Source organism: Massilia soli (genome assembly GCF_016809835.1).
Taxonomy (GTDB): Bacteria; Pseudomonadota; Gammaproteobacteria; order Burkholderiales; family Burkholderiaceae_D; genus Telluria_A; species Telluria_A soli.
The window spans coordinates 1-111,652 of sequence record NZ_JAFBIL020000009.1 but is presented as its reverse complement, the minus strand read 5'-3'; the positions used below and the strand labels follow the sequence as shown (position 1 = coordinate 111,652).

Genomic DNA, 111,652 nt, shown 5'->3' with positions numbered 1-111,652 from the left:
AAGGCCTACTCGATGCCCGACGAATACCAGACTACCGCGCGCGTGTTTGTCGATACCCAGACCATCCTCAAGCCGCTGCTGTCGAACATGACCAGCGTGCCGAACGTCGAGCAGCAGGTGGCCATCATGAGCCGCACGCTGCTGAGCCGCCCAAATGTCGAACGGGTCATGCGCATGGTCGACCTGGACGTGCGCGCCACTACCGCGCGCGAGCACGAGAAGCAGGTCGAGCAGCTGATGTCGAAGATTAAGATCACCGGGACGGCGGCCTACGACATCTATGCGATCAGCTATCAGGACAACAATCCGAAGCTGGTGCGCGACGTGGTGCAGTCGCTGCTGACGATTTTCGTCGAAGGCAGCTTCAAGGGCAAGCGCGGCGACTCGCAAAAGGCGGTCCAGTTCATCGACGAGCAAATCAAGAACTATGAAGACCGCCTGATCGCCGCCGAGAACATGGTCAAGGAATTCAAGCTGCGCAACAGCACCCTGCTGCCGCGCCAGGGCGTCGACTACGGCGCCCAGCTGGCGATCGCCGCCGATCACCTGAGCGCGGCCAGGCTGGAACTGCTCGAAGCCGAACAGGCCCGCGCCGCCATCAAGGCCCAGGTCACGGGCGACGCGCTGTTGCTGAGCATCGAGCAGCGTCCGGCCGCGCTGCCCAATCCTGAAATCGACACCCGCATCGCGGCCATCAACAAGAGCCTCGATGCGCTGCGCCTGCAGTACACCGAGCAGCATCCGGACATCCTGTCGGCGCGCCGCTTGCTGGCCCAGCTCGAAGCGCGCAAGGTCGAAGACAACAAGCTCAAGATGAGCGATGGCGACGCGGGCAGGAACTACAGCCCCATGCTGCAGCAACTGAAGGTCGCGCTGACCGAAGCCGACGCGCGGGTGGCGGCGATGACTGCGCGCGTCAACGAATACACGGTGCGCCACGCCCGCCTGCTCGCGCAGAGCAATGCGGTGCCGGAAGTCGAATCGCAGCTGGCGCAGCTGAACCGCGACTACGAGATCAACAAGGACAATTATGAAAAGCTGATCGGGCGGCGCGAAGCGGCCAAGCTGTCGGGCGATTTGTCATCGACGACCGAGATGATGTCCTTCAAGATCATCGACCCGCCCACCATGCCGATCGCCCCCATCGGCCCGAACCGCCTGCTGTTCTACAGCATCGCCTTCCTGGCGGCGCTGGTCGCCGGCCCCGGCGTGGCGCTCCTGATCAGCCAGAGCCGCCCGGCCTTCCTCGGCCCTGGCGTCATGCGCGAGATCACCGGGCTGCCGGTGCTGGGTACGGTGTCGATGAACTGGACCGAGGCCGAAACGATCAAGCGGCGCCGCGGCCAGTACCTGTTCGCCACCGCGATTGCCGGGCTGGCGGCGATGTACGGAGCCATGATCGCCTCCGCTCTCCTGAAATAGCTGACGCGCCAACGAGGGACTGACATGCACACTCCAGACACGCACGAGCATGAACACGAACGCGGCGCGCTGTTGGCCGAGCCGGAGCACGGCCACGATCCGCGCCGCTACGTCGACATCAACCTGGCGCGCCTGCACCAGATGGGCATGGTGACGCATGATGGCGGCCGCACCAGCGCCGCCGAGGACTTCCGCATCATCAAGCGCCCGCTGCTGCGCAATGCGCTGCACGCCGCCAGCGGAACCGCCAACCGCAACCTGATCGTCGTCACCAGCGCGCTGCCGGGCGAAGGCAAGACTTATTGCGCGATCAACCTGGCCATGAGCATCGCCATGGAAAAGGACCACACCGTGCTGCTGGTGGACGCCGACGTGGCCCGCCCCTCGGTGCTCAAGGTGCTGGGACTGGGGGCGGCGCCGGGCTTGATGGATATCCTGCTGAGCGAGAAACTGGGCGTGGCCGACGTCATCCTGAAGACCAATATCGACACCCTCAGCCTGCTGCCGGCAGGCCGCAACAACAAGCATGCGACCGAGCTGCTGGCCAGCCAGACCATGAGCGCGCTGCTGGTCGAAATCAGCAACCGCTACCCCGACCGGATCGTCATCTTCGACTCGCCGCCGCTGCTCCTTACCACCGAGGCCAGCGTGCTGGCAGCGCAGATGGGGCAGGTGGTGATGGTCATCGAGGCCGAAGCGACCACCCAGGGCACCGTCAAGGAGGCCCTGCGCCGGCTCGACCACTGCCCGCACATCAGCCTTATCTGCAACAAGGCGCGGTCCTTCCCCGGGGGTGACTACTATGGTTACTACGACTGACAGCATCCGCAATGCGATGACGGTCGACGTCGAGGACTACTTCCACGCCGGCGCCGTCGCTGGGCTCGCGCCGCACGGCGCCTGGCCTGGCATGCCGAGCCGGATCGAACGCAACATCGACACCGTGCTGGCCCTGCTCGACCAGCACCAGGTGCGCGCCACCTTTTTCATCCTCGGCTGGATCGCGCGCCGCCATCCGGCGATGGTGCGGGCGATCGGCGCGGCCGGCCACGAAATCGCCAGCCGCGGCTATGCGAACGACAAGGCGTCGAGCCAGACGCGCGTGCAGTTCCGCCGCGACATCCTGCGCAGCAAAGGCGTGCTGGAAGACCTGTGCGGCGCCGCAGTCCTTGGCTACCGCGCGCCAGCCTGCTCGATCGGCCCGCAACATCGCTGGGCGCTCGACACGCTCTACCACAGCGGCTACCGCTACAGTTCCAGCAGCTATCCGCTGCTGCGCCGGCGGCCCGCCGACGCGCCGCGATTCGCCTGTTTCCCGGCCGGCCCATCCGGCATCCTCGAGCTGCCGCTGTCGACCGCGCGCGTATTCGGTTGCAACCTTCCCGCCGGCGGCGGCAGCGGATTCCGCCTGCTGCCTTATGCGCTCTCGCGCGCACTGCTGCGCCACGTGAACCGCACCGAGGGCCAGCCCGCCGTGTTCGGCTTCAGCGCATGGGAACTCGATCCCGGCCAGCCGCGCATTCCCGGCATGCCACTGGCGGCGCGGCTCGGCCATTACGCCAACCTCGGCCGCACCGAAGCGCGCCTGCTCGCGCTGGCCGGCCAATTTCGCTGGGGCAGCATCGACGACGTGTTCCCGTTGCTGCCTGGCGCTGCCCCACCTGTTTTCCGAAGCCAGCCGCGGCCGCGCTGGCACGGCTTCACGCGTAGTGAAGCGGCCGTCCAAACCGTGCGGAGCCGATCATGACAGTGTCTTTTGAACAGCCAAGGCTGGTAGTTCACCTGATTCACCAGCTCGATGCTGGCGGATTCGAAAATGGCCTCATCAACCTGATCAAGCACATGCCGGCGGACCGCTACCGCCATGCGATCGTCTGCCTGAAGGACTATTCGGACTTCGAGTCGCAGCTGCACACGCGCGGCGTCGAGATCATCAGCCTGAACAAGCGCGAAGGCAAGGACTTCGGCCACTACCTGCGCATGTTCAAGGCGCTGCGCGCGCTGCAGCCGGACCTGATCCACACCCGCAACCTGTGCGGCCTCGAGGGCCAGCTGGTCGCCGCGCTGGCAGGCGTCAAGCTGCGCGTGCACGGCGAGCATGGACGCGACATGTTCGACCTGTACGGCAAGCGACTCAAGTACCAGCTGCTGCGCCGGGTTCTGCGGCCGCTGATCGGCCATTTCATCGCCGTCAGCGCCGATCTCGAACACTGGCTGATCGACAGCGTCGGCGCCGAACCGGAGCGCGTCTCGCAGATCGCCAATGGCGTCGACAGCATCCAGTTCCATCCGCGCCTGGGACCGCCCGCGGCCATCGGCCCGGCCGGCTTCATGCAGGAGAACGCTTTCGTCATCGGCAGTGTCGGGCGCATGGTCGACGTCAAGAACCACGTGACGCTGGTCGACGCGTTCCTGCGCCTGATCGCCTCGCCGCACCCGGCCCACCAGCGCCTGCGCCTGCTGATCGTCGGCGATGGTCCCGCGCGCGCCGAATGCATGGACATGCTGACCCGCGCCGGCGCCTCGCACCGGGCCTGGCTGCCCGGCGAGCGCGGCGATATCGCGCAGCTGATGCGGGCGATGGACCTGTTCGTGCTGCCGTCGCTGGCCGAAGGCAGCTCCAACACGATCCTCGAGGCCATGGCCACCGGCCTGCCGGTCGTCGCCACCGCGGTCGGCGGCAACACCGAACTGGTACGCCCCGGCTTTACCGGCATACTGGTGCCGCCCCAGTCGCCCGACCTGATGGCCGCCGCGATCGCCGATTACTGCCGGATTCCCGAGATGGGCGCGCGCCACGGCATGCGCGCGCGCAGCCAGGTCATCGCCCAGCACAGCCTGCCCGCGATGGCGCAAGGCTATATGGCGGTCTACGATTCGCTGACCCAGCCGCCGCCCTGCCCGCACGCCCTCGCCAACCGCGCCTGAACCGGACCGGCACATGCGCATCCTGCACGTGCTCGATCATTCGGTCCCGGTCCACAGCGCCTATTCGCATCGCACGCTGTCGCTGCTGCGGCAGCAGCGTGCGCTCGGATGGCACACGATCCAGCTGACCGGCCCGGCCCAGGGCAAGGTCGAGACCGAGGACCGCAACCGCGACGGCTGGCACTTCATCCGTACCGCGCCGGGGCCGGACTGGCTGCCGCCGATACTGCTGGTGCGGCGCATCGTCCGCCGCCTGCGCCACGCGATCCGGCTGTCGCGCCCCGACATCCTGCATGCGCACCCGCCGGCGATCAATGCGCTCGCGGCCCTGTGGGCCGGCTGGCGCAGCGATGTGCCGGTGCTGGCTGAGATCCACGGCGCCAGCAGGACCATCCTGGACGGCTACGTCGCCCGCCTCGCCGCGGCGGTGGTCACCGACAGCCTGGCGCTGCGCGCCGCCCTGCTGGCGCGCGGGGTCGCGCCGCAGCGCGTCGACACCATCGCCCCTGCGACCGACCTGCCGCGCCCGCCAGGGAGCGCCTGGCCGGACTACCTGCCCGGCCGCGGCGGACCGCTGATCGCCTGCGTCGGGCCGCTCGACGAGCAATTGGTGACCGCGGCGATGGCGCCGCTGCTGCGCGCGCACCCGGCGTTGCGGCTGGTGGTGGCGGGCGCTGGACCGGCCCAGGGACACCTGCTGAACTTCGCCGCCGGCCACGGCGCAGCGGTACTATTCCCGGGCCAGCTCGAACCGGACGACCTGGCCGCCATCTACGCGGCGGCGGACCTGGTGCTGTTCGCCGCGCCGCCGACCCGCTCGATGGCGGCGGCGCGCAAGCCGCTCGAAGCGATGGCGCATGGGACGCTGGTGCTGGCCTCGGACATCGCGCCGCATCGCGAACTGATCGACCACGGACGCAACGGCGTGCTGTTCGAAGCAGGAAGCGTCGATGGCCTGGTGGACGCTGTCGATGCGCTGCTGTCCGAGCCCGCTTGCATGCAGCCGCTGCGCGAACGCGCGCGCCAGTTCGCGGCAGTCGAGCGTAGCTGGGAAGCGGCCGCGCGCAGTTACGGGCCGGTGTACAGGCGGCTGCTCGAGGGCGTCTCGCGCTGAACCAGGCCGGCGCCTGGCGCACCGCGCGGCCTGGCCCTGACCACCTCGACATAGCAGCGCGCGATGCGTTCGGCGATCCGGTCCCAGGTCAGCTCGCTGACCAGCGAGCGCACCGCCGCGCGCTTCGGCGGTTCCTCGATCAGGCCGAGCACCGCGCGCTTGATGCCGCTCGTGTCCCCGGGCGCGACGGTGCGGATCGCGAAGCCGGCGTTGGCGATGGTCAGGTCGCTGCCCGAACTGTTCACCACCGGCGTGCCGGCGGCCAGAGCTTCCAGCGCGGGCATCGGCTGGACCTCGGTCTGGCCCGGCAGCGCAAACACCGCCGCCGCCGCGAACGCGCTGGCCAGCAGCTGATCGTCATGGCGCAGCTTGCCCAGGCAGGTCACGCCGCGCACCTGGCGAACCTGCGCCAGGTAATCCTGGTCGCGTTCCTGGGCTTCGCCTACCAGAACGAACGGCAGCGCCATCTCCGACAGCGCGTGCGCCATGCCCAGCTGGTCCTTGTGCGGCGCGATCGCGCCGACCATCAGCACGAACGGCCCCTCGATGCCGGTGCGGGCGCGGAAGTATGCGCCGTCGGCATTGAAGAACTGGGGCGATATCCCGTTCGGGAACACCCGCACGCGCGCCGCCGGCACCAGGAAGGCCTCGCCAATGGCGCGCTTTTCCGCTTCGCCCAGCGCGACGATCAGGGTGGCGACCTGCAGCGCGCGGCGCGTTTGCGCGTAGCTGGTTTCGACATTCCACGCGGTGAGGTTGCCGAGCAGGCGGTCGGCGACGCGGGCGCGGGTGCCGCTGGAGCGGTTCCAGCCCGGCGAAATGAGCGGCGACAGCACCACTGGCACGCCAAGCTCGGTCGCCACTTCGACGATCCGGTGGTTGCCGTGGACGGCGGCAAAGACGTGGATCAGGTCATACGCATCGAACCTGCCGCGGCACGGATCGACCAGCTCCACCGAGAGCGCCTCGCCGTCGATGCCGTGCAGCCGGTTCAGCGAACGGATGGTCTCGCGGATCTGGATCTGCAAGCTGCCCTCGCGCTGGAACAGCATCGGGTACGACAAAATGCCGATACGCATAGATATCTCCACGTGGAAAGGGTTTGCGGCATGAGCAGGCTCAACAGATGTGCTGCGCGCCCGGTCTATATTCGATGCACCTGTTTCAATTCAGTGTAGTGGCCGGCTTCGCTGAAACGTTGACAGACATCAACGGACCGGGCGCCGCCCGCCTTCCCTTCACCAGTCCGGACTCGCTCCATGCAAGTACCGCTTTCGATCCTGATTTACCGCCGCGTCCTCGCCAGGCCCGACCCGCTGTTCCCGGAGCAGCTCGACGCCCGGCATTTCGAACAGCAGCTCAAGGTGCTCGCGCGCTGGTTCCGCCTGATGCCGCTCGGTGACGCGGTGCGCCGCCTGCGCGATCGCTCGCTGCCGCCGCGCGCCGCCTGCATCGCGTTCGAGAACGGCTACGCCGACAATGCTTCGGTGGCGCTGCCGATCCTGCAGCGTCACCGGGTGCCGGCCACGTTTTTCGTCGCCAGCGGCTTTCTCGACGGCGGCTGCATGTGGAAGGACGCGGTGATCGATGTGGTGCGCAGCGCCACCGGCGACCGCCTGAACCTGACGTCGAGCGGCTTCGCAACTTATGACCTGGGCTGTCCGGTGCGGCGGCGCGCGGTGATCGACATGCTGGTCGACACGCTGGGCCGGCTGCCGCACGGTGAACGCCTTGAACGCATCCGCAGCATGGCGCGCAGCTTCGTGCCGACCATGATGACCTCCGACGAGGTGCTGGCCCTGCACCGCTCCGGCATGGAAATCGGCGCCCAGACCGTCAGCCACCCGGTGCTCACCTCGATTTCCAACGCCGATGCGCGCGCCGAGATCGCCAACGGACGCGCCAGGCTGCAGGAGATTATCCAGGCGCCGGTGCGCCTGTTTGCCTACCCGAGCGGCAAGCCCGGACAGGACTTCGAGCTGCGCCACGTCGACATGCTGCGCAGCCAGGGCTTCGACGCGGCCGTCACCAGCGCGGGCGGCGCGGCGCGCCACGATACCGACCCGATGCTGCTGCCGCGCCTGACGCCGCCCGACCGTGGCGCCCGTGGCTTGCTGCTGCGCATGGCGTGCAACCTGGTCAGGGCGCCGGCTTGATCGCCATCAGCGTGGTGCTGGGAGTGGCCACATGCGCGCAGAAGCGCAGCGGCGGCAACGCCAGCACCAGCCGCAGCGCTGCCCTCGCCGCAGGGCTGCCCTGGGCGCTCGCTTCGAGCATGTCGAAGCGGTCGATGCTGCGCAAGCCGTGGCGCGCCAGGTGGTTGCGCAGCCCGTACCAGGTGAACCAGTTGATGGCCGGCTGCAGCGCGTAGCAGGCGAGGTCCGGACGGCTGGTGCAGGCCAGGTCTTCGTAATGGCGCTTCACAAACCCCGGATACCACGAGTACAGCGGCAGGTCGAACTCGTCCTGCACCGGGCACAGCATGTTGCTGGTGCTCAGGTAGAGCGCGCCGCCCGGTTTCAGGATGCGCACAAATTCGGCCAGGCAGCCGCGCCAGTCGGCCACGTGCTCGATCAATTCGGGGACGATGCACAGATCCATCGAGCGGTCCGGCCAGGGCAACGCGGTGGCCGAGGCGACTTCGTAGCTGATCTCGAGCCCGGCCTCGCGCGCCCGCTTGCGCGCCAGCGCGATCAGCGCCTTGTTGATATCGGCGCCATAGACCTGGTGGCCGCGCGCGGCCCACAGCCGGCATTGGACGCCGGCGCCGCAGCCGACGTCGGCCACCTGCATCGGCGCGCCGTGGCGCCCGGTCTTGCGCGCCAGCGTCGCGGCGATCACGGCCAGGCGCTGCTGCGCAGCCTCGCGCGCGCCGCGCTCCTCGAACAGATACGGCGCGCCGTCGTCGCGGCGGCTGCGCCAGCCCGGCTCCGCGCTCACGGAACAACCTCGGCAAACAGGTGCGCCAGTTCGTTCGCCAGCATGCGCCGGTCGACCTTGCCGTTGAGGTTGCGCGGCAACGGACCGGGGCGCAGCTCGACCAGCGCCGGCTGCATGTACGGCGGCAGCCGCAGCTTGCAGGCCGCCAGCAGCGCGGCCGAATCGGGCACGCCTTCGGCATTCGGGGTGGCCACCACCGCGATCGCCTGCCCCAGCACCGGATGGGCCACGCCCAGCGCGACCGCTTCGCCGACCATGCCGGTCGCATACAGCACGTCCTCGATCTCGGTCGGGCTGACGCGGTAGCCGGACGTCTTGATCATGTCGTCGGTGCGGCAGATGAAGTAGAGGTAGCCCTCGTCGTCCATGCGCACCGTGTCGCCGGACCACACCACGGCGTCGGCGCGCGGCTGGCCCGGGCAAGGCGGCAGCGGACGAAAGCGCGCCGCGGTCTGCACCGGGTCGTTCCAGTAGCCGAGCGACACCAGCGGCCCGCGATGCACCAGTTCACCCGGTTCGCCCGGCTTGCAGGCCCGGCCTTCAGGATCGAGCACCAGCACTTCGGCGTTCGGTATCGCCTTGCCGATCGAGTCGGGCCGGCTGTCGACCTGTTCCGGGGCCAGGTAGGTGGAGCGGAACGCTTCGGTGAGGCCGTACATCAGGTAGATGCGGGTGCGCGGCAAGGCTTCACGCAGCGTCGCCAGCGTGGGCCGCGGCATGCAGCCGCCCGAACTGGTGATGTAGCGCAGCGGGTGGCGCCCGCGCCAGTCGAGATTGGCCAGCTGGATCCACAAGGTCGGCACCGCCGCCAGCCCGGTGATGCGCTCGCGGTCGATCATCTCCGGGATGTCGCGCGTGAGCACATGGTTCATCAACACCACCGCCGCACCGCTGGCGAATGCCGTGGTCAGCTGGCTCATGCCGTAGTCGAAGCTGAGCGGGAGCACCGCCAGGATGCGGTCGGCCGGACTGTTGCCGAGGTAGCGCGCCACACTGTACGCGCCGGCCACCAGGTTACGGTGCGACAGCACCACGCCCTTGGGCGGACCGCTGCTGCCCGAGGTGTACATCAGGGCGGCCATGTCGGTCTCGATGGTCCGGTGCAGCGCGCCGCGATGGCCGTGGATCAGGCAGTCGCGCCAGGCGGTGACGGTCAGCCCGTCGATCGGCGCAGCGTCGCCATCGACGACGACGACGTGGCGCAGGTCCGGCAGCGCGCCGCCTGCGCCGGCCAGCCCGTCGAGCCGCGCCTGGCTGGTCACCAGCAGGCGCGCGTTACTGTCGCGCAGCAGGTGCGCCACCTGCGCCGGCTTGAGCAGCGGGTTGACCGGCACCAGCACCAGCCCTGCCGCGGCCGCCCCGAACATCGCCACCACCGCCTCGTGGCGCTTCTCGATGAAGATCGCGACGCGGTCGAAGCGTTCCAGCCCAAGGGCAGCAAAGCCATGCGCCGCCGCCTCGACGCGCTCGGCCAGCTGGCGGTAGGTCAGGCGCACCGCGCCGTCAATCAATGCTTCGGCGAGCGGCCGCTTGTCCGCGCTCTCGCCGATCAGTTCATGTATCAGTTCAGCCATGTCGTCTCCTGTCTGGGCGCCACCAACCCATCATTGTGAAAATCCGTCACCGGGTTATTGATAGAGGTCAACTTTTAGGCTGTCTGCGCGAGCTTGTGCGCACTCAAGATGAGCACGTTTTCGGGGGTGTCTAATGGATCAGGGGTAGAAGGCATGACAACGCTTTCCCTCATGCAATTAACAAGGAGACACCATGCCCACCGAGAGGCCAGAGCCATGAACGCCCCGCTGGTATCCACCCCGCGCGTGGAAGCGTTCTTCTTCGATGCCGAGCCCGGCACCCGATTCAGCCTGTATCACGCGCCCGATCCCAATCGCCGCGAACGCGGCGCCATCCTGTATGTGCATCCGTTCGCCGAAGAGCTCAACCGCACGCGCCGCATGGCGCTGCTGCAGGCGCGCCGCTTTGCCGCGCTGGGTTACGCGGTGTTCCAGATCGACCTGTTCGGCTGCGGCGACAGCTGCGGCGACTTCTCGGCGGCGCGCTGGGACATCTGGAAACGCGACCTCGACGTGGCGCTGTCCTGGCTGCGCCAGCGCAGCGCCGGCCCGGTGCAGCTGTGGGGCCTGCGCCTGGGCGGCCTGCTGGCCCTCGACTTCGCCTGCACCACGCCGGTCGACGGCATCATCCTGTGGCAGCCTTTCATGCAGGGCCGCAGCTGCGTCAACCATTTCCTGCGCGAGCAGCTGATCGCCCAGGGCGACAATCCGCCGCCCGGAGCGCCGCGCAGCACCGCCGCGCTGCGCGCCTACCTGGCCGCGCACGGCAGCATCGAGGTCGGCGGCTATGCGCTGGCGCGCGAGCTGGCGCAGGCAATCGACGCCTGCGACGCCGCCGCGATGGCGGTGCCGGCCTGCCCGATCCACTGGTTTGCCACCGGCGCGCCGGCGCCGACCCGCCTGGCCGCCAGCGCCGCGCGCCTGACCCGGCGCTGGGGCGAGCGCGGCGCCAGCGTCCACTTCCATCCGGTCGACGGGGTGCCGTTCTGGAACCCCATCGACGACGCCGAGTGTCCCGCGCTGCTCGACGCCACCAGTGCCGTATTCGGGGCCGAGCCATGAAATTCGACCAGCGCGCCCTGCGCTTTTGTTGTGGCGGCAGCTGCCTGGTCGGCATCATCGATGTGCCCGAGCGCCCGATCGCCCGCGGCCTGCTGGTCATCACCGACGCCGCCCAATACCGGGTCGGCGGCCACCGCCAGTTCGCGCTGCTGTCGCGTACCCTGGCCGGGCGCGGCATCCCGGTCATGCGCTTCGACCACCGCGGCTGCGGCGACAGCGAAGGCGCGCCGCGCCGCTGCGACACCCTCGACGACGACATCGGCGCCGCCATGAGCGAGTTCTTCATGCAGATGCCCGAGATGAAGGAAGTCGTCCTCTGGGGCCTGGGCGAGGCGGCCAGCGCCGCCGCGCTGTACGCGCACCTCGACGCGCGCGTGCGCGGCGTCATCTTGCTCAACCCGCGCATCGATGAACCCGAGCCCGAAGCCAGGCCGGCGCCACGCCAGTACTACCTTGGCCGGCTCGGCGAGCTCGGTTTCTGGAAGAAAGTCGCGACCGGCAATGTCGACTTCGCCGCCAGCGCCGCGGCGCTGCGCCAGCACCTGCGCGAGGCCGCCACCGACAACACGGTAGCACTGCCGCAGCGCGTGCTGGCCGGCTTATCCTGCTTCGACGGCCAGATGCTGGTCATCCTCGGCGGGGCCGACGATAGCGCGCGCCGGTTCGACCAGCTGATCGGCAAGCACGAGCTCAAATGCAGGCGGGTCGAGATCCCGCTCGCCAACCATACGTTCGCCAGCCGCGAATGGCGCGATGCGGTGGCCCAGGTCGCCGCGCACTGGATCGTCAGATGGTAGCGGCGCGAGGCACAGCATGATCGGCGCCATCCTGCTGCTCGCCGCGCTGGCCGCGCCTGGCTGCGGCGAAATCAAGCAGTACGCCGTCGGCGGCGACTACACCAATGCCAGCGACCGCCGCAACCTGGCGCTGGTCGAAGCGTTTCACTTCACGCCCGACATCGAAGCGCTCAAACGCTCGGCGGTCCGGCCCGGCGAGAACATCGCCACCACGCTCGAACACTATCCGAACCATCACCGCGCGCTGGCCGCGATGGCAAGGCTGGGACAGCGTGAACGCACCGCCAGGGTAATCGGCGCGCCATGGCCGGTCGACTGCTACTTTGAGCGCGCGGTGCGCTACCGCCCGGATGACGCCAAGGTGCGCGTCGTGTTCTCGAACCACCTGCTGGAAACCGGACGCGCCGACGCGGCGCTGGCGCAGATGCGCGAAGCGGTACGCATCGACGCGGCCGACCCGGCATCGCACTACAACCTGGGAATCCTGCTGGTGATGCGCGGCCAGTTCCACGAAGCCGAGCTGCACGCGCGCAAGGCTTACGAACGCGGCTTCCCGCTGCCGGCATTAAAGAACAAGCTGCTGGAAGCGGGCTACTGGAAGGCTGGCGACTAGGGCACTTGCGCCTTGACGCCGTGGTGGTGCATCAGGTCGTACAAGGTCGGCCGGCTGACGCCTAGCATGCTGGCCGCCCGGACAATATTGCCGTCCGAGCGCGCCAGCGCCATGACCATCACCTTGTATTCGGCCGCATCGCGCACTTCGCGCAGGTTGATCGCCGCCTCGTGGATCGGGCTTACCGGCAGGCCAAGGTCGTCGACGCCGATCTGCGGGCCGTCGGACATGATCACGGCGCGCTTGATGCAGTTTTCCAGCTCCCGCACGTTGCCGGGCCATTGGTACTCCTCGATTGCCGCCAGCGCTGCGTCGGCAAACGCCATCAGCGGCCGCCCCTCGGCTTGGCAGAAGCGGTTCCTGAAGTGATGCGCCAGCAAAGCCGGATCGCCGACGCGCTTGCGCAGCGGCGGGATCTCCAGCACGATCTGGCGCAGCCGGTACATCAGGTCCTCGCGGAAGCGGCCATCGCTGACCATGGTCGCCAGGTCCTGGTGGGTGGCGCACACGACCCTGACATCGATCGGTATCTCGCTGCGCCCGCCGATCCGCTCGATCACGCGCTCCTGCAGGAAGCGCAGCAGCTTGGCCTGCAACGACAGCGGCATGTCGCCGATCTCGTCGAGGAAGAAGGTGCCGCCGTTGGCCAGTTCAACCTTCCCCAGCGTTTGCTGTCCGGCGCCGGTAAACGCGCCTTTCTCGTGCCCGAACAATTCGCTTTCCAGCAGGTCGGCCGGAATCGCGGCGCAGTTGATCGCCACGAAGCGCCGCTCATGGCGCGCGCTGAGGCGATGCAGGCCGCGCGCCACCAGCTCCTTGCCGCTGCCGGACTCGCCCAGCAGCATCACCGTCGCCGACGACGATGCCACCTTTTCGACCCCGCGGCACAGCCTGAGCATGCCGGTATCGCGGGTCACGATGCCGGCCAGCGGCGACTCGGCTTCGATCTGCAGCATGCGCCGGTTCTCCTGCTGCATCTCATGCAGCTTGCATGCGCGCTTCAGCACCAGTGCCAGCGTCACAGGGCAAAAAGGCTTCTGCTGGAAATCGTAGGCGCCCAGCGACACCGCCTTGAGCGCGTTGGCGCGCTGCTGGTTCCCCGACAGGATGATCACCTTGGTGTCGGGCGCAAGCGCCAGGATCTGCTGCAGCGTCGCCAGGCCCTCGCTGGCGCCGTCGGGATCGGGCGGCAGGCCCAGATCGAGCGTCACCACCGGCGGCAGATGGCGCCGCAGCTGCGCCAGCGCCGTCTCGCGGTCGCCTGCGACCACCACCTCGTACTCGTCGAAATTCCAGCGCAGCTGTTTTTGCAGGCCTGCGTCGTCTTCGACCACCAGCAGCTTGGTCTTGCCCATCAGCGTCCTCCGTCAACATCAAGTGTCGCGTTCCTAGCGGCTGCCTTTGCCGAACAGGACCACCTGTACGGTATCGATCAGGATCAGCAGGTCGAGGAACAGGCTGTTGTTCTTCACGTAGTACAGGTCGTACTGAAGCTTTGCGATGGCGTCTTCCACCGAAGCGCCGTACTGGTAGCGCACCTGCGCCAGCCCGGTGATGCCCGGCTTGATGCTGTGCCTGACGCCGTAGTAGGCAATGTCGCGTTCCAGCTGGCGCACGAAGAAGTCGCGCTCCGGGCGCGGCCCGACGAAGCTCATCTCGCCGCGGAAGACGTTGAACATCTGCGGCAGCTCGTCGATGCGCAGCTTGCGGATGATGCGCCCGACTTTCGTGATGCGCGGATCGTCGTGCGCCGCCCAGATCGGATTCCCGTCCGGCTCCGCATCCTTGCGCATGCTGCGGAATTTCAGCACGCTGAATATCCGGCCGTCGAGCCCTACCCGCTCCTGGCGGTAGAACACCGGAGCGCCGTCTTCGAGCATGATCGCGGCGGCGGTCGCGAGCATCACCGGCAGCGACAGCGCGGTGATCAGGCCGCTGGCGGCAAGGTCGAACGCGCGCTTGGTGGCGGCGCGCACGAAGCTCTGGTCGAACCCGCCGCCGAAAATCAAGTAGCTCGGCTGGAGGGAATCGAGCCTGATCTGGCACGCTTCGCGCTCGAAGAAGGTGGCGGCGTCGATCACGCGCACGCCGCCCAGCGCGCATGCGAGCAGCTGGCGCACCGGGAAGGCGCTGCTGCGCCGGTTGGCGACGGTGACGACGATCTCGCTGGCTTCGTATTTGCGCGCCATCGCCAGCAACGATTCGCCGGCCGGCAGCAGCAGCGAGTCCGGCACGCAGTGTTCTTCGCCGTGGACCGGCACGCAGCCAATCACGTGAAACTGGTGGAAGCCGAATTTGTTGGTGGCCAGCTCAATGCATTCATGCGCCAGCGGGCCGCCGCCGACGAACAGCAGGCGTGCCTCCAGCAGCGCCGAGGCGGCCGATTTGAACACCACCAGCCGCGTGATCACCACGCCGGTGGCGCCGATCGCGAAAATCAGGATGCTGATGCCGCGCCCGAAGTACAGGTCGGGCCGCACGGCGATCAGTGCCGACAGCAGCGCAAAGCCAAGCCCGAACGACGGCATGATGCGGATCAGGGTGGTGCGCAGCCCTTCGCGCGAACTGTGCTGGTACATGCCCAGCGCGCTCATGCTGAAGATGATGACCAGGGCAAAGGTCAGCGACGACAAATACAGGTTGTCGGCGCGGAAGTGGCCGCGGCCATCGGAAAACCATAACGCTGACGCCACGCTGGCCGACGCCAGCAACATCAATAGCTCCAGGAACAGCAGGATGAATGCCATCTTGGAAACGTAGTGATTGAAGATCCGTATCACAGCTTCTCCCGGCAATGGAAGGCGCCCGCGCAGTGACCGCAGGCATTTGTATCATTGCCGAATCTTGCATTTCGTGCATTGACTAGGGACAAGCGCAACCTGACCATGCGGGCGCGAGGCAGGCGGCGGACAAATGGACTATAGTGATGCTTCTGTACAAAACCTAAACAATGTCATGAAATTTGATGTCGCTATCGTTGGCAGTGGCCTGGCCGGCTTGTCGGTCGCCCTGCACCTCGCCGAAACCCGCAAAGTTGCCATCATCTCCAAGCGCAGCTTGCTCGACGGCGCCAGCAACTGGGCCCAGGGCGGGATCGCCGCGGTGCTCGATTCTGGCGACAGCCACCAGAAGCACATCGAAGACACCCTGGTCGCGGGCGCCGGCCTGTGCGACGAGGCGGCCACGCGCTACATCGTCGAACACGGCCGCGTCGCGATCGAGTGGCTGATCGCCCAGGGCGTGCCGTTCACGCGCGACCCGAGCGCCGAAATGGGATTCCACCTGACCCGCGAAGGCGGCCACAGCGAGCGGCGCATCATCCACGCCGCCGACGCGACCGGCCACGCGGTGCAAGTCACGCTGGAACAGAAGGTGCGCGCGCATCCGAACATCAGCCTGTTCGAGCAGCACTTCGCGATCGACGTCATCACGTCGGACAAGCTGGCCGCCCAGGGGCTGCCGCCATCGAGCCAGCCGCGCTGCCACGGCCTGTATGTGCAGGACGAGAAGACCGGCCGTGTGCTGACTGTCGAAGCCGAGCACACCGTGCTGGCCACCGGCGGCGCCGGCAAGGTCTACCTGTACACCACCAACCCGGACACCGCCACCGGCGACGGCATCGCGATGGCCTGGCGCGCCGGCTGCCGCGTCTCGAACATGGAGTTCATCCAGTTCCACCCGACCTGCCTGTACCACCCGTTCGCCAAGTCCTTCCTGATTACCGAAGCGATCCGCGGCGAAGGCGGACGCCTGCTGCTGCCGCCGGAAGCCGGCGCCGCTGCCGGCACCCGCTTCATGCCGATGCACGACCAGCGCGGCGAACTGGCCCCGCGCGACGTCGTCGCGCGCGCCATCGACTTCGAAATGAAGAAGCGCGGCCTCGATTATGTCAACCTGGACATCAGCCACCTTCCGGCCGAATTCCTGGTCGAGCACTTCCCGACCATTTATGCGCGCTGCCTCGAACTGGGCATCGACATCACCAAGGAACCGATTCCGGTCGTGCCGGCCGTGCACTTCACTTGCGGAGGCATCGTCACCGACCTGGCTGGCCGCACCGACATCCCGGGCCTGTACGCCGTCGGCGAAACCGCCTGCACCGGCCTGCATGGCGCCAACCGCCTGGCCAGCAATTCGCTGCTCGAGTGCCTGGTCATCGGCCGCTCGTGCGCAATGGAGATCGCCGCGATGGCGCCTTTGGCCACGCCTTCGCTGCCGGCATGGGATGAAAGCCGCGTCACCAACGCCGACGAGGAAGTGGTCATCGCCCACAACTGGGACGAGCTGCGCCGGTTCATGTGGAACTACGTCGGCATCGTCCGCACCACCAAGCGCCTGCAGCGAGCGCAGCACCGCATTTCGCTGCTGAAGGAAGAAATCGACGAGTATTACCGCAACTTCCGCATCACCCCCGACCTGCTCGAACTACGCAACCTGGTCGACGTGGCCGAACTGATCGTCAACAGCGCGCTGACCCGGCGCGAAAGCCGCGGCCTGCACTTCAGCCGCGACTATCCGGACACGCTGCCGAAGGCACTGCCAAGCGTGCTGACGCCGCCGCGACGATAGGGCCTGACAAGGCCGCCACCGGCCTGCGACCATGAACCACAAACTGACACCGTCCACCGCGGCCCTGCTGACGATTCCGCCGCTGCTCTGGGCGGGCAACGCGATCGCCGGTCGCCTGCTGCGCGACGCGGTGCCGCCGATGACGCTCAACCTGCTGCGCTGGACCATCGCCCTGGTGATCCTGATCCCGCTCGGCCGCGCCGCGCTCAAGCGCGGCTCCGGCCTGGTGTCCAACTGGCGCCGCTTTTCGATGCTTGGCCTGCTCGGCATCGGGCTGTACAACTCCTTTCAATACCTTGCGCTGCAAACCTCCACGCCGATCAACGTGACGCTGGTGGCATCGGGCCTGCCGGTGTGGATGCTGCTGGTCGGGTCGCTGTTCTTCGGCGTGAAGGCGCGCGCGCGCCAGCTGGCCGGCGCGCTGCTGTCGATCGCCGGCGTGCTGCTGGTCCTGTCGCGCGGCGAGTTGGGCCAGCTGCTGGCGCTGCGCCTGGTCCCCGGCGACGTGTACATGATCCTGGCCACCATCGCCTGGTCGTTCTACAGCTGGCTGCTGATGCAGCCGAAGGACCCGGAGCAGATCCGCGCCGACTGGGCCGCCTTCATGCTTGCGCAAGTGATCTACGGGGTGCTGTGGTCGGGGGCGTTCACGGCCGCGGAAGTCGCCGCCGGCAGTCCGCCGGTTGCCTGGAGCTGGCCGGTTGCCGGCGGCCTGCTGTTTGTGGCGGTCGGCCCGGGCATCATCGCCTTGCGCTGCTGGGGCGCCGGTGTCCAGCGCGCAGGCCCGAGTGTCGCCGCATTCTTTGTCAACCTCACGCCGCTGTTCGCCACCGTGCTCTCGTCGGCGTTTCTCGGCGAGACCCCGCACCTGTACCACGCCGCCGCATTCGCACTGATCGTCGGCGGCATCGCGGTATCGGCGCGCCGCTAGCACCAAGAGCCATGGCCGACGACTCCCCGGATACCGCCGCGCTGGAACAGATGGCGCACTTTTTAACCCGCCACGCACGCGTGCTGGTGCTGACGGGCGCAGGGATCAGCACCGGCTCGGGCATACCGGACTACCGCGACAAGGACGGCGCGCGGCGCGGACCGACACCGGTGCAAGGCCCCGACTTCCGCAAGTTCGAGGCGACCCGCCGCCGCTACTGGGCGCGCAGCATGGTCGGCTATCCGACACTGGCGCGCGCCGAGCCGAACGCCGGCCATCGGGCACTGGCCGACCTGGAAGCGAAAGGAGCGATCGGCGCGCTGATGACGCAGAATGTCGACGGGCTTCACCAGCGTGCGGGCAGCACCGGCGTACTCGAACTGCATGGGAATATCCACGCCGTCATCTGCCTCGATTGCCACGCGCACTTCAGCAGGGCGTTCGTGCAGCAGCTGCTGGAAGAGGCCAATCCCGGCATGCTCGGACAGAACGCGCGCCCGCTGCCGGATGGCGACGCCCAGATCGAACCGGAAGCGCTGGCCGACTTCCACACACCGTTCTGCGTCCATTGCGGCGGAACATTAAAGCCCGACGTTGTGTTCTTCGGCGATGGCGTGCCAGCCGCTTGCACCCGCCGCGCGCTGGCGCGCATGGAGGACGCCGACGCGCTGCTGGTGGTCGGCTCGTCGCTGGTGGTATTTTCAGGCTACCGTTTCTGCAGGATGGCCGCAGCAGCGGGCAAGCCAGTCGCCGCGATCAACCTCGGCAAGACCCGGGCGGACGAATTGTTGACGCTCAAGCTCGCGTCCTCGGCGGAACGGGTACTGCCCCTGCTGCGAGATTTCCTGAACTAAGACGCCCTCTCCCCAGTCACACTGACTGGGCGGTTAATAACGGAGAGCGTCGTGACAAATAACATCACAAGCTATTACCCCACTCATACCCCAGCGTTGAACAATTGGCGCGGCCCGGGCCTGTTGGCCGGCGCCGCCTTGCTGGCATCCTTTCTCTACGTGCGCGCCAAGACCCGGCAGGCGGAGGCAAGCAACCCGCCAACCGGGCAATTTGTCGACGTCGACGGGGTGCGGCTGCACTACACGGTGCAAGGTGAAGGACCGCCGCTGGTAATGCTGCACGGAAATGGCGTTACCCACAGCGATTTCGACAACAGCGGCCTGGCCGGGCGCCTGGCAAGGCAGCACAAACTCTACCTGTTCGACCGGCCCGGCTATGGCTACAGCGAGCGCCCCCGCACCACCGTATGGACGCCAAAGGCGCAGGCCGAACTGCTGTACCGGGCGCTCGCCAAGCTGCAGGTCGAGCGCCCGGTGGTGCTGGGACACTCGTGGGGCACGCTGGTCGCGGTGGCAATGGGCCTGGCGCATCCCGGGTACGTGCGCGGCCTGGTGCTCCTGTCGGGATACTACTATCCCAGCGTGCGGCTCGATGCGCCGCTGATGTCGCCGCCGGCGATACCGGTCATCGGCGACGTGCTGCGCTACACGCTATCGCCGCTGCTCGGGCGACTGATGTGGCCGGCGATCGCCAGGCGCGTGTTCAGCCCTGCACCGGTGCCCGACAGCTTCCGCCAGCTGCCCGTGTGGATGATGCTGCGGCCCTCGCAACTGCGCGCGGGCGCCGCCGAAAGCGCACTGATGATCCCGTCCGCGATGGCGCTCCGTAAGCACTATCCTGAGCTGACGATGCCGGTGTCGATTATCGCAGGCAGCGCGGACCGGGTCATCGACCCGTCCGACAACTCCGGACGCCTGCACAACGTGGTGCTGCGCAGCACCCTAAAGATCGAGCCAGGCGTGGGCCACATGGTCCACTATACGCATCCGGAGGACATCGCCCGGGCGGTCGATGCGATAACCATGGCGGAACCTGTGCGCCTGGCGCATGGCGAGGCCAGCCGGGCGTAGCAGTATTATCAAACGCGCTACAATCTCCTCGGGTTTCGAGGAGAAAAATTATGCGTGCGTTTCTAGTGTTGTGTGCAGTGCTGCTGGCCGGCTGTGCAGGCAAGCCGGACAATATCACCCCGGTGCAGAACTTTGACAGTGCAAGGTATCTCGGCAAGTGGTACGAGATTGCTCGGATGGATCACTCGTTCGAGCGCGGCCTGACGAATGTCACGGCGGAGTACAGCATGAACCCGGACGGCACGATCAAGGTGCTCAACCGCGGCTACAACCCGGAAAAGAAAGAATGGAAGGACGCGGAAGGCACGGCGAAGTTCGTCGAGGGGCCCAACGTCGGCTACCTGAAGGTGTCGTTCTTCGGGCCGTTTTACGGGTCGTACGTGGTGTATGAGCTGGACCAGCAGGACTACAGCTATTCGATGGTCAGCGGGCCGGACAAGGATTATATGTGGCTGCTGTCGCGCACGCCGGCGATGGACCCGGCAACGAAAAAGCGCCTGCTCGACAAGGCGCAGGCGCTTGGGTTCGATACGTCGAAGCTGATCCACGTGCCGCACGAGGCGCGTTAGCGGTCAATTCGGCGGATGCGCGCGTCGTCGCGCTTATCCGCCGCCTCCGACGGTCAGAGGATACGCAGCGAGTAATCCGTCGCGCGCACATCCTTGGTCAGGCTGCCGATCGAGATCCGGTCGACGCCGGTTTCAGCGATCGCGCGCACGCTGTCCATGTTGACGCCACCTGAAGCCTCGAGAAGCGCACGGCCAGCATTGAGCGCAACCGCATCGCGCATCATCTGCAAATCAAAGTTATCCAGCAAAACCGACACTGCGCCAGCCGACAGCGCCTCTTCCAGCTGCGCCAGGTTTTCCACCTCGATCTGAATCGACACGCCGGCATCGAGCGCCTGCGCCGCAGCCATTGCCGGACGCACGCCGCCGGCGGCCGCGATGTGGTTTTCCTTGATCAGGATGCCGTCATACAGCGCCATGCGCTGGTTCTTGCCGCCGCCAACCCGCACAGCGTACTTCTGCGCCTGGCGCAGGCCGGGCAGCGTCTTGCGGGTGTCGAGAATGGCAGCTTTGGTCCCGGCGATCAGGTCGACGTACTTGCGCGTTGCGCTGGCGACGCCCGACATCAGCTGCATGAAGTTGAGCGCGCTGCGTTCAGCCGTCAGCAAGGCGCGCGGTGGGCCTTCGATGGTGCAAACGACGCTGTTCGCCGTCATCATGTCGCCTTCGGCATACTGCCAGTCGATCTCGATGGACTGGTCCAGCGCCAGCATCACCCCTTCGAACCACGGCGCACCGCACAGCACAGCGTCTTCACGCACGATGACGCGCGCACGCGCCCGGACATCATCGGGCACCAGCTTGCCGGTCAGGTCGCCGGTGCCAACGTCTTCGAGCAGCGCCGCCAGCAGGTTCTGCTCGAACGACGCCTGCAGCTTCTCGTCAAAATCATTAAACGGGTTACGCAAGGTCGTCATGCAGGGCCAACTCCGGAGAACAGTGAGGTTTCGGTCGCCAGGTCGCCGGTCGGCAGCGCCTTGGCCTTTTTCGCCGCCGCGAAGTCGAGCATGCGGTCGATGGCGCGAACCGCCTCCTTGCCGATGGCAGGGTCGACGAAGATCTCGTTCTTGCCGCTTTCGAGCACGTCGGCCAGGTTCTGCAAGCCGTTCATCGCCATCCATGGGCAGTGCGCGCAGCTCTTGCAGGTTGCGCTGTTGCCGGCGGTCGGTGCTTCAATAAAATGCTTGCCCGGCGCCGCCATGCGCATTTTGTGCAGGATGCCATTGTCGGTGGCGACGATGAATTCGGTCGCGTCCAGGTTCTGCGCCGCGTTGATCAGCTGCGTGGTCGAGCCGACGACGTCGGCCATCGCCACAACGCTGGCTGGCGACTCGGGGTGCACCAGCACCTTGGCGTGCGGATGTTCGGCCTTCATCAGCTCAAGTTCGACGCCCTTGAATTCATCGTGAACGATGCACGAACCCTGCCACAGCAGCATGTCCGCGCCGGTCTTCTGCTGGATGTAGCCGCCGAGGTGCTTGTCCGGCGCCCACAGGATTTTTTTGCCCTGCGCGTGCAGGTGCGCCACGATATCGAGGCCGATCGAGGACGTCACCATCCAGTCGGCGCGCGCCTTCACGGCTGCACTGGTGTTCGCGTACACGACCACGGTGCGGTCGGGATGCTGGTCGCAGAAGGCGGCGAATTCGTCCGCCGGGCAGCCCAGGTCGAGCGAACAGGTCGCGTCCAGGTCCGGCATCAGGATGGTCTTCTCAGGGCTGAGGATTTTCGCCGTCTCGCCCATGAAGCGCACCCCCGCCACGACCAGGGTCTTGGCCGGGTGATCGCGGCCGAAGCGCGCCATCTCCAGCGAATCGGACACGCAGCCGCCGGTTTCTTCCGCCAGGTCCTGCAAGTCGGCGTCGACATAGTAATGCGCGACCAGCACGGCCTCGCGCTCCTTCAGCAGCTTGCGGATGCGCTCCTTGAGCGCGATCTTTTCTTCTGCCGAAGGCGTCGCAGGCGCGCGTGCCCACGCCTGCGCTGTGCAGCTCAGGCCACCCTGCGGGTGGTCGTACTCGACGGTCTTGATCGGAAGGACTCTCATGGTGATACCCCCATCGTTGTTATTGCCAGAACCGGCTTAGTTAATACCCTGGCTTTGCAGGTAGTCTTCGTAGTTGCCGCGGAAGTCGATGATCTTGCCGTCCTTGATTTCGAGCACGCGGTTGGCCAGCGACGACACGAACTCGCGGTCGTGCGACACGAATATGAGGGTGCCCGCGTATTTATCCAGTGCGATGTTCAGCGACTCGATCGATTCCATGTCCATGTGGTTGGTCGGTTCATCGAGCATCATGACGTTATGACGGCCCAGCATCAGCTTTCCGTACATCATGCGGCCCTTCTCGCCACCCGACAGCACCTTGACCGACTTCTTCACCTCGTCGCCGCCAAACAGCAGGCGGCCCAGGATCGAGCGCACGGCCTGGTCGTCGTCGCCTTCCTTGGTCCAGCGCCCCATCCAGTCGGTCAGGTTGAGGTCGGCCATGAATTCTTCGGTCGGATCCTGCGGCATGTAGCCGACGTTGGCGTTCTCGGCCCACTTCACGCGGCCGGTATCGGTGGTCATGCCGCACAATTCGCCGCAGATCGAACGCAGCAAGGTGGTTTTACCGGCGCCGTTAGGGCCGATGATGGCGATGCGCTCGCCCGCTTCGACCATGATGCTGAAGTTCTTGAACAGCTGCTCGTCGTACTTCTTCGAGATGCCTTCCACTTCCACCGCCAGGCGGTGCAGCTTCTTCTCGCCTTCGAAGCGGACAAACGGGTAGGCGCGCGAGGACGGCTTGAGGTCTTCGACCTTGATCTTGTCGATCTGCTTGGCGCGCGAGGTCGCCTGGCGGGCCTTCGACTTGTTGGCCGAGAAGCGGCGCACGAAGTCCTGCAGTTCCGCGACCTTTTCCTTGGCCTTGGCATTGTTCGACAGTTGCTGGTTGCGTGCCTGGGTCGACGCGAGCATGTACTCGTCGTAGTTGCCCGGGTAGATCTTCAGCGTGCCATAGTCCATGTCGGCCACGTGGGTGCAAACCTGGTTCAGGAAGTGGCGATCGTGCGAAATGATGATCATGGTCGAGTTGCGCTGGTTAAGCACGTCTTCGAGCCAGCGAATCGTATCGATGTCCAGGTTGTTGGTCGGTTCGTCGAGCAGCAGGATGTCCGGGTTCGAGAACAGCGCCTGCGCCAGCAGCACGCGCAGCTTCCAGCCTGGCGCCACGGCGCTCATCGGGCCCTGGTGCTGGTCGATCGATACGCCGGCGCCGAGCAGCAGCTCGCCGGCGCGCGCCTCGGCCGAGTAGCCGTCGTATTCGGCCACTTTCGCTTCCAGTTCGGCCGCGTGCATGTAGTCGTCGTCGGTCGCCTCGAGGTTCGCGTAGATCGCGTCGCGTTCGGTGATCGCGTTCCACAGTTCGGTATGGCCCATCATGACCACGTCGAGAACGCGGGTATCTTCGTAGGCGAACTGATCCTGGCGAAGCTTGCCGAGGCGCTCATTGGTGTCGAGCATGACATTGCCGCCCGATGGGTCGAGGTCGCCGCCGAGGATCTTCATGAAAGTCGACTTGCCGCACCCGTTCGCGCCGATCAGGCCATAGCGGTTGCCATCGCCGAACTTGACGGAAATGTTTTCGAACAACGGCTTGGCGCCGAATTGCATTGTGATATTAGCTGTAGATAGCACTGGTAAAGCCCTTGCATGCGATGATTTGATTAACCGTGTATTTTACCATCGTGCGGGCTGCCGCTGCCGCCACCCTTCTGATTCAGATGCATAACTTATGAAAAAAGACACGAAACCGGCCGGTCAATGGAGGATAGGCGTCATCTCGGATACCCATGGGTTGCTGCGCCCGGAAGCGTTGGCCCTGCTCGCGGGTAGCGACTACATCATCCATGGCGGAGATATTGGCAAGCTGGACATACTTGAGGTCTTGGGCGCGATGGCGCCGCTGACGGTGGTGCGCGGGAACAATGACCGGCAAGACTGGGCACGCAATATTCCCGAATCGGCTCGGCTTAGCGTGGGCGGCGTGGATTTGTTCGCCGTACACGACATCGCGGACGACCAAGGCCACTCGGATGGCGCCAAAGTGGTCATTTCCGGGCATTCACACAAGCCGGCCATTGCAGAGCGCGATGGAAAACTGTTCCTCAATCCCGGCAGTGCCGGGCCACGCCGCTTCAAGCTGCCGATCAGCGTGGCAGAAATTCTGATCTGCAATGGTGACGTTACAGCCCGCATCATCGAGATCGCCGCGTAAGCCGCATGCGATAATCGCGCTCCCTCGCGTCAACCATCTCTACTGAACCATGTCTCTGAGAATATCCAGGATTCTCCACGCCGGCTACGTCTTCGAGTGCGACGGCGCGCGGATCGCCTTCGACCCCATTTTCGAGAATCCGTTCAGTACCAACTGCCATGCCTTCCCGGATGTGCGTTTCGACCTTGAGCAGATACGGCGGGAGCGGTTCGACGCGGTTTTTATTTCCCATTTCCACGATGACCATTGTTCGCTCGACAGCCTGAACTTGCTCGACCGGTCCACACCGATTCACATCTACTGCATCTTCGACGAGCTGTTCGACATGATCAGGGCGCTCGGCTTTCCGAATTTGTACAAGCTGGAAACGAACGTCCCGGTCAGCATCGGCCCGTTTTCGGTGACCCCGCGCGAGGCGATTGATTCGGACGTTGACTCGATGTACCAGATTCGGGCCGGCGGGATGAACGTCCTGAACGTGGTCGATTCATGGATTTCGCCAGTGGCGCTTGCCGACCTGGCGAAGGAATCTCCATGGGACATGGTTTTATGGCCATTCCAGACGATGCGCGAGATCGAGGTGCTCGCGCCATCACGCGCCGATGCCAGCCCCCCGGAGATTCCGGCGGAATGGCTCGGCCAGCTCAAGGTGCTCAACCCGCGCTTCGTTGTCCCGAGCTCATGCCAATTCATCCAGGAATCATGGTCCTGGTACCAATCCAGATTTTTCCCGATTACCTACGCACAGTTCCAGCGCGAAGTAGAGGCCGCGCTTCCCGATGCAAAAGTCATTCGGCTGAATCCATCGGTTTCAATCGTGCTGGATCGGGATTCGCTTCAGGCGGCAGACGCGCTGCCATGGGTGATCCCGGTCGGCGAGCAGGATGTCGATTACCGCTACGACAGTAAAGTCGCGCCACCGCACACCGCCGAGCTGGCGCGCCATTTTCCGGCGCTGATGGAAGATGAAATGAGCGTCGTGCTGGATTATTGCCGATCGGGCTTGCTGCAGAAGTACGAGGAAATGGAGCTGCCGGAGGATAGCTTCTTCGACCAGGCGCGCATATGGCGCCTGTCGATCTACGGCCAGGACGGCGCGCAAACCGCATTCCATTACCGGGTCGAAGGCGACGCGATCGCGCTCGTTGACGGCACCGCCGCGCCGGCGTGGACGACTGAAGTCCCAGCCGCAAAGTTGTTCGCCGCACTGACGCAGGGCGAGGCGCTGACATCGATGTACATGCGGATCAACGATGCGTTGTTCGATGCCGACGTCGAGGCCGACCACGAACTCGCCGAAATCGTCGACGACCCGCTGATCCGGTGCCTGTTCAACGATGCCTTCGGCGCATATCAGGCAGCGCAGTTACGCCGCCTGGGCATTACACCTTCTTGACGAACTCGGTCTTCAAACTCATCGCCCCGAAGCCGTCGATCTTGCAGTCGATGTCGTGATCGCTGTCGACCAGGCGGATGTTCTTGACCTTGGTGCCCATCTTGACAGTGCCGCCCGAGCCCTTCAGCTTGAGGTCCTTGATCACGGTGACGGTGTCGCCATCCTGCAGCAGATTGCCGGAAGCGTCCTTGTAGACCCGGGCGCCCTCTTCCGGCGCGCCTGCTGCCTGCGCGCTCCACTCGTTGCCGCATTCCGGACAGACCAGCTGGGTGCCGTCTTCGTAGGTGAACTCGGAACTGCACTTCGGGCATGGGGGCAAAGCGGTCATTTTGGTATCCTGTGATCGAGGCGCGGGGCCCCACGAAAAGACGCAAGTATATAGCGCCGCTTCAGTGCCGGTAAGTATATCGCCGCCAGATGGCCTCCATCGGCCCCTGGTCGTGCCTTGACATCCACCAGCGGCTGAACGGAATCTGAGTCAGCACGATTCCCGCCCACAGGGCCATCAGCTGCGCCCGCGACAAGGAGGCGCCAAGGCCCAGCCCATATGCGTGCAACAGGAATCCGCATGCGAGCGACTGCATCAGGTAATTGGTCAGCGCCATGCGGCCGACTGGCGCCAGCAACGCGGCCACCTTCGCCATGGCACGCTCACCGGCAAGCATGAACACGGCGATGTAGGCGGCCGCCAGCGCAGGCCCGGATACCTCGAGGATCAGCGAGGCCAGATGAAAGGCGCGCGACGAACCTTCGGGCTCGAGTGCCCAGCCCAGTGCCTCGTAGCCGAACCAGACATTCAGCGGCAGTGCGATGAAAACACCAGCGAGCAGCACCCGCCACCACAGGGCGCGATGTTGTTCAGGGTGCGTCAGCCATCCGCGCTGCACGGCCGCGACCCCAAGCAGGAACAGCAGCGCGATGCGCGGCACGAACAGCCAGAATCCGCTGATATTCAGGCGGAAGTCCTTGATCCTGGCCAGCGTCACATCGATCCAGCCGCCGCGCGTATAAATGTCGTTTGCGAGAAGCGCTTCGGAGGCGGTATCGGCGCCGTAGTCGGGCATGCCGGCGACGCTCGCCAGGATGAATGCCGTCAGAAGCAGCAGCGCCATGTTGACGAGGACGGTCAGCCTGATCGACTGCTTTATCCCGGACCACGCGTCGCCCGCGCGGCGCAGCAGCCAGAAACCAGTCAACGCATAGGCAGTGAGGATGTCGCCGAACCAGAGCAAGGCGCCGTGCAGGACGCCGGCCACCAGCAGCCACGTCAGCCTGCGCCGATAGATGGCCTTCGCCTCGTCAAGGCCGGAGCGCTCCTCCAGTGAACGCATCTGCAAAACGAATCCCGCGCCAAACAAGAAGGCAAAAATCGGATAAAACTTCTGTTCCGCGAAAGCGGCGGCGAAGAACACGGCGAGCCGGTCGCCGCTGGTCGCGGTCATGTCGACCACGCCGTAGCGCAGGGCCGTGTAGCCGTAGACGAAGCCCCACATATTAATCAGGAGGATGCCGAACACCGCAAGCCCGCGCAGCGCGTCGATCCGTGCCGACCTGGTCGACAGTGGCGCGCCCATTACTGGCGCATCCAGTCGCGCAGTTCGTAGTACCAGTAAGTGAGCTGCGCGGCAAACAGGCCGGCCGGGCCACCTGCATGCGGCAGTCCGTAGGCGTTCATGGCGTCCAGCTTCGTCGCGTCGCCACACAGTGCGGCGGCGAGCAGTTCGCCGGCGAGCGTTGTGGGGCCAACCCCATGTCCGCCAAAGCCCATGCCGTACCAGAGGCCTTCAGGCAAGCGGCCCAACTGCGGCATCCGATGGCGGCCATAGCTCATCATGCCGCTCCATGCATAGTCGATCCGGGCGCCGGCAAGTTGCGGGTAGACCTTCAGCATATCCTGCTGCAGCAATCGCGCCACCTCGGCCGGCCCGCGGTCGCGTATCGCGATGCGCCCGCCCCACAGCAGGCGGGTATCGGCCAGCGGGCGATAGTAGTCGAAGGCGAAGCGCGTGTCGTACACCGCAGCGCCCGTCCGCACCGATTCCTGCAGGCGCTCGCCAAGCGGTTCGGTCGCCACGACGTAGGTGGCGATCGGCAGGATCGCTCCCCCAAGGCGTGGGTACAGCCGCTCGATGTATCCGCCGCAGCAAATGACCACGTCCCTGGCGCGCACCTGGCCGCCAGCGGTCTGCACCAGCCAGCCGTGGCCATCGGGCGAGATGCGCGTCGCCTTGCTGCGTTCATGCACGGCGACGCCCCGCCCGGCCAGCACGCGCGCCAGCCCCTGCGCGTATTTCAATGGATGGAAGTGGAATGCTGACGGTTCGAACAGCCCGCCAAAATAGCGCCTGGTGCGCAGCCGCTCGCCGAGGTCGGCGCGGCTGATGCGCTGCCATTCGACGCCGAGCCGGTCGGCCATGAAGCGCTGCTGGTCATCGAGGATGCGCTCGTCGTCGAACCAGTTGGCGAGAATGACGCCGTCGTAGCGCGCGTCGCAGTCGATGGCATAGCGCTCGATGCGGTCCCTGATCTGCTCTACAGCGGCGAGCGTGAGGCGATAGAGCGCGCGCCCTGCCTGGTCGCCCGCGCTTTCCAGCAGGGCCCGTTCGCCGAGCGAGAAACCGCCGAACACAAAGCCGCCATTGCGGCCAGAGGCGCCGTGGCCGATGGTTTCGCCTTCCAGCAGCACGACACCGGTCTCGCCGCGCTCGACCAGCGACAAAGCCGTCGCCAGGCCTGCGAAGCCGCCGCCGATGATGCAGACCGGCGTATCGACCGGTCCTGCGAGTGATGGATAAGAGTCGCCTGCCGACGTAGCCTGGTAAAAGCTATGCGCCGGCAGTGGGTCAGCCATGCGCGATGGTCGGGTAGTCGCTCATGGTGAGCGTGAAGCCGGCCTGGCTGGAAACCAGGCGTGCCTGGGCGCCGAAGGGAATCGTCACGCGCGTGCGGCCATGCCCGAATGGCAGGCCGGTGAGCACCGGAACCGGCATCACGCCGCGCAGGTAGTCGACCATCACGTCGAAGTCGTAGCCGTTGTCGGCCGCCGTGATCCCATACGATGAGAAGTCGCCGAGCACGATCGCCTTCTGGCGCTCGATGGCGCCAGCCTGCAGCAGCTGCAGCAGCATGCGCTCGATGCGGTATGGGTGCTCGTTGACGTCTTCAAAGAACAGGATGCCGTCATCGATTCGGGGGAAGTAGCTGGTTCCGACCAGCGACATCACCATCGCCAGGTTGCCGCCCCAGATCGTGCCGCTTGTTTCAACCGTCGGATTGCCGGCGGCTTTGGCGCTGATCGTGTGCGTCGGCCCCGCCAGGCAGCTCCAGAAGTTATCGAGCGTGAAGTCGACGGTTTCCGGCGCGCCGAAGTCCGGGTGCAGCATCGGGCCCGCATAGCTCTTCGCGCCAGTTTTGGCCATCAGCCCCATCTGGAACGCGGTGAAGTCGGAAAAGCCGACAAAAATCTTTCCGCTCGCCGCCATCGTATCGAAGTCGATGCGCGGCAGCAGGCGCGTGAGGCCGTACTGGCCGCGCAGCGCCATCACCACCGCGATGTCCGGGTCACACGCAGCAGCGTTCAGCTGCGCCAGGCGCGCCTCATCGGTCGCGCCGAAACGCTGGAACACCTTGGCGGTGTCGAAGTAGTTGTGGACCACGTGGCCGCGCGCTTCAAGCAGCGCAACGCCGCGCTGGACGATTGCGTCGTCCAGCGTGTATCCGCTCGGCGCGACGATGCCGATGCCTGGGGTTGATGTGATCACTGTTTTTCAAAAAGCCGTGGTGTTGGGTCGGCTTCCATCTTACCGTGAGCGTGCGCGTCGATCAAGGCGAGCAACCGTTCGACCAGCTGGCCGGGCAAGTCGTGGCCCATGCCTTCGATGAGTTCCAGCCGCGCGCCCGGGATGCTGCGGGCGACATCGATGCCGCAGGCGGCCGGGATCAGCGGGTCGGCGGCGCCGTGGATCACCAGGGTGGGCACGCTGATCGTCTTCAGCAGCGGGGTCAGATCGCCTGCCGCCGCCACCGCCACCGTCTGGCGCGCCACGCCCGCGCCGTTGAGGTTGCGGCGAATGGCGTGGGTGATATTGTCGCGCAGCTGTTTTTCAGGCGTGGGATAGGCCGGGCTGCCGATCACCTTGTAGATGTCGACGGTGTGCGCGATAACCGCTTCCATGTCGCGCACATTGCGGGGAGCCCGCATCATGACGGCGCGCGCTTCGCGCGTTGGCCCGGGCAGGCCGCGGCGCCCGCTGCTGGTCATGATCGCCGTCAAGCTGAGGACGCGGTCGGGATACTTGGCCGCCATGATCTGGCCGATCATGCCGCCCATCGACGTGCCCACCACATGCGCCTTGGCCACGCCCAGCGCGCGCAGCACCCCGCGCGCATCCTCGGCCATGTCGTCGAGGGTGTAGGCGGTCTTGATCGGCCAGCGCAGCAGGGTCTTGAGGTAGGTGAGCCAGAGGTTGGGCGTGCCGGCATGGTCGAACTTGGTCGACAGCCCGCAGTCGCGGTTGTCGTAACGAATGACGTAGAAGCCCTGTTCGACCAGCCCTTCGACGAAATCGTCGGGCCAGGCGATCAGTTGCATGCCCAGGCCCATGATCAGCAGGATAGGAACGTCTTTCGGATCGCCCGCCGTTTCGTAGGCGAGGCGGATGCCATTCGACTTCAATGTAGGCATGGTATCGGCGCGCTGAATTAACTGATTTCAGCATACCATTTTTGCGCGGCGCGGGCATGCGCGCGGCAGCCAATTGCATGAGCGGCGCCAAGCCGGCCCCAGTGATTATTCCGGCACGATCACGCGGCGCGCGGCAGTGCGGCGTTCGGCGAAAAATCCTTTGAGCATTGCAGCGGACTCGTCGGCCATGACGCCGCCGACCACTTCAGTGTGGTGATTCAACTGTTCCTGCTCGAACAGGTTGACGACCGAGCCGGCCGCGCCGGTCTTCGGATCCTGCGCGGCATAGATGACCCGCGCCAGGCGCGCGTGCATCATGGCGCCGGAACACATTACGCATGGTTCCAGCGTGACATACAACTCGCAGCCCGGCAGCCGGTAGTTGCCCAGCTTTACCGCTGCGGCGCGCAGCGCGACGATCTCGGCGTGCGCGGTCGGATCATGCTGCCCGATTGGCTGGTTGTAGCCGACCGCGATCACTTCGCCGTCCTTGACCACCACCGCGCCGACCGGCACTTCGCCCAGCCTCCACGCATGGCGGGCCTGGTCCAGCGCCAGCTGCATGAATGCGCTATCAGGCATCGGTGATTTCTGCCCAGCAGTTCGGGGTTTCGTGCAGCACCAGCTTGTGCAGGTGCAGGCCGGTGCCGTAGCGGTCCTTGTAGGCCGCTTTCAGGATCGCGAAGGCAACCTGCGCCAGGTTTTCGACGGTCGGAATGCGGTCGATCACGACCGTCTTGTGGCCCGGCAGGCTGGCCAGGAATTCGCGCACCTTGTCGTCCTTTTCGTAGACGATGAAGGCGTGGTCCCAGACATCGACCAGGTGTTCCTTGGCCAGCGCCTTGATGTCCGAAAAGTCCATGATCATGCCGTTGTCGGAGTTGCCTTCGACTTCGATGACTGCGCCGGTCAGCGTGATTTCCAGGGTGTAGCGGTGCCCGTGCAGGTTGCGGCACTGGCTCTTGTGGTCGGGAATCCGGTGTCCGGCATCGAATTCGAGCTTGCGGGTAATGGTCAGCATTGCGTTCAGGGTATCTGGAGGAGTTTGTGGGTTTGCAGGCTCAGCTTCCACTTGGGATTGCGCTTGCAAGTCTCGATGGCGAGACGGGTGTTGAATTCGGCCAGCGGACCGTCCATCGGCTGGACGAAGAAATTCTCGAAGTCGAGGTGTTCGTAGGCGCCCAGGTCCTGGTTGGCCTGCGGAATGACGACCTTGATCTCGCTGCCCTTTTCCACCACCAGCTTCGAACCCATCTTCGGGCTGACGCAAATCCAGTCGACGCCTGGCGGCACCGGCAGGGTGCCGTTGGTTTCAATGGCGATGGTAAAGCCGGCCGCGTGCATGGCGTCGATCAGGGTGGCGTCGAGCTGGAGCAGCGGCTCGCCGCCCGTGAACACGACGTACTTGCTCGCTGGATAAGAAGCTGGCCACAAGCTGTCGATACGCGCCGCAAGCTCTGCCGCTGTGGGGAATTTTCCACCCAGTTCGCCATCCGTGCCGACGAAGTCGGTGTCGCAAAACTGGCAGACTGCGGTCGCACGGTCGATTTCGCGGCCAGTCCACAGGTTGCAGCCGGAAAATCGGCAAAACACCGCAGGGCGCCCGGCGTGCGCGCCTTCGCCTTGCAGTGTGTAAAACATCTCTTTAATACTGTAAGTCACGGGGATTGCCTCAATCGTCAACCTTCCATTATACCGCGACAAGCCGTCAGCCGGGTAAGCAGTATTTTCGCCACCGGCATGATTTCTTCCCGCTACGCAAGTATTTGATCGTGGACAAGAAGCTCAACAGCAGCACGCTGTACCTTGATACAGGTCGATTCTGCCCTGCAGGAAGGATGCCATGAAACGCGTTCCCCGTTACCTCAGCGCCGCCCTCCTGTTTGGTGGCGCATGCGCGCCCAGCCGCGCATTCAGTCCCGCCGCCTGGAGCGCGCAGACGCCCGCGCTGATGGTGGCTGCGCTCTGGCTGCTGGCGCTCGGCTGGGTCTTGCACACGCTGCTGCGCTACCGCGTTGGTGTCGACGACCGCCGCAACGACGCCCAGGTGCAGCTCGGCGTGGAGCGGCATGCCCGGGCGCTGGCCGAGCGGGCCCTGGCCGAAACCCACAAGGTGCTGTGCCGTCTGCTCGAGCAGCAGGAAGCCGTGCGCGACACCGAACGGCTGCGCATCGCGCGCGACATCCACGACGACCTCGGCCAGAACCTGATGGCGCTGAAAATCGAGCTGACCTTGCTGCAGCGGTCGACGCGCGGCGCCGATCCCCAGCTCAACGCCCAACTCGGCATCATGGTCCGCAACCTTGACTTGGCGATCAGGTCGCTGCGCGGCATCATCAATGACCTGCGTCCACCGGCCCTCGACGCCGGCCTGCGCTTCGCGATGGAATGGCAACTGAGCGAGTTTTCGCGGCTGAACGGCATCGAGCACTGCTTCAGCGCCGACCCTGCTGCGTTTGACAACGGCAAAGAGCTCGATGCGATGTTGTTCCGCATCTTGCAGGAGTCGCTCTCGAACGTCGCGCGCCACGCGCAGGCAACAGAAGTGCGGGTCGACCTCAGCTGCGCGCCCGGAAGTGTCAATTTGGCAATTCGCGACAATGGGACCGGCATCAAGCGCCACCATGCTGCCGATTGCCGCGGCCTGGATGGCATCCGCGACCGCGTCGCTGCGGTCGGCGGGTCGGTGAGCATCGACAGTCCGCCGGGTGGCGGTTGCCAGCTAAGCATCGCCGTACCGCTCACCCGGGCGTTGACGCTCGGCGGCGCGGCATCGCCGCATGGATTGGCCTAGATCAAGTGTCGAAATTAGTTCCGGTAGGAAAATAAGTTCCGCAGGACAGTTATTTCTCGCAGCCAGCCAGCTATTAAAAAGAGGGAACGGCCCATGATGAGCGCAACGACAATTCAGTGCCTGGATGAAGGCAGCGGCAATCCTGAGCGGATTTTCGCCAACCGGCTGATGGAGACGCTGGCGGTACCGGCGTTCGTGCTCGATACCGAACGGCGCGTGATAATCTGGAACCGCGCCTGCGAGCGCCTCACCGGCGTGCTTGCCGAAGAAGTGCTCGGTACGCGCGACCACTGGCGCAGCTTTTACCAGGAGCTGCGCCCTACCCTGGCCGACCTGGTCATCCAGAACAGCCCGGGCGACATCACGCGGCTGTACAGTTCAGTAAAAGGCGATATGCTCGCCGGCACCCAGCTGTGCGCCGAAAGCTGGTGCGACATGCCGCGCGCCGGACGCCGCTACCTCGCCGCCGACGCCAGCCCCGTCTTCGACGACAACAACAAGCTCATTGCCGTGGTCGAGACGCTGCGCGACATGACCGCGGAGAAGCAAGCCCAGCTCGCGCTGGAGCAGCTGGCCACGCGCGACGGCCTCACCGGGCTGGCCAACCGGCGCTGCTTCGACGACACGCTGAAGGCCGAATGGGCGCGTGCGATGCGCCAGAAGCAGCCCTTGTCGCTGCTGATGGTCGACGTGGACAACTTCAAGGCCTACAACGATGCCAACGGCCACCTCGGCGGCGACGAATGCCTGAAGCGGATCGCCAAGGCGGTGGCGTCCGAAATGCGCGCGAACGACCTGGTGGCGCGCTATGGCGGCGAAGAATTTGCCGTGATCTTGCCGAACCAGGCGCTCAAGGGCGCGGCCATCGTCGCCGAACGCATCCGCGCACGGGTCGAGCAGCTGCGCATGCCCAACAAGTTCGCCCGCGATGGCCGGATCACCGTCAGCATCGGCGCCGCCACCGCGCTCGCATCGAACGGCACCGACCCCTCGGAGCTGGTCTCGACTGCCGACACGGCGCTGTACCGCGCCAAGCACATGGGCCGCAACCGTATCAGCCTTCCCGCCACCGAACCGGCCTGACCCCGGCCATGCCCGGCCGCCCGGCGCGGCCGGGCCGCTCAATCCAGCGACCCGCGCCCGCGCGGATATCGACGTTTTTGCGACGCTGCGCGAATTTTCCTTGTCCTATGACGAGCGATTAAACTATCCTTGCCCGCTTGTCAGTTCAACATGGAGACAGCGTGTCCAAACTTATCCCGATTACCCTCTTCGCGCTCGGGCTGCCCGTGCTCGCGGCCGCAGCGCCGAAGAGCGCGCCGGCCACAGGCGACGTGTTGCCGTTCACGGCAACCGAGAAAACCTTGCCAAACGGTCTGAAGATCATCGTCGTACCGACCGGTTTCCCAAACCTGGTGTCGGTACATATCCCGGTGCAGACCGGATCGCGTAACGAAATCGAACCGGGCAAGTCGGGATTCGCCCACTTCTTCGAACACATGATGTTCCGCGGCACCAAGGCGTATCCGCCCGCAAAGTACCAGGAAGTCATTACCCGCTCCGGTGCGCGCCAGAACGCCTACACCAGCGACGACCTGACCAACTACTACACCACCTTCGCCAAGGAAGACCTCGAGACCATCCTGAAGGTCGAGGCCGACCGCTTCCAGAACCTGGAGTACGAAGAAGGCCCATTCAAGACCGAGTCGCGCGCGGTACTGGGCGAATACAACAAGAACAGCGCCAACCCGATCTCGAAACTGATCGAAGTGCAGCGCGACGCCGCGTTCACCACCCACACCTACAAGCACACCACGATGGGCTTCCTGAAAGACATCGAGGACATGCCCAACCAGTATGCATACTCGAAAGTCTTCTTCGACCGCTGGTACCGGCCGGAACGCACCGCCCTGATCATCGCCGGCGATGTCGATCCAAAGAAAACCATCGCGCTGGTCGAGAAATACTGGGCCAAGTGGCAGCGCGGCAGCTACAAGGCCGAAGTGCCGGCCGAGCCGGCTCCGCGCGGCGCCATCTACAAGCACGTGCCGTGGACCAGCCCGACCCTGCCGTTCGTCACCGTCGCCTTCCGCGCGCCGGCATTCTCCGACACCGTCAAAGACCAGGCCGCCCTGTCGACCTTGCTGTCCCTGGCGTTCGGCAATACCTCGCCGCTGTACAAGCGCCTGGTGCAGGATGAACAGAAGGTCGACCAGCTGTTCGACTACAGCCCGAACCGCGTCGACGCCAACCTGGCGACCATCGCCGCGCGCGTCAAGAAGCCTGAGGACGCCGTGTACGTACGCGACGCGATCATGCAGACCGTTGCCCAACTGCGCAGCACCCCGGTATCGGCCCGCGAGCTGGCTGACGCCAAGTCGGCCAAGAAATACGGCCTGGTGCGTTCGCTCGACAACACCGAGCAGATCGCCAGCACGCTGGCGTCGTACGTCCACTTCAACCGTTCGTATGGCACGCTCAACCGCTACTACCGCCTGGTCGATTCGCTCACGCCGGCCGATCTGCAGGCGGCCGCGCGCAAGTACCTGACCGATGACGGCATGATCGTCACGACCTTGTCGCACCAGCCGATGCCCGCCGCCATGGCAAGCCTGCCAAAGCTCGACCAGCTGGCGCCGCCAGCGGGCGAGGCAAAGTTTGACGTGCTGGTGCAGAAGTCGGCGCTGCCGCAGCTGCGCTTCAAGCTGCTGTTCACCGCAGGCTCGGCGCATGATCCGAAAGGCAAGGAAGGCCTGGCGGCGCTGACCGCGGCGATGGTGGCGTTGGCCGGTTCTAGCGAACGCAAGATCGACGAAGTGACCAAGGCGCTGTTCCCGATCGCCGGCAGCTTCGAGGAGCAAATCGACAAGGAAATGACCACCTTCACCGGCTCCATCCACAAGGACAACTGGTCCGAGTACGCCGACGTTGCGCTGCCGCTGCTGATGTCGCCGGGCTTCCGCGAGGAAGATTTCCGCCGCCTCAAGGATGCGCAAAAGAACGCCCTGCAGCTCGATCTGAAGGACAACAACGAAGAAGAGTTCGCCAAGGAGCGGCTGCAGACCAATGTGTTCGACGGCACGCCGTACGGCCACCCGGTGCTCGGTACGCTGGCGGGCATCGACGCGATCACGCTGGACGACGTCAAGGCGTTCTACAAGAAGGCCTATACCCAGGGCGCGCTGCAGGTGGGCATTTCCGGTGATGTGTCGGAAGCCCAGATCGCCTCGCTGAAGAAGTCGCTGGCGGCACTGCCGCAAGGCGCGGGCATGTCGTATGGCGCGGCGCCAAAGGGCCGCATGCCGAACGGCCTCGAAGTGGAAATCATCGAGAAAAATACGCGCGCCACGGCCATTTCGTTCGGCCTGCCGACTGTCGTGACCCGCTCGCACGCCGACTTCCCGGCGCTGTGGCTGGCCAAGGCTTACCTCGGCGAGCATCGGGCGTCGAGTTCCTACCTGTACCAGCGCATCCGCGAAGTGCGCGGCATGAACTACGGTGACTACGCCTACATTGAAGCCTTCCCGAACGGCATGTTCCAGTTCTTCCCGAACCCCAACCTGGGCCGCAAGGCGCAGTTGTTCGAAGTCTGGATCCGCCCTGTCGCACCGGACAACGCCCACTTCGCGCTGCGCGTCGCGTTGACCGAGCTGGACAAGTTCATCGCGCAAGGCATGACGCGCGCGCAGTTCGAGACCACCCGCGACTACCTGATGAAGAACGTCTTCGTCATGACCGCCACCCAGGACCAGTATCTGGGCTATGCGCTCGATTCGAAGTGGTACGGCACGCCGGAATTCACCACGATGATGCGCGATGGCTTGTCGAAGCTGACCGTGGAGGATGTGAATGCGGCGGTGCGCAAGCACTTGTCGGCCAAGAACCTGTCGGTGGTGATGATCACCAAGGATGCGGCCGGTCTGAAGGACAAGCTGGTCAGCGATGTATTCTCGGCGATCAAGTACGACGCGGAGAAGCCGAAGGCCTTGCTCGATGAAGACAAGGCGATCGGCGCGACCAGGCTGAATATTCGTCCGGAAGCGGTGACGATTACGCCGGCAAGCCAGGCGTTTGCGAAGTAACGACGACGCGGACCGACGCACCATCGAACACCGCCGCTCCCGCGCACGCGCGAGCGGCGGTGTCGCGCCTTAGCTCGTCATCCGGTCCCAGCCATGCTTGACGGCGGCCTTGAAATTCTCCCAGGCCGAGCTCGGATGCGTCCTTGCCCAGTCCGAGCGCAGGTCGGTTTCCACATCCTCGAACGGACGCCCGCGATACAGCTCGCTGCGGCGCATCTCGCTGCCATACTGGTAGGCTGGCGCAAGCTCGTCATAGCTTCGACCGGTGCCGGCGTACGTGCTGCTCCAGTGGCTGCGATAACTTTCATCGTCATCCGCCCCCGACAGCTGCTCGACTTCCACCTCGGTGCGGCGCAGGGTATCGGTAATGTGCTCTTCGCGGCTGGTGACTTCCTTGCCGATGACGACCTCCTCGACCAGGCGCGCGGATTTCTCGACGACTGCTTCTTCGGCAGTCTCGCGCATCTCGAACGATTTTTCCTGGAACGCGGGCACGTCGGCCGGGTCGACCATCTTGTCGATGGCGCGGCGCTGCACGGTGACATGCTCTTCGCGCAGGTTGACGCTTTCGTCGACCGGCGTCTCGACGACGTGCGAGTAGATGCGCACGCCGCCGCGCTGGACCTCGCGCTTGCCAACCTTGAGTTCTTCTTGCACCACCGGAATAGACTGCGACTCGGTATTTGCGTACTGCATCGAGCCGCTGCGACTGGCCTGTGCCGATCCGGCGCCCGATTGCTGCGACAGGTGGGCCGACTGCTGGCGCGCAACGGCGCCGCCGCCTGCCGTCGAGCCGGCAGACCAGGCTGACGATTTCTCATCGATGTCCACGGGACCGTAGCGCTCGACCAGGTCGGCGGCGCGCTCGACTTCCGGCTCGTTGGGGGCAGTTACGCTCAGCACGTAATGCCCGCGCGAGATCGCTTCGTTGTATGTCTCCATGCGGTCGCCCCGGTCGCTGCCGAACAAGTCGCTGAAGAAGTGCTTGATGCTCTCGCCCATCGATTCGTCTTCGTGCAGGGCGCCCGATGCGCCGGCGCCGGCCTGGGCGTCGCCTTCCGACAGGCGCAGGTCGGAGCGCGCGAAGCCCGAGGCAAGCAAATCGTCCATGGCCTTCTGGGCGTCGCTGCGATTATCAAATACGGCGATAAGTGTATGTTGCATGATTTATTTCCTCCAAACTGTTGATCATTACCCGTGCAGGTCATTCCCCGGCACATCGGGGCCTTCATCGAAACGTTCGACGGCGGCCGTTTCCGACTTGACGACAACGGTCTCCGAGAAACGCTGCGGGCGCTTGCTGCGGGTGATATGGATCTCTTCCTTGATGCGCAGGCGTTTTTCGACTACCAGGATTTCCTCCAGTACTGGAACGATCAGCGTGTCGCCTTCGTAGCGCGAAGCAGGCGCGTCGGACAGGGCGATAATTTTGTCGACGGGCACGTGGCGCACGTCGATCTCGTCGTGCATCAGCGTTTCCTCGATCAGTTGACCGTGCTCGCCGACGGTTTTGTGGACCCGTACGCCGCGCCCGGTATCGACCGTGCGAACGCCGACATGCAGTTCTTCCTGATGTACAGGCACGGTGAGCCTGGCAGTGCTCGCACCCGCGCTTTTAGATTCGCCTGTCATTACTGGGCTTCCTTCGGCGGTCGCAGATATTATGATCATCGAGGGTACTCCATTCGGCGGCCAACCTGCGCACCATTGACGCTGCTCAAGTTTGCATTTCGCCTGGATAGGATGCTGGTCGTTCAACCTGCCGCAGCCCGGAGAACGTCATGGAAATGAGCAAGCCAGCGCACGCCCACACATCGCATACGCTCGAAGTCGCCAACCAGCGCGCGCCGCGCTCGGACCTGGCCGGCGTGCGGCCGACCGACATCGAACCGCCCAGCAATCTGGACCGCATGCTGCACGCGACCATGGCGCAATTTACCCAGGGCATTTCGCCGACCAGCCTGGCGCTGGCCTGGGGCGACTGGATGCTGCACCTCGCACAATCGCCCGGAAAATGGCAGCGGCTGGCAGAAAAAGCCTGGAACAAGGACATGCGCTGGCTTGGCTACGCCATGCGCAGCACGTTCGGGCAGGCCGCGGCGCCGTGCATCGACCCATTGCCGCAAGACCGGCGCTTCCGCGGCGACGCATGGCAGCGCTGGCCGTATAACCTGATGCAGCAGGCGTTCTTGCTGAACCAGCAGTGGTGGCACAACGCCACGACCGGCATCGACGGCGTCACCACGCACCACGAACAGGTGGTCTCGTTCGTCGCGCGCCAGTTGCTCGACCTGGTCTCGCCGGTAAACTTCATCGCCACCAATCCTGAAGTGAGCCGGTCCACGGCGCGCGAGCACGGCGCCAACCTGGTGCGCGGCGCCATCAACTTGCTCGAAGATATCAGCCTGCAACGGCGCGGCCTTCCGCCCAAAGGCGCCGAAGCATTCCGGCCCGGCATCGAGGTGGCGGTAACACCCGGAGAAGTGGTGTTTCGCAACCACCTCATCGAGCTGATCCAGTACGCGCCGGCCACGCCCAGCGTCCACGCCGAGCCGGTGCTGATCGTGCCGGCCTGGATCATGAAGTACTACATCATGGACTTGTCGCCGCACAACTCGCTGGTGCGCTACCTGGTGTCGCAGGGCCACACCGTGTTCATGATCTCGTGGCACAACCCGACTGTCGAAGACCGCGACCTGGGCCTGGACGACTACCTCCATGAAGGGGTGATGCGGGCGTTCGACACGCTGCGCGAGCGATTGCCGGGCAAGAAGGTCAATGCGGTTGGTTATTGCCTTGGCGGCACCTTGCTGTCGATCGCGGCCGCCGCCTACGAGCACGACCAGCGCGCCTACCTCAACTCGATCACCCTGCTGGCGGCCCAGACCGATTTTTCCGAGGCCGGCGAACTGATGCTGTTCATCGATGAAAGCCAGGTGGCGTGGCTGGAAGACCTGATGTGGCAGCAGGGCTACCTCGACAATAGCCAGATGGCCGGCGCGTTTCGCCTGCTGCGCTCGAACGACCTGGTATGGTCGGTCGCGGTCAGCCAGTACCTGCTGGGCGAACGCGCCCCGATGAACGACCTGATGGCATGGAACGCGGACGCCACGCGCATGCCGTTCCGCATGCACAGCGACTACCTGCGCCGGCTGTTCCTCAACAATGACCTGTTCTCGGGGCGCTACCGGGTCAATGGCAAGCCGATCGCGCTGTCGGACGTGCACGTGCCGGTGTTTGCGGTGGCGACCATGACCGACCATGTCGCGCCCTGGCGTTCCGTGTACAAGGTGCACCTGATGTCGCATTGCGACGTCAACTTCGTCCTTGCCAGCGGCGGCCACAACGCCGGCATCATCAGCGAACCGGGACGCGCCGGCAGGCGTTACTACACGGCGGCGCACAAGCGTGGCGCGCGCTACGTCGATCCGGACAAGTGGATCGCGCTGGCAGAAGAAAAGCCCGGCTCGTGGTGGCCGGAATGGCATGCCTGGCTTGAACAGGTGTCGCCCACGGGCATGGTGGCGGCGCGGCCGGTGACCGGCTCGCTGGGCGCGGCGCCGGGGCGTTACGTGCTCGAGCGCTAATCCGCGAAAGGGTTGCCGACGGTCTTGACCAGCGCCGGCGGCAGCGCTGCCGGCAACGGCCGCGCCTGCAGCTTGCGGACGACGCTGCCGATCAAGGCATGCAGCTCCAGCGCCAGCGCGAGGCCGGCCTGGTCGGCGGTCAAGTCGACATCGCCGCTCAAGGTCACGCGGTCGAGCCGGTTCTCGACCATCAGCTTGCCGATGGTGACAACTTGCGCTTCGTTGGAAAACGGGTCGAACCGGCTGCTGGATGTCATGACAGTTCCTCCTGGTAGCGCTTTGGGCGCTTCTGCTTGCGTTGGCGGACGTGCGGCAGCTGCAGCATCGCCGCTTTTTCGCGCGCCGACAACGATGGCATCAGGTCGATGCCGACGATCTTTTCCAGCTGCGCGATCGAGATGGTCCGGTAGTGCGTGGTCGGCGCGTTTTCGATGAGCCAGGCGCCGCCGGCCTTCTGGCGCGGGCTCCACACCACTTTGTACAGGTGGCTGGGCACCAGCACATTGCCGACCTTGCGCAAACTGGCGCCAAGAAATGCCGGTCCGGTCAGCACGTACAGCGCGCCTTCCCTGGCGGCCATCTTGCGCACGACATGCTCGATGCCAGACCATACATGGCGGTTGTTCTGCGCGTCCTGCGGCACCATGTTGGCCAGCGAAAAACTCTCGCGCTGGCTGCGCCGGTCCGGCATGTTGCCGTTCGGCGCCAGATGGCCGCGGTCGAACCCGCTGAGCGCGTAATCGGACAGCTCGGCCCGCTGCGCGCGCGGCAGGCGCGGCTCGGCGTGGAAAGAATTGGTGCGCGACTGGTCGCTGGCGGCCGCGACGTTATCTGCGCGCAAATGCTCAGCCGACCACAGCGCCGTGCGGGTGACGCCCGAATGCATTACGCCGAACACGCCGTAGCATAACTCGCGGGTGGCGACCGATAGCGCCGGATTGCGAATCTCGGGCAAGCGGCCATCGACGTAGTGGCGCGGGCAGGCGCCGGCACGCGCGTCGGCGCCGCACAGCAGCGCCGCGGCCAGCGTGACGCCGGCCAAAATCTGATGAAACATGAACGCCCGATGAGAATTTGAAGGGCGCCATTCTATCCTGCGCACAATAGAGCGCGCGTTGCCAAACGGAATGTATTAGAATGCTCCTTTACAGTCAACCTGCGACGGTCAGCAAGCTATGGCGCAGCATGCAATTCCCGAAGACATACGCCGGTTCGTGCTTACCAGCATACCGTCGGTACCGCACTTAGAAGCCCTGCTCCTGTTGCGCGCCGCTCCCGGCCCATGGAGCACGGCAGAGGTCGCCGAACGTCTGTACCTAGGCGAAAAGCCTGCGACCGGGCTGCTCGACGACCTTTGCCAGTCCGGCATGGCCGTGGCCGCGACCACCGAGGGCGCGCAGGCGCGCTACCACTACCAGCCAGTGAGTGAATTCCTGCGCGAGACCATCGACAGCCTGGCCGATTTCTATGCCCGCCACCTGGTCGACGTCACCCACCTTATCCACTCCAAGCACGACCGCAAGGCGCAGCAGTTCGCCGACGCGTTCAAATGGCGAAAGGATTCTTAAATGGCCCAGATCATCTACATTTTATGCATCCTCACGTCGCTCGCCTGTGCCTGGCTGCTGCTGGGCAGCTACAGGCGCACCCGCCACCGCCTGCTGTTTTGGAGCGGCATGTGTTTTGTCGTCATCACACTGAACAACGTGCTGCTGATGGTCGACCGGGTCATTTTCCCAAACTCGGTCGATTTGTTGCCCTACCGGCTAGGCTCGGCGCTGCTGGCGCTGCTGCTGCTGCTGTACGGCCTGATTTACGAAAAGGAGTGAGAAGCGCATGAACGACATCCTGGTTGGCGCAATCGCCATGGCCTCGCTGGTCATCAGCACGGTGTTTATCCGCTACTGGCGCAACACCGGCGACCGCTTCTTCCTGTACTTCGCGCTGTCGTTCGCCATCGAAGGCGCGCACCGCATCTATTCGAGCATGGCGCGTTCGATGAACGAGGAAAGCGCCCTGCACTACCTGATCCGCCTGGTCGCTTACGGCCTGATCTTGTGGGCGATCATCGAAAAGAACTGGCCGCGCGCCAAAGCGAAGCGCTGAGTTACAGCGCTGGCGCGCTGACCTCGACTGCGCCAATGCCGATCGCCGCCAGTGCATCGCGCACGTCCTCGATCTCGGCTTCCAGTTCGGCGCCGACGTCGAGCGGCTTTTCAACCGTGGCGAACACGGCGCCATCCTGACCCAGCAAGCTCACCCGCATCACCAGGTCGTCGTCGGCGGCCGCTGCGGCAACCAGCGCGCTGGCCTGCGCCGGCGCCAGGCCGCTGGCATCGAGCGCCTGGTTTAGCTGCGTCATCATGCGCAAGGTCGCCAGTTCCTCGACGCCATGCTCGAAGGCACCGAAGAACAGGTCCTGGTACAGGAAATTGATCTCGATCGACGCCGGATTGGCGGCAAGGCAGCGCCGCACCAGCGGCGCGGCCTGTCCGGTCCAGGCGCGGTAGCGCGCCATGCGCGCCTCGAAGTACGCTTCGGCGCGCGCCTCGTCGGCGGGAACCGCGTAGAACGGGTCGTCGACCCGTTTCAGCGCGAAGCCGACCAGGAAACGCAATTCGACGGTCGGCTCGGCGGCCGCGGCGGTACTCGGCGCCCAGCCCGTCATCGTGCGGTCCAGCGCCGGCGCGGCGGTCAGTTTTTTGGACGTCATGGAGGCATGGACTTCGCGCACGATCTCGTTCAGCTCGCAGTAAGTGATCCGCGCCGCCTCGCGCGGATCGAAGGCGTGCGCCACCAGGACCACCTTGGCGTCGGCGCTTTCCAGGCCACCGCTGCGCAGGCTGTCGACCAGCGCGTCGAATGCGGCCGGGTCGGCAAACGCCTCGTCTTGCTTCAGTCCGCCAATGCCGTGGACGAACACCGGGATCGCGAATGCGTTGATTTCCATCGCCGGCGCGCCTTCCCGCCGCATCACGATGGCCCCGCTCGCTTCCTCGATACTCGCGCGCAGCAATTGATAGGCCGGAATGTCGGTGTAGCGGGCACGGTCGATGGCGTCGTACAGCACGTCGTCGTTCTTTTTGCGCAGCGCGTTGAGGATCAGGCGGTTCAAGTCCTCCTGCTTCTGGCTGACCAAGGCCTGGCCGTCATCTTCGGGCACGGCGACATCGAGCGCCAGGTCGGCCATCGCCTGGGCGACCAGATCATCGTCGTCCTGCGCGGCGGGGGTGGCGGCGGACTTGCGTGCGACGGGTCGCTTGTTTTTTGGCATGGCTGTTTTTCTGGTGAGGTGACTTGTCCGCCATGTTAGCAAATCGCAAGCAGACACGCGACTGCCGCGACGCGGTATGATCTTGATAAGACAGCAAGGATTATGAATCACACATCATCAGGAGAGAGCACAGTGTCACTGCTAAACAATTACTTCAAACTGCAGGAAAACGGCACGACGGCGCGTACCGAAGTCATCGCGGGCGTGACGACGTTCCTGACCATGGCCTACATCATCTTCGTCAATCCGTCGATCCTGGGCGACGCCGGGGTGCCGAAAGACGCCGTGTTCGTGGCGACCTGCCTGGCCGCCGCGCTGGGCAGCCTGATGATGGGCCTGTATGCGAATTATCCCATCGGCATGGCGCCGGGCATGGGACTAAATGCCTACTTTGCCTACGCTGTCGTGCTCGGCATGGGCGTGCCATGGCAGACCGCGCTGGGCGCCGTGTTCATCTCGGGCATCCTGTTCGTGCTGGTCAGCGTGTTCGGCCTGCGCGCGATGATTGTCAACGGCATTCCCCATTCGCTGCGCACCGCCATCACGGTCGGCCTGGGGCTGTTCCTCGGCCTGATCGCACTGAAAAGCGCCGGCATCGTGGTCGCCAACCCAGCCACCATGGTCAGCGCCGGCGACCTGCGTTCCGCCCCCGCCATCATGGCCGTCATCGGCTTCCTGCTGATCGTCACGCTCGACCGCCTGCGCGTGCGCGGCGCGATCCTGATCGGCATCGTGGCAGTCACGGTGGCCAGCTTTTTCTTCGGCGGCAACACCTTCAAGGGCATTTTCTCGGCGCCACCGTCGCTCGCGCCGACCTTGCTGCAACTCGATATCGGCGGCGCGATCGGCGTCGGCATCCTGAACGTCGTGTTGATTTTCTTCCTGGTCGAACTGTTCGACGCGACCGGCACCCTGATGGGCGTGGCCAGCCGCGCAGGGCTGCTGGTCGACGGCAAGATGGAACGCCTGAACCGCGCGCTGCTGGCCGACAGCGCCGCCATCGTGGCCGGCTCGGCACTGGGAACATCGAGCACCACCGCCTACATCGAGAGCGCGGCCGGGGTCCAGGCCGGCGGGCGCACCGGGCTGACCGCGGTGGTGATCGCCCTGCTGTTCCTGGCCTGCCTGTTCATCTCGCCGCTGGCTGGCGTGGTGCCGCCATACGCCACCGCCCCGGCGCTGCTGTTCGTCGCCTGCCTGATGCTGCGCGACCTCGGCAACATCGACTGGGACGAGACCACCGAAAGCATTCCCGCCGCCATCTGCGCGGTAGCGATTCCCTTTACTTACTCGATCGCCCACGGCATCGCCTTCGGCTTCATCACCTATGCGATGCTCAAGCTGCTCACTGGCAAAGTGCGCGAAGTCAAGCCCATCGTCTGGGTGATCGCTGCCGCGTTCACATTCAAATACGCCTACGCCGGAGCGTGAACTCAGCAATAAATTATTATTTTGACATCGTGTGGTACCGAACAGAAGTGGCTCCTCGTGGCGCGCATAATTATCTAAACGCTAACGAGGAGCAACATCATGAAATGCAAAGCCATCCGCCACACACTTTTCGCCGCAGGCATGGTCATCGTTTCGAGCACCTTCGCAGGAACCGGCATCAACAAGTGCACCGACAGTGCCGGCCACGTGACTTTGACCGACCAGCCATGTGCCAGCGAAGCGACCCAGGTCGTACTGACATCGGCCCCGCTGCCCGCAGCTGCCGAGGTGGCCCCGGAAGCGGCCGCTGACCAAGCAGCCCCGGCGCTCACCGGCGGCACGGTTCGCTACCAACTGACCAACCTTCCGCCATCGACCAAGCTGCGCCCCGCTCCCTACACCCAGGTACAGGCACCGGGGCGCTCGCTGGCCCGCGATGTCGCCACCCTTAAAGAAGCGCGCCGGACCCTGATGTTGCTCGACAGTTCAATGTCGGCGAGCCGCCAGCGCGGCCTGACGGCTGCCAATCCGTAAGCGGACAGCAGTTGACGTTGCCTATATTGCGGATGAATAGGCATCGTTAGAGCGTATTGACGGTAAATTGACGTAAGTTGCGTGTTTGCAGGGCCGCACTCCGGTGTTGATCGGTTACAATAGTTGGCACCGACAGCCGCACCGATACGCCCATGAAACTCCTCTCCTACCTTTCGCTCGCCGCAGCCGTGGCGCACGGCAGCGCTTACGCCGGCGACATTGACCCTTCCTGGAAGACTTCCGCCGAGCTCGGCGCGATCACGACGTCCGGCAACACCGCAGGCACCTCGGTGACCGGCCGCATCGATGCGCGCCAGGAACTCGACGACTGGAGCAACCAGTACATCGTTTCGGGTTATTTCAAGGAAGATAAAAAAACCGTCGGCAGCGGCAAGACGGTCACCGTGAAATCGGCGGAACGCGTGTCGGCATCGGCCAAGGCAGCCTACAAGTTGATGGAAGACGGCAAGAAGCTGTTCGTACTGGGCACTTATGTCGATGACCGCTTCGGCGCCTACACCACCTACTCGACCATGGCGGTCGGCCACGCGTGGGGCTGGCAAAATTCCAAGGATCGCCGCATCGACCTTGAAGTCGGCCCGGGTTACTTCACCGGCACGCGCGCCAATGGCGAGGACGAAAAGGGCTTCACGGTACGCGGGGCGGCCGCCGTCAACTGGCGTCTGAGTCCGTCAGCGGTGTTTTCGCATTCGGTCAGCGTCGAACGCGGCACCTCGAACGTCCACTCGATCGCCGAAACCGCGCTGTCCACCAAGATCAACGACACCATGCAAATGAAGGCGGCGTTTGCCGCCCGCAACGATACCAACGTACCGGCCAATAAGAAAAACACCGATACCCAGACCTCCGTCACGCTGGTCTATTCATTCTGACCCGATGCCGGGCGGGCGCAAGCGCGCAACCTGCGTCGCCGATACTGTTCAGTGACGGGGTCGTTGCCCGGGCCGGTCGTGCGTCATTGGAAGCGGTCCTTCGGCACGGGTCCGGGGGAATTCGGGCAGGTCATCGCCGGGAACCATCCAGCTCAGGCGGTACTCGACGAAGGTGTGATCGTCCGGCCGGGTGACCTCCGGATCGTCCAGGCTGCACAAGGTAATATCGATCTCGTTGGGAAAGTCATCGCGCTGGTAGGTCAACTGGGTTCCGCACTCGGCGCAAAAGCCGCGCGTGACGTGCTGGCTCGACTGGTAACTGGCCAAGCTGCCGGAAATAATTTCGAAGTCCGACAGGTGCACGCTGAACCAGGCCACGCTGGGCGCGCCCGCAGACTTGCGGCAAGTCGGACAGTGACAAATCGTCGCATGAAAAACATGCTCCGCTGTTTCGTAGCGAACCGCGCCACAACAACATCCCCCGCTCAGCACCATGACAACCTCCGCGTGCCTCATACATGGCGGCAGTTTACGCCACCTTGCGCCGCGCACGCATGACCGAACCCGCGCCCTTCCAGCTAGAACGTATCCAGATTGGATGGAAGAAAGTCGGTTATTTATTTATTTTATCTACTGACAATTAACCAACAAATACAACGAACACGCATGTTATAAACACGGCACTTTACGTTTCCCAATCGCACCTGGAATTCATGCCGACAGACGCCCGAACCGGGTATTGGGCGCTGTTCGCGCTACTTGCCACCATCGCTGGAATCCTGCGATCCCACATCGATGGCGATGGCATTGAATACCTGATGATGGCGCATGCGTTCACCGCCCACGGCAGCGCATTGCTCACCCCGGCCGACTTCGCGCATCTGTCAAGGCTACTCGACGGGCACATCGATCCGGCTGCCCACACCCTGCTCGCCAACGCTGTCGACGAACTGCGCCGCACGCCGGCGGGACTGCCGCACTTCGGATTCGCACGTACCGAACCGGGCGAGATATACGCCATTCACTTCTGGCTGTATTCGCTGATGGCGGCGCCATATTACGCGGTCGCGGTATGGCTGGGAATCAACCCCGCCTTGTGTTTTCCGCTGCTTAACCTGACGCTGCTGGGCGCGACCATTGTGCACCTGCATCAGTCATTGCCAAAAGCGAGCCGGACCGCGGCGCTGGTGTTCCTGTCGCTTGGCACCGCATACTATCTCCGATGGACCGGCCCGGAAGTGCTCACCGCCTGCTGCGCATTCTCCGCCACCATGTGCGTGCTGCGACGCGATACGTCGATGGCGATATGCCTGGCTGGCATAGGCGCGACCCAGAATCCGTCGCTGGCATTGATCATTCCCTTGTTCGCTGCGCATCGCCTGGCCGCGTTGCGCGTGCCGGCACTCGTCACCCTGCCGATCGTACATCGCAGCGCGGCGGCCCAGATCACCCTTGGCACCCTGGGCATCGCCGCCGCGCTTGGCCCCTACCTGTTCTATTACAGCGTGTTCGGCGTACCCAGCCTGATCGCGCCCCACTTTACCGATCCGTCCCTGATCACCGCGCGCCGCGCCTTGTCCTTCGTCTTCGACCTTGACCAGGGCATGTTGGCGGGCATGCCGGGGCTGTTCGCCGGACTGGCGGCGATCGCGGCAATCAGGTTGGCGCTGAACAAGCGGGTCGTTGCAGCCAACGCCCTGTTCGCCACGTTGGCGTGCTGCATCGTTGCAGCACCGGCGCTGGCTGCGATGAACTGGAACAGCGGCACGTCGGTCATGTTGCGATATGCGTACTGGGCCGCGATGCCGCTGGCGGCCTATCTCGTGTCGGTCCTGCCTGCCTTGCCAGCCAGGCCGCGCATGCAGGTCGTAGGCGCCGTAATCGTAGCGCAATGCATGGCCGTGCTCGGTAGCGGCTTAATGTGGCGCACCACCAACTACCTCCATCACGCGCCGCTGGCCGAGTGGGCGCTCGCGGCATTTCCCGGCCACCTCAATCCCGACCCCGAGATCTTCATCGAGCGCGGCAAGCACAGCGAGGCCAGCATCACCCGCGATACCACCCAGGTGTTATATGCCAACGGCGTGCCGGTCAAACTGCTGCGCCACTGGACCAACAGCAGCGACAGTGGCGGCGTGTGTCCCGCAGGACGGCAGGTCAGCACGCACGCGGTTGTTGCAGTCGACCGCGGCTGGGAGTACCTGAACGGACCGCTTGCCTGCTCGGCGGCAGCCCGCGCCGACACGCCAGTGCGGCTGAGCTTTGCCGGCGCCGGCGCAGCCCGCCAAGTGCTCGACAGCGGCTGGCATGGCGCCGAAGCTGCGGGGACCTGGACCAGCGCCGCACGCTCGCTCATCAGGATTCGCCTTCCAGCCGGCCAGGAGGCGACCGGCTTATCCTTTACCGGACACTATTTTGACCGGGTGCGCGCATCGGAGGTGCGCATCAATGGAAAACCGGCCGGCATGCATTCACTGGCCGTCGCCGAGCTGGCCATCCCGCCCGGCCCGGCCGGCCCGGAGCTGCTGATCGAACTGCGCCACGCCGATGCCGCGTCGCCGGCACAGCGCGGCTTGTCGGGCGACACGCGCCTGCTGGCGTATTACCTGCGCGAGCTGCAGGTGCGGCTGCGCACCCGCGACGCCGCCGCCACGGGCGGCGCTGCGCATATTGGAGCGGCGGCGGGCGCGAGGTAGAATATGTCTCCTTTGTTCATCAACGGCGCGACCTCATGCTACAAGCGGTACCGTTCCCGATACGCGTAGAGTGCCCGCCCGGCGCCTGCGTTTGCGACCGCGACCGCCTGCTGGCCGACCCGCACGCCGACTGGCGCGTGCTGCGCCTGACCCGCGAAGAAGAAAAGAAATTGATCGCGCGCATAGACAGCATCGAAACCTACGACGACCTGCAGCGCCTCGGCGCCAAGATGCAAGAGCTGCTCGGCATCGGCCTGAGCATCACCCCCAGCGCACGCGGCGTGCGCACGGTGCGCGGCTTTACCATCCTCCTCGATGAGCGGCCGGGACTGTGCCGCAAGACGCGCCAGACCATCCCCGCCGCCGTGAGGAAATGCCTCGAACGCCATCCGGACATCGCGTACGCGATCCTGGACGCCCACGACCTGCTGGGAAATCCTTAACGCCTCGCTTGTGACCGACGTCATTCTCCGGTCATTTAGCGGTACTACCATGGGGGCGTTGGATGCCTGCAGTCGCAGGCGCCGCAGGTTAGTCCGGTGGCCTCAAACACCGGCACCAATTCTGCTTTCAACTGCGCCGGGTGACGATCCAAGGGGCCGGCGGCCCGGCGCCGTCCCGCACCAGGCATCGAACAAGGCGCCTGAGTGTCGCAAATTTAGCGACGTCTTTTCCGGCCATTCATCCGCAAAAGCTATGGACGAGCGGATTATAATGAGGCATCTCATCTATATCTTATCGTGATGCCCATGCATGCTGAACTGAACCGGGCGGTCATCGCCCAGCTGGTCCACGAGTTCTACGCCGACGTCAGGCGCGATCCGGAGCTGCACACCATCTTCGACGCCGCCATCGGTGACGATTGGGAACCCCACCTGGCGCGGATGGTGGAGTTCTGGTCCACCGTCATGCTCGCCACCCGGGAATTTCGCGGCAACGTCTATGGCACCCACATGGAGCTTGACGGCGTCGTGCCCGACCACTTCAGGCGCTGGCTGTCGCTGTTCGACAGCACCGCGCACCGGCTGTTCACGCCCGAGCTGGCCGGCGAGTTCCTGCTTGTCGCGCGCCGCATTGCCGCCAGCCTCCAGTACGGCATGTTCAACCAGGTGCTGGTGCACTAGCGGCCCGGCTCAGTGCTGGTAGGCCCCGATATCGTAGCCGGTGCTGGCATTGCGGGCGCGCCCGTCGAAGTCGGTGCTGGCCGCATGGGCTGGCGACGCCTGCCCGACCGCCGGTGAACTGCGGCTCGGTTTCAGGTTCGGCACGCTGGCGTTTTCGCCGACAAACAATGGCGCGGAACTGACTGTCCCGCTGTGGGTCAGGCCGTTCTTCAGGCTCCAGTTAAAGCGTGCGTTTCGGTAGACCAGGTTATTGCGGTAGCTATTGTTCTTGCCGGTCCGGCCCTGTTCTGAAATGCCCATCTTGTTGTCGTACACAATATTGCTGTAGACGAGGGTGTAATCGTTCGGCCCCTTGGTGTGATAGAAGTTGCCTCCGCCGACGATGATCCCGGTATTCGATTCGGTGACCGTGTTGTTGGTGATGATGACCCGGTTGGCGTCATGCCACAGATGGATGCCCGCCTCGGCCACCCGGTAGACCACGTTGTTCTTGACCGTCCCGGAAGTACTGACATAGATTCCCTGTACGAAGTGGCAGCCGGCAGGACCGATGTCGTGGATCAGGTTGGCAATCACGTCCGACTTGACGCCGCGGTAGTAGCTGTCGATCCCGATCGCGGCCCCGCCCCCTGATGTGCACTGGATTTTCTGCGCGATGTGATGGACGTAATTGTTGCGGATTGAATCGTAGGAGCCGCCGTTGTAGATGCCATGTGTCCAGCGCAACCCGTCGCGGTGCTGGCGTCCATCGATCTCGAAGCCGATCACATCGACATAGTCCCCCCGGTTGTCCCACGCCACCTTGGTGCGCGAGCCGGGCGGCGGCACCAGCTTGGCGCCCCATTTCCTGGTCGATATCCAGCTGATGCGCGCATCCTGCCTGCCGCTGGCAGTGGTGCGGAACCCGCCATTGTAGATGCCTGGCGCAACATACACCGTGGTGCCGGCGCGCACCGCCCTTGCCGCCCGTGCCAGCGACCGGAATGGCCGCGTCGATGTACCAGGGTTGCCATCCGACCCGCTTGGCGACACGTACAAGGCGTCGCGATTGGCGTGGGCCAGGTGGACTGCCTCGTGGATCTCGCCGAGCGGGTCGGCCGCGGTGCCGCCGCCCATGCCCGGAAACACCGCGTCGGCCGGCGCGCTGGCAGGTGCGGCGACCGGCGAATAGCCGGACACCGCGAATTCATCGGCCATGCCGTCCACTGGCGCTGCCGGGACGGGATCAGCCACAGGCGCCGGCGTGCCGACGACGGCCGTGCCGCCCACCGGCGCCTCCACGGCGCCCGGCGCCGCCGCTGCCAGCACCGGCGCCGGCGCCGGCAAGGCCCGCGAGTCGGCGCCGCTGCCACCGCTGCAGGCGCCAAGCATCGGAAGCCAGCCCGCCACCAGCATCAGTATGACGCGGCACGAAAATACAGAAATCACCTTCTTCATTATTGTTCCCCTCGGCGCGCGGGCCTGTCAGCAGGCGCCGCGAATCAGAAATAGCATTCAATGAGATCGGCAGGCATGGCGCGGCGCAAAAAAGCCGCCTGCCAGTCCTGTCCCGTCAATTCCCGAGCGCCAGGGGGGATCGGGCATGCTCTGCTCGCCTGGATGCTCTACCGTGTTCTAGACAGGCGAGCCGGGCATTTAGTTCGCATGAGTGCGCTCCAATATGGCGCAGCGCAATATGAAAACTTGCGTAAATAGCACGCGTGCGCGGGCACAATTTGGTATTCTTGCGGCGCACCACCTTACCAAGGGGAAGCAATAATGAGCCAGAGTAAGCCTCTGTCGCTGCATGTACCGGAGCCCACCGGCCGGCCGGGATGCAAGACTGATTTTTCGTACCTCCGCCTGAACACCGCAGGCGACGTCCGGCGCCCGCCTGTCGACGTGGCGCCGCCAGATACCGCCGACCTCGCGTGGTCGCTGATCCGCGTGCTCGATGACAGCGGCAACGCCGTCGGCCCGTGGGCCGTGGACATCGACAGCGACCTGCTGCGCTTTGGGCTGCGCACCATGATGAAGACGCGCATCTTCGACGCCCGCATGGTGATCGCCCAGCGCCAGAAGAAAATGTCGTTTTACATGACCTCGCTTGGCGAGGAAGCGCTCGGCACCGCCCAGGCGCTGGCGCTCGACGACGGCGACATGCACTTCCCGACCTACCGCCAGCAAAGCCTGCTGATGGCGCACAAGGTGTCGATGGTCGACATGATCTGCCAGCTGCTGTCGAACGAGCGCGACCCGTTGAAGGGCCGCCAGTTGCCGGTCATGTATTCGGTGCGCAAGTCGGGCTTCTTCACCATCTCGGGCAACCTTGCCACCCAGTTCGTGCAGGCGGTCGGCTGGGGCATGGCCTCGGCCATCAAGGGCGACACCAAGATCGCCGCGGCCTGGATCGGCGACGGCGCCACCGCCGAATCGGACTTCAACACCGCCCTCACCTTTGCCCACGTCTACCGGGCGCCGGTGATCCTGAACGTGGTCAACAACCAGTGGGCGATCTCGACCTTCCAGGCGCTGGCCGGCGGCGAAAGCGTCACCTTTGCCGCGCGCGGGGTCGGCAGCGGCATCGCCTCGCTGCGCGTGGACGGCAACGACTTTCTCGCCGTCTATGCCGCCTCGCGCTGGGCCGCCGAACGCGCGCGCAGCAACCTCGGCCCGACGCTGATCGAGTGGGTCACCTACCGCGCCGGCCCGCACTCGACCTCGGACGACCCGTCCAAGTACCGGCCCGCCGACGACTGGACCCACTTCCCGCTGGGCGACCCGATCGGCCGGCTGCGCCAGCACCTGACCCTGCGCGGCCTGTGGTCGGACCAGGAGCACGACGCCACGAGCAAGGAACTGGAAGCGGAAATCGTGGCCGCCCAGAAGGAAGCAGAACAGTACGGCACGCTGGCCAGCGGCCGCGGGCCGGACGCGGCCTCGATGTTCGAGGATGTCTACAAGGACATGCCGGAACACCTGCGCCGCCAGCGCGAACAATCGGGAGTGTGACGTGGCAAGAGACAAGCAAACCAACACCGTGCCGATGACCATGATCCAGGCCCTGCGCTCGGCCATGGACGTGATGCTCGAGCGCGACAACAATGTGGTGATCTACGGCCAGGACGTCGGCTATTTCGGCGGCGTGTTCCGCTGCACCGACGGCTTGCAGGCCAAGTACGGCAAGTCGCGCGTGTTCGACGCGCCGATCTCGGAAGGCGGCATCGTCGGCACCGCGGTCGGCATGGCCGCCTACGGCCTGCGCCCGGTCGTCGAGATCCAGTTCGCCGACTATTTCTACCCAGCCTCGGACCAGATCGTGTCGGAAGCGGCGCGCCTGCGCTACCGCTCGGCCGGCGAGTTCACCGCCGCGATGACCATCCGCATGCCCTGCGGCGGCGGCATCTACGGCGGCCAGACCCACAGCCAGAGCCCGGAAGCGATGTTCACCCACGTCTGCGGCCTGCGCACGGTGATGCCGTCCAACCCGTACGACGCCAAAGGCCTGCTGATCTCATGCATCGAGAACGACGACCCGGTGATCTTCCTCGAGCCCAAGCGCCTGTACAACGGTCCGTTCGACGGCCACCACGACAAGCCGGTGGTGCCATGGTCGCAGCATCCGCTCGGGGAAGTGCCCGAGGGCTATTACACGGTGCCGCTCGACAAGGCATCGGTGTTCCGCCCCGGCGAAGACCTGACCGTGATCACCTACGGCACGATGGTGTTCGTGGCGGAAGCGGCCGCGCGCGAAACCGGCGTCGACGCCGAGATCATCGACCTGCGCAGCATCTGGCCGCTGGATCTCGACGCGATCGTCAACTCGGTCAAGAAGACCGGGCGCTGCGTGGTGGTGCACGAGGCAACGCGCACCAGCGGCTTCGGCGCCGAACTGGTGGCCCTGGTGCAGGAGCATTGCTTCTACCACCTCGAAGCGCCGGTCGAACGAGTCACCGGCTGGGACACGCCTTACCCGCACGCACAGGAATGGGTGTATTTCCCCGGACCTGACCGTGTTGGTGCGGCATTCAAACGTGCGATGGAGGCGTAATGGGAATTCATGTAATTAAGATGCCGGACCTGGGCGAAGGCATTGCCGAAGTCGAAGTGGTCGAATGGCGCGTGCAGCCGGGCGATGCCGTCACCGAGGACCAGGTGCTGGCCGACGTGATGACCGACAAGGCCACCGTTGAAATCCCCTCGCCGGTGCACGGCACGGTGGTGTCGCTGGGCGGCGCGATCGGCCAGGCGCTGGCTGTCGGTGCCGAGCTGATCAGGTTGGAGGTCGAGGGCGACGGCAATACCGTCGCCGGCGCACCGGCGCCAGCCCGCGCCCCCGCGCCGCCTGCCGCGGTGGCCGCGCCAGCGCCAGCGCCAGCACCAGCCCAAGCACCAGCCCAAGCACCGGCACCGGCACCGGCGCCAGCAGCGGCCGCGCAAGTGACCGTCGCCGCCCCGCCCCCGGCACCGGCCGCGTCCCAGGAGAAGCCGCTTGCCTCGCCATCGGTGCGCCAGCGCGCGCGCAGCCTTGGCATCGACCTGCACAGCGTGCGGGCGACCGGGCCGGCACGCCACATCACCCATGCCGACCTGGATGCGATCCTCGCCGGCAGCAAGCCCGGCCCCGCGCCGGCCGGCAACCGCTACGCGCCGCTGGAAGGCGTGCAGGCGGTGCCGCTACTGGGCCTGCGCCGCAAGATCGCCGAAAAGATGCAGGATGCAAAACGCCGCATCCCGCACTTTACCTACGTCGAGGAAGTCGACGTGACGGACCTGGAATCCCTGCGCGTGCAGCTCAACGCCCGCCATGGCGCCGAGCGCGGCCGGCTGACCCTGTTGCCGCTGCTGATGCGCGCCGTCGTGCTGGGTGCGGCGCGCTTCCCGCACGTCAATGCGCGCTTTGACGACGATGTCGGCTCGGTCACGTACCACAAGCCTGTCCACATCGGCATCGCCACCCAGACCGACGCCGGCCTGATGGTGCCGGTGGTGCGCCATGCGGAGTCGCGCGACCTGTGGGCCAGCGCCGCCGAAGTGGCGCGGCTGGCAGAGGCGGCGCGCACCAGCAAGGCAGCGCGCGACGAGCTGTCGGGATCGACCATCACCATCACCAGCCTGGGCGCCTTGGGCGGCATCGTCACCACGCCCGTTATCAACCATCCGGAAGTGGCCATCGTCGGCGTCAACCGCATGGTCGAGCGGCCAGTGGTGCGCGACGGCGCGATCGTCGTGCGCAAGATGATGAATTTGTCATGCTCGTTCGACCACCGCGTGATCGACGGCATGTACGCAGCCCAGTTCGTGCAGGCGCTGCGCGCCTACCTCGAGTGCCCGGCGACGCTGTTTATAGACTGAAGCCGGTCAGAACAGCCGTAGCGCGAGCGGCACCAGCCATGGGGCCAGCAATGCGGTCAACACCGCGTTGAGCCCCATGCCGAGCCCGGCGAACGCGCCCATCTCGGGGCTGACCTGGAACGCGCGGGCAGTGCCGATGCCATGCGAGGCGACGCCCAGTGCGAAGCCGCGCACCCGGGGCGAGCCGATGCCCATCCAGTTGAACAGGAAGCGCGCCACCACGGCGCCGAACACGCCGGTACCCACCACCAGCGCGGCCGTGACCGCGCTCATGCCGCCCAGGCGTTCGGCGACGGCCATCGCGATCGGCGTGGTGGCGGACTTGGGCGCTGCCGACACCGCCAGCAGTTCCGAACCACCCAGCGCCATCACCAGCGCCACCGCCGACAAAATCGCGCAAGCCGAACCGGCCAGCAGACCGAAAAACAGGGGAACGAAGACGCGCCGGATGGTCGGCACCTGGCGCGCCAGCGGAATGGCCAGCGCCACGGTTGCAGGTCCCAGCAGGAAGTGGACGAACTGCGCACCGGCGAAATACTCCTGGTACGACATGCCGGTCAGGGCCAGCGCCAGCGCCACCAGCGCAATCGCAATCGCCACCGGATTGGCCAGCGGCGACATCCGGCAGCGCGCATTGATCGCCTGGGCGATGGTGTATGCGCACAAGGTCAGTGTCAGGCCGACCAGCGGCGTGGCCGCGAGATAGACCCAGAATGCGCCGATTTCCGGAAGTTCAGTCATCGGGCGTCAGTGCGCGCATCACGGCGGCCGTCACAGCCAGGGTCACCAGCGTGCTGCCCACCATCGCGGCCAGCAAAGCCAGCCAGTTGCTGCCGATGGCGGAACCGGCCGCAACGATGCCGACGCCAGCGGGCACGAACAGCAGCGACAGATGCTTCAGCAGTTCGCTGCCGGCCGGCTCGACCAGCGCGTGCAGCCGCGGCGACGCGAGCAGCGCCGCGAACAGCAGCAGCATGCCGGCGACCGGTCCGGGGAGCGGCAACTGCAGCAGGAACACCAGCCCTTCGCCAAGGCACTGGAACACCAGCAGGATCGCAAAGGTCTGCAGCATCAGGCGTACGCTACGGTCATGCCGGCTCCGGTTGTGGTCGGGAGATTCACTGTCCGGCTAGGATAGCACGGACCGTTTCAGCGCCTAGCGCCGCACCCCGCGAAAGCCGCGATGCCCGTGATGGCCCCCGCGCTGGCCGTGCTGATGGCGATGCGCGCGCGCGCCATGGTGGTGGCGATGCTGGAGCCCGTGTCCGCGGTGGTGGTAGCCCCGCCCAAAGTCGTAGAAGCCAAAGCCCAGGTCGAACGACACCGGCGGCCCCGCGTAGACGGGCGGGCCATAGCTGTAGGGATACGGATCGTAGGCAACCGGCGGCGGACCGTAGACCGCACACCCGGACAAGCCCGCACCGAGCAGCAGCGAAAATATCAGGCGTTTCGCGACGCCTCTGGTCAGGATCTTCATGGCCGTACCGTGAACAACACGCTTCCATTCTAGTCACGCTGGCGCCGGTTGCAATGACGATCGCGCATCCTGTGGCCGCTGCAATTTCCGAATTACATTAAAATGTCCCCCTTTTTGCATTTCGGTAAACACCATGGCAGTCCAAGGACAGCAGCAACTCACGCGCGGCCTCAAGAGCCGTCACATTCAGCTGATCGCGCTGGGCGGCGCCATCGGAACCGGACTGTTCCTCGGTATCGCGCAAACCATCCAGCTGGCCGGTCCCTCGGTGCTGCTGGGCTACGCGATTGCCGGCGTGATCGCCTTCCTGATCATGCGCCAGCTGGCCGAAATGGTCGTCGACGAGCCGGTCGCCGGTTCCTTCAGCTATTTCGCCGACAAGTATTGCGGCCACCTGGCCGGCTTCGCCTCGGGCTGGAATTACTGGGTGCTGTACATCCTGGTGAGCATGGCCGAACTGAGCGCCGTCGGCATTTACGTGCAGTACTGGTATCCGGATATACCGACCTGGATGTCGGCGCTGGCGTTCTTCGTCATCATCAACAGCATCAGCCTGGCCACGGTCAAGGCCTTCGGCGAGATGGAATTCTGGTTCGCCGTGATCAAGGTGGTGGCCATCGTCGCGATGATCGGCTTCGGCATCTACCTGCTGGCCTCGGGCGGCGCCGGCCCTGAAGCCGGGGTCGCCAACCTGTGGCAGCACGGCGGCTTCTTCCCGAACGGCGTTGGCGGACTGGTGATGGCGATGGCGGTCATCATGTTCTCGTTCGGCGGCCTGGAGCTGGTCGGCATCACCGCGGCGGAAGCCGAGAATCCATCCGAAACCATTCCCAAAGCCACCAACCAGGCCATCTACCGCATCCTGATCTTCTACATCGGCGCGCTTGGCGTGCTGCTGTCGCTGTACCCGTGGCAAAAAGTGGTCAGCGGCGGCAGCCCGTTCGTACTGATCTTCCATGCGCTCGACAGCAGCCTGGTGGCCAATGTGCTCAACATCGTGGTGCTGACCGCCGCGCTGTCGGTGTACAACAGCTGCGTCTATGCCAACAGCCGCATGCTGTACGGCCTGGCGCTGCAAGGCAATGCACCGCGTGCCCTGCTGAAAGTGAACCGCCGCGGCGTGCCGCTGGCGGCGCTCGGCGTGTCGGCGGCCGCGACCGGCCTGTGCGTGAGCCTGAACTACTTCATGCCGGGCGAAGCCTTTGGCATGCTGATGGGGCTGGTCGTCTCGGCGCTGGTCATCAACTGGGCGATGATCACCTGGATTCACCTGCGTTTCCGCGCGCACAAAAAGAAACTGGGCGCGGCCACCGCCTTCCCAAGCCCGATGTGGCCGCTCTCGAGCTATCTGTGCCTGGTGTTCCTCGCGGGGATCCTGGTCGTCATGTTCATTACGCCCGGGCTGCGCCTGTCGGTGTATCTGATTCCGGCGTGGCTCGCGCTGCTGGGCAGCGGATACTGGCTACGTCAGCGCAACGCGCGCGCCTTGCCGCAGTAGCGGCGCGCTACTTCATCTTCTTGGCCCTGGAAGTCGCCGTGCGCGCGTAAAACCCGGGATCTTTCCTGGCCACCCAGCCGATGAAAGCCCGGATATCCTCGTGGCGGCGCAGCGCATCCCAGCTGTGGAAGTTGTCCAGCAATTCCCGTTCGGTAAACACCGAGTGGATCTTGCGATGGCAGATCTTGTGGATCGGGAACTGCTCGGTGCCTTTGAACTTCTTCGGCACCAGGTGATGGCGGTCGATGTTCGCCGTGCCCAGGATCCGGCCGCACAGCGGGCAACGTGGTTCGTCCATTGGCTGCCTTGCCGCCTCACCTGTCCAGCGCGAGTTCGATCCAGGTCGGCGCGTGGTCGCTCGGCTTCTCGCGGCCGCGCACGTCGCGGTCGACGCCGGCTGCCTTCAGCGACCCGGCCAGCGCAGGACTGAGCAGCAGATGGTCGATGCGCAGCCCCGCGTTGCGCCCATAAGCATCGCGGAAATAATCCCAGAACGTGTAGATGGTCTCATCCGGGTGCATGGCGCGCAGCGAATCGGTCCAGCCTTGCGCCACCAGCCGGTGGAAGGCTTCGCGCGTCTCGGGCCGGAACAGCGCGTCCTTGGTCCAGCGCTCCGGCTTGTAGACGTCGCGCTCGGTCGGCATCACGTTGAAGTCGCCCGCCAGCACCACCGGCGCCCCGCTCTCGATCAGTTCGGCGGCGCGCGCGATCAGGCGCTCGAACCACTGCAGCTTGTACTCGAACTTCGGGCCCGGCGCCGGATTTCCGTTTGGCAGGTACAGGCAGCAGACCATCACGCCATTGACGGCCGCCTCGATATAGCGGCTTTGCTCGTCGGCCGGGTCGCCCGGCAGCCCGCGCCCGATTTCCTGCGCCGGCGCGTCCCGGGTCAGGATCGCCACGCCGTTCCAGCTCTTCTGGCCATGCCAGATCGCGTGGTAACCGATTTCCTTCAACGCTTCTTCCGGGAATTTTTCCTGCGGCGCCTTCAGTTCCTGCAGGCAGGCGACATCCGGCTGCTTTTCCTCCAGCCATTGCAGCAGGTTGGGTAAGCGGCTGGTAATCCCATTGACGTTGAATGTAGCGATCAGCATGTTTCCTCCGCGATGAATGTTTCTCGCCATTTTGACTGCAGAAAGCGACGCACGCTTGAAATGATCAATATTGCACCGTGATGCGTGCTGATATAATTTCCCGCCGAAAAGTATAACCATTCCTTCCACCTGTCCCGGAACCGCATATGAGTGTCGATCCAACCCCAGCCTCGACCTCGGAACTGCGCTTTCGCGAAGTGTTCGACCAGGCGCCGATCAGCATGCAGCTGGTGGCTGCCGATGGCCGTACGCTGCAGGTCAACAAGGTCTGGGAAACCATGTGGCAAGGGCCGCTCGGCGACGCGCTCAAGGACCACGTCCTGTACGGCGACTACAACTTGCTGACCGACCCGCAGCTGGAAGCCAAGGGCGTCACGCCTTACCTGCGGCGCGCGTTTGCCGGCGAGGCGGTCGATATACCGGCGATCCGCTACGACCCTGCCGAAATGGGCATCGTCGCGCGCCCGCGCTGGGTCACGTCGCGCGTGCAGCCGATCAAGGACCAGCACGGCAAGGTGCTGGAACTGATGATCATGCATGAAGACATCAGCGACCGCATGCAGTCCGACGTCGCGCTGCGCCTGAGCGAAGAGCGCTTCCGTTCGCTGGTGGCGGCGTCCAGCCAGATCGTCTGGAACAGTGACGCCGACGGCGTCATCATCGATGATTCGCCCAGCTGGCGCGAGTTCACCGGCCAGACTTACGAGCAATGGAGAGACAGCGGCTGGCTCGACGCGATTCACCCGGACGACCGCGCGCATGCCGCGCAGGTCTGGGCCGACGCCGTCGCCGCCAAGTCGATCTACCAGAACGAGTACCGCGTCATGCACGCCAGCGGCGCCTACCGCTGGACCAGCGTGCGCGCGGTGCCGCTGTACCACGCCGACGGCACGATCCGCGAATGGATCGGCACCAACACCGATATTACCGAGCGGCGCCGCACCGACGAAGCACTGCGCAACAACGAACAGCGGCTGCGTTTCATGCTCGACTCGATGCACCAGAAGATCTTCACCACCACGCCCGAGGGCAGCATCGACTATTTCAATCCGGCCTGGACCGAGTTCAGCGGCCTGGGTGAGGACGCGCTGCACGACTGGAACTGGGTGCAGCTGATCCATCCGGACGACCTCGACGACAGCATCGGCGCCTGGACCCACGCGCTCGAGCACACCGAGCCATTCCAGGTCGAGCAGCGCTGCCGCCGCGCCGACGGCCAGTTCCGCTGGCACCTGTCGCGCGCCGTGCCGATGCGCGACGAAGCGGGCCGCGTGATCATGTGGATCGGCTCGAACACCGACATCCACGAGGTCAAGATCGTCGAGTCGGAACTGGCGCGCCGCCTGCACGCCGAGCGCCGCCACTCGGCGGTGCTGGCCAAGGTCGCGGCCGCCTCGAACCAGCTGCACACCAGCGCCAGCGTCGACGATATCGCCGCCGCGCTGGTCGACATCGTGCGCGACATCCTGGGCACGCACCAGGCGGTCATTTCGCTCAATGCAGGCGACAGCGGGAGCCAGTCGATCAATGCGGTGTCGCTGTCGGACAAATATGCGCGCTTCGCCGGCTACCAGGCCACCCCGGACGGCAGCGGCATTTACGCCACCGTGTGCCGCACCAACCAGCCGATGCGCCTGACCCAGCATGAACTGGAGCGCCACCCCGACTGGAAGGGTTTTGGCGCCCACCACGCCGAACACCCGCCGATGCGCGGTTGGCTGGCGGTGCCGCTGAAGGCCCAGGACGGCAGCAACATCGGCCTGCTGCAGGCCTCCGACAAGGAAGACGGCGAATTTACCGAAGCGGACGAGGCGATCCTGAGCCAGCTGGCGTCGGTGGCGGCGACCGGCTTCGAGAATGCGCGCCTGTACGACACGCTGCGCGACCAGCACCGCCGCAAGGACGAATTTCTGGCGATGCTGGCGCACGAGCTGCGCAACCCGCTGGCGCCGATCCGCGCCGCCGCCGACCTGCTGGCGATCGCCAACCTCGGCGAGGCACGGATTCGCCAGACCAGCGCCGTCATCAGCCGCCAGGTGCAGCACATGTCCAGCCTGGTCGACGACCTGCTCGATATCTCGCGCGTCACCCGCGGCCTGATCGAACTGAGCGGCACCGATCTCGACGTCAACCGCGTTGTCGCCGACGCGGTCGAGCAGGTACGCCCGCTGGTCGAGGCGCGCCTGCACCAGCTGACGGTCACGTCGCCCGCCGAACCGGCGCATGTCATGGGCGACCACAAGCGGATGGTGCAGATCCTGTCGAACATCCTCAACAACGCGGTCAAGTACACCGAGCGCGGCGGGCGCATCGTGGTCCGCACCGAAACCACCGCCAGCCAGGTGATCATCAGCGTCGAAGACAACGGCGCCGGCGTTGCGGCCGAACTGCAGCCGCATGTGTTCGACCTGTTCTCGCAAGCCGTGCGCAGCTCGGACCGCGCCCAGGGCGGGCTGGGAATCGGGCTGGCGCTCGTCAAGAGCCTGGTCGGGCTGCACCACGGCGAGGTGTCCTGCCACAGCGACGGCCTCGGGATGGGCAGCCGGTTTACCGTGGCGTTGCCGCGCCTGACCGGCGACCAGGGGGCGCAGGCGAATCCGGACGGGCGTACCCTGCCGGTGGCGCCGTCGCGCCGCCAGAGCATCCTGATCGTCGACGACAACGTCGATGCGGCGCGCATGCTGGCGATGTTTTTGGAAGCTGCCGGCCATGACGTGCTGGTCGAGCACGCCGCGCTGCCGGGGTTGCAGCGCGCGCGCACCGGCAAGCCGGGCATCGGCATCCTCGACATCGGCTTGCCGGACATGGATGGCAACACGCTGGCGACCCGCCTGCGCCAGGACCCGGCCACCGCAGGCATGCTGCTGATCGCCGCGACCGGCTACGGCAGCGAGCGCGACAAGGACGCTGCGCTGGCGGCCGGCTTCGACCACCACATGGTCAAGCCAATCGACTCGTCCGCCCTGTTCGGCCTGATTGAAGCGGCCCGCCAGCGATAGCAAAACGACAATATCAATTGTGACGTGCGCTTGCTCTTTTTTCATGAACTGGCGCCCGGGGGCTGTTTCCTTGCGACACTAACTGATAAACTCTGCACTTTGATTCCCACCGCATATAGTCATTAACAACATGCACGGTGGGACGGGCGACCGGCGGTTCCGGCGCCCTGACAAGGCTGGGGAGCGCTTCAATGTCTATTCGCCGGGTTCGTTTGAATCCTTCACTACTGGCCATGTCCATGTCCAGCATCGTCTGGACCGCGGCGCATGCCCAGGTACCGGTTCAGCAACCGAATCAGGCCGGCAACGACGGCGAAATCCAGGAAGTTGTCGTTACCGCGCAACGCATCGTGTCGACCGAAGCGCGCACGCCGGTGGCGATGAGCGTCCTGTCTGGCAGCCAGTTGCGGGACGCGGGCATCGAACGGCCATCCGACCTGGCCGCGCGCCTGCCCAATGTGCACCTGAATGGCGCCGCCGACGGCCTCAAGATCACCATTCGCGGCGTCTCGAACGCCGACACGACCGAAAAAGGCGACCCATCGGCCGCCTTCATGCTCGACGGGATCTACATCGCCCGTCCGCAGGCCCAGGTGATGAGCTTCTTCGATATCGCGCGGGTGGAAGTGCTGCGCGGCCCGCAAGGCACGCTGTATGGACGCAACGCGACCGCCGGCGTCGTCAACGTCATCGCCAACACGCCGTCGCCGTTGCTGGAAGGCGCCGCCAGCGTGGCCGCGGGCAACTATGGCAGCCGCAAGGCCAGCGCCATGCTCAATGTACCGCTCAGCGATGTCCTGTCGGTGCGGGCGGCGCTGGCCTACAACCAGCGCGACAGCTTCCTGATCAATGCCCAGCGTACGCCGCACACGCTTGGGCTGGACCGCGACGACCGTTCGGCGCGCATATCGGCCCGCCTGGCGCTCGGCAAATCCGGCTCGCTGCTGCTGCGCCACGACCGCAGCGAGGTCCGCGACAGCAACGACAGCATCGTTCCCGATACCAATTTCTACACCGGCGTTTCGACCGGCAAGCCAGTCTGGTACGTCTCGGACACCGACAAGCGCCTGACCAACGCGTTCGTGCCGCCCAACACCGTGCCGGCGCAGGGCTTCAGCGACAAGACCAGCTCCGGCACCGGCGCGGAGCTGACCTGGGACCTTGGCGCGCTGACCTTGTCGTACCTTGGCTCGCACCGCGACTACCAGCACGACACGCTGGCCAATTTCTATTACCGCGTGGCGCCCACGTTCGCACTGGGCGTGCGCCAGAACTTCAGCGGCGACTACGCGCAGGATTCTCACGAACTGCGCGTCGCCACCAACGGCGCCGGACCGCTCAGCGCGCAGGCTGGCCTGTACTACTTCCGGGAAGAGTCGGAGGTCGTCTACAGCTTCCGCGACCTCGAGCTGGTAGGCTTGCCGCCCTACTATGTATTCCCGAACGGTCCGACCGTCGCGCGCAGCCGCGCGCTGTTCGGCCAGGCGACCTACAGCATCATGCCGCGCTTGCGCGCGACGGCGGGTGTGCGCCGCACCGAGGACAACAAGTCGCGCGTCGGCTCCACCAACTTCCAGCAACAGGCGGAATTCAACCCGGCCACCGATTTGCGCATGCTCAACGCGGCCTCGCTCCACACCACAAGGACCACCTGGCGGCTCGGCGCCGAATACGACCTGGCGCCCGCCACCATGGTGTACGGCGCCGTATCGACCGGGTACAAGGCTGGCGGCTTCAACGACGGCTGCCTGGCAGGCACCAGCGCGCTCGGCATCACCTGCCCGGCGGCGCTGGCGGTTCCAGCCAGTACGCTGGTGTACCAGCCGGAAGAACTGCGTTCAATCGAAGCCGGCCTCAAGACCCGTTTCTGGCGCAACCGCGCCACCCTGAACGTGACCGCGTTCGCCTACGACTACACCAACCTGCAGCTGTCGGGCGTGACCATCGTGCGTGGCGCGCCGCGCTATGTGACCGACAACGCGGGCGAGGCCAGCGTCAAGGGACTTGAGCTTGAGGGCGTCGTCAAGGCCACCAGCTCCGCCACGTTCAACTATGCGCTCGCGCTGCTCGATGCGCACTATGTGGCGTACACGCCTGACGGCGTCAATTCATGGGCCGGCTACAAGCTCGACCGCGCTCCGAGCAGGACACTTTCACTCGGCTACGAACAGCGCTTCGCGGTCGCCGGCGGCCAGCTGAAGGCAGGCGTCAGCGCCCGCGCCAGCGGCAGCTACACGATCGGCGTGCCGAGCCAGCTGCTGCAGTACCCGATCCCGGCCCGGACCACCGCCGACGCCAGCGTGGGCTTCAGTCCGGCCGCATCCAACTGGAGCGTGCACGCGGTGGTCAGGAACATCGGCGACAAGGTCGCGCCGATTGCCATCGACAGCTTCGGGATGCTGGTGCCTAGCGACCCGCGCACGGTCGATGTGCGGCTCGATTACCGCTTCTGATTCAACGGTCCTTTCGATGACGTCACTTACTTCACAGCTGCCGCGCATCACCGGGGGCCTCCTGCTGGCCTTCCTGGCCGCACTGCTCGCGCGCGGCCAGGGTGAGACTACCCAGCTCCTGATTGTCAGTTCGGTGCTGATGTTCGCCTGCTGCTGGGCCAGCGCCATCCACCTGCTTGGCGCGCGCCCGGCGCTGCACTTCGTCGTGATCGGCGTGGCCTGCGGCTGGGTCGCCGAACAGCTTGGATCGTCCTATGGCTGGTTCTTCGGCAGCTACACCTACACCGAGGTACTGGGCCCGCGCCTGGGCGATGTCCCGGCCATCATCCCGCTGATGTGGTTCGCGCTGTGCTACGTCGCCTACGTGATATCGAACCTGATGGTCTGGCAGGCGCCGCACGACGGCGCATTCGCCCTGCCCCAGGCGGCCGTGATGTCGCTGCTGGCGGCAATGATCGTCACCGCCTACGACCTCGGCGCCGATCCGTACATGGTCTACACCCTCAAGGCATGGATCATGGCCAAGACCGATGGCTGGTGGTTTGGCGAGACCGTGCAAGGCTTCGCCGGCTGGGCGTTCGTGTCGTTCGTCATCGTGTTCGGCTTCCGCCTGACCTTGCGCGGCCGCGCGCTGACGCCGGCCTTGCCGGTGTCGAAGCGCCACGCCATGGTGCCGCTGGCGATCTACGGCGGCAGCATGCTGTTCCAGGCGGTAGAGGGCTTCCCGGTGGAGACACGCACCATCGCACTGTTTGCGATGGGCATTCCGCTGCTGACGGCCATCTGCGGTTTCGCGCGCTGGCAGCACCAGAAGGCAGCCGCATGATCGCCGCCAGCCTGCGCGCCGATCCGCACGCCGACAACGCCATCGCCCGCATTGTCGGCAGCGGCCTGGAGGCGCCGCTGTCGCAGTGGGACCGGCTGGCCATCGTCAACCGCCAGCTCGCACAATGGCAAACCAACGGCGGGCTGGCCGGCTGGAAGCCCGACACCGACGTGCCCGCGCCGCTTGCCGCCGCGCTGGAAGACTACGTGCGCAGTGCGCGCCAGCTACCCGAATGGGCCGACGGCGCGCGCATCGCACGTGCCGAAACGCTGTTCATGGAGATGAGCATGACGTCGTGCACGCTGCTGTTTTGCGCCAGCCTGCCCGAGTGCTACGTGATCCCTGAACTGGCCGGTGTGCTGCACGCGGCCGGCCAGCTGGAACAGCACGCCGACTACCGGATCCGCTCCACTGCCGCGATGATCTTCCCGGTGATGATGCACGGCGGCCTGCTTGGCGCCGGCGGCGGGGTCGCGCAGGCGCTGAAGGTGCGCCTGATCCACGCCACCATCCGCCACCTGATGCTGCACGGCGACCCTGCCACGGCGGCCCGCAATGGCGCGCTCGTCGCGCCGCAGCCGCGCCAGGGCGAAGGATTGCACCATGCGCTGTTCGCCAACGGCTGGGATGTCAGCCGCGACGGCCTGCCCTGCAGCCAGGAAGAACTGGCCTACACCCTGCTCACATTCGGCTACGTGTTCCTGCGCGGCCTGCGCCAGCTTGGCATCGGCCTGCCGCCCGCCGACGAAGAAGCCTACCTGCACACCTGGAACGTCCTCGGGCACCTGATCGGCATCGAGCGTGCCCTGATGCCCGACACGATGGCCCAGGCCGAGGCCATGTTTGGCGCCATGCAGGCGCGCGGACGCCGCGCAAGCTACCTGCCCGACCCGCGCCCGGGCCTCGGCGCGGCGCTGATGCAGACGATGCAAAACGAGATCCCGCTGGCCATCCTGAAGCCCTTCCCCGTGCTGCTGACGCGCTACCTGTGCGGTGCCGACGCCACCGTCACGCTGGCGCTCGACGCGCGCGTCTCGCTGTTCTCGCGCGCGCTGTTCGCCGTGTCGATGGGCGCTGTGCGCTTGATCGATGGCGCGGTGCGCCTGGTCCTGCCGCAGTTCTCGATCGCGCGCCTGTTGACGCGTATCGTCGGCTACCGCTTTGCCGCCAAGGTGCTGATGGACCAGACCCGCCCGCTCAAGCTTCCTGAAGCGCTGCTGAACCAGGTCGGCCAGGTGACCACTTCCTGGCAAGACGATCCGAAGGCGCCTGGCTGGATGAACGCGCTTGAACGGCGCCTGACCGGCCGCCACAAACAACAATCCTCACGCGGACCGATTCAATGCTGATGCTACTGCGCCTCGCCATCCTGTTGCTGGCACTGCTGCCGGCACTTGCCCCGGCCGCGACCGGACCGCTGGTGCTGGAAGATCGCCTGGGCCGCATCGACGCCTGGCCAGTGGTCACGGTGCTGGCCGACCCGGGCGGCAAGCTGGGTCCCGAGGACGCACTGGCCGCCGCCGCCCAGTTCGCCGTACCGGCATCGGCCTACCAGACATTGGGCGTCAACCAGGGGACCGTCTGGATCAGGATCCCGGTCGCACTGGCGCCGCAAAACGGCCCCGACTGGATCCTCGATATCGACTTCGCGGTGATCAACCGGGTCGACGTGTTTGTCGCCACCGACGGGCAACTGCACCGCCATGCGGTGCTCGGCAACCTGCAACCGAGGCAGGAGAACGCCCGCGGCGGCCGCGCGCCCGCCGCGCTGCTGCCGCTCAAGCCGGGACAGCAGCAGCTGATCTTGCTGCGTGTCGAGAACGCCGGCGCGATGATCCTGCCGATCCGCCTGTCCAAGCCGGGTCCGTTCCACTCCGACGCCCTCGCCGAACAGATGCTGCAGGGGATGCTGATTGGCCTGAGCATCTGCCTGCTGCTGTACAGCCTTGCGCAGTGGATCAGCCTGCGCGAACCGCTGTTCGGCAAATATGCGCTGCTGATCGGCGGCACCACCATGTTCTCGGTCGGCTTCTTCGGGCTGGGAAGCCAGTACATCTGGTTCGACAATGAATGGATGAACCTGCACGCGGGCGGCCTGTTCGCGCTGATGGCGTCCTGCGGCGCCTACCTGTTCGTCGAACAGGCGCTGGCGCGGCCGGGCCAGGACCGCATCTTCAGCCGCCTGATGAAAACCGGCGCGCTACTGTGCGTCATCAGCGCCGTCGCCTATGCGTCCGGCCTGCTCGGCGTCGATGGCCTGGTGGCGATCGTCAGCACGCTGGGCGTCATGCCGATGCTGCTCGGCCTTCCCGGCGCGTTCAAGCGCGCCCGCCGCGGCGACTCGGTCGGCATCTATTTCCTCATCGGCTGGGCGGTGGCGTTCGCATCGTCGGTCATCTGCAGCCAGATGATCAACGGCGCGCTGCCGGCCAATTTCTGGACCATGCACGCCCTCCAGTTCGGCAATCTGTTCGACATGCTGGTCTTCATGCGCATCCTTGGCCTGCGCACCCGCCAGATGCAGGACGCCATGCTGCGCGCCGAAGCGGCCACCCGCATGAAGTCGGACTTCCTGGCCAGCATGAGCCATGAGATCCGCACGCCGCTGAACGCGATCATCGGCATGAGCCGCCTGTCGCTGATGGGCGACGCCTCGCCCAAGCTGCGCAACTACCTGACCAAGATCCTCGGGTCCGGCGAACACCTGCTGGGCATCCTGAACGACATCCTCGACTTCTCCAAGATCGAAGCGGGAAAGCTCAGCCTGGAAGCGGTGGCGTTCGACCTCGACGACATGCTCGAGCACTTGTCCAGCCTGACCTCCCTCAAAACCGGCGCCAAGCCGGTCGAACTGGTGTTCCGCGTCCAGCGCGGCGTGCCGACGCGGCTGGTGGGCGACCCGCTGCGCATCAGCCAGGTGCTGATCAACCTGACCAACAACGCCGTCAAATTCACCGAGCAAGGCGAGATCGTGGTCGCGGTCGACATGGTCGAGCGCAGCGAAGACAAGGTCACGCTGCAGTTCTCGGTCCAGGACACCGGCATCGGCATGAGCGAGGAACAGCTGGCGCAGCTGTTCCAGTCGTTCAGCCAGGCCGACAGCTCGATTACCCGCCGCTATGGCGGCACCGGGCTTGGCCTGAGCATTTCGAAGCAGCTGGTCGAACTGCTGGGCGGCGCGATCGACGTGACCAGCGCGCCGGGCGCCGGCAGCCGCTTCGCCTTCACCGTGCAGGTCGGCGTCGGCGATCCTGGCGCCACCGCGGTGACGCTGGCCGCCGCCGCGCTGCACCAGGCCCGCGTGATGGTGGTCGACGACAGCGCCACCGCGCGCGACGCGCTGGTCGAAATGCTGGCCTCGCTCGGCGTCAGCGCGCATGCCGCGAGTTCGGGCGAACAATCGCTGGCGATGCTGGCGCGCGCGGTTGAAGCGGGCGAGCCGTATGAAGTGGTCCTGATGGACTACATGATGCCCGGCTGGGACGGCGTCGAAACGATCCGCCGGATCCACTCCGACCAGCGCTTCGCGGCGCCGCCGGCCATCCTGATGGTCAGCGCATCGACCCGCGAGGCGGTGATGCAGAACCAGGGCGAGGTGCCGCTGCATGGTTTCCTGACCAAGCCGGTGGGCCCGGCGCTGCTGTATCACAGCCTGCTGCAGGTGCTGCGTCCCGAACTGGCCGCCCAGGGAGGCGGTCTCCCGGACCTCGGAAGCCATGCAGGCGCCGGCGGCGCGAGCCTGCCCGACCTGTCGCGCCTCGATGGGGCCCGCATCCTGCTGGTGGAAGACAATGCCAACAACCGCGAAGTGGCGCTGGACTTCATGGCCGCGGCGCGCATCCAGGTGGACGTGGCGGTGCACGGCGCCGAAGCGGTGCAGATGATGCAGGATGCCGATTACGACCTGGTGCTGATGGACATCCAGATGCAGGAGATGGACGGCCTTAGCGCGGCGCGGCGGATCCGCGCCATCCAGCGCCTGCAGCGGGTGCCGATCATTGCGATGACGGCGCACGCCATGGCGGGCGACCGCGAAAAGAGCCTGGCCGCAGGCATGAACGACCATATCACCAAGCCGATCGATCCGGCGCTGCTGTTCCGCGTGCTGCTCAAGTGGATCGATCCTGCGCGCCTGGCCGGACGCGCGCTGCCGGCGCGGGCGCCGCGCCAGGGATCGCATGAAGACGCCGCCCCGCTGCCGCCGATCCGCGGCATCGACTGGCAACAGGCGCTGGCCAACGTCGACCGCCAGCCGGACCGCCTGCACAAGCGGATCCGCGGCTTCCTGCTGGAATACCGCGACGCGCCGCGCATCCTGCGCGAAGCGCTGGCCGGCGGCCATTACGCCACCGTCGAAAACCTCACGCACAACCTGAAGTCGAGCGCCTTCTACCTGGGCGCGTCGAACTTGTCGGCGCTGGCCAACAGCGTCGAACTGGAACTGCGCGCCGGGCGCCTGGAGCGCATCGGCGCGCTGGTCACCGAGTTGATGGAAACGCTCGACACCATCCTGGCAGGTCTGGCCAAGGTCGAGGCGCCGGTCGCCGCCAGCCGCTACGCCGCCGCCGACGGCCGCAGGCTGGCGCACCGGCTCGAAACGCTGCTCAGGGCCGAGGACGCGCGTGCCGAAGACGCGCTGCTCGAACTGCAGACGCTGCTGGCCGGTTCGCGCCATACCGGCATGCTGGCGGCGGTACAGCGCGCGGTCGACGACATCGAATACCACGCCGCCCTCGCCCCGCTGGGACAGCTCGCGCAGGCGCTGGACATGGACATGAAAGAGAGCGCATGACTTTCGGAGAAATGCAGAAGGTCCTGGTGGCCGACGATGACGCGATCAACCGCATGGTGCTGGGCGAACTGCTCAAGCCCGAGTACACCGTCATCCTGGCCAGGAACGGCGCGCAGACGCTCGAGCGCGCGGCGCGCCACGCGCCCGACCTGATCCTGCTCGACGTGATGATGCCCGACATGGATGGCTACGAGACCCTGCGCCGCCTGCGCCAGGACCCGCAGACGGCGCACATCGCGGTGATCTTCATCTCGGGGCTGGACCGCCCGGAAGACGAGGCCAACGGCCTGCGCATGGGCGTGGCCGACTACATCGCCAAGCCGTTCAACGCCACCGTGGTGATGGCGCGCGTGGCGCTGCACCTGCAGGTGGTGCGCCAGCGCCGCATGCTCGAGAGGCTGGCGCACGTGGACGGCCTGACCGAGCTGGCCAACCGCCGCCGCTTCGACGAAGTGTACGAAGCAGAGTGGCTGCGCGCCTCGCGCAGCAAGCGTCCGCTGTCGCTGGCGCTGCTCGATATCGACGGCTTCAAACTGTACAACGACCACTACGGCCATCCGGCCGGCGACCGCGCCTTGCGGGCGGTGGCGCGCTCGGCCAGCAACGGCATGCGCCGCCCGGCCGACCTGGCGGCACGCTACGGCGGGGAGGAACTGGTGCTGCTGATGCCCGATACCGACGCCGCCCAGGCGCAGCAGGTGGTATGCGGCATTTGCGACGAGATCGCCCAGCTGATGATCGAGCATGCCACCTCGACCGTGGCGCCGATGCTGACGGTCAGCGTGGGCGGCGCGACCCTGGTCGATCATGGCGCCGAGTCGGCGTCGGCGATGTTCGAGGCGGCCGACGAACACCTGTACCGCGCCAAGCAAACGGGGCGCAACCGGATCGTCTGGCGGCAGGGATAAATGAGCGACCGCGACGGCATCCTGCGGCCTTCCCTTGCGCTGCTTGGCGGGCATATTTCGGTCAACCTGGGCGCCGCCGTCGCCAAGAACCTGTTCCCGGTGATCGGCGTCGAAGGCATCACCGCCTACCGGGTCGGGTTTTCCGCCTTGCTGCTGCTGGCAATCTTCCGCCCGTGGCGCTCGCCCATCACCCGGCGCGATGCGGGCAACCTGCTGATCTACGGTACCGTGCTCGGGCTGATGAACTTGCTGATCTACCGCGCCTTCGACCGCATTCCGATCGGCGTCGCGGTGGCCATCGAAGTGACCGGGCCGCTCGCCGTGGCGCTGTTGTCGTCGCGCCGTCCGCGCGACTTCGCCGCCTGCGCGCTGGCGGTGTTCGGCCTGTACCTGCTGCTGCCGTTGGACGCCGGGCCGGGGCAGCTCGACCCGGCAGGCGTCGCCTACGCCTTCGGCGCGGCGCTGTGCTGGGCGCTGTACATTGTGTTCGGCAAGCGCGCGTCGACCTTGCGCGGCGGCCAGGGCGTTGCGCTCGGCATGCTGGTCGCGTCGCTGTTTACCGTGCCGCTCGGGATTGCCTACTCGGGCGCCGCGCTGCTCGCGCCGCCGATCATCCTGACCGGCATCGCCATCGCCGTGCTGTCGAGCGCGATACCGTATTCGCTGGAAGTCATCGCCCTGCGCGGCTTGTCGCAAGGGCTGTTCGGCATGCTCAGCAGCGCGGCGCCGGCGATCAGCGCGCTCGCCGGCTTCGCGATCCTGGGCGAGGTGCTGACATCGACCCAGTGGACCGCGATCGCCCTGATCGTGCTGGCGTCGGCGGCCAGCGCCTGGTCGGCGCGCAGCGTCAAAGTCACTTAGCCACGCAGCGGCGTTTCCCTGGCGCGGCGTGAAAAGGCAAAATTTTGCTTCCCGGCTTATGATTGCAGCCTATGCGTGCAATCGTCCGAATTCTGTTGTTGGCTGTGGTGCTGGTGGTGGCGTACGCCTTCCTCGGCCCGTACGTGGACGACGCCATTTACGCCGCCCGGCTGTCGTCGATGCCGGCGCCGGAGGCGGTCCAGATCCCCGTGCGCGGGGTCAGCCGCAAAAAGCTCAGCGACACCTGGCAGGCGGCGCGCAGCGGCGGCCGCAAGCACGAGGGCATCGATATCTTCGCGCCGCGCGGCACGCCGGTGTATGCGGCCACCGAGGGCATCATCACGCGGGTCGGCGAAAACCGGCTGGGCGGCCAGGTCGTGTGGGTGCTGGGTCCGGGCGGCCAGCGCCACTATTACGCCCACCTCGACCGTTTTGCCGACGTCGAGCGCGGCCAGCGCGTGCGCGCCGGGACGGTGCTGGGCTACGTCGGCACCAGCGGCAACGCCGCCGGCACGCCGCCTCACCTGCATTACGGCATTTACGAGACGGGCGGCGCGATCAACCCGTATCCCCTGTTGCGCGCAGAGAACAGGCCGGCGCCGGCGAACGCTTGACATCCGGCCCACTCTTCCTTAAAGTCAGGCACATGTCCTTCCAACTGCCTCTGTCGACTGTCCTGCCGCATGCCAGCGTCCTATCGCTAGCATCGCACCTACTACGCGCTTAATTGCCGCCGTTTGCGTCCGGCCCTGCCGGTCTCTCAGTAGTTTCAGGAAAGTTGCACCGATGTCTGTTTCCCCCGCCCTCACACTGTCGCTCCCTCGCTCCGCACCCTGCGCGCTTGCCCGCGCGCGCGCCCTGCTGCTAAAGCTACCGATCGGTTGCCGGGCCTAGCGTGACGTGGCCTGTCCGGTAGCCTGCCGCCACAGCACTGCCGCCTGCGGCACCCGTAACGCCCTCCGGAGCAAGCCAACATGTTGAACAATCCAGCCAGTAAATACCGTCCTTTCCCTGCCGTCCAGCTCGCCGACCGCACGTGGCCATCGAACACCATCACCCGCCCGCCGATCTGGATGAGCACCGACCTGCGCGACGGCAACCAGGCCTTGATCGAGCCGATGAGCCCTGAAAAGAAGCTGCGCTTCTTCGAGATGCTGGTCAAGATCGGCATCAAGGAGATCGAAGTCGGTTTCCCGTCCGCCTCGCAGACCGACTTTGATTTTGTGCGCATGCTGATCGACGAGCAGCGCATCCCCGACGACGTCACCATCATCGTGCTGACCCAGGCGCGCGAGGAATTGATCCGCCGCACGGTCGAGTCGGCAGCTGGCGCGAAACGCGCGATCGTCCACGTCTACAACTCGGTGGCGCCGGTGTTCCGCAAGGTGGTGTTCGGCATGTCGCGCGAGGACATCGTCCAGATCGCCGTCAACGGCACCGCGCTGATCAAGGAGCTGGTCGCCGCCCATCCGCAAACCGACTGGGGCCTCGAATACTCGCCGGAGTCGTTCTCGACCACGGAACTGGACTTTTCCAAGCAGATCGTCGACGCCGTCAGCGCCGTGTGGCAGCCGACCCCGGCCCGGCCGATGATCGTCAACCTGCCCTCCACGGTGGAAGCGGCCACGCCGAACGTCTACGCCGACCAGATCGAATGGATGTGCCGCCACCTCGAGCGGCGCGATGCGCTGGTCATCAGCGTGCATCCGCACAACGACCGCGGCACCGCGGTGGCCGCCGCGGAGCTGGCCGTGATGGCTGGCGCCGACCGGGTCGAAGGCTGCCTGTTCGGCAACGGCGAGCGCACCGGCAACGTCGACCTCGTCACGCTCGCCTTGAACCTGTACACGCAGGGCGTCCATCCGGGACTCGATTTTTCGGATATCGACGCGGTGCGCCAGCTGGTGGAGGAATGCAATGAATTGCCGGTGCATCCGCGCCACCCGTATGCGGGCGAACTGGTCTACACGGCGTTTTCCGGCTCGCACCAGGACGCGATCAAGAAGGGTTTCGCGAAACAGCAGCCAGGCGCGATGTGGGAAGTGCCCTACCTGCCGATCGACCCGGCCGACCTGGGCCGCAACTACGATGCCGTGATCCGCGTCAACAGCCAGTCCGGCAAGGGCGGCATCGCCTACCTGCTGGAGCAGGAATACGGGCTCGAATTGCCGCGCCGCCTGCAAATCGAGTTCTCGCGCGTGGTGCAGGGCCAGGCCGATGCCAGCGGCCGCGAGATCGCCGCCGCCGATATCCATGCCTTGTTCTCGCGTGAATATCTCGACCATGCGACGCCGTACGCCTACGTGGCGCATGCGATGACGGAAAAGAGCGGCGGCGCCGGTCGCGTGCAGGTCGAGGTGTCGGTGACCCAGGACCGCGTCACGCGCACCCTGCCGGGCACGGGCAACGGTCCGATCGATGCCTTCGTCAATGCGCTTGGCATCGATATCCAGCTGATGGATTACCACGAGCACGCGATCGGCTCGGGCGCCGATGCGCGTGCGGCTTGCTACGTCGAGCTGCGCGTGGCGAACGGCCCGACCATGTTCGGCGCGGGCATCGACAGCAACATCGTGACGGCCTCGTTCAAGGCGGTATTGTCGGCGCTAAACCGGCAACTGGCGGCGGCGCGCAGCGCGCCGCCGGCGCTGGCCGCCTGAGCGAGTTACCTGGTCACCGCCAGCACGGTGCGGTGGCCAGCCTTGAAGGTGTACAGCGTCAGGGTGCCGTCGCGGATATCGCCGAACTTGTCGAAGGCGACGTTGCCGGTGACGCCCTTGTAGCTGATTTTTGCCAGTTCCGGCAAATACTTCGCCGGCGCGCTTGAGCCGGCCTTGGTCATCGCATCGGCGAACGTCATCACCGCATCGTAGGCGTACGGTGCGTTGATTTGCACATCGATGCCGAAACGTTTCTTGTAGTCGGCGCGGAACTTGTCCAGCGCCGGCTTGCCGGCCGCCTCGACGCCGCCCGCCTCGGCGCAGACCACCTGGCCGTCGGCCATGGCGCCGCCCGACAGCTTGGCGATCTCGTCGGAGCAGATGCCGTCGCCGCCCATCATCTTCGCGTTCAGGCCGAGCTGCTTCATCTGGCGCAGCATCGGGCCGGCCACCGCATTCATGCCGCCGAAGAACACCAGATCCGGCTTGGTGGCGCGGATCCTGGTCAGGATGGCGTTGAAGTCGGTCGCCTTGTCATGGGTGAATTCCTTGGCCACGACCGTCGCGCCGCCCTGCTGCTGCAGCCCGCGGACGAACTCGGTCGCCAGGCCCTGGCCGTAGGCGGTGCGGTCGTCGACCACGGCGATGCGGCGCGCGCCCATCTGCTTGACCGCGTAACGGCCCAGCGCGCGGCCCAGCTGCATGTCGTTGCTGACCACGCGGAAGGTCGTGTTGAAACCTTGCTGGGTGTACTTGGGGCTGGTGCTCGAGTGCGAAATCTGCGGGATGCCGGCCGAATAGTAAATCTTCGACGCCGGAATGGTGGTGCCGGACGTCTGGTGGCCGACAATCGCATTGACCTTCGCATCGACCAGGCGGTGGGCGACGGCGGTGGCCTGCTTCGGGTCGCCCGCGTCATCTTCGGCGACCAGCTCGAAGCGCACCTTCTTGCCGCCGATGACAGGCTTGCGCGCATTGAGCGCCTCGACCGCCATCCGCGCGCCATTCTCGGTGTCCTTGCCGAAGTAGGCAACCGGCCCGGTGGTGGCGCCGACGTGGGCGATCTTGACGACTTCCTGCGCGGACGCCGCGCTGGCGATCGACAGGGCCAGGACAGTCAATTGTTTGTTCATTCGATACTCTCAAAAAGTGGTGCCAGCGGTACAGCGTTGCAACATCATATCGCAAGCGACAACAGCGGGTTGAACCCGGCCCCATTCTGACCCCCGTCACAGGGCCAGGTGCACTGCGGGTTTCCACAGTTGCACCTCTATCTATTAACTGGTACAACGATCCCTGCGTCAGAGAGGATTTGATCGCTGTGCTTGCCTTGCATTGCAGCAATTTCCACCCCTGCTACACGCACCTATTTCATATACTTATAAACAGAGATCAGAGGAAGACATTCATGAAAATCACACCTATGCGCGCCGCCGTCTTTGCAGCCCTGTTCGGTAGCGCGGCCCTTGCGCACGCCCAGGCCTACCCAAGCAAGACCATCACGATGGTGGTGCCGTTCGCCGCTGGCGGTCCGACCGACACCGTGGCGCGCCTGGTCGGCCAGTCGATGGGCACCAAGCTCAAGCAACAGATCATCATCGAAAACGTCGGCGGCGCCGGCGGCACGATCGGCGCGGCGCGCGTGGCCAAGGCCGACCCGGACGGCTACACCTTGTTCCTGCACCACATCGGCCAGTCGACCGCGCCCGGCCTGTACCGCAAGCTGAACTACAACGCGATCGACAGCTTCGAGCCGATCGGCCTGATCACCGACGTGCCGATGACCATCGTCGCGCGCAAGGACTTCCCGGCCAAGGACATCAAGGAACTGCTGGCCTACGTCAAGGCCAACAAGGGCAAGGTCACCTATGCCAACGCTGGCGTCGGTTCCGCATCGCACCTGTGCGGCATGCTGTTCATGACCGCCATCGGCACCGACCTGACCACAGTGCCATACAAGGGCACCGGCCCGGCGATGAACGATTTGCTGGGCGGCCAGGTCGACTTCATGTGCGACCAGACCACCAACACGACCAGCCAGATCAAGGGCGGCAAGATCAAGGCCTACGCGGTCACCACCAAATCGCGCCTGGCGTCCATGCCTGACCTGCCGACCCTGGCCGAAAGCGGCCTGCCAGGCTTCGAAGTGGCGGTATGGCACGGCCTGTACGCGCCGAAAGGCACGCCGAAGCCGATCATCGACGCCCTGACCGGCGCCTTGCAGGTCGCGCTGAAGGACCCGGTCGTCAAGCAGCGCTTCGCCGACCTCGGCACCGAACCAGTTGCAGAGGCGAAAGCGCGTCCGGAAGCACTGCGCGCGCACCTGAAGTCGGAAATCGACCGCTGGAGCGCGATCATCAACAAGGCTGGCGTCTACGCGGACTAAACTGGGTCCTCGGACTCAGGCAAGTAAGAACCATGGCGCGCACCGTTCCACGGTGGCGCGCCATGCGTGACATTCAAAAGCAATAAGGGGACTTGCAGTGCCAACATTCATTCGCCATCCTAAAGATTTTTGGACCGGCATCATCTTTCTGTTCTTCGGCCTTGGCGCGATCATCATCGGCCAGGATTATGAGATGGGGACCGCCGGCCGCATGGGCCCGGCCTATTTCCCCACCGTGCTAGGCGGGTTGCTGTCGCTGGTTGGCGCGATCGCCGTCGTGCGTTCCCTGCTGAGCCCGGGAGAAGCAATCGGCAAGTTCTATGTCAAGGAACTGGTCATCATCCTGTCGGCCGTGCTGCTGTTCGGCTTCCTGATGCGCGGCGCCGGCCTGGTTCCGGCGATCCTCGTGATCGTCCTGCTCAGTGCGTTTGCCAGTCCCAAGTTCCGCCTCGCCGAAGCTGCGATGCTCGCTGTTGGACTCGCCGTGTTTGCCGTGCTGGTGTTCGTCAAGTTGCTTGGATTGCCGATGGCGATCATCGGCCCTTGGCTGATTAAATAAGTAGAAAAAATATGGAAATCTTTAGCAACCTGGGCCTGGGCCTGGAAACCGCATTCACCCTTACCAACCTGATGTACTGCCTGATCGGCGTGTTCGTCGGCACCGCCGTCGGCGTGCTGCCGGGCCTCGGCCCGATCGCCACCATCGCAATGCTGCTGCCGGCCACCTTCGGCCTGCCGCCGATCTCGGCGCTGATCATGCTCTCGGGTATCTACTACGGCGCGCAGTACGGCGGGTCGACGACCGCGATTCTTGTCAACCTGCCCGGGGAATCATCTTCGGTGGTGACGGCGATCGACGGCTACCAGATGGCGCGCAACGGCAATGCCGGCAAGGCGCTCGCCACCGCGGCGCTCGGTTCGTTCTTCGCCGGCTGCGTCGCCACCGTCCTGCTGGCGCTGTTCGCGCCGCCGCTCGCCGACCTGGCGCTCAAGTTCGGCCCGGCGGAATATTTTTCGCTGATGGTGCTGGGCCTTGTCGCATCGGTCGTGCTGGCCAGCGGATCGCTGCTGCACGCCATCGGCATGGTCATCCTCGGCCTGCTGCTCGGGCTGGTCGGCACCGACGTCAACTCGGGCGCGCAGCGCTATACCTTCGACCTGCCGCAGCTGGCTGACGGCATCAATTTCGTGATCGTGGCGATGGGCATGTTCGGTATCGGCGAAATCATCCGCAACCTCGAACATGACGAGACCCGCAATGTCGTCATGAAGAAGGTCAAGGGGCTGATGCTGACCAAGGACGACTTCAAGCGCATCATCGCGCCGGTCCTGCGCGGCACCTTCCTCGGCTCGGCCCTCGGCATCCTGCCGGGCGGCGGCGCCATGCTGGCCTCGTTCGCGGCCTACTCGATCGAAAAGAAAGTGTCGAAGAACTCGGCGCAGTTCGGCAAGGGCGCCATCGAAGGCGTCGCCGCGCCGGAGGCGGCCAATAATGCCGGCGCCCAGACCTCGTTCATTCCGATGCTGACGCTGGGCATTCCTTCGAACCCGGTGATGGCGCTGATGATCGGCGCGATGATCATCCAGGGCATCCAGCCCGGCCCGGCCGTGATGACCGAGCAGCCGGCGCTGTTCTGGGGCTTGATCGTGTCGATGTGGTTCGGCAACCTGTTCCTCGTGGTGCTGAACCTGCCGATGATCGGCCTGTGGGTCAAGATGATCATGGTGCCTTACCACCGCCTGTACCCGGCCATCCTGATGTTCTGCGCAATCGGCGTGTTCAGCCTGAACAACGCGGAATTCGACGTCGGCCTGATGGCATTGTTCGGCCTGTTCGGCTACATCTGCGCCAAGCTCGATGCCGAGCCTGCGCCGATGCTGCTCGGCTTCATCATCGGACCGATGATGGAAGAATACCTGCGCCGTGCGCTGCTGCTGTCGCACAGCGACCCGATGGTGTTCGTGACCCGCCCGATCAGCGCCGTAATGCTCGGCATGGCAGCCCTCGCGATGATCGTGGTAATGTTGCCGGCGCTGCGCAAGAAGCGCGAAGAAGCCTTCCAGGAAGACTAAGACCGGCTGGCGCGCCTCAGTCCAGGCGCGCCAGCTCGGCTTCGGTAAAACCGGCCGCCCGGCGCGCCTCGATGTTGAAGGGTCCCTTCAGCGCCGGGGCGCGGTGGCGCGCGGCCAGCAGGTCGTACGTCGCACGCGGCTCCCAGCCGCGCTGCTGGCACAGCATCACATACCAGTGGTTGCCGATCGCAACGTGCCCAATCTCATCATGCAAAATACGGTCCAGGATTGCCGCAGCCGCCAGGTCGCCGGCCTGCGCCAGCTTGGCGCGCAGCGGCGGAATGGCGTCGAGGCCGCGCGCCTCAAGCGTGCGCGGCACCAGCGCCATGCGCGCCACGATGTCCGCGCTGGTGCGCTCGACCATTTCCCACAGGCTATCGTGGGCGGGAAAATCCCCGTAGCGGAATCCCAGCACCTGCAGGTGTGCCGATAGCAGCGAGAAATGGATGGCTTCCTCGCTGGCCACCTGCAGCCAGTCGGTGTAGTACCCGGCGGGCATGCCGGGGAAGCGCCACAGCGCGTCGAGCGCAAGGTTGGTGGCGTTAAATTCGATATGGGACAGCGCATGGATCAGCATGGCGCGCCCTTCCACCGTCGCCATCGAGCGGCGTCCCACCAGCCGCGGCGGCACCAGGTCGGGCCTGGCCGGGCGGCCGGGGATGGTGCCGCCGACCTGGATGTCGGCGTCGGGCGCGAGCGTCATCGCGCCCGCCTGCCAGGCCGCGGCCATTGCCGCCACCTGCGCCGCCTTGGCGGCAGGGTCGCTCTCGAGCAAGCACTGAAGCGCTTCCGCGCGAAGTTCACTACCGGTCATTATTCGTATCGGATGAGTCTGGAATACGCGATTATCGGCCACATTGCCCGGTTCAGGTAAGCGACGGCGTTTTTTGCCATAATGCCAGCTGGCTATTTACCTATCGAGAGCTCCGACCACCATGCCAAAAACTACCCTCAACGGCCTCACCAGGGCACTGCGCGATCTGCACCGCAGCCTCGTCGACATCGAGCGCGGCAACTACGAACGCGAATGGGGGCCGGTCGGCGATGGCGGCCAGCTGCTGCAGCTACTGACCAAACACCCGCAATTCGACTGGCTGCACCAGCTGAGCGAGTTGATCGTGGCGATCGACGAGCTGACCGACCAGGACCTGGTCACCGAAGCGGAGGTGCGCGCGACCGTCAGGCAGGCCAACGCGATGCTGGCGCCGTCGGAAGCCGATGCCAGCGACTTCTCGCGCCGCTACATCGCGCTGCTGCAGGATCATCCAGCGCTGGTAATGGCGCATGCCTACGTGCGCAGGGTGCTCGCGGCAGGCTAAGCGGCCAGGAAAGGCAGCGCCCGCGCCAGCAGGATATCGGGCGCTTCTTCGGGAATGTAGTGGCCGCACGGGAGCGGTTCGCCATCGACATGCTCAGCCACGAGCCGCCACTCCGCCAGCGGCGCAAAGCAGCGCTCGACCACGCCTTGCGCGCCCCACAACACCAGCAGCGGCATCGCCAGGCGGCGCCCCTGGGCCAGATCAGCCCGGTCATGTTCCAGGTCGATGCTGGCGGCGGCGCGATAATCTTCGCAAAGGCCATGCGCCGCACCCGGCAAGGCCAGGCAGCGCTGGTATTCGTGCAGGGCGCGCGGATCGAACGGCGCCAGGCCAGCGCTGCGGCTTCCCATTACGTCGCGGATATAGGCGGCCGGATCGGCCTCGATCAGGCGCTCCGGCAATGGCGAGGGCTGGATCAGGAAGAACCAGTGCCAGTACGCGCGCGCGAACGCTTCGGTGGTCTTGCCGTACATCGCCAGTGTCGGCGCGATATCGAGCAAGACCATGCGCTGCACCGCCTCGGGATGGTCGGCGCCGAGCCGATGCGCCACGCGGGCGCCGCGGTCATGCGCCATGACAAGGAACCGGGTAAAGCCGAGCGAGCGCATCACCGCGAGCACGTCGGCGGCCATGGTCCGCTTGCTGTAGTTGCCATGCGCCGCGTCGCCGCGCGGCCTGGATGAATCGCCATAGCCGCGCAGGTCGCAGGCGACGACGGTGAAGCGCTCGCAGAGGGATGGCACCACCTTGTGCCAGATGACATGGGTTTGCGGATGGCCATGCAGCAACAGCAGCGGCGGCCCGCTTCCGCCGATGACGGTGTGAATCTGAACGCCAGGTTCGACCTCGACATCGGAAGGTATAAAGCCAGGCAAGAGCTCGCTTGTCACGTCATGACTCCGTGGAGGGTTTATGATGCGTACTCACCCCGCCAATACGCTCCAGAAATGCCATTCTATCAGCCATGATGACCGTCCCGATCAACCCAGCAGAAGTCGAGTTCAGCGCTATCCGCGCACAGGGACCGGGCGGGCAGAACGTCAACAAGGTCTCGTGCGCGGTGCATGCGCGCTTCGACATTGCCGCCTCCTCATTGCCCGACGCGGTCAAGACCCGCTTGCTGGCACTGCGCGACAGCCGCATCACCCAGGCCGGCGTGGTGGTGCTGAAGGCGCAGCAGTCGCGCAGCCTGGAGCAGAACAAGGAAGACGCGATGCGCAGGCTGCAGGCGCTGGTCGACAGCGCGGCCGAGGTGCCGCTGGTACGCCGGCCGACCCGGCCGACACGCGGCTCGCAACGGCGCAGGCTCGATGAGAAGACGCGCAGCGGGCAGGTAAAAGCGCTGCGCGGGAAAATCAGCGAGTAAGCGCGGCCTCGCCACCAGAGAACAACCGACGCCGTCCGCTATGGCCGCGCTGCGTACCTGACGATGACCTGCACACGTTCGCCCACGCTTCCAACCTCCCTGCCCCATTGGCGCAAGCGCGCAAGTTGCTCGCGTTCCGCCTGCAGGGCGTCGGGCCGCAGGGATCGCCGCACAACATACACGTCCAGTATCGGCTCGTCGTTGCACCGCACCAGCGGCTTGCTGGCCGTTCCCCGTGCCATCGCCGCGATCTCGCTGTCGTCGAGCACGCTGTACTGGCATTCAAAATTGCGCAGTGTTACCGCGAGAATCTTTCGTGTACGCATGTCCACAATGACCGCCGCCTTTTCGATGCAGCTGTGGCGCCGGCAGCCATCGATCATGGCATCAGCGCCGAACTGTGCTGGCGTCTCGGCACCGGGAATCGACATGAACTCCCCGATCGTCTTGGCCAGCGATGCGTCCGGAATATAGGCATTGATGCGCATGCCCGCAAACGCGGCCTTGGCATCCGCATACACGATGGCCGCCGCATCGTCATGGCGCAGCGGCGCGGCCTGGCGCGGCGCCGCCATCGCAGCGGCAGCGGACATGATGAGTGCGCTGATCTTCCCTCCTTAACCGTTCTTGCTGTAGATGCAGACGATGATGTCGCTCGGTAGCAGGCGGACCAACGGCAGCGCGCACAACAGGAATGCGTACTGCGCGTAAAGCGCGACCGGATGCAGCTGCCCGGCGAACCGAATGCGCTCGAGCAGTCCGTCGGCGCTCAGCGCCCTGAGATGAAACGCCTGCACCGGCCGCAAGCCGTGGCGAGCCACCAGCCGATCCAGGTTCCGTTCATTGAAGTAGTGCACATGCGGCGACGGCAATCCTTTCTGCCACATCCGGTCGAAAGGACCGCGCCACTTCAGGCGCGCCAACAGCTTCGACAGGCGGTAGAAGAACCCCGTGCTGCGGGGGACATTCAACACCAGCAGGCCATCCGCATCGAGGTGCGCGCGGCAGGCCTCGAGCGCGCTATGGATGTCGGGGATATGTTCGATCACATCGTTGAACACAATGACATCGAAACATTCGCCGTCCTCCAGCACGTGCGGGAAATAGCCTACCCGTACCGGCAATCCGCGCGCCAGCGCGCCCTGTGCCACCACGACATCCGGCTCAACGCCCACGACACTGAAGCGCTTGGCCGCCTCATCGAGGAACCAGCCGTGGGCGCTGCCGACATCGAGCAGCCGCTTCGCGGTTGGCGGCGCGATCCGGGCCAGCCGCTCGACGATGATCTTGAAGTTCTCGGTGCGCACGCTTTTCAGTGCCGTTTCGCGCTCGGACTCGTTGACCTGGCTGTGCGCGTAAGCTTCGTTAATCAGCGGCGCCAGGTCGGCACTCTCGTAGCGGCAAGATGGGCAATACCGATGCCATGGCTGGCGCCCCACGTGCGTGCTTCCTGCGCAAACGATGCAATTCATGGCAATCAACTATTCGATAACGTTGTATAGCCAGCAATATCGCACAGTTTTATTTCTTTTTTGTTAATATCCCAGCCTTACCCTATCCACATTACAGGTCGCTTGCCGGGCTCAGCGGGAATAAAAAAAGGGCGCACCGTGCAAACGGTACGCCCCCGTGACGATCATGCAGCCGATCAGTTGGTCAATCGATCCCAGCCATGGCGCACGGCGGCCTTGATGCTTTCCCAGGTCGACCCAGGATTGCGTTGATTCCAATCCGAACGCAAATCGGTTTCGACGTCCTCGAACGGACGGCCACGGTACAGCTCGCTGCGCCGCATCGTGCTGCCATACTCGTAGGCAGGGGCAACATCGTCATACGATTTGTCGGTGCCGGCGAAGTTGCTGTTCCAATGCGAACGGTAATAGTCGTCGTCATTGTCCATCGCGGACCGATTTCCAAGGTCGACGTCAGTGTGGTGCATTGCGATGGTCGCCGGCCGGTCGGCAGGATCGTCGACCGCGCGCGAAAAGATCCGCATGCCGCCGCGCTGGACGTCGCGGTTGCCGGTCTTGAGCTCATCGCGCACTACCGGAAACGCCTGGCTGTCGCCCTCGGCGAACTGGCGCGAGCCGCCGCTGCCCGTCCCCTGTGCCGACATGGCGCTGCCGCTCGTCGATGTGCCGCTTCCTGATTGCATCGAATACTGCGAACTCTGCTGCACGCCCTGTTCCGCACCGCGCGCCATGGCGGCCGAGCGCATGTCCGAGTTGCCGCCCATCGGCATGTCGTGATGCTCATCGATATCGATCGGGCCATGCGCCTCGACGACGTCGGCGGCGCGTTCGACTTCAGGCTCGCTCTGGGTGGTGACCGTCAGTACACAATTGCCGCGCGATACAGCGTCCGAGTACATGGATGAGCGTGCGGTCGAATCGCTGCCAAACAGGTCGGAGAAGAAATTCCTGATGCTGTCCCCGAAGGAGTCCCCGCCATCGCTGTCCGACACGGAAGCCAGGTTGGCATCGGTGCTCGCGTCGCTGTTCGACAAGCGCACATCGGCACGGCTGAAGCCTGAGGCCAGCAGGTCGTCCATCGCATTGCGGGCGTCGGCGCTGTTATCGAAAACCGCTACAAGTGTATGTTGCATAGTTCCTCCTGAGTGATTGGGAAACGCGAATCAGGCTTCATTTTAGTTCCCATGGGTTCGCCTATCGTCGGACCACACCGCGCCCGGCCGTAGGACCAGCCCCCTTCAAATTGCAATGAATCGATAAAACAACAGCAATGTGTCGGATGACATGGCGGGCGCGGCTGTGGACGCAAGCCGGTCGCATCGGGGGCAGACGATCGGGGTTGGCGCAAGGCGCCGACAGCGGCCGTCGAGGTCGAATTCAATTCTGCATTCAGGAGGCAATATGAGATTCCAGTCCGGACTCGGGGCGCTCGCCCTGCTTGGTGCTGCAGTTGTTACGGCAGCGAGTTACGCGCAAACAGCGCCCACGATGGAAGGCACGCCGCTTGCCGGCCAGGCCAACGCCAGCAGCGATGCGGCCACCCGGGACCAGCCGTCGCCCGAGATTCGGGCGCCAGCCAGAAGCGTGTCGACCCAGGCTGGCGATTCGCGCGGCGCGGCTACCGGATCATCAGCGCCGGTGTCGGTGCGGCAGGCGGGCAAGCTGCGCGCACGCGATGAGGTGAAGGCCGAGGCAGTGGCAGCGGTCAGGGACCACCGCGCAACGCTGGCCATGGACCTGGACCTGCTGGACGGAAAATAGCCGTCGCAGCAACGGCCGCGGCGGCCAGCGAGCTGCCGCTACTGGATGATGTCGACCGCCACATTCAGCGAGTATCCCGCCCCGCGGTCGGTGTGGATCAGGCCATCGTGGATGGAATTGGCTTCGAGTTTCCTGCGTAGCCGTCCGACCTGGACATCGATGGCGCGGTCGTACACTTCGGCGCTGTGCACGCGCGACAGGTCGAGCAGTTGCTCGCGCGACAGCACGCGTTGCGGCGCGGCGAGAAATGCCGCCAGCAAGTGGAACTCCGCGTTGGTAAGCGCGATGACCTTGCCGTCCGGCGTCACCAGGCGATGCAGCCAGACATTCAGCTCGAACCCGGCGAAGCGATAGGCACGCACCCGCGCCAGTCCTTGCGCCACTGTCTGGTTCGAGCGCGCGCGCCGCAACAGCGCCCGTATGCGGGCCAGCAATTCGCGCGGCGACACGGGCTTGCTCAGGTAATCGTCCGCGCCCAGCTCAAGCCACATGACGCGGTCGGCCTCCTCGTCGCGTCCGGTGATAAGGATGATCGGGATATTGTATTCGTCGCGTACCTGGCGCAGGACCGGCATTGCATCCTCGCCGCCCAGCTTCGGGTTGAGGATGAGGATGTCGAAAATTTCGCGCCTCAGGGCGTCGTCAAGCCCGCGTCCATCCGGCAGGGTGCTGACACGCAGCTCGTTCTCGGCAAGGTAGCTGGCGAGCGACGCGCGGACCCCGCTGTCTCCATCGACAATCAACGCATGAACCGGCAAGGTCACGGTCGTGGACGGCATCAAGGCTCTCTCGGTCAGGTAAGTCACCGGTGTCCGCAGCATACGCGTGCTGCGATATCATCCGAACATGGCTACTTTGACATACTTTCATCTACTTTGGAAAATGCGTCAATATGTCAAATGACACAAGGGGTAAGACAGTCTGGACCGATGTATGCCCGTGGAATCGGTGCATTCGCCCGAGAAAGTAGGTCGGACAAATCCCACGCGCAATCGTCCCGTGTGCCTACCGAAAATTCGTTGCAGTCCATCTAGAATGATGTCTGTACTGTTTGGCGCAGCAACTATGCACGCCAGCACACCGACTTCCCAATCCGGCACCATTAAAGGAACTTATATGCGCAAAATGATCATGATGGCACTGGCCGGTTACCTTTGGCGCAAATTCTCCGGCCGCGGAATCAAGCCGGTCAATGTGCGTTCCGGCATGCGCCGCTGGTAAGCGTCGTTTAGTCGTTTCGGCTGGGTATGTCGCGCACCGTCAAGTCAATCGACTGTCCGTGCGCACCGTACCCCTTGGCACGCAAGATACTTACCGCTAACTCGCTCTTGCCGAGACGCTCGGCCAGCGACTCTAGCACGCGCGCATCGCCGCGCTGCACCGCTTGCACCATGACGTTGCGCCATTGTGCGGCGCTCATTCGCTCCGCATTGGCGCGGGCGATCGCCACCCTGCCCTGATTCGAATTCATATACAGCTCACCACAAATCAGGCGCCATCGCTTCCGCTTTGCCTGATGCACCTTCTGTGCCGCGCGCACCCTGTCCTCCGCCAGATCGACCAGCGCATCCAGTATATTTTTGCTCATGTTTCCCTTCAAATCCCGCGCCCTTATCCCTGTGTGCGCCAGCTGACATCCCAAGTTAAATTTTGAACGGCAAAGTCTACTACGATTGAACCAGCGCGCGATTGAAAGCGCCTCAAGCAACTGGCACAATATTCCCATGGGGCAATCCCTGTTCAGCGGCATCGGCAACCGCAAAGGCGCCCGGCGCGACCCTTGAGACCGTGTTTTCTACAGTTCATCGCAAACATGCGCACACGACCGGTCCAATCCGTAGAATCGAATGCATACCAAATTTTTCCGGAGATAAACATGCTGCGTTCAACCCTTGCCCTCGTCCTGTGCCTCGCCTCGGTCACCGCACATGCCGACGAACAGACCCGCACCGTCGGCCAGTTCAAGAAGATCGCCATTTCCGGCGCGATGAACCTGGTGGTCGACGCCGGCAAGCCATTCTCCGTGTCGGTGCAGGGCGACGCCAGGTTCATCAACCGGGTGACGACCCGGGTCGTCAACGGCGAGCTGCGCATCAGCACCGAGGAAGGCAAAAACATCAACCTCAAGAAGCACGACCGCGTGGTCGTGTCGATGCCCACGCTGACCAGCTTCGACGCCGAGGGCGCAGGCCTGGCGCGGCTGAACAATGTGCAAGGCGACCGCCTGGACGTCGACTATACGGGCGCCGGCAGCCTGGTCATCAACGGCAAGGTGCGCCATCTGCGCATCGAGGCCGAAGGCGTGGGCGAAGTCGACACCAGGGGCCTGATCGCCCAGGAAGCGGATGTCAGTTTCGAAGGGATTGGCTCGGTGTCGATCTACGCCAGCGAAAAGCTGACCGCCGATGTCGAAGGCATGGGCAACCTGACCTATTACGGCAACCCGAAGATCGTGAACAAATCGGTGTCCGGCATCGGCAGCGTGACGGCGGCGCGCTGACCGCCAGCCGCCGCGCGGCGCCCGCTCGCCAAGCCCCTGCCCGCCAGGGGCTTTTTGCGTCTCCTGTGAGGATCCCCGGCTAAGGCTACAATATTTGGATTAGCCGACAAAGGAGAGATGGATGTCTGATCACGCGAAGTATGTTCCGCCAGCGGTCTGGGTGCCGCCGGCGTCGTCCGGCGGTACGTTTGCCAGCATCAACCGCCCGGTGTCCGGCGCCACCCATGACAAGGCGCTTCCGGTCGGCAAACATCCGATCCAGCTGTATTCGCTCGGCACGCCGAATGGCGTGAAAGTGACCATCATGCTCGAAGAACTGCTGGCGCTTGGGCATGCCGGCGCCGAGTACGATGCCTGGCTGATCCGGATTAACGAAGGCGACCAGTTCTCCAGCGGCTTTGTCGAGATCAATCCCAACTCGAAAATCCCCGCGATGGTCGACCATGGCGGCGGCAAGCCTTTGCGCGTCTTCGAATCCGGCTCCATCCTGATGTATCTGGCCGAGAAATTCGACGCCTTCCTGCCGAAAGACGGTGCGGCGCGCACCGAAACGCTCAACTGGCTGTTCTGGCAGATGGGCTCGGCACCGTTCGTCGGCGGTGGATTCGGCCACTTTTACGCCTACGCCCCGGAAAAGCTCGCCTACCCGATCGACCGGTATGCGATGGAAACCAAGCGCCAGCTTGACGTCCTCGATCGTCAACTGGCCGACAAGCGCTTCATTGCTGGCGATGACTACACCATCGCCGACATGGCGATCTGGCCCTGGTACGGCGGCATGGTGCGCGGCGAGATGTACGAAGCGGCCGAGTTCCTGTCGGTGCATGAATACCGCAACGTCAAGCGCTGGGCCGATGAAGTCGGCGCGCGCCCGGCGGTTGTCCGCGGACGCAAGGTCAATCGCGTGCGCGGCGCGCCCGAGGAACAGGTCGCCGAGCGGCACCAGGCGTCAGACCTGGACTGAAGTCGGCGAACACCTCCGTCGGCAGCGCGGCAGATGCCGCGCCTGCCGGCATCAAGCGGCGCGACCGCGCTTGCGCGCAAGCACGTTGCCGCGTGCATGGGCCATCTGGAACATCACGCCGCCGGCCAGGACCAGGGTCAGCAAGGTCAGCAGCGACGCTTCCAGGCCATACGTGCCGCCTGTGAGCCATTCCGGACCGCTCAGTTTTCCGATCAGGAAGCCCTTGCTTTCATTTCCCGATACGGCGATCGAAAACACCGAGCCAAGCGTATAGTTCCAGGCGATGTGGATGCCGATGCAGAGCCAGAGACGGCGCGTGAGCATGTAGGCGGCCGCAAAAAACGCGCCCGCGACGACCGTGTTGAAGATCGCAAGGATGCCGGCGCCCTCGCCCGGCAAGTGCGCCAGGCCGAAGATCAGCGCCGAGATCACGACGGCTGCCCAGCTCCCGAGCGACTCTTCGGTGATCCGGAAAATAACGCCGCGTCCAATCACTTCCTCGATCACGCCGACAAAGACCATGACGGCCAGCGGCTGCGCCAGCGCGATGGTCCAGGCATTGGTCCCGGTGATCTGGTAGTTCCCCAGCGCGTACAGGACAGCGATTTCCGCTGCGACCATGGCCGCCCCGATCAGCAGGCCGATACCGAGTTCCGGCAACGCCCGGAAGCGTGACAGCTCGGTTGCCGGGCGCTTCTCGACGACACGCACATAGCCCCAGTAGGCCGCGAGGACGGCCACAGCGGCCAGCAACTGTGGCCAGATGATGCGGGCCTCCTTGACCGCGACGGCCTTGGCCAGCGCGAACATGATGAAAGCAGTCGCCACAGCCAGCAGCGAGGCGAGAACGATCCTCGTCAACGGAAAGTTCAGCAGACGGCGCCCCAGTGGCTGGCGTGCTGGCGCGGGGTGGATCATTGTGGTCATGTCTTGTTTCCCTTCGGTTGGCTGGCTGGAACGAGGCGCGTGCGCGCTTCGGAAATGCGCGCATGGAAGGATTGCTCCTCCAGCGCGAGAATTGCTTCGTCGACAATGCGCGACAGCGGCATCGCGAGTTGCGCATCGAGACCCTCAGCGGCGGCTTGTGTGGCCGCCCAACAGGCCTTTAGGGCCGGCAACAACGCTCTCCCCTGGGCGCTGAGGGTGACCAGGCGTTGCCGCCCATCAGGTCCCGGCTGCGCAGCGACCAGGCCATCCTTTTTCATCAGGTTGACGGTCTGGGTCGCGGCAGGCTGGGTGATGCCGGCGGCATCGGCAAGCTGGCCGATGCTGGCCGTGCCGAGCGCCTCCAGTGCCCGTACGATAGGCGTGTAGCGCGGCCGATAGTCAAGCCCGGCGTCTTTGTATTGTTGCGCGACATCGCCATCGAGAAGATCGATCAAATGCCGCAGCTGGGTTCCGAGTCCTTGTTTCATGCGGTAAGTGTAGCAGCTTTTAATAAGCGCTTATACAAATAGGAGCTGATCTATTTTTGACATGACGCCGCAGTAGAGGCGTATATTGATGTTGACCTTCCGATAACTCTGCGGAACCAGGATGACCAACTACGTCTATATTGCACTCGATGGCTTGCGGAAATCGCCTATTTCCGAGGAAGCATGGCTGTCGGCCGTCGGACAGTGCGAGGACCTAGTCATCGACCCCACCGCTTCGTCGCGCCGCAGCGCCCACGTGGTGCGCCTGAGAACAGACAGGCGCGCGACGCTGCGCCTGGACCGTTTTGGCATCGCCGCCGCGGCGTCGCCGTCGAAAGAACTAATCGCTGCCATGTTCAAAGTGGCGTCGGTGCTGAACGCCAGCGTCTACAGCGAGCATTTCAACCGCTACAGGTCGCCCGACGAATGGATGTTGCGGCGCACGTTGCATCGCCGCGCTTTTGACCAGCAGCGCGCATACAAGGAGGCGCGCAAGGACAGGCTGTGGCGCATGCTGCTATGGCTGGCTGTCTGCGCAGCGGCAGCGCTTGCCGGTTTTTTGCTGGGCACGCTCTACGTGACGCTGCGCCCGTAGCGAGCCGGTGCGGCCCAGGCCAGCGCTCATGCCAACGCGGCAGCCGCGATCGCCACTGCCGGTTTGACGAACAAATTGCCTTGCATGAGCACCGCGGGGATCGCCGCCGCCGGCAGCGGCCGCGCCAGGTAATAGCCCTGCACCTCGTTGCAACCCAACTCCTGCAAGATCGTCAGCTGCTCACCCGTTTCGACGCCTTCCGCAACAACCACCATGCCCAGCGCATGCGCCATCGACACGATCGCCTGGAAGAACACCCGGCCTTCGCGCGAGTTGCCCAGTTCCGACGTGAACGCCCGGTCCACCTTCAGCACATCCATCCTCAGCTTCTGCAGCTGCGACAGCGACGAATAGCCGGTGCCGAAATCGTCGACATGCAGCTTGACGCCGAGCGACCTGATCGCGCCCAGCTCCGCCAGCACCTCAGCCTGCTCGCCCATCATGGCCGATTCCGTGATCTCCACTTCGAGCAAGCTCGGCGGAATCCCGTGGCGCGCGAGGTGCACCGCCAGCTGGCGATGTACTTCGCCGCGCGCAAATTGCTTGGGCGAGACATTGATGGACACCGGCACCACCGGCAGCCCCTGGCGGCGCCACGCATCGATCTGGCGGCACGCCTTTTCCATCACCATCTCGCCGATGCGCAGGATCAGGCCGCTGGTCTCTGCCAGCGGAATAAATTCCAGCGGCGACACCAGCCCATGTTGCGGATGAATCCAGCGCAGCAGCGCTTCCATGCTGCAGACCCTGCCCGTGCGCGCGTCGACGCGCGGCTGGTAGTACAGCACGAACTGGTCCAGTTCGATCGCTTCGATCAGCCGGTGCTTCAGCTGCAGGCGGCTCTGGATCAGGCGCGACTGCGACGCCTCGAAGAAGCGGAACTGTCCCTTGCCGTCGGTCTTGCCGGCGTACATGGCAATGTCGCCGTTCTTGATCAGCGACGCCGCGTCGGACGCGTCGCGCGGAAACACGCTGATGCCAACCGATGTGCCCACTTGCAGCGGCTCCCCGCCCAGGTGGAATGGCATGCCAAAGGCGGCGATGATGCGCTCGGCCACGCGCGCCGCCTGCTGCTCGGCCTCGGACGGCATCAGCAGCACGATGAATTCATCGCCGCCGAAGCGGATCACATGGTCGCCCGGGCGCAGCAGGCCACGCAGGCGCTCGCCCGCCGCCCTGAGCAGCTGGTCGCCCACGGCGTGCCCGTGCAGGTCGTTCACCTGCTTGAACTCGTCGAGGTCGATGAACAGCAGGGACAGCTCGGCCCCGTCGGCAAGGCTGGCCGCCATCGCGCCGGGCAGGAACGCCATCAGCCAGTGACGGTTGGGCAGCCCGGTCAGCAGGTCTTCGTTGGCGAGCCGCTCCAGCTCCACCACGTGCGCCTTGCGTTCGCTGATGTCGCGCAAGGTAACCGCAAGGCCATTGCCGACGCGCACCAGGCGGCGGTGTCCCCACTTGATGTTGAGCCGGTTATCAGGCGGCATTTCCCGCTCGTCCTCGTGGAAACCCGATGCCATCGCCGCGCGGTAGGTCTCGAGCAGCGCGTCGCCGTAGATGCCGGTATCGATCCTCGACAGCCGGCTCCCCACCAGTTCGCTGCGCGATTTGCCGTAGAAATAGGCGCCGCGTTCGTTGCAGTCGACGATCTCGAAATCGACGATCTGGCCAGCGCCGTTGCGCAGCGCGGCGGCCATGTAGAAGCCGTCGTTGGCGCTTTCCGTTGCGGTGCGATAGGCCAGGCGCACATCCTCCTGCGCGCTATGGCGCTGGGCGGCACGGCGCGACAGCACCGTGGCCAGCGCGGCGATCAGTGCCAGCGCCAGCGACGCGACGGTGGCGTTATTGCGGCCATCGATCCAGTACGCTTGCGCAGCGGCCATCGCTTCGCGCCTGGACAAGGCCACCAGCGCGACCAGCGGATAGACCTGCGAACTGCGCCAGGCCAGGAAGCGCGCCTGGCCGTCGGCGAAGCCGTTTTCCCTCGCCAGCACCGCCACGCCGACGGGTGCCGACCACAAAGACTCGTCGCGCGGGAATGCGCTGTCAGCGCCGCTGGTACCGGTGTCCTGCTGTTCAAGCCGCAAGCCGGTATCGGTGCCAACCGTGGCCACCATGCCCTCGCGGCCAAGCGCGGACGGCATGTAGAACGAGGTCAGGTAATCGGACGGCACCGTCAGCACCACGACGCCGTCGAACTCGTCGTCGCGGGTATCGAGGCGGCGGCTGAACAGTACCGTCGCATGGACCCTGGCGCCGGCGTCGGCGGGTGCGTCGATATTGAGCGAGCTGGAGTTGTTGTTGCGGTGAAAGAGGAAGAACGCGGACTGCGCATACGAGCTGCGCAACGCGCTGGCGCGCGTCGAACTGATCACGACGCCGTTCGCATCGACCACGCTGACCGAAACAAAGGCGCTGTCGTGGAACATTCCGTCGCGCGCCAGGTGTTCAAGCCGCAACTTCCCGTTGGACTGCTCCCAGCTCTGCTTCAGCTGCATCGACACCTGGTCCATTTGCGCGACCGAGCGCGTGACGTACTGCTCGTAGGCCTGCGCCGCGGCGGTCGCTTCGCGGCGGATGTTCAGCTCGGCCTTGGTGCGCTCATCGCTGGCGCGCAGCAGCGTCATCGACCAGACCACGGCCATCAGCACCAGTGCGGCGACGGGCCACACCAGCAGCGCGAACAGCGAGCCCCGCGCGCCGGCGGCAGGGAAAGGGTCGTTCAGCGCTTGCCTGTCCATCTTGGTCCTTGTGCAACGGCCAGCAACTGCTGGCACAGGCCGAGATGCTAATGGGCATTTATTTCAACGGCATGACAATGCGCTTCCAATTAAACGGCTGAACTTGCCTGAACTGCGACTTGGCTAACGGAAGGGACAGCGGGAAGCGGCGACAATGCTAGTTACGCTAGTTAACTTATTTTGGAAGCCGATGTCGAAAGAGCGCCTCAGTTTTGCCACCACCCTACCAACCTCCGTCGACGAACTTTGGACATGGTCGACGTCGATCCGCGGCATCCAGGCCGAGATGTGGCCGGTCCTGAAGATCACCTTCCCCAAGGGACTGAAACATATCGACAAGGACACGGCGCTGGGCAAGCCGCTGTGCCGCTGCCACTTCCTGCTGCTCGGGATATTTCCGATGGATATGTCGAAGCTGACCTTCGTCGAACTGGTTCCCGGCCACCGGTTCGTCGAGCAGTCGCCGCTGTTCTCGATGCAACTGTGGCGCCATGAACGCGTGGTGACGCCAGCGCCTGGGGGTGCGACCGTCACCGACAACCTGGAGTTCACGCCGCGTTTCGCGGCGCCTGTCGTGCGCTGGTTCGTCAAGCGCTTCTTCGAGCATCGCCATGCGGTGTTAGCGAAAACCTTCGCCTGAAACGAAAAACTCCGCTTGCCGGCAATGCCGGCAAGCGGAGTCGGGACTTCCGGGGAAAACCGGGTGCTTAGACCTGGTCGTCCAGCTTGGAACGATCGGGGGTCAGCGGCGTGAACACGCGCACGCCGCCGCGGCGCACGCTGGTCAGGCGCGGACCGGAATCCATCGGCTCCTGATAGGTCGTCCCCATCGGCCGGTCGTCATTCAGCGACTGCTGCGCAAACAGGTTGCGGTCTTCCTCGAACTGCAGCGAACTGCCTTCCGACTGCTGCATGCTGCCCGGGCTGCCCACGCGCATCGCTTCGCGGCGCGGCATGCTGGCGCCGCCCCACTCCGCTTCTTTCTCGTCGATATCGACGGGACCGAAGCGCTCGACGATGTCGCTGGCGCGCTCGACTTCCATCTCGCTCTGCGCGGTCACCGTCAGCACATGATGGCCTTTGTTGAGCGCGGTCGCGTAACGGTTCGAATGCACGTCGTCATCGCTGCCGAACAGGTCGCTGAAGAAGTGCTTGATGCTGGTGCCCAGGCTTTCGTCTTCGGTGCGTTCGGCCGAGGCGTCGGCAATGCTGCTGGTGTCTTCCGACAGGCGTACGTCCTGGCGCGAGAAGGTCGACAGCAGCAGCTCGTCCATGGCGGACTGCGCATCGGCGCGGTTATCGAATACGGCGATCAAGGTATGTTGCATGATGAATTCTCCCATTGTTGAGTCAAGCGCGGGCAAGGTATGCCCGCAAATCAATAGCGATAACACAACTGAGAATAGCGCAATTTATCGCTAGCGATCACACCGTTGACTCGCGTCAACTTCGCGATCCGCCTTAGCTGGAGACGGTCGTCGCTACGTCTATGTTGCCATGCAAGGCCTTCGAATACGGACACATGGTGTGGGCCGTCGCCGCCATCTGGCGGGCGACGGCCCTATCGATGCCGGGCAACGCGACATTGAAGCGAGCTTGCAAACGGTAATCGGCTTCGCCATGGACGCCGAGGTCGATCTCCACGTCCACTGCGGCCTCTGGCGACAGCGCCACACCCGAATGCCTGCCGACCAGGCCAAGCGCGGACAGGTAGCAGGCACCCCAACCAGCAGCAAGCAGCTGCTCCGGGTTGGTGCCCTCCCTGGCTGAGCTGAAATGGTTCAGCGACACATGCAGGCGGCCATCCGAACTGCGGGCGGCGCCATCGCGCCCGCCGGTGATATGGGTTTGCGCGGTGTACAGGACTTTATCAAGATTGTTCATGGCTTTGCTTTAAAAATAGTGAGGTGGAGATACGGCTAAGGCTGAACCGATGTTCTCGCATGCGATTTATCATGAGGGATAACGTGCAAAAGGCAGCCACTCGCTGCGCCTGCCTGCGAGCAGCCGTTTTTCGGCTCAGCGCTGGCCGGGTTTCGGCTTAGGCGGCAACTCGTCGAACACCTTGTTGACGATCCGCCAGCGCCCGCCCTGGTGCAGCAGCGACAGGTAGTTGTAGTAGTCGAAGCCGCGTGCCGGCACATGCACCTTGGCCATGGCGATCGCGTTCAGCACATCGATAGAGAGCACCCGCATCGCACACGGTTCGCCCAGCACTGCGGGCGCGGTCCGCTGCGCGACCTTGTCGAACCAGGCCTCGACAGGCTGGTGATACGCCTGCCCGTCGACCTCGGCGAACGACGCCGCTTGTGGATGAAAGACCGAGCGCAGCAGGTCGATGTCGCCGGTGTACAGGCCACTGAAATAATCGCTAAGGACTTGGCGGATCGCGTGATGATCGTCGATCACGCCATCGGCGGTGCCGGGCAGGCTGGCCGTATTCACGGCTTCCGCCTGGCCGCGGCCTGGCGCTGGCGGCGCAAGGTCACCATTTCGCCGCCGCGGCCCCAGTTGTCGGTGTTGACCTCGTCGATGACCACGAAGGTCTCGTCGGGATCCTTGCCGAGCACCTCGACCATCAAATCGGTCGCGCCAGCGATAATCTTCGCCTTCTGCTCATGGGTGACGCCTTCGTCGGTCACCTGAACCAGGATGTAGGGCATGATTCACTCCTTCTGTTGAATGTGCGAGAGCCGGATCACCAGACGCCGGCGGTGGCGCCGCCGTCCACGCCCAGCACGACGCCGGTGGTGAACTGCGCATCGGTCATGTAAAACACCGCCTCGACGATGTCCCGTACCTGGCCGTAGGCGCCGGTCGGCTGCAGGCCCTTCAGGAACTCATGTGCGCCCTCAGGGTGCAGCGGGGTATCGATGATGCCCGGGGCGACCGCTGTCACCTTGACGTTGTGCGGCGCCAATTCAAGCGCCAGCGCGCGGGTGGCGTTGTTGATGCCGCCCTTCACCAGCACCGGCAGCAGCGCGGGCGCTGTCGCGTTTGGCTGGCTGGCCACGCTGGCGGTGATGTTGACGATATGCCCGCCCTTGTTCGCGACCATGTGCGCGGCCGCTTGCTGCGATGGATAGAAAAAACCTTTCAGGTTGGTGTTGACCAGGCTGTCGACGTCTCCCAGCGTGTACTCGGTGAATGGCTTGGCAATGAAGATGCCGGCGTTATTGATTAGCACATCGACCTTGCCGAAACGTTCGATGGCAACCTTGAACAGCGCAACCGCCGTCGCCGGGTCGGCAATGTCGCCCGCCACGCCGGCGAAGTTCTCTGGATTGCCGAGGGTGGCTGCCGCCTGGTCCAGGCGTGCGCCGGTGCGGGCATTGCCCACCACATTGTCGCCGCGCTTCAGGTATGCCGCTGCCAGTGCCAGGCCGATGCCGCTCGATGCACCGGTGATGATGACGGTGCGAGGTGCTTTGCTCATGATGTTTCCCTTTATGGTGGATGGCAGCCTGAAGGGAAAGTCCTGCAGCGCACGCCATGAACACCACTATAGGGAGATGGAATCGCGGGAAAAAGACGGTCAGCTGCAATACATTCGATACATGATGTAACGAATCGTGGACTTGCCTAGCGCAGCTGCTCGATCAGGAAATCGACGAAGACGCGCACCCGCAGCGCCACGTGGCGGGCATGCGGGTACAGCAGGCAGAACGGCCGCGAGCGTCCGCCATGCGCTGGCAACAGCTCGGCGAGGCGGCCGTCGCGCAGGTCCGCCGCGACAATGAAGCGGTAGGTCTGGAACAGGCCGCCGCCGGCGCGCGCGAGGGTCACCGCGCCGAGAATGTCTTCGGCGCATCCGTACAGTCCGCTTGTCTGCAGCTCGACATCCTCACCGCCAACGCGGAACAGCCACGGGATGTCGCGCCCGGTACTGGGCAGTGCGAACTGGATGCAGTTGTGTGCGGCCAGATCATCCAGCGTGGCTGGCACACCGGCGCGCTGCAGGTAGGACGGCGCTCCCACGACGACCAGTTCGGCGTCTTCCAGGGCGCGCGCGATCATGGTCGAATCCGCCGGGGCGCGGCCGCGGATCGCCAGATCGAAACCTTCGTCGCCGAAGTCGACATTGCGATTACTGAGATGGACTTCGACCCGCACGTCCGGATAGCGGCGCGAGAATTCAGGCAGCAGCGGCAACACGCGGTAATGCCCATACGGCGTCGGCATGCTGATGCGCAGCACGCCGGACGGCGTGCTCTGGCGCCCGGTGACCAGCCGCTCCGCCTCGACCAGCTGGTGCAGCGCGCCACGGCATTGCTCGTAATACTCCTTGCCGGGATCGGTAAGGTGCAGCGTGCGCGTGGTGCGCACAAACAGGCGCACGCCAAGGCGCGCTTCGAGGCGTGAAATGGCCCGGCTTACCGCTGCCGGCGTGACTGCGGCCGCGGTTGCGGCGGCAGTAAAGCTGCCCAGTTCTGCAGTCGAACAGAACAGCTCAATACTGCCCAGCAGGAGGTCGTCGAATTGCCGGCTCATGACTGTTTACTGAAGTATTCACAGCAGAAGCATATACTGAAACACGTCGGCGTAAAGCCAGTCAAAAAAGGGACGCAAAATGCCTTTGGTACGCATTGATTTAAACGCGGGGAAAAGCGAAGCCTACAGGAAATCGGTTGGCGACGTCGTGTATGAGGCGATGCTGTCGACGATCAATGTACCGGTCAATGACCGCTTTCAGATCATCACCGAACATCCGTCCGCCGGCCTGATGATCGATCCGGGATATCTCGGCATCGCCAGGTCGCCCGACTGCCTGATTATTCAGGTGACGCTAAGCACGGGAAGGACCGTCGACCAGAAAAAGGCGTTCTACAAGGCGATTGCCGATGGCCTTCACGCGCGCCTGCAAATCCGGCGCGAAGATGTGTTCATCAGCCTGATCGAAGTACATAAGGAAGACTGGTCGTTTGGTAACGGCGAGGCGCAATACGTCACCTGATGTCGTCGGATTCGACAATCAGGTCGCCGCTGCCCGGCATCATCGCCTGTTCGAGCAGGCAGCGTGCGACCGCGTCGGCAGCGACTGGCCGGTAGCGCGCTGGCAGCAGCGGGGCAAGCGCGCGGCTGATCACAAGGGCGACCTTTTCCAGCGGCCTTGGCGTGGCGCGCTCGGTGTCGAGCAAGCCTGGGCGGACGATGACGAACCGGTCGAAGCCGACAGCGCGGATGCCGTCTTCCGCTTCGGCCTTGGTGCGCTGGTAGAAGCTGCCTTTGTGGCTTGCTCCCAGCGATGAATTGAGCGCGAAAACGCGGGCGCCACAGCGTTTGGCCCTGGCCGCCAGCGCGATCGGCAAGTCGCGGTCGACGGCGGCAAAGGCCGCCTGCGACCCGGCCGCCTTGATCGTCGTGCCCAGCGCGCAAATCACGGCGTCCACCGCCAGCCAGTCTGCCTGTTCGGGAAGCGCATCGAAGTCCGGCATTGGATTGACCAGCTTGGGATGCGCCGTCAGCGGCCGTCGGGTTGGCGCCACGACCACGCCAACGCGCGCGTCGGCCAACGCCAGGCGCAGCACATGGCCGCCAACGGCGCCCGTGGCGCCTGCCAACAAGATTCGGATCGCCACGGCTTCTCCTCGGTAAGCAAAAGTATCAATACGTGGATGATAGCCGATACCGCGCTGCTCTTCGGCCCGGCCACGGTAGCCAGGTAGTGCGATGTCGGGTTGTGCTAAGGTGTCGCGCGCATCGATATGAAAACCACAACCACCGAGAAGTCCCATGCGCATACCATCCGCCAGCCCGATCCACAACGCCGCCCTCGCTGATCAATTGAGCAGCGCAATCAACAACAAGACCAAGCCCCTCGGAAGCCTTGGGACGCTCGAACGTCTGGCGCTGCAGTTAGGGATGATCCAGCAGAGCGTCGACGTGCGGCTGGTCCGGCCAGCGATCCTCGTGTTTGCCGCCGACCATGGCATCGTCGCCGAGGGCGTATCGGCATACCCGCAAAGCGTCACCTGGCAGATGGTGGAAAACTTCCTCGCCGGCGGCGCTGCGATCAATGTGTTCGCCCGCCAGAATGGTTGCGCGCTGCAGATCGTCGATGCCGGCGTTAATCATGATTTCGGCACGCGCGCGACGCTGATCGACCGCAAGGTCGCCATGGGCACGCACAACTTTGCGCAAGGCCAGGCAATGACCGAGGCCGAATGCCTGCGCGCGATCGGGCACGGCATCGAACTGATTGATGGCCTCGACGGCAACGTGGTCGGGTTTGGCGAAATGGGCATTGGGAACACCACCGCGGCTGCGGCGCTGATGCACAAGATGACCGGCATTGCCGTCGCCGATTGCGTTGGCGCCGGCACCGGGCTGCCGCCCGAAGGGATCGCGCACAAAGCCAGCGTCATCGAAGCGGCAGTCGCACGCCACGCCGAAGTCCGCGAGCCGCTCGATATCCTCGCCACCTTTGGCGGCTTCGAGATCGCCATGATCGCCGGCGCCATGCTGCGCGCCGCCGAGCGCCGCATGGTGATCCTGGTGGACGGCTTCATCGTGACGAGCGCGCTGCTGGTTGCGGCGCGCCTTCACCCGGCAGTCCTCGACTACTGCGTGTTCTCGCACTGCTCCAATGAACGCGGCCACCAGCGCATGCTGGAACATCTGAACGCCACCCCGCTGCTCCATCTCGGCCTGCGCCTGGGCGAGGGTACCGGCTGCGCCTTGGCGCTGCCGCTGCTTGCGAGCGCCGCCGCGTTTTTGCAAGAGATGGCAACCTTCGATTCGGCCCAGGTCAGCCAGCGCGAGGGGTAAGCGATGCGGAAGATCGCGACTGCCTGCGTGTTTCAGTTCCGGCTTTTTTTCATTGCCGTGCAATTTTTCACGCGCATTCCCATCCCGCGCTGGGTTGGCTTTGACAGCGCCTGGCTGCACCACGCCTCGCGCTACTTTCCGCTGGTCGGCGTGCTGGTTGGCGCGGTCGCCGCCGCCGTCTACCTGGCCGCTGCCATGGCATGGCCGGCGCCGGTTGCGGTGCTGCTGTCGACCGCGGCCACGATCTACCTGACCGGCGCCTTTCACGAAGACGGCTTCGCAGACATGTGCGACGGTTTCGGCGGCGGCATGACGCGCGAACGGGTCATGGAGATCATGAAGGATTCGCGTATCGGCACCTACGGCACGGTCGGCATCGCGATGCTGGTGGCGCTGAAATGCTTGCTGCTGGCGATGCTGGACCCGCTGCTGGCGGCTGCGGCGCTGCTGCTGGCGCACCCGCTCTCGCGCCTGGCCGCGGCCGCGCTGATCTGGCGCCTCGACTACGTCCGCGACGAAGGCAAGGCCAAGCCGCTGGGGCAGGATATGACCAATGTCGAATTCCTGATTGCGGCCGGTAGTGCCGCCCTGCCCGCGCTTGCCTTGGGCGTGAGCGGATACCTGCCCTGGCTGTCCATCGTCGTCGCGGCAGCATTCGCCGCAGCGGCAGCCGCATGGCTAGGCGTCAAATGCGTGCAGCGGCTCGGCGGCTTTACCGGCGACTGCCTCGGCGCCGTCCAGCAACTGAGCGAAGTGGCCATCTACCTGGCCGTGCTGGCGTGTGCCGGCCAGGCCGCACTGGCCTGACATGCGGGTACACCTGATCCGCCACTTCGCGCCGGACGTCGCGCCCGGTGTCTGTTACGGCAGCGCAGACCTGGCGGTGAGCGATCAGGTGCATGACCATATGCTGCCGTTTGCGCTTGCAGCGTTGCCAGCTGCCGTACCTGTGTATTCCAGTCCGCTCAAGCGCTGCCTGCGCCTGGCGCGCGCGCTGGCACCGGAGGTGCGCATTGACCCGCGCCTCGCCGAGCTGGATTTCGGCGCCTGGGAACTGCGCCCATGGAGCGAGATCGCCCGCGCGGAAGTCGACGCCTGGGCCGCAAACGTCGCGCATTACCGTCCTGGCGGCGGCGCCGACAGCGTGGCGGCGATGGCGCTGCGGGTACACGCGTTTTACGATGACCTGCTACAGGCGCCGCACACCGAGTGCGTGCTGGTCTGCCATGCCGGCACCATCCGATTGTTCGCCGCGCGCCAGCTCGGCCTCGCCCCGTCCGAGATGGCCCGGCACGCAGCCGCGCATGCCCATGCAATCGGCTACGGCGGCGTGTTGACACTTGACTGTGTATAATCGACACCGTTTTGGTGCCCGCACACATGTCCATGTGTGCAGTTAAACGGGAAACACGAAGCCTTTACAGCTAACGTGTGCTGCCCCCGCAACGGTAAGCAAGCGTCGCCTCGCGCGACACGCCGGTTCGAACAACCACTGTGCTATCAGCATGGGAAGGTGAACCGGTACACTTGCAAGCCCGGATACCGGCCAAAGCAGGTGGAAGTGCGCGAACGGGGATGTTTGCGGCGCGGCCGGGCTTTGCATTTCCTTCGTCCAGTCAGTCGAATCTCATCCTTGCTTGTCGCAGTTCTGTTCAATCTAGCCTGCGGGGACGCAGGCTGGTTGCTATTTGACTGAAGATTCGATATGACCTTTCCTGTTGCACGCCGCGCGGCGCTGTCGTCGCTTGCGCTCGCCCTTTCCATTCCCTCCTCCCTGGTACTCGCCGACGACAGCATGGTCGCCGAAGTCCTGGTCACCGCCAACCGCTCGAACCAGGCCGCTCGCGATGTCCTCAGCGACCATGTAGTCATCGGCTCGGACGACATTGCGCGCTCCGGCGCGCGCTCCGTGATCGACCTGCTGCAGATGCAGCGCGGGATCGAAGTCGCACGCAATGGCGGCCCTGGCGCCACATCGTCCGTGTTTATCCGTGGCGCCGACAACCGCCAGAATGTGGTGATGGTCGACGGTGTTCGCATCGGCTCGTCCACCACCGGCGGCGCCAGCTGGAGCGCGCTGCCGCTGGCCGACATCGAACGCATCGAGATCGTCTACGGCCCACTGGCCACCATGTACGGTGCCGATGCGCTGGGCGGTGCGGTCCAGATCTTCACCCGGCGCGGCGCCGGCGCTCCACGCCTGACCGCTGCGGCGCGGATCGGCAGCAACGGCTTGCGCGAGGGCGAAGCGGCTTTCAGCGGGTCGACCGGCGGCGCGCATTCTCTCAACTATGCCATGGCCGCATCGCGTTCCGGGGACGACGGCTTCTCTGCCACGCAACCCGGCGCCTTCTCGTTCAACCCTGACCGCGATGGCTACGACAAGGAAAGCGCCAGTGGCCAGTTGGCGTTCCAGCTCGCCCCTGGCCACGACATTGGCGCCTTGTTCCTGCATAGCCGTCTCGACGCCGACTACGACGCCGGTGCCGCCAGCTACCGCGCGCGCAGTGTGCAGAAGCTGGACAACGTCGCGCTGTTCTCGCGCCATCAGCTCGGCGCAGCCTGGCTGCTCAGCCTGCAGGCCTCGGAGGCCACCGACACATCGCAAGATGACAGCAGCGCGGCGCTATCCGGACGAAACCGGATCGAGACGCGCCAGCACGCGCTCAGCATCCAGAACGACATCGCCATTGGCGACGATCTGCTCCAGCTGGTGCTCGAGCGGCGCTCGGAAGAAGTGATCTCCAATTCGAGCGGCGCGCTGAACCGCCGCCGCGATACCGATTCGGCCGCGGCGTCGTACTCGCTGCGCGCCGGCGATCACCTGGCAAGCCTCAGCGCGCGGGTGGACGACAGCAGCCAGTATGGGGCGAACAACACCTGGGGACTCGGGTACGGCTACCGCCTGACCCGCGCGCTGCGCCTGAACGCCAGCACCGGCACCAGCTTCCGCGCACCGACCTTCAATGAGCTGTACTACCCAGGCTATGGGGTAGCATCGAACCGCCCGGAGCATGGACGCAACGTCGAAGCAGGTGCGTACTACAGCGACGGCAGTAATGCGGCCAGCATCGCCTGGTACCGCAACAAGGTGCGCGACCTGCTGGTCAGCACCAGCCGCTGCCCGGTTGAAGTAGCGACCCACCCGTTCGGCTGCGCGTACAACGTCAACCGCGCCCTGCTTGGTGGCGTATCGATCGGCGCGAGCACCAGCCTGGCCGGCATCAACCTGAAGGCAGCGCTCGACTTCCAGGACCCGCGCGACGACACCACCGGCAAGCAGCTGGCGCGCCGCTCGAAGAGGCACGCCAAGCTCGCCGCCGATTATGCCTTCGGCGCCGCCACGATCGGCGCCGAGGTGCAGGCGTCCGGCAAGCGCTTCGACGATGCTGCGAACCGCAACGCGCTCGGCGGATACGGCGTGGTGAACCTGCTGGGAGAATATCGCTTCGGCCAGGACTGGTCTGCGCTCCTGCGCTGGAACAACGTCGGCGACAAGCGCTATGCGCTGGCGCGGTATTACGCGACGCCGGGCTCGAACTGGTTTGCCGGCCTGCGCTACGGCGCGCGCTGACGCATGCAGGCGACACCGATCGCGCTGCGGCGCCGCGCCGGCATGGCTGGCGCGGCGTTGCTGCTGCTGGCCGTGACCTGCTTCGTGGTGGCCGGCCTGGTGGGATCGGTGCCGGTCCCGCTGCGGCAGCTTCCGTACGCGCTCGTGGAACTGGGCGGGACGGATATCCGGTCGATGGCGGCGATCCTGCTCGACCTTCGGCTCTCGCGCGCGCTGACCGCGTTCGTCACCGGCGCATCGCTCGCGCTGGCCGGCGTGATGATGCAGGCGTTGCTGCGCAATTCGCTGGCCGATCCCTACACCCTCGGCATTTCCGCCGGTGCATCGGTTGGCGCGGTCGCTGCATTGCTGTTCATGGCGCCGGTGTGGGCGGTGGACGCCAGCGCGCTGGCCGGTGCGGTGGCCTGCTCGGCGCTGCTGTACCTGTTCGCCCGGCGCGGGCTAGACGGTGAAACGTCGGTGCGCGGCGGCGCCAGGCTGCTGCTCCTCACGGGCGTGGTGCTGTCATCGGCCTGCATGGCCATGGTGACATTGATGCTGTCGATCGCCCCGGAGAGCCGCCTGCGCAGCATGATCTTCTGGATGATCGGCGACATCGCCGGCGCGCCGGTGCGGGCCACGCCATGGATCGTGCTCGCCGCGGTATTGGCGTTTGCCTTGTACAGCGCAAGGTCGCTGAACGTGCTGGCCTTGCACGACGACGAAGCGGCCACGCTCGGCGTGAGGGTCGGGCCGACGCGCAAGGGCCTGTTCTTCTGTTCCGCCCTGCTGACAGCGACGGCGGTCGCCAGCGCCGGCAGTATCGGCTTCGTCGGCCTGATCGTACCGCATGCGCTGCGCTTCGCGCTCGGTGCCGACCATCGCCTGCTGGTTCCCGCCGCGACGCTTGCGGGCGGCATCTTCCTGGTGCTCGCCGACACATTGGCACGCACAGTGGCAGCACCGCAGCAGCTGCCAGTCGGCGTGGTGACAGCACTGATTGGCGCACCCGTATTCCTCTATCAGCTACACCGCCTGCGCAGCGCCTGACGCCGCGCGGCGGCCCTACTTCAACAAGAGAGCTTATGAACGACATCAACGAACGACACCGCATCCGCATGGAACGCAAGAAGGCAGTCATCGATAAGAAAATCAGTGAAGCGGACAAACACATCGGCATCATTGTCGTCACGACCGGCAATGGCAAGGGCAAGAGCTCGAGCGGCTTCGGAATGGTCATGCGGGCACTGGGCCATGGGATGAAGGTCGCGGTTGTCCAGTTCATCAAGGGCGGCATGTCCACCGGCGAAGAGAAGTTCCTGCGCCGCTTCCCCGACGAAGTCAGCTTTCACGCGATGGGAGAAGGCTATACATGGGAAACCCAAGATCGCCAGCGAGACACCGAGAAGGCAGCCGAGGCATGGGCGCTGGCGCGGCGCTTCCTGTCCGATCCGGACATTGGCCTGGTCCTGCTCGATGAGCTGAACATCGCGCTCAAGTACCGCTACCTCGATGCCGAAGACGTCATCGAAGACCTGCTCGACCGCCCGGCGATGCAGCATGTGGTGATTACCGGACGCGGCGCGCCCGAGGAGCTTATCGCGGTTGCCGACACGGTGACCGAGATGGCCGTCGTCAAGCACGCATTCCAGGCCGGCATCGCGGCCCAGCAGGGAACGGAATGGTGAGGGCCCGACTGTGACCACTACCCTGGTTCTGGGCGGCGCGCGATCCGGCAAGAGCGCCTACGCTGAAACGCTCGCGCTGGCTGCTTTCCGGCAGGTCTGCTACATCGCCACCGCGAGCGCGGGGGACGAGGAAATGGCGCGCCGGATCGCCCACCACCGCGAGCGCCGGCCGGATGAATGGACCACGGTTGAAGAGCCCATCGCGCTGGCCGATGCCATCGATGCGCATGCGGGGCCGGACACGGTCGTGCTGGTGGACTGCCTGACCTTGTGGCTTACGAACCTGATCTTTTCCGGCGCCACCTCGTTTCCGGAAACCGGGGTGGTCGCGTTACCGCCGCGCTTTTGCGTCGAGCGCGAGCGCCTGCTTTCTGCCCTTGCGCGGCCACGCGGCGACGTCATCCTGGTATCGAACGAGGTCGGCATGGGCATCGTGCCGGTCGGCGCGGTAACCCGCTGCTTCGCCGACGAGGCCGGGCGGCTCAATCAGGCGGTAGCGGCCATCGCGGACCGGGTTGTGCTGGTTGCGGCCGGACTGCCAATCGTGTTGAAGGGCGCGCCATGTTGAGTGGCCTGACGCTTTTCGACCTCGCATGGCTGACGGCTGCCGCGGTGGCGCTCGACATGCTGCTCGGGGAGCCGCGCAGGTGGCATCCGCTGATCGGCTTCGGCAACCTGTCGTCGCTGCTTGAGCGAGCGCTCAACCGGGGCCGCGCGCTTAAGCTGCGTGGAATGCTTGCATGGCTGCTCGCCGTCGCCCCGTTGGTGGCGCTGTCAGCCTGGCTGGCCGACGCATACGGTGCGGCCATTCACCTAGCGCTGCTCTATTTCAGCCTGGGCCTGCGCAGCCTGCACGACCATAACCTGCCAATCGCGCGGGCGCTGCTCGCCTGGGACATCAGCAGCGCGCGCCTGCTCACCGCGCGCATTGTCAGCCGCGACACCACCGAGCTGCGCGAGGAAGAACTGGCCAAGGCAAGCGTCGAATCGCTGCTCGAAAATGGCAACGACGCAGTGTTTGGCACGTTGTTCTGGTTTGCGGTTGCTGGCGGCCCAGGCGCACTCATGTTCAGGCTTGCAAACACGCTCGACGCCATGTGGGGTTACAAGACAGCGCGCTTTCTTCGGTTTGGCTGGATGGCCGCACGCTTCGATGATCTCGTTAACCTTCCTGCCGCGCGCCTGACCGCGCTGTCGTATGTGGCGCTGGCCGAGGACAGCCGCCGCGCGCTACGCTGCTGGCGCGTGCAGGCGCCGGCGTGGTCAAGCCCGAACGCCGGCCCGGTCATGGCGAGCGGCGCCGGCGCGCTCGGGGTGCTGCTCGGTGGTAGCGCCACGTACGACGGCGTGTTGGAACAACGGCCCGTCCTTGGCGCTGGCAAGCCACCGGCGGCGCACGATATCGAACGGGCCTGGAAGCTGGTCGTCCGGACGACCATCCTTTGGCTCGCACTCATGGCCTTTGCCGCGATCGCGGCGCATCTATCTGGAGCCCATCATGCTTGAACACGGCGGTAACCTGCGCGCGGCCTCGGCACAGTTCGACCGCCCCCTGTCGAACTGGCTTGACCTGTCCACCGGCCTGAATCCGCACGGCTATCCTGCGCCCGATGCGGGCGCGTCTGCCTGGCACCGCTTGCCCGAAAAATGCCCGTTGCTCGTTCAAGCGGCATCCCGCTACTACGGCGCACCCCACATGCTGGCGGTGGCCGGGTCGCAGGCGGCGATCCAGGCACTCCCGCGCCTTCGGCCGCCGTCGCGCGTGGTGGTGGCGGCGCCGTCCTATGCCGAGCACGCGCACCACTGGCAACAGCACGGACACAGCACGCGCGAGGTGCCGCATGCGCTGCTCGATGCGGCCGTGAGCGATTGCGATGTCCTGGTGGTCTGCAATCCGAACAACCCGACCGGACATACCGTTCCGCGCGAGCGCTTGCTGTCATGGCGCGAGACGCTCGCGCAGCGCGGTGGATGGCTGGTGGTCGACGAGGCGTTCGCCGATGTCGCGCCGGCCAACAGCATCGCCGATATGGCTGCGCTGCCTGGCATGGTGGTCCTTTGCTCGGTGGGCAAATTCTTCGGGCTTGCGGGTCTTCGGGTCGGCTTCGCCGGCGCCGAACCGGCCCTGCTCGACCGATTGGAAAGCCTACTTGGCCCATGGACTGTCAGCGGTCCGGCCCAGCATGTGGCGCGCGCGGCCCTGTGCGACCGGGCATGGCAAGCGCGTACCCGCGAGCGCCTGGCCGCCGACCATGCGCGCCTGAGCGCGATACTTCGGGACAGCGACCTGGATGCATCGGGTACTGCGCTGTTCCAATGGTGGCCAATGGAAGAACCGGAGCCGCTGTGGCGGCACCTGGCACAGCGCGGAATCTGGACCCGCCTGTTCCTGCACGGCGCGCGCGGCATACGGGTGGGCATGCCTCCCGACGAACCGGGCTGGCAAAGGCTCATCACAGCACTCAACGAATGGAAAAATCAATCATGAGAAAATTTTTGCTCGCGCTGGCGCTAGTCGCGGCGCTACCGGCGCAAGCGCAGATCACCGTACTCGATGACGACGGCAATCCCGTCACACTGCAAAAGCCCGCGCAGCGCATCATTGCGCTGGCGCCGCACGTGACTGAACTGCTGTTCGCTGCGGGCGGCGGCAGCCGGATCGTCGGCGCGGTCAGCTACAGCGACTATCCCGAGGAGGCAAAGCGCATACCAAAAATCGGCGATAACCGCATGATCGACATGGAGCGCGTCGCGGCGCTGCGGCCCGACCTGGTGGTGGTATGGATGCACGGGTCGTCGCAGCGCCAGATCGAGCAATTGCGCGCGCTCGGCATTCCGCTGTACCACAGCGAGCCGCGCCGGCTTGCCGATATTCCGAACGGCGTGCGCAGGCTTGGCAAGCTACTGGGGACAGATGCAGCCGCAGAGGCGCAGGCGCGCCAGCTCGAAGGCAAGCTCGCCGCGCTGGCGAAGCGTTATGCCGGGCGCGCCCCGGTGCGTACCTTTTACCAGGTCTGGGACAAGCCCCTGTACACGCTCAACGGAGGCCATATTGTCAGCGACGCGATCCGTCTGTGCGGCGGCGACAACATCTTCGCCTCGATGAAGGTTACCGCGCCAGTGGTCGATATTGAAGCGGTGCTGCAGCGCGATCCGGAGGCGATATTCAGCACGGCAGCGCGCAGCGACGATGACGGCGGCATTGGCATCTGGCGGCCCTTTACCACGATGACCGCAGTACGCCGGGCAAACCTGTTCCGGGTCGACGGCAACCTCCTGAACCGCGCCGGACCGCGCATGATCGATGGCGCAGCCGCATTGTGCGAACATCTTGAGACGGCACGCCAGCGCAGGAGCAAGTCATGACCTTCCCGTTTCACACCCTGATGGTGCAAGGGACCACTTCCGACGCCGGCAAGAGCACGGTGGTTGCAGCGCTGTGCCGGGTGCTGCGGCAGCAAGGCGTGAAAGTTGTCCCGTTCAAGCCTCAGAACATGGCGCTCAACAGCGCAGTGACCGCTGACGGCGGCGAGATTGGCCGCGCCCAGGCACTGCAAGCAATCGCCGCCGGCCTGGTTCCGCATTCGGACATGAACCCTGTGCTGCTCAAGCCATCAAGCGATACCGGCGCCCAGGTGATCGTGCACGGGAAGGTGCGCGCCGACATGGACGCGCGCGATTATCACACCTACAAAACAGTCGCGATGTCGGCCGTTCTGGAGTCGTACGCGCGGTTGCGGGCACAGTATCAAACGGTGATTGTCGAGGGTGCGGGGAGCCCGGCGGAGATCAATTTGCGCGACCGCGATATCGCCAACATGGGATTTGCCGAGGCGGTCGATTGCCCAGTGATTCTGGTTGCCGACATCGACCGCGGCGGGGTGTTCGCGCATTTTATCGGCACCCTCGACTGTCTGTCGGAAAGCGAGCGCAATCGCATCGTCGGCTTCGTCATCAACCGCTTCCGCGGCGACCTGTCACTACTCCAGCCGGGCATCGACTGGCTGGAGCGGCGGACTGACAAACCGGTACTGGCAGTGCTGCCCTACATGCATGGCCTGTACCTCGATGCCGAAGACGCGGTACAACCGGCGCAGGCCGGCAGCGGCAGCTTCCGGGTCGTCGTGCCGTCGCTGCCGCGCATGAGCAACCATACCGATTTCGACCCGCTGCGCGCGCATCCCGATGTCGACCTGCGCTTTGTGCGCCAGGGCGAGGCGCGCCCGGCTGCCGACCTGCTCATTCTCCCGGGCAGCAAAAACACCAGGGCCGACCTGGCGTGGCTCAAAGCCGAGGGCTGGGGCGCGTACATCGACAGGCACCTGCGTTATGGCGGCAAGGTGATCGGCATCTGTGGCGGCTTCCAGATGCTTGGCACCAGCGTGTCTGATCACGCCGGACTGGAGGGACCACCCGGCGAATCGGATGGTCTTGGCATGCTTGAGATGACGACGACGATGGCGGCCAGCAAGCATCTGGCGCAGGTGCGTGGAAGCTGTACGTTCGCCGACGCGGCGGTCAGCGGCTATGAGATACACATGGGGCAGTCCCAGGGAGCGGCACTTGAGCGGCCAGCGTTCATGATTGCCGGCAGGGCCGAGGGCGCGCGGTCGGGCGACGACCAGGTACTTGGCACTTACCTGCATGGGCTGTTCGATTCGCCCGATGCGTGCAGCGCCCTGCTCCGCTGGGCTGGACTGGATAGCGAGACGGTGGTGGACGCTGGCGCGTTACGCGAGCGCAGTCTCGACCGGATAGCCGAGGTTTGCGCGCCACTTTGCGCACGGCTGGGAGGACTGGTGAGGCCGTCCGCGCCGTAGGGTAATTCCCCCACATAAAGAGCGCGTTCAGAAGTAGAATTTTCTACTTAAGACACAGAAAGCTCTACATGAAGACCTCCCGTTTTACCGACAGCCAGATCATCGCCATTCTCAAGCAAGCCGAAGCCGGC

Annotated in this window: 110 protein-coding genes and 1 riboswitch (1 of these 111 cut by a window edge); of the genes, 64 read left to right on the top strand and 46 right to left on the bottom strand. The window is 65.1% G+C overall.

All coding sequences use genetic code 11. The annotated features are described in order from the left end of the window. The 5 genes in view from I4X03_RS20935 to I4X03_RS20915 are tightly spaced (at most 24 nt apart) and all read left to right on the top strand, a layout consistent with a single transcriptional unit that may run on beyond the window. On the top strand, positions 1 to 1,422 hold the 3' portion of the coding sequence (locus I4X03_RS20935) for an XrtA system polysaccharide chain length determinant (RefSeq protein ID WP_223470290.1). 105 nt of this gene lie to the left of the window's left edge; only the last 1,422 of its 1,527 coding nucleotides appear in the window; its start codon lies beyond the left edge, outside the window; the stop codon is at positions 1,420 to 1,422. A gap of 24 nt (positions 1,423 to 1,446) precedes the next feature. After that, the gene (locus I4X03_RS20930) at positions 1,447 to 2,241 is read left to right on the top strand and encodes an XrtA-associated tyrosine autokinase (protein WP_223470288.1); all 795 of its coding nucleotides are present in this window, start codon (positions 1,447 to 1,449) and stop codon (positions 2,239 to 2,241) included. Beyond that, the gene (locus I4X03_RS20925) at positions 2,225 to 3,169 is read left to right on the top strand and encodes an XrtA system polysaccharide deacetylase (RefSeq protein WP_223470286.1); all 945 of its coding nucleotides are present in this window, start codon (positions 2,225 to 2,227) and stop codon (positions 3,167 to 3,169) included. Before I4X03_RS20930 ends, I4X03_RS20925 begins: the two co-directional genes overlap by 17 nt. Beyond that, positions 3,166 to 4,350, top strand: coding sequence for a TIGR03088 family PEP-CTERM/XrtA system glycosyltransferase (locus I4X03_RS20920; protein WP_223470284.1), 1,185 nt, complete (start codon positions 3,166 to 3,168; stop codon positions 4,348 to 4,350). Before I4X03_RS20925 ends, I4X03_RS20920 begins: the two co-directional genes overlap by 4 nt. Positions 4,351 to 4,363: 13 nt before the next feature. After that, a complete protein-coding gene (locus I4X03_RS20915) occupies positions 4,364 to 5,464 on the top strand; it encodes a glycosyltransferase family 4 protein (protein WP_223470282.1) in 1,101 nt (366 codons plus the stop codon). Here the strand turns inward: I4X03_RS20915 and I4X03_RS20910 are convergent. After that, positions 5,419 to 6,543: a glycosyltransferase gene (locus I4X03_RS20910; protein ID WP_223470280.1), complete on the bottom strand. Its 1,125-nt coding sequence runs from the start codon at positions 6,541 to 6,543 to the stop codon at positions 5,419 to 5,421. The genes I4X03_RS20915 and I4X03_RS20910 overlap by 46 nt on opposite strands. A gap of 180 nt (positions 6,544 to 6,723) precedes the next feature. On the opposite strand from I4X03_RS20910, the gene I4X03_RS20905 reads away from it, so the two are divergent. After that, the gene (locus I4X03_RS20905) at positions 6,724 to 7,620 is read left to right on the top strand and encodes a polysaccharide deacetylase family protein (protein WP_223470278.1); all 897 of its coding nucleotides are present in this window, start codon (positions 6,724 to 6,726) and stop codon (positions 7,618 to 7,620) included. On the opposite strand, the gene I4X03_RS20900 is transcribed toward I4X03_RS20905, so the two are convergent. Beyond that, entirely contained in the window at positions 7,604 to 8,404 is an 801-nt protein-coding gene (locus I4X03_RS20900) for a class I SAM-dependent methyltransferase (protein WP_223470276.1), read from the bottom strand. The genes I4X03_RS20905 and I4X03_RS20900 overlap by 17 nt on opposite strands. After that, a complete protein-coding gene (locus tag I4X03_RS20895; RefSeq protein ID WP_223470274.1) occupies positions 8,401 to 9,978 on the bottom strand; it encodes an acyl-CoA ligase (AMP-forming), exosortase A system-associated in 1,578 nt (525 codons plus the stop codon). The genes I4X03_RS20900 and I4X03_RS20895 overlap by 4 nt, the downstream gene beginning before the upstream one ends. 216 nt (positions 9,979 to 10,194) lie before the next feature. Here I4X03_RS20895 and I4X03_RS20890 point away from each other — a divergent pair, with 216 nt between their 5' ends. The 3 genes from I4X03_RS20890 to I4X03_RS20880 are packed head-to-tail and all read left to right on the top strand — an operon-like array spanning position 10,195 to position 12,450. Next, positions 10,195 to 11,040, top strand: a complete 846-nt coding sequence (locus I4X03_RS20890) for a hydrolase 2, exosortase A system-associated (RefSeq protein ID WP_223470272.1) — start codon at positions 10,195 to 10,197, stop codon at positions 11,038 to 11,040. Continuing rightward, on the top strand, positions 11,037 to 11,837 hold the full coding sequence (locus tag I4X03_RS20885) for a hydrolase 1, exosortase A system-associated (RefSeq protein WP_223470246.1): 801 nt from the start codon (positions 11,037 to 11,039) through the stop codon (positions 11,835 to 11,837). The genes I4X03_RS20890 and I4X03_RS20885 overlap by 4 nt, the downstream gene beginning before the upstream one ends. A gap of 16 nt (positions 11,838 to 11,853) precedes the next feature. Then, positions 11,854 to 12,450 carry an ABC transporter permease gene (locus I4X03_RS20880; RefSeq protein WP_223470244.1) on the top strand — a complete coding sequence of 199 codons (597 nt, stop codon included), beginning with the start codon at positions 11,854 to 11,856 and terminating at the stop codon, positions 12,448 to 12,450. Here the strand turns inward: I4X03_RS20880 and prsR are convergent. After that, on the bottom strand, positions 12,447 to 13,805 hold the full coding sequence (gene prsR / locus I4X03_RS20875) for a PEP-CTERM-box response regulator transcription factor (RefSeq protein WP_223470242.1): 1,359 nt from the start codon (positions 13,803 to 13,805) through the stop codon (positions 12,447 to 12,449). The two genes, I4X03_RS20880 and prsR, sit on opposite strands and share 4 nt — an antisense overlap. 33 nt (positions 13,806 to 13,838) lie before the next feature. Beyond that, entirely contained in the window at positions 13,839 to 15,197 is a 1,359-nt protein-coding gene (locus tag I4X03_RS20870; RefSeq protein WP_223470240.1) for a TIGR03013 family XrtA/PEP-CTERM system glycosyltransferase, read from the bottom strand. A 208-nt stretch (positions 15,198 to 15,405) separates the two neighbouring features. Between I4X03_RS20870 and nadB the strand changes: the two genes are divergently transcribed. Genes nadB through I4X03_RS20845 form a run of 5 tightly spaced genes read left to right on the top strand, consistent with a single transcriptional unit; the run spans position 15,406 to position 20,444 of the window. Continuing rightward, on the top strand, positions 15,406 to 17,019 hold the full coding sequence (gene nadB, locus I4X03_RS20865) for an L-aspartate oxidase (RefSeq protein ID WP_223470238.1): 1,614 nt from the start codon (positions 15,406 to 15,408) through the stop codon (positions 17,017 to 17,019). Positions 17,020 to 17,050: 31 nt separating this feature from the next. Further along, positions 17,051 to 17,950 (top strand): DMT family transporter, encoded by a 900-nt coding sequence (locus tag I4X03_RS20860; protein ID WP_223470236.1) that lies wholly within the window; start codon positions 17,051 to 17,053, stop codon positions 17,948 to 17,950. A gap of 11 nt (positions 17,951 to 17,961) precedes the next feature. Further along, the gene (locus I4X03_RS20855) at positions 17,962 to 18,804 is read left to right on the top strand and encodes an NAD-dependent protein deacetylase (protein WP_223470234.1); all 843 of its coding nucleotides are present in this window, start codon (positions 17,962 to 17,964) and stop codon (positions 18,802 to 18,804) included. A gap of 51 nt (positions 18,805 to 18,855) precedes the next feature. Then, positions 18,856 to 19,875, top strand: a complete 1,020-nt coding sequence (locus I4X03_RS20850; protein ID WP_223470232.1) for an alpha/beta fold hydrolase — start codon at positions 18,856 to 18,858, stop codon at positions 19,873 to 19,875. A 50-nt stretch (positions 19,876 to 19,925) separates the two neighbouring features. Continuing rightward, positions 19,926 to 20,444, top strand: a complete 519-nt coding sequence (locus tag I4X03_RS20845; protein ID WP_223470231.1) for a lipocalin family protein — start codon at positions 19,926 to 19,928, stop codon at positions 20,442 to 20,444. A 53-nt stretch (positions 20,445 to 20,497) separates the two neighbouring features. Here the strand turns inward: I4X03_RS20845 and nadC are convergent, their stop codons facing one another. Genes nadC through I4X03_RS20830 form a run of 3 tightly spaced genes read right to left on the bottom strand, consistent with a single transcriptional unit; the run spans position 20,498 to position 24,126 of the window. Further along, positions 20,498 to 21,361: a carboxylating nicotinate-nucleotide diphosphorylase gene (nadC, locus tag I4X03_RS20840; protein WP_223470229.1), complete on the bottom strand. Its 864-nt coding sequence runs from the start codon at positions 21,359 to 21,361 to the stop codon at positions 20,498 to 20,500. Further along, on the bottom strand, positions 21,358 to 22,491 hold the full coding sequence (gene nadA, locus I4X03_RS20835; protein WP_223470227.1) for a quinolinate synthase NadA: 1,134 nt from the start codon (positions 22,489 to 22,491) through the stop codon (positions 21,358 to 21,360). Before nadA ends, nadC begins: the two co-directional genes overlap by 4 nt. A 36-nt stretch (positions 22,492 to 22,527) precedes the next feature. Continuing rightward, the gene (locus I4X03_RS20830) at positions 22,528 to 24,126 is read right to left on the bottom strand and encodes an ABC-F family ATPase (RefSeq protein ID WP_223470225.1); all 1,599 of its coding nucleotides are present in this window, start codon (positions 24,124 to 24,126) and stop codon (positions 22,528 to 22,530) included. Between the two features lie 97 nt (positions 24,127 to 24,223). Here I4X03_RS20830 and I4X03_RS20825 point away from each other — a divergent pair, with 97 nt between their 5' ends. Beyond that, positions 24,224 to 24,706 carry a metallophosphoesterase family protein gene (locus tag I4X03_RS20825; RefSeq protein WP_223470223.1) on the top strand — a complete coding sequence of 161 codons (483 nt, stop codon included), beginning with the start codon at positions 24,224 to 24,226 and terminating at the stop codon, positions 24,704 to 24,706. 49 nt (positions 24,707 to 24,755) lie between these two features. Next, positions 24,756 to 26,102: an MBL fold metallo-hydrolase gene (locus I4X03_RS20820; protein ID WP_223470220.1), complete on the top strand. Its 1,347-nt coding sequence runs from the start codon at positions 24,756 to 24,758 to the stop codon at positions 26,100 to 26,102. Here the strand turns inward: I4X03_RS20820 and I4X03_RS20815 are convergent. The 8 genes from I4X03_RS20815 to queE all read right to left on the bottom strand — a co-directional run bounded on the left by I4X03_RS20815 (position 26,089) and on the right by queE (position 32,448). After that, entirely contained in the window at positions 26,089 to 26,430 is a 342-nt protein-coding gene (locus tag I4X03_RS20815; protein ID WP_223470218.1) for a zinc ribbon domain-containing protein YjdM, read from the bottom strand. The genes I4X03_RS20820 and I4X03_RS20815 overlap by 14 nt on opposite strands. A gap of 61 nt (positions 26,431 to 26,491) precedes the next feature. Continuing rightward, on the bottom strand, positions 26,492 to 27,676 hold the full coding sequence (locus I4X03_RS20810) for a DUF418 domain-containing protein (RefSeq protein WP_223470216.1): 1,185 nt from the start codon (positions 27,674 to 27,676) through the stop codon (positions 26,492 to 26,494). Next, on the bottom strand, positions 27,676 to 28,953 hold the full coding sequence (locus I4X03_RS20805; RefSeq protein ID WP_223470214.1) for an NAD(P)/FAD-dependent oxidoreductase: 1,278 nt from the start codon (positions 28,951 to 28,953) through the stop codon (positions 27,676 to 27,678). The genes I4X03_RS20810 and I4X03_RS20805 overlap by 1 nt, the downstream gene beginning before the upstream one ends. Next, positions 28,946 to 29,863 carry a muramoyltetrapeptide carboxypeptidase gene (gene ldcA / locus I4X03_RS20800; protein WP_223470212.1) on the bottom strand — a complete coding sequence of 306 codons (918 nt, stop codon included), beginning with the start codon at positions 29,861 to 29,863 and terminating at the stop codon, positions 28,946 to 28,948. The genes I4X03_RS20805 and ldcA overlap by 8 nt, the downstream gene beginning before the upstream one ends. Next, complete coding sequence (locus tag I4X03_RS20795) at positions 29,860 to 30,786, bottom strand: alpha/beta fold hydrolase (RefSeq protein WP_223470210.1); 927 nt, start codon at positions 30,784 to 30,786, stop codon at positions 29,860 to 29,862. The genes ldcA and I4X03_RS20795 overlap by 4 nt, the downstream gene beginning before the upstream one ends. Positions 30,787 to 30,891: 105 nt before the next feature. After that, the gene (gene tadA, locus I4X03_RS20790; protein ID WP_223470208.1) at positions 30,892 to 31,368 is read right to left on the bottom strand and encodes a tRNA adenosine(34) deaminase TadA; all 477 of its coding nucleotides are present in this window, start codon (positions 31,366 to 31,368) and stop codon (positions 30,892 to 30,894) included. Further along, positions 31,361 to 31,807 carry a 6-carboxytetrahydropterin synthase QueD gene (gene queD / locus I4X03_RS20785; protein WP_169463826.1) on the bottom strand — a complete coding sequence of 149 codons (447 nt, stop codon included), beginning with the start codon at positions 31,805 to 31,807 and terminating at the stop codon, positions 31,361 to 31,363. The genes tadA and queD overlap by 8 nt, the downstream gene beginning before the upstream one ends. Positions 31,808 to 31,812: 5 nt before the next feature. Continuing rightward, positions 31,813 to 32,448 (bottom strand): 7-carboxy-7-deazaguanine synthase, encoded by a 636-nt coding sequence (queE, locus tag I4X03_RS20780; protein ID WP_223470206.1) that lies wholly within the window; start codon positions 32,446 to 32,448, stop codon positions 31,813 to 31,815. 181 nt (positions 32,449 to 32,629) lie between these two features. On the opposite strand from queE, the gene I4X03_RS20775 reads away from it, so the two are divergent. From I4X03_RS20775 to I4X03_RS20765, 3 genes are all read left to right on the top strand, one after another. Further along, the gene (locus tag I4X03_RS20775; protein ID WP_223470204.1) at positions 32,630 to 33,580 is read left to right on the top strand and encodes a sensor histidine kinase; all 951 of its coding nucleotides are present in this window, start codon (positions 32,630 to 32,632) and stop codon (positions 33,578 to 33,580) included. Between the two features lie 93 nt (positions 33,581 to 33,673). After that, positions 33,674 to 34,663 carry a sensor domain-containing diguanylate cyclase gene (locus I4X03_RS20770; RefSeq protein WP_223470202.1) on the top strand — a complete coding sequence of 330 codons (990 nt, stop codon included), beginning with the start codon at positions 33,674 to 33,676 and terminating at the stop codon, positions 34,661 to 34,663. Between the two features lie 161 nt (positions 34,664 to 34,824). Continuing rightward, entirely contained in the window at positions 34,825 to 37,662 is a 2,838-nt protein-coding gene (locus I4X03_RS20765) for a M16 family metallopeptidase (protein ID WP_223470190.1), read from the top strand. A gap of 69 nt (positions 37,663 to 37,731) precedes the next feature. Here I4X03_RS20765 and I4X03_RS20760 read toward each other — a convergent pair whose 3' ends face one another. Further along, the gene (locus I4X03_RS20760) at positions 37,732 to 38,826 is read right to left on the bottom strand and encodes a YsnF/AvaK domain-containing protein (protein ID WP_223470188.1); all 1,095 of its coding nucleotides are present in this window, start codon (positions 38,824 to 38,826) and stop codon (positions 37,732 to 37,734) included. Positions 38,827 to 38,853: 27 nt separating this feature from the next. Continuing rightward, complete coding sequence (locus I4X03_RS20755; RefSeq protein WP_223470186.1) at positions 38,854 to 39,294, bottom strand: YsnF/AvaK domain-containing protein; 441 nt, start codon at positions 39,292 to 39,294, stop codon at positions 38,854 to 38,856. A 155-nt stretch (positions 39,295 to 39,449) separates the two neighbouring features. On the opposite strand from I4X03_RS20755, the gene I4X03_RS20750 reads away from it, so the two are divergent. Continuing rightward, positions 39,450 to 41,249: a PHA/PHB synthase family protein gene (locus tag I4X03_RS20750; protein WP_370660543.1), complete on the top strand. Its 1,800-nt coding sequence runs from the start codon at positions 39,450 to 39,452 to the stop codon at positions 41,247 to 41,249. Here the strand turns inward: I4X03_RS20750 and I4X03_RS20745 are convergent. Then, positions 41,246 to 41,506: a hypothetical protein gene (locus I4X03_RS20745; protein ID WP_223470181.1), complete on the bottom strand. Its 261-nt coding sequence runs from the start codon at positions 41,504 to 41,506 to the stop codon at positions 41,246 to 41,248. The two genes, I4X03_RS20750 and I4X03_RS20745, sit on opposite strands and share 4 nt — an antisense overlap. Continuing rightward, entirely contained in the window at positions 41,503 to 42,306 is an 804-nt protein-coding gene (locus tag I4X03_RS20740) for a DNA/RNA non-specific endonuclease (RefSeq protein WP_223470179.1), read from the bottom strand. The genes I4X03_RS20745 and I4X03_RS20740 overlap by 4 nt, the downstream gene beginning before the upstream one ends. 118 nt (positions 42,307 to 42,424) lie before the next feature. On the opposite strand from I4X03_RS20740, the gene I4X03_RS20735 reads away from it, so the two are divergent. Genes I4X03_RS20735 through I4X03_RS20725 form a run of 3 tightly spaced genes read left to right on the top strand, consistent with a single transcriptional unit; the run spans position 42,425 to position 43,355 of the window. Next, positions 42,425 to 42,817 (top strand): hypothetical protein, encoded by a 393-nt coding sequence (locus I4X03_RS20735; protein WP_223470176.1) that lies wholly within the window; start codon positions 42,425 to 42,427, stop codon positions 42,815 to 42,817. Next, positions 42,818 to 43,078, top strand: coding sequence for a DUF5985 family protein (locus I4X03_RS20730; protein ID WP_223470174.1), 261 nt, complete (start codon positions 42,818 to 42,820; stop codon positions 43,076 to 43,078). 7 nt (positions 43,079 to 43,085) lie between these two features. Beyond that, positions 43,086 to 43,355 carry a DUF5985 family protein gene (locus I4X03_RS20725; RefSeq protein WP_223470172.1) on the top strand — a complete coding sequence of 90 codons (270 nt, stop codon included), beginning with the start codon at positions 43,086 to 43,088 and terminating at the stop codon, positions 43,353 to 43,355. A gap of 1 nt (position 43,356) precedes the next feature. Here the strand turns inward: I4X03_RS20725 and I4X03_RS20720 are convergent, their stop codons facing one another. Beyond that, a complete protein-coding gene (locus I4X03_RS20720; RefSeq protein ID WP_223470169.1) occupies positions 43,357 to 44,523 on the bottom strand; it encodes a hypothetical protein in 1,167 nt (388 codons plus the stop codon). Positions 44,524 to 44,661: 138 nt separating this feature from the next. Here I4X03_RS20720 and I4X03_RS20715 point away from each other — a divergent pair, with 138 nt between their 5' ends. From I4X03_RS20715 to I4X03_RS20705, 3 genes are all read left to right on the top strand, one after another. Further along, positions 44,662 to 45,954, top strand: a complete 1,293-nt coding sequence (locus I4X03_RS20715; RefSeq protein ID WP_370660542.1) for an NCS2 family permease — start codon at positions 44,662 to 44,664, stop codon at positions 45,952 to 45,954. Between the two features lie 99 nt (positions 45,955 to 46,053). Beyond that, on the top strand, positions 46,054 to 46,488 hold the full coding sequence (locus I4X03_RS20710) for a DUF4124 domain-containing protein (protein ID WP_223470165.1): 435 nt from the start codon (positions 46,054 to 46,056) through the stop codon (positions 46,486 to 46,488). Positions 46,489 to 46,640: 152 nt separating this feature from the next. After that, positions 46,641 to 47,381 carry a DUF481 domain-containing protein gene (locus I4X03_RS20705; RefSeq protein ID WP_223470163.1) on the top strand — a complete coding sequence of 247 codons (741 nt, stop codon included), beginning with the start codon at positions 46,641 to 46,643 and terminating at the stop codon, positions 47,379 to 47,381. A 48-nt stretch (positions 47,382 to 47,429) separates the two neighbouring features. Here I4X03_RS20705 and I4X03_RS20700 read toward each other — a convergent pair whose 3' ends face one another. Then, positions 47,430 to 47,876 carry a GFA family protein gene (locus I4X03_RS20700; protein WP_223470160.1) on the bottom strand — a complete coding sequence of 149 codons (447 nt, stop codon included), beginning with the start codon at positions 47,874 to 47,876 and terminating at the stop codon, positions 47,430 to 47,432. A 218-nt stretch (positions 47,877 to 48,094) separates the two neighbouring features. Between I4X03_RS20700 and I4X03_RS20695 the strand changes: the two genes are divergently transcribed. From I4X03_RS20695 to I4X03_RS20685, 3 genes are all read left to right on the top strand, one after another. After that, the gene (locus tag I4X03_RS20695; RefSeq protein ID WP_223470158.1) at positions 48,095 to 50,077 is read left to right on the top strand and encodes a hypothetical protein; all 1,983 of its coding nucleotides are present in this window, start codon (positions 48,095 to 48,097) and stop codon (positions 50,075 to 50,077) included. Between the two features lie 35 nt (positions 50,078 to 50,112). Next, positions 50,113 to 50,520: a hypothetical protein gene (locus I4X03_RS20690; RefSeq protein ID WP_223470156.1), complete on the top strand. Its 408-nt coding sequence runs from the start codon at positions 50,113 to 50,115 to the stop codon at positions 50,518 to 50,520. Positions 50,521 to 50,826: 306 nt separating this feature from the next. After that, positions 50,827 to 51,201, top strand: coding sequence for a group III truncated hemoglobin (locus I4X03_RS20685; protein WP_223470154.1), 375 nt, complete (start codon positions 50,827 to 50,829; stop codon positions 51,199 to 51,201). Positions 51,202 to 51,210: 9 nt separating this feature from the next. Here I4X03_RS20685 and I4X03_RS20680 read toward each other — a convergent pair whose 3' ends face one another. Next, positions 51,211 to 52,638 carry a right-handed parallel beta-helix repeat-containing protein gene (locus I4X03_RS20680; protein WP_223470152.1) on the bottom strand — a complete coding sequence of 476 codons (1,428 nt, stop codon included), beginning with the start codon at positions 52,636 to 52,638 and terminating at the stop codon, positions 51,211 to 51,213. A gap of 321 nt (positions 52,639 to 52,959) precedes the next feature. Between I4X03_RS20680 and I4X03_RS20675 the strand changes: the two genes are divergently transcribed. Genes I4X03_RS20675 through I4X03_RS20665 form a run of 3 tightly spaced genes read left to right on the top strand, consistent with a single transcriptional unit; the run spans position 52,960 to position 56,535 of the window. After that, the gene (locus I4X03_RS20675; protein ID WP_223470146.1) at positions 52,960 to 54,192 is read left to right on the top strand and encodes a 3-methyl-2-oxobutanoate dehydrogenase (2-methylpropanoyl-transferring) subunit alpha; all 1,233 of its coding nucleotides are present in this window, start codon (positions 52,960 to 52,962) and stop codon (positions 54,190 to 54,192) included. A 34-nt stretch (positions 54,193 to 54,226) separates the two neighbouring features. Beyond that, a complete protein-coding gene (locus I4X03_RS20670) occupies positions 54,227 to 55,231 on the top strand; it encodes an alpha-ketoacid dehydrogenase subunit beta (protein WP_223470538.1) in 1,005 nt (334 codons plus the stop codon). Beyond that, positions 55,231 to 56,535: a dihydrolipoamide acetyltransferase family protein gene (locus tag I4X03_RS20665; protein WP_223470145.1), complete on the top strand. Its 1,305-nt coding sequence runs from the start codon at positions 55,231 to 55,233 to the stop codon at positions 56,533 to 56,535. Before I4X03_RS20670 ends, I4X03_RS20665 begins: the two co-directional genes overlap by 1 nt. A gap of 6 nt (positions 56,536 to 56,541) precedes the next feature. Here the strand turns inward: I4X03_RS20665 and I4X03_RS20660 are convergent, their stop codons facing one another. From I4X03_RS20660 to I4X03_RS20650, 3 genes are all read right to left on the bottom strand, one after another. Further along, the gene (locus I4X03_RS20660) at positions 56,542 to 57,276 is read right to left on the bottom strand and encodes an LrgB family protein (RefSeq protein WP_223470144.1); all 735 of its coding nucleotides are present in this window, start codon (positions 57,274 to 57,276) and stop codon (positions 56,542 to 56,544) included. After that, a complete protein-coding gene (locus I4X03_RS20655; protein WP_223470143.1) occupies positions 57,269 to 57,607 on the bottom strand; it encodes a CidA/LrgA family protein in 339 nt (112 codons plus the stop codon). The genes I4X03_RS20660 and I4X03_RS20655 overlap by 8 nt, the downstream gene beginning before the upstream one ends. 84 nt (positions 57,608 to 57,691) lie before the next feature. After that, complete coding sequence (locus I4X03_RS20650) at positions 57,692 to 58,012, bottom strand: hypothetical protein (protein ID WP_223470142.1); 321 nt, start codon at positions 58,010 to 58,012, stop codon at positions 57,692 to 57,694. Between the two features lie 133 nt (positions 58,013 to 58,145). Between I4X03_RS20650 and I4X03_RS20645 the strand changes: the two genes are divergently transcribed. Then, positions 58,146 to 59,510: an amino acid permease gene (locus I4X03_RS20645; RefSeq protein ID WP_223470141.1), complete on the top strand. Its 1,365-nt coding sequence runs from the start codon at positions 58,146 to 58,148 to the stop codon at positions 59,508 to 59,510. 7 nt (positions 59,511 to 59,517) lie between these two features. Here the strand turns inward: I4X03_RS20645 and I4X03_RS20640 are convergent, their stop codons facing one another. After that, positions 59,518 to 59,808 carry a hypothetical protein gene (locus I4X03_RS20640; protein WP_223470140.1) on the bottom strand — a complete coding sequence of 97 codons (291 nt, stop codon included), beginning with the start codon at positions 59,806 to 59,808 and terminating at the stop codon, positions 59,518 to 59,520. Positions 59,809 to 59,824: 16 nt separating this feature from the next. Then, on the bottom strand, positions 59,825 to 60,604 hold the full coding sequence (xth, locus tag I4X03_RS20635) for an exodeoxyribonuclease III (RefSeq protein ID WP_223470139.1): 780 nt from the start codon (positions 60,602 to 60,604) through the stop codon (positions 59,825 to 59,827). Between the two features lie 146 nt (positions 60,605 to 60,750). On the opposite strand from xth, the gene I4X03_RS20630 reads away from it, so the two are divergent. The 9 genes from I4X03_RS20630 to leuA all read left to right on the top strand — a co-directional run bounded on the left by I4X03_RS20630 (position 60,751) and on the right by leuA (position 76,103). Then, on the top strand, positions 60,751 to 63,603 hold the full coding sequence (locus I4X03_RS20630) for a PAS domain S-box protein (RefSeq protein WP_223470138.1): 2,853 nt from the start codon (positions 60,751 to 60,753) through the stop codon (positions 63,601 to 63,603). A gap of 239 nt (positions 63,604 to 63,842) precedes the next feature. Continuing rightward, positions 63,843 to 66,056: a TonB-dependent receptor gene (locus I4X03_RS20625; RefSeq protein ID WP_223470137.1), complete on the top strand. Its 2,214-nt coding sequence runs from the start codon at positions 63,843 to 63,845 to the stop codon at positions 66,054 to 66,056. A 16-nt stretch (positions 66,057 to 66,072) separates the two neighbouring features. Continuing rightward, on the top strand, positions 66,073 to 66,882 hold the full coding sequence (locus tag I4X03_RS20620; protein WP_223470136.1) for a carotenoid biosynthesis protein: 810 nt from the start codon (positions 66,073 to 66,075) through the stop codon (positions 66,880 to 66,882). Beyond that, complete coding sequence (locus I4X03_RS20615) at positions 66,879 to 68,231, top strand: oxygenase MpaB family protein (protein WP_223470135.1); 1,353 nt, start codon at positions 66,879 to 66,881, stop codon at positions 68,229 to 68,231. Before I4X03_RS20620 ends, I4X03_RS20615 begins: the two co-directional genes overlap by 4 nt. Beyond that, positions 68,225 to 71,674: a hybrid sensor histidine kinase/response regulator gene (locus tag I4X03_RS20610; RefSeq protein WP_223470134.1), complete on the top strand. Its 3,450-nt coding sequence runs from the start codon at positions 68,225 to 68,227 to the stop codon at positions 71,672 to 71,674. The genes I4X03_RS20615 and I4X03_RS20610 overlap by 7 nt, the downstream gene beginning before the upstream one ends. Then, a complete protein-coding gene (locus I4X03_RS20605) occupies positions 71,671 to 72,582 on the top strand; it encodes a diguanylate cyclase (RefSeq protein WP_223470133.1) in 912 nt (303 codons plus the stop codon). Before I4X03_RS20610 ends, I4X03_RS20605 begins: the two co-directional genes overlap by 4 nt. Beyond that, on the top strand, positions 72,583 to 73,443 hold the full coding sequence (locus tag I4X03_RS20600) for an EamA family transporter (protein ID WP_223470132.1): 861 nt from the start codon (positions 72,583 to 72,585) through the stop codon (positions 73,441 to 73,443). Between the two features lie 71 nt (positions 73,444 to 73,514). Next, positions 73,515 to 74,057 carry a M23 family metallopeptidase gene (locus I4X03_RS20595; protein WP_223470131.1) on the top strand — a complete coding sequence of 181 codons (543 nt, stop codon included), beginning with the start codon at positions 73,515 to 73,517 and terminating at the stop codon, positions 74,055 to 74,057. A 360-nt stretch (positions 74,058 to 74,417) separates the two neighbouring features. Then, positions 74,418 to 76,103 carry a 2-isopropylmalate synthase gene (leuA, locus tag I4X03_RS20590; protein WP_223470130.1) on the top strand — a complete coding sequence of 562 codons (1,686 nt, stop codon included), beginning with the start codon at positions 74,418 to 74,420 and terminating at the stop codon, positions 76,101 to 76,103. 5 nt (positions 76,104 to 76,108) lie between these two features. On the opposite strand, the gene I4X03_RS20585 is transcribed toward leuA, so the two are convergent. Continuing rightward, positions 76,109 to 77,236, bottom strand: a complete 1,128-nt coding sequence (locus tag I4X03_RS20585) for a branched-chain amino acid ABC transporter substrate-binding protein (protein WP_223470129.1) — start codon at positions 77,234 to 77,236, stop codon at positions 76,109 to 76,111. A gap of 290 nt (positions 77,237 to 77,526) precedes the next feature. Here I4X03_RS20585 and I4X03_RS20580 point away from each other — a divergent pair, with 290 nt between their 5' ends. The 3 genes from I4X03_RS20580 (at position 77,527) to I4X03_RS20570 (ending at position 80,562) form a co-directional block, all read left to right on the top strand. Beyond that, a complete protein-coding gene (locus I4X03_RS20580; RefSeq protein WP_370660541.1) occupies positions 77,527 to 78,489 on the top strand; it encodes a tripartite tricarboxylate transporter substrate binding protein BugD in 963 nt (320 codons plus the stop codon). A 97-nt stretch (positions 78,490 to 78,586) separates the two neighbouring features. Beyond that, positions 78,587 to 79,048, top strand: a complete 462-nt coding sequence (locus I4X03_RS20575) for a tripartite tricarboxylate transporter TctB family protein (protein ID WP_223470127.1) — start codon at positions 78,587 to 78,589, stop codon at positions 79,046 to 79,048. Positions 79,049 to 79,059: 11 nt separating this feature from the next. Continuing rightward, positions 79,060 to 80,562 (top strand): tripartite tricarboxylate transporter permease, encoded by a 1,503-nt coding sequence (locus tag I4X03_RS20570; protein WP_223470126.1) that lies wholly within the window; start codon positions 79,060 to 79,062, stop codon positions 80,560 to 80,562. A gap of 16 nt (positions 80,563 to 80,578) precedes the next feature. Here the strand turns inward: I4X03_RS20570 and I4X03_RS20565 are convergent, their stop codons facing one another. Beyond that, complete coding sequence (locus I4X03_RS20565) at positions 80,579 to 81,376, bottom strand: ferritin-like domain-containing protein (RefSeq protein ID WP_223470125.1); 798 nt, start codon at positions 81,374 to 81,376, stop codon at positions 80,579 to 80,581. Between the two features lie 121 nt (positions 81,377 to 81,497). Between I4X03_RS20565 and I4X03_RS20560 the strand changes: the two genes are divergently transcribed. After that, positions 81,498 to 81,881 (top strand): hypothetical protein, encoded by a 384-nt coding sequence (locus tag I4X03_RS20560; protein WP_223470124.1) that lies wholly within the window; start codon positions 81,498 to 81,500, stop codon positions 81,879 to 81,881. On the opposite strand, the gene I4X03_RS20555 is transcribed toward I4X03_RS20560, so the two are convergent. Then, positions 81,878 to 82,771: an alpha/beta fold hydrolase gene (locus I4X03_RS20555; protein ID WP_223470123.1), complete on the bottom strand. Its 894-nt coding sequence runs from the start codon at positions 82,769 to 82,771 to the stop codon at positions 81,878 to 81,880. The genes I4X03_RS20560 and I4X03_RS20555 overlap by 4 nt on opposite strands. 74 nt (positions 82,772 to 82,845) lie before the next feature. Here I4X03_RS20555 and arfB point away from each other — a divergent pair, with 74 nt between their 5' ends. Then, positions 82,846 to 83,247: an alternative ribosome rescue aminoacyl-tRNA hydrolase ArfB gene (gene arfB, locus I4X03_RS20550; RefSeq protein WP_370660540.1), complete on the top strand. Its 402-nt coding sequence runs from the start codon at positions 82,846 to 82,848 to the stop codon at positions 83,245 to 83,247. 38 nt (positions 83,248 to 83,285) lie between these two features. On the opposite strand, the gene I4X03_RS20545 is transcribed toward arfB, so the two are convergent. From I4X03_RS20545 to I4X03_RS20535, 3 genes are all read right to left on the bottom strand, one after another. After that, on the bottom strand, positions 83,286 to 83,840 hold the full coding sequence (locus I4X03_RS20545; RefSeq protein WP_223470122.1) for a hypothetical protein: 555 nt from the start codon (positions 83,838 to 83,840) through the stop codon (positions 83,286 to 83,288). Positions 83,841 to 83,864: 24 nt separating this feature from the next. Next, the gene (locus I4X03_RS20540) at positions 83,865 to 84,686 is read right to left on the bottom strand and encodes a class I SAM-dependent methyltransferase (protein WP_223470121.1); all 822 of its coding nucleotides are present in this window, start codon (positions 84,684 to 84,686) and stop codon (positions 83,865 to 83,867) included. Between the two features lie 209 nt (positions 84,687 to 84,895). After that, positions 84,896 to 85,852 (bottom strand): hypothetical protein, encoded by a 957-nt coding sequence (locus I4X03_RS20535; RefSeq protein ID WP_223470120.1) that lies wholly within the window; start codon positions 85,850 to 85,852, stop codon positions 84,896 to 84,898. 268 nt (positions 85,853 to 86,120) lie between these two features. On the opposite strand from I4X03_RS20535, the gene I4X03_RS20530 reads away from it, so the two are divergent. Beyond that, the gene (locus I4X03_RS20530) at positions 86,121 to 86,480 is read left to right on the top strand and encodes a hypothetical protein (RefSeq protein ID WP_223470119.1); all 360 of its coding nucleotides are present in this window, start codon (positions 86,121 to 86,123) and stop codon (positions 86,478 to 86,480) included. Positions 86,481 to 86,518: 38 nt separating this feature from the next. Here the strand turns inward: I4X03_RS20530 and I4X03_RS20525 are convergent, their stop codons facing one another. Both I4X03_RS20525 and I4X03_RS20520 read right to left on the bottom strand, forming a co-directional pair. Then, a complete protein-coding gene (locus I4X03_RS20525; protein ID WP_223470118.1) occupies positions 86,519 to 87,301 on the bottom strand; it encodes a winged helix-turn-helix domain-containing protein in 783 nt (260 codons plus the stop codon). 407 nt (positions 87,302 to 87,708) lie between these two features. Then, positions 87,709 to 88,068, bottom strand: coding sequence for a hypothetical protein (locus I4X03_RS20520; protein ID WP_223470117.1), 360 nt, complete (start codon positions 88,066 to 88,068; stop codon positions 87,709 to 87,711). 288 nt (positions 88,069 to 88,356) lie between these two features. On the opposite strand from I4X03_RS20520, the gene I4X03_RS20515 reads away from it, so the two are divergent. Together I4X03_RS20515 and yghU are read left to right on the top strand one after the other, a co-directional pair. Then, positions 88,357 to 88,980: a head GIN domain-containing protein gene (locus I4X03_RS20515; RefSeq protein WP_223470116.1), complete on the top strand. Its 624-nt coding sequence runs from the start codon at positions 88,357 to 88,359 to the stop codon at positions 88,978 to 88,980. 121 nt (positions 88,981 to 89,101) lie between these two features. After that, a complete protein-coding gene (yghU, locus tag I4X03_RS20510; RefSeq protein ID WP_223470115.1) occupies positions 89,102 to 89,944 on the top strand; it encodes a glutathione-dependent disulfide-bond oxidoreductase in 843 nt (280 codons plus the stop codon). Between the two features lie 51 nt (positions 89,945 to 89,995). On the opposite strand, the gene I4X03_RS20505 is transcribed toward yghU, so the two are convergent. Further along, positions 89,996 to 90,871 carry a CPBP family intramembrane glutamic endopeptidase gene (locus tag I4X03_RS20505; protein WP_223470114.1) on the bottom strand — a complete coding sequence of 292 codons (876 nt, stop codon included), beginning with the start codon at positions 90,869 to 90,871 and terminating at the stop codon, positions 89,996 to 89,998. Further along, entirely contained in the window at positions 90,868 to 91,359 is a 492-nt protein-coding gene (locus I4X03_RS20500) for a MarR family winged helix-turn-helix transcriptional regulator (protein ID WP_223470113.1), read from the bottom strand. The genes I4X03_RS20505 and I4X03_RS20500 overlap by 4 nt, the downstream gene beginning before the upstream one ends. Before the next feature lie 121 nt (positions 91,360 to 91,480). On the opposite strand from I4X03_RS20500, the gene I4X03_RS20495 reads away from it, so the two are divergent. Next, positions 91,481 to 91,954: a hypothetical protein gene (locus tag I4X03_RS20495; RefSeq protein ID WP_223470112.1), complete on the top strand. Its 474-nt coding sequence runs from the start codon at positions 91,481 to 91,483 to the stop codon at positions 91,952 to 91,954. A gap of 26 nt (positions 91,955 to 91,980) precedes the next feature. Here the strand turns inward: I4X03_RS20495 and I4X03_RS20490 are convergent, their stop codons facing one another. After that, positions 91,981 to 94,692, bottom strand: coding sequence for a bifunctional diguanylate cyclase/phosphodiesterase (locus tag I4X03_RS20490; protein WP_223470111.1), 2,712 nt, complete (start codon positions 94,690 to 94,692; stop codon positions 91,981 to 91,983). Between the two features lie 190 nt (positions 94,693 to 94,882). On the opposite strand from I4X03_RS20490, the gene I4X03_RS20485 reads away from it, so the two are divergent. Next, complete coding sequence (locus tag I4X03_RS20485) at positions 94,883 to 95,332, top strand: Rv1443c family protein (protein ID WP_223470110.1); 450 nt, start codon at positions 94,883 to 94,885, stop codon at positions 95,330 to 95,332. A gap of 67 nt (positions 95,333 to 95,399) precedes the next feature. Here the strand turns inward: I4X03_RS20485 and I4X03_RS20480 are convergent, their stop codons facing one another. The 6 genes from I4X03_RS20480 to I4X03_RS20455 form a co-directional block, all read right to left on the bottom strand. Next, positions 95,400 to 96,020 (bottom strand): general stress protein, encoded by a 621-nt coding sequence (locus tag I4X03_RS20480; protein WP_223470109.1) that lies wholly within the window; start codon positions 96,018 to 96,020, stop codon positions 95,400 to 95,402. A 133-nt stretch (positions 96,021 to 96,153) separates the two neighbouring features. After that, positions 96,154 to 96,576 carry an Ohr family peroxiredoxin gene (locus I4X03_RS20475; RefSeq protein WP_223470108.1) on the bottom strand — a complete coding sequence of 141 codons (423 nt, stop codon included), beginning with the start codon at positions 96,574 to 96,576 and terminating at the stop codon, positions 96,154 to 96,156. 135 nt (positions 96,577 to 96,711) lie between these two features. Further along, positions 96,712 to 97,137 carry a nuclear transport factor 2 family protein gene (locus tag I4X03_RS20470; RefSeq protein ID WP_223470107.1) on the bottom strand — a complete coding sequence of 142 codons (426 nt, stop codon included), beginning with the start codon at positions 97,135 to 97,137 and terminating at the stop codon, positions 96,712 to 96,714. After that, a complete protein-coding gene (locus tag I4X03_RS20465) occupies positions 97,134 to 97,355 on the bottom strand; it encodes a tautomerase family protein (RefSeq protein ID WP_223470106.1) in 222 nt (73 codons plus the stop codon). Before I4X03_RS20465 ends, I4X03_RS20470 begins: the two co-directional genes overlap by 4 nt. 35 nt (positions 97,356 to 97,390) lie before the next feature. Further along, complete coding sequence (locus I4X03_RS20460; protein ID WP_223470105.1) at positions 97,391 to 98,128, bottom strand: SDR family NAD(P)-dependent oxidoreductase; 738 nt, start codon at positions 98,126 to 98,128, stop codon at positions 97,391 to 97,393. Positions 98,129 to 98,274: 146 nt separating this feature from the next. After that, complete coding sequence (locus tag I4X03_RS20455) at positions 98,275 to 99,183, bottom strand: LysR family transcriptional regulator (RefSeq protein ID WP_223470104.1); 909 nt, start codon at positions 99,181 to 99,183, stop codon at positions 98,275 to 98,277. A 79-nt stretch (positions 99,184 to 99,262) separates the two neighbouring features. Between I4X03_RS20455 and I4X03_RS20450 the strand changes: the two genes are divergently transcribed. Continuing rightward, on the top strand, positions 99,263 to 99,646 hold the full coding sequence (locus I4X03_RS20450) for a tautomerase family protein (protein WP_223470103.1): 384 nt from the start codon (positions 99,263 to 99,265) through the stop codon (positions 99,644 to 99,646). Here the strand turns inward: I4X03_RS20450 and I4X03_RS20445 are convergent. After that, positions 99,639 to 100,271, bottom strand: coding sequence for an NAD(P)H-binding protein (locus I4X03_RS20445; RefSeq protein WP_223470102.1), 633 nt, complete (start codon positions 100,269 to 100,271; stop codon positions 99,639 to 99,641). The genes I4X03_RS20450 and I4X03_RS20445 overlap by 8 nt on opposite strands. 154 nt (positions 100,272 to 100,425) lie before the next feature. Here I4X03_RS20445 and cobT point away from each other — a divergent pair, with 154 nt between their 5' ends. From cobT to I4X03_RS20390, 11 genes are all read left to right on the top strand, one after another. Beyond that, entirely contained in the window at positions 100,426 to 101,460 is a 1,035-nt protein-coding gene (gene cobT / locus I4X03_RS20440) for a nicotinate-nucleotide--dimethylbenzimidazole phosphoribosyltransferase (protein ID WP_223470101.1), read from the top strand. A gap of 3 nt (positions 101,461 to 101,463) precedes the next feature. Next, complete coding sequence (locus I4X03_RS20435; RefSeq protein WP_223470100.1) at positions 101,464 to 102,267, top strand: adenosylcobinamide-GDP ribazoletransferase; 804 nt, start codon at positions 101,464 to 101,466, stop codon at positions 102,265 to 102,267. 1 nt (position 102,268) lies between these two features. Further along, a complete protein-coding gene (locus I4X03_RS20430) occupies positions 102,269 to 102,814 on the top strand; it encodes a histidine phosphatase family protein (protein ID WP_223470099.1) in 546 nt (181 codons plus the stop codon). Continuing rightward, positions 102,810 to 103,025: riboswitch (cobalamin riboswitch) on the top strand. Its footprint overlaps the gene before it by 5 nt. A gap of 140 nt (positions 103,026 to 103,165) precedes the next feature. Beyond that, complete coding sequence (locus I4X03_RS20425) at positions 103,166 to 105,034, top strand: TonB-dependent receptor domain-containing protein (protein WP_223470098.1); 1,869 nt, start codon at positions 103,166 to 103,168, stop codon at positions 105,032 to 105,034. A gap of 3 nt (positions 105,035 to 105,037) precedes the next feature. Beyond that, the gene (locus tag I4X03_RS20420) at positions 105,038 to 106,063 is read left to right on the top strand and encodes a FecCD family ABC transporter permease (protein WP_223470097.1); all 1,026 of its coding nucleotides are present in this window, start codon (positions 105,038 to 105,040) and stop codon (positions 106,061 to 106,063) included. A 35-nt stretch (positions 106,064 to 106,098) separates the two neighbouring features. Beyond that, complete coding sequence (gene cobO / locus I4X03_RS20415) at positions 106,099 to 106,701, top strand: cob(I)yrinic acid a,c-diamide adenosyltransferase (RefSeq protein ID WP_223470096.1); 603 nt, start codon at positions 106,099 to 106,101, stop codon at positions 106,699 to 106,701. A 10-nt stretch (positions 106,702 to 106,711) separates the two neighbouring features. Further along, a complete protein-coding gene (gene cobU, locus I4X03_RS20410) occupies positions 106,712 to 107,269 on the top strand; it encodes a bifunctional adenosylcobinamide kinase/adenosylcobinamide-phosphate guanylyltransferase (protein WP_223470095.1) in 558 nt (185 codons plus the stop codon). Further along, positions 107,263 to 108,207, top strand: a complete 945-nt coding sequence (gene cbiB, locus I4X03_RS20405; protein WP_223470094.1) for an adenosylcobinamide-phosphate synthase CbiB — start codon at positions 107,263 to 107,265, stop codon at positions 108,205 to 108,207. The genes cobU and cbiB overlap by 7 nt, the downstream gene beginning before the upstream one ends. Next, the gene (gene cobD, locus I4X03_RS20400; RefSeq protein ID WP_223470093.1) at positions 108,200 to 109,189 is read left to right on the top strand and encodes a threonine-phosphate decarboxylase CobD; all 990 of its coding nucleotides are present in this window, start codon (positions 108,200 to 108,202) and stop codon (positions 109,187 to 109,189) included. Before cbiB ends, cobD begins: the two co-directional genes overlap by 8 nt. After that, positions 109,186 to 110,067, top strand: a complete 882-nt coding sequence (locus tag I4X03_RS20395; protein WP_223470092.1) for a cobalamin-binding protein — start codon at positions 109,186 to 109,188, stop codon at positions 110,065 to 110,067. The genes cobD and I4X03_RS20395 overlap by 4 nt, the downstream gene beginning before the upstream one ends. Further along, positions 110,064 to 111,521, top strand: a complete 1,458-nt coding sequence (locus I4X03_RS20390) for a cobyric acid synthase (RefSeq protein ID WP_223470091.1) — start codon at positions 110,064 to 110,066, stop codon at positions 111,519 to 111,521. Before I4X03_RS20395 ends, I4X03_RS20390 begins: the two co-directional genes overlap by 4 nt. Positions 111,522 to 111,652 lie beyond the last annotated feature (131 nt).

Bases quoted from the DNA above. Each gene is read 5' to 3' on its own strand.
- I4X03_RS20895 (WP_223470274.1), bottom strand. From the start codon at position 9,978: ATGGCTGAACTGATACATGAACTGATCGGCGAGAGCGCGGACAAGCGG.
- I4X03_RS20820 (WP_223470220.1), top strand. From the start codon at position 24,756: ATGTCTCTGAGAATATCCAGGATTCTCCACGCCGGCTACGTCTTCGAG.
- I4X03_RS20760 (WP_223470188.1), bottom strand. From the start codon at position 38,826: ATGCAACATACACTTATCGCCGTATTTGATAATCGCAGCGACGCCCAG.
- I4X03_RS20515 (WP_223470116.1), top strand. From the start codon at position 88,357: ATGCTGCGTTCAACCCTTGCCCTCGTCCTGTGCCTCGCCTCGGTCACC.
- I4X03_RS20665 (WP_223470145.1), top strand. From the start codon at position 55,231: ATGGGAATTCATGTAATTAAGATGCCGGACCTGGGCGAAGGCATTGCC.
- I4X03_RS20795 (WP_223470210.1), bottom strand. From the start codon at position 30,786: ATGCCTACATTGAAGTCGAATGGCATCCGCCTCGCCTACGAAACGGCG.
- I4X03_RS20845 (WP_223470231.1), top strand. From the start codon at position 19,926: ATGCGTGCGTTTCTAGTGTTGTGTGCAGTGCTGCTGGCCGGCTGTGCA.
- I4X03_RS20675 (WP_223470146.1), top strand. From the start codon at position 52,960: ATGAGCCAGAGTAAGCCTCTGTCGCTGCATGTACCGGAGCCCACCGGC.
- I4X03_RS20560 (WP_223470124.1), top strand. From the start codon at position 81,498: ATGCCAAAAACTACCCTCAACGGCCTCACCAGGGCACTGCGCGATCTG.
- I4X03_RS20870 (WP_223470240.1), bottom strand. From the start codon at position 15,197: ATGGCATTCATCCTGCTGTTCCTGGAGCTATTGATGTTGCTGGCGTCG.
- cobT (WP_223470101.1), top strand. From the start codon at position 100,426: ATGCGCATACCATCCGCCAGCCCGATCCACAACGCCGCCCTCGCTGAT.
- I4X03_RS20420 (WP_223470097.1), top strand. From the start codon at position 105,038: ATGCAGGCGACACCGATCGCGCTGCGGCGCCGCGCCGGCATGGCTGGC.
- I4X03_RS20855 (WP_223470234.1), top strand. From the start codon at position 17,962: ATGGCCGACGACTCCCCGGATACCGCCGCGCTGGAACAGATGGCGCAC.
- I4X03_RS20805 (WP_223470214.1), bottom strand. From the start codon at position 28,953: ATGGCTGACCCACTGCCGGCGCATAGCTTTTACCAGGCTACGTCGGCA.
- I4X03_RS20545 (WP_223470122.1), bottom strand. From the start codon at position 83,840: ATGTCCGCTGCCGCTGCGATGGCGGCGCCGCGCCAGGCCGCGCCGCTG.
- I4X03_RS20810 (WP_223470216.1), bottom strand. From the start codon at position 27,676: ATGGGCGCGCCACTGTCGACCAGGTCGGCACGGATCGACGCGCTGCGC.
- I4X03_RS20725 (WP_223470172.1), top strand. From the start codon at position 43,086: ATGAACGACATCCTGGTTGGCGCAATCGCCATGGCCTCGCTGGTCATC.
- I4X03_RS20885 (WP_223470246.1), top strand. From the start codon at position 11,037: ATGAAATTCGACCAGCGCGCCCTGCGCTTTTGTTGTGGCGGCAGCTGC.
- I4X03_RS20520 (WP_223470117.1), bottom strand. From the start codon at position 88,068: ATGAGCAAAAATATACTGGATGCGCTGGTCGATCTGGCGGAGGACAGG.
- I4X03_RS20480 (WP_223470109.1), bottom strand. From the start codon at position 96,020: ATGCAACATACCTTGATCGCCGTATTCGATAACCGCGCCGATGCGCAG.
- cbiB (WP_223470094.1), top strand. From the start codon at position 107,263: ATGTTGAGTGGCCTGACGCTTTTCGACCTCGCATGGCTGACGGCTGCC.
- I4X03_RS20815 (WP_223470218.1), bottom strand. From the start codon at position 26,430: ATGACCGCTTTGCCCCCATGCCCGAAGTGCAGTTCCGAGTTCACCTAC.
- nadC (WP_223470229.1), bottom strand. From the start codon at position 21,361: ATGACGACCTTGCGTAACCCGTTTAATGATTTTGACGAGAAGCTGCAG.
- I4X03_RS20460 (WP_223470105.1), bottom strand. From the start codon at position 98,128: ATGAGCAAAGCACCTCGCACCGTCATCATCACCGGTGCATCGAGCGGC.
- I4X03_RS20395 (WP_223470092.1), top strand. From the start codon at position 109,186: ATGAGAAAATTTTTGCTCGCGCTGGCGCTAGTCGCGGCGCTACCGGCG.
- I4X03_RS20430 (WP_223470099.1), top strand. From the start codon at position 102,269: ATGCGGGTACACCTGATCCGCCACTTCGCGCCGGACGTCGCGCCCGGT.
- I4X03_RS20475 (WP_223470108.1), bottom strand. From the start codon at position 96,576: ATGAACAATCTTGATAAAGTCCTGTACACCGCGCAAACCCATATCACC.
- I4X03_RS20620 (WP_223470136.1), top strand. From the start codon at position 66,073: ATGACGTCACTTACTTCACAGCTGCCGCGCATCACCGGGGGCCTCCTG.
- I4X03_RS20490 (WP_223470111.1), bottom strand. From the start codon at position 94,692: ATGGACAGGCAAGCGCTGAACGACCCTTTCCCTGCCGCCGGCGCGCGG.
- xth (WP_223470139.1), bottom strand. From the start codon at position 60,604: ATGCTGATCGCTACATTCAACGTCAATGGGATTACCAGCCGCTTACCC.
- I4X03_RS20640 (WP_223470140.1), bottom strand. From the start codon at position 59,808: ATGGACGAACCACGTTGCCCGCTGTGCGGCCGGATCCTGGGCACGGCG.
- I4X03_RS20525 (WP_223470118.1), bottom strand. From the start codon at position 87,301: ATGCTGCGGACACCGGTGACTTACCTGACCGAGAGAGCCTTGATGCCG.
- I4X03_RS20735 (WP_223470176.1), top strand. From the start codon at position 42,425: ATGGCGCAGCATGCAATTCCCGAAGACATACGCCGGTTCGTGCTTACC.
- I4X03_RS20600 (WP_223470132.1), top strand. From the start codon at position 72,583: ATGAGCGACCGCGACGGCATCCTGCGGCCTTCCCTTGCGCTGCTTGGC.
- I4X03_RS20705 (WP_223470163.1), top strand. From the start codon at position 46,641: ATGAAACTCCTCTCCTACCTTTCGCTCGCCGCAGCCGTGGCGCACGGC.
- I4X03_RS20915 (WP_223470282.1), top strand. From the start codon at position 4,364: ATGCGCATCCTGCACGTGCTCGATCATTCGGTCCCGGTCCACAGCGCC.
- I4X03_RS20450 (WP_223470103.1), top strand. From the start codon at position 99,263: ATGCCTTTGGTACGCATTGATTTAAACGCGGGGAAAAGCGAAGCCTAC.
- yghU (WP_223470115.1), top strand. From the start codon at position 89,102: ATGTCTGATCACGCGAAGTATGTTCCGCCAGCGGTCTGGGTGCCGCCG.
- I4X03_RS20720 (WP_223470169.1), bottom strand. From the start codon at position 44,523: ATGCCAAAAAACAAGCGACCCGTCGCACGCAAGTCCGCCGCCACCCCC.
- I4X03_RS20825 (WP_223470223.1), top strand. From the start codon at position 24,224: ATGAAAAAAGACACGAAACCGGCCGGTCAATGGAGGATAGGCGTCATC.
- I4X03_RS20615 (WP_223470135.1), top strand. From the start codon at position 66,879: ATGATCGCCGCCAGCCTGCGCGCCGATCCGCACGCCGACAACGCCATC.
- I4X03_RS20630 (WP_223470138.1), top strand. From the start codon at position 60,751: ATGAGTGTCGATCCAACCCCAGCCTCGACCTCGGAACTGCGCTTTCGC.
- I4X03_RS20610 (WP_223470134.1), top strand. From the start codon at position 68,225: ATGCTGATGCTACTGCGCCTCGCCATCCTGTTGCTGGCACTGCTGCCG.
- I4X03_RS20750 (WP_370660543.1), top strand. From the start codon at position 39,450: ATGAGCAAGCCAGCGCACGCCCACACATCGCATACGCTCGAAGTCGCC.
- I4X03_RS20500 (WP_223470113.1), bottom strand. From the start codon at position 91,359: ATGAAACAAGGACTCGGAACCCAGCTGCGGCATTTGATCGATCTTCTC.
- I4X03_RS20740 (WP_223470179.1), bottom strand. From the start codon at position 42,306: ATGTTTCATCAGATTTTGGCCGGCGTCACGCTGGCCGCGGCGCTGCTG.
- I4X03_RS20920 (WP_223470284.1), top strand. From the start codon at position 3,166: ATGACAGTGTCTTTTGAACAGCCAAGGCTGGTAGTTCACCTGATTCAC.
- prsR (WP_223470242.1), bottom strand. From the start codon at position 13,805: ATGGGCAAGACCAAGCTGCTGGTGGTCGAAGACGACGCAGGCCTGCAA.
- I4X03_RS20570 (WP_223470126.1), top strand. From the start codon at position 79,060: ATGGAAATCTTTAGCAACCTGGGCCTGGGCCTGGAAACCGCATTCACC.
- I4X03_RS20880 (WP_223470244.1), top strand. From the start codon at position 11,854: ATGATCGGCGCCATCCTGCTGCTCGCCGCGCTGGCCGCGCCTGGCTGC.
- I4X03_RS20860 (WP_223470236.1), top strand. From the start codon at position 17,051: ATGAACCACAAACTGACACCGTCCACCGCGGCCCTGCTGACGATTCCG.
- I4X03_RS20770 (WP_223470202.1), top strand. From the start codon at position 33,674: ATGATGAGCGCAACGACAATTCAGTGCCTGGATGAAGGCAGCGGCAAT.
- I4X03_RS20505 (WP_223470114.1), bottom strand. From the start codon at position 90,871: ATGACCACAATGATCCACCCCGCGCCAGCACGCCAGCCACTGGGGCGC.
- I4X03_RS20755 (WP_223470186.1), bottom strand. From the start codon at position 39,294: ATGACAGGCGAATCTAAAAGCGCGGGTGCGAGCACTGCCAGGCTCACC.
- queD (WP_169463826.1), bottom strand. From the start codon at position 31,807: ATGCTGACCATTACCCGCAAGCTCGAATTCGATGCCGGACACCGGATT.
- I4X03_RS20565 (WP_223470125.1), bottom strand. From the start codon at position 81,376: ATGACCGGTAGTGAACTTCGCGCGGAAGCGCTTCAGTGCTTGCTCGAG.
- cobD (WP_223470093.1), top strand. From the start codon at position 108,200: ATGCTTGAACACGGCGGTAACCTGCGCGCGGCCTCGGCACAGTTCGAC.
- I4X03_RS20730 (WP_223470174.1), top strand. From the start codon at position 42,818: ATGGCCCAGATCATCTACATTTTATGCATCCTCACGTCGCTCGCCTGT.
- I4X03_RS20580 (WP_370660541.1), top strand. From the start codon at position 77,527: ATGCGCGCCGCCGTCTTTGCAGCCCTGTTCGGTAGCGCGGCCCTTGCG.
- I4X03_RS20485 (WP_223470110.1), top strand. From the start codon at position 94,883: ATGTCGAAAGAGCGCCTCAGTTTTGCCACCACCCTACCAACCTCCGTC.
- I4X03_RS20775 (WP_223470204.1), top strand. From the start codon at position 32,630: ATGAAACGCGTTCCCCGTTACCTCAGCGCCGCCCTCCTGTTTGGTGGC.
- I4X03_RS20710 (WP_223470165.1), top strand. From the start codon at position 46,054: ATGAAATGCAAAGCCATCCGCCACACACTTTTCGCCGCAGGCATGGTC.
- I4X03_RS20660 (WP_223470144.1), bottom strand. From the start codon at position 57,276: ATGACTGAACTTCCGGAAATCGGCGCATTCTGGGTCTATCTCGCGGCC.
- I4X03_RS20690 (WP_223470156.1), top strand. From the start codon at position 50,113: ATGCTACAAGCGGTACCGTTCCCGATACGCGTAGAGTGCCCGCCCGGC.
- I4X03_RS20890 (WP_223470272.1), top strand. From the start codon at position 10,195: ATGAACGCCCCGCTGGTATCCACCCCGCGCGTGGAAGCGTTCTTCTTC.
- I4X03_RS20645 (WP_223470141.1), top strand. From the start codon at position 58,146: ATGGCAGTCCAAGGACAGCAGCAACTCACGCGCGGCCTCAAGAGCCGT.
- leuA (WP_223470130.1), top strand. From the start codon at position 74,418: ATGTTGAACAATCCAGCCAGTAAATACCGTCCTTTCCCTGCCGTCCAG.
- I4X03_RS20585 (WP_223470129.1), bottom strand. From the start codon at position 77,236: ATGAACAAACAATTGACTGTCCTGGCCCTGTCGATCGCCAGCGCGGCG.
- cobO (WP_223470096.1), top strand. From the start codon at position 106,099: ATGAACGACATCAACGAACGACACCGCATCCGCATGGAACGCAAGAAG.
- nadB (WP_223470238.1), top strand. From the start codon at position 15,406: ATGAAATTTGATGTCGCTATCGTTGGCAGTGGCCTGGCCGGCTTGTCG.
- I4X03_RS20670 (WP_223470538.1), top strand. From the start codon at position 54,227: ATGACCATGATCCAGGCCCTGCGCTCGGCCATGGACGTGATGCTCGAG.
- I4X03_RS20700 (WP_223470160.1), bottom strand. From the start codon at position 47,876: ATGGTGCTGAGCGGGGGATGTTGTTGTGGCGCGGTTCGCTACGAAACA.
- I4X03_RS20595 (WP_223470131.1), top strand. From the start codon at position 73,515: ATGCGTGCAATCGTCCGAATTCTGTTGTTGGCTGTGGTGCTGGTGGTG.
- I4X03_RS20425 (WP_223470098.1), top strand. From the start codon at position 103,166: ATGACCTTTCCTGTTGCACGCCGCGCGGCGCTGTCGTCGCTTGCGCTC.
- I4X03_RS20530 (WP_223470119.1), top strand. From the start codon at position 86,121: ATGAGATTCCAGTCCGGACTCGGGGCGCTCGCCCTGCTTGGTGCTGCA.
- I4X03_RS20650 (WP_223470142.1), bottom strand. From the start codon at position 58,012: ATGAAGATCCTGACCAGAGGCGTCGCGAAACGCCTGATATTTTCGCTG.
- I4X03_RS20905 (WP_223470278.1), top strand. From the start codon at position 6,724: ATGCAAGTACCGCTTTCGATCCTGATTTACCGCCGCGTCCTCGCCAGG.
- I4X03_RS20910 (WP_223470280.1), bottom strand. From the start codon at position 6,543: ATGCGTATCGGCATTTTGTCGTACCCGATGCTGTTCCAGCGCGAGGGC.
- I4X03_RS20535 (WP_223470120.1), bottom strand. From the start codon at position 85,852: ATGCAACATACACTTGTAGCGGTTTTCGATAACAGCGCCGACGCCCGC.
- I4X03_RS20695 (WP_223470158.1), top strand. From the start codon at position 48,095: ATGCCGACAGACGCCCGAACCGGGTATTGGGCGCTGTTCGCGCTACTT.
- I4X03_RS20390 (WP_223470091.1), top strand. From the start codon at position 110,064: ATGACCTTCCCGTTTCACACCCTGATGGTGCAAGGGACCACTTCCGAC.
- I4X03_RS20605 (WP_223470133.1), top strand. From the start codon at position 71,671: ATGACTTTCGGAGAAATGCAGAAGGTCCTGGTGGCCGACGATGACGCG.
- arfB (WP_370660540.1), top strand. From the start codon at position 82,846: ATGATGACCGTCCCGATCAACCCAGCAGAAGTCGAGTTCAGCGCTATC.
- I4X03_RS20465 (WP_223470106.1), bottom strand. From the start codon at position 97,355: ATGCCCTACATCCTGGTTCAGGTGACCGACGAAGGCGTCACCCATGAG.
- I4X03_RS20685 (WP_223470154.1), top strand. From the start codon at position 50,827: ATGCATGCTGAACTGAACCGGGCGGTCATCGCCCAGCTGGTCCACGAG.
- I4X03_RS20625 (WP_223470137.1), top strand. From the start codon at position 63,843: ATGTCCAGCATCGTCTGGACCGCGGCGCATGCCCAGGTACCGGTTCAG.
- I4X03_RS20495 (WP_223470112.1), top strand. From the start codon at position 91,481: ATGACCAACTACGTCTATATTGCACTCGATGGCTTGCGGAAATCGCCT.
- nadA (WP_223470227.1), bottom strand. From the start codon at position 22,491: ATGAGAGTCCTTCCGATCAAGACCGTCGAGTACGACCACCCGCAGGGT.
- I4X03_RS20930 (WP_223470288.1), top strand. From the start codon at position 1,447: ATGCACACTCCAGACACGCACGAGCATGAACACGAACGCGGCGCGCTG.
- I4X03_RS20680 (WP_223470152.1), bottom strand. From the start codon at position 52,638: ATGAAGAAGGTGATTTCTGTATTTTCGTGCCGCGTCATACTGATGCTG.
- I4X03_RS20925 (WP_223470286.1), top strand. From the start codon at position 2,225: ATGGTTACTACGACTGACAGCATCCGCAATGCGATGACGGTCGACGTC.
- tadA (WP_223470208.1), bottom strand. From the start codon at position 31,368: ATGCCTGATAGCGCATTCATGCAGCTGGCGCTGGACCAGGCCCGCCAT.
- I4X03_RS20655 (WP_223470143.1), bottom strand. From the start codon at position 57,607: ATGCTGCAGACCTTTGCGATCCTGCTGGTGTTCCAGTGCCTTGGCGAA.
- I4X03_RS20455 (WP_223470104.1), bottom strand. From the start codon at position 99,183: ATGAGCCGGCAATTCGACGACCTCCTGCTGGGCAGTATTGAGCTGTTC.
- I4X03_RS20435 (WP_223470100.1), top strand. From the start codon at position 101,464: ATGCGGAAGATCGCGACTGCCTGCGTGTTTCAGTTCCGGCTTTTTTTC.
- I4X03_RS20745 (WP_223470181.1), bottom strand. From the start codon at position 41,506: ATGACATCCAGCAGCCGGTTCGACCCGTTTTCCAACGAAGCGCAAGTT.